Annotated in this window: 97 protein-coding genes and 1 tRNA gene (2 of these 98 only partly in view); 55 read left to right on the forward strand and 43 right to left on the reverse strand. The window is 71.0% G+C overall.

Going from position 1 to position 114,127, the window contains the following annotated elements:
• A protein-coding gene (locus tag AC4D2E_RS00270; protein ID WP_490951327.1) for a glycoside hydrolase family 13 protein crosses the window boundary here: on the reverse strand, nt 1–90 show its 5' end (the start). 1,653 nt of this gene lie to the left of the window's left edge; only the first 90 of its 1,743 coding nucleotides appear in the window; the start codon lies at nt 88–90; its stop codon lies beyond the left edge, outside the window.
• A gap of 255 nt (nt 91–345) precedes the next feature.
• Here AC4D2E_RS00270 and AC4D2E_RS00275 point away from each other — a divergent pair, with 255 nt between their 5' ends.
• From AC4D2E_RS00275 to AC4D2E_RS00300, 6 genes are all read left to right on the forward strand, one after another.
• On the forward strand, nt 346–1,644 hold the full coding sequence (locus AC4D2E_RS00275; protein ID WP_490910132.1) for a sugar ABC transporter substrate-binding protein: 1,299 nt from the start codon (nt 346–348) through the stop codon (nt 1,642–1,644).
• 153 nt (nt 1,645–1,797) lie between these two features.
• Nucleotides 1,798–3,393 (forward strand): ABC transporter permease subunit, encoded by a 1,596-nt coding sequence (locus tag AC4D2E_RS00280; RefSeq protein ID WP_490951328.1) that lies wholly within the window; start codon nt 1,798–1,800, stop codon nt 3,391–3,393.
• Complete coding sequence (locus tag AC4D2E_RS00285; protein WP_490951329.1) at nt 3,393–4,334, forward strand: sugar ABC transporter permease; 942 nt, start codon at nt 3,393–3,395, stop codon at nt 4,332–4,334. Before AC4D2E_RS00280 ends, AC4D2E_RS00285 begins: the two co-directional genes overlap by 1 nt.
• Nucleotides 4,335–4,337: 3 nt before the next feature.
• Nucleotides 4,338–6,233, forward strand: coding sequence for a glycoside hydrolase family 13 protein (locus AC4D2E_RS00290; RefSeq protein ID WP_490951330.1), 1,896 nt, complete (start codon nt 4,338–4,340; stop codon nt 6,231–6,233).
• A gap of 82 nt (nt 6,234–6,315) precedes the next feature.
• On the forward strand, nt 6,316–6,882 hold the full coding sequence (locus AC4D2E_RS00295) for a hypothetical protein (protein WP_490951331.1): 567 nt from the start codon (nt 6,316–6,318) through the stop codon (nt 6,880–6,882).
• A 47-nt stretch (nt 6,883–6,929) separates the two neighbouring features.
• Complete coding sequence (locus AC4D2E_RS00300) at nt 6,930–7,631, forward strand: PspA/IM30 family protein (RefSeq protein ID WP_490951332.1); 702 nt, start codon at nt 6,930–6,932, stop codon at nt 7,629–7,631.
• Here the strand turns inward: AC4D2E_RS00300 and AC4D2E_RS00305 are convergent.
• Complete coding sequence (locus tag AC4D2E_RS00305; protein ID WP_490951333.1) at nt 7,588–8,166, reverse strand: DUF5655 domain-containing protein; 579 nt, start codon at nt 8,164–8,166, stop codon at nt 7,588–7,590. The two genes, AC4D2E_RS00300 and AC4D2E_RS00305, sit on opposite strands and share 44 nt — an antisense overlap.
• 98 nt (nt 8,167–8,264) lie before the next feature.
• Here AC4D2E_RS00305 and AC4D2E_RS00310 point away from each other — a divergent pair, with 98 nt between their 5' ends.
• Nucleotides 8,265–8,948 (forward strand): SDR family NAD(P)-dependent oxidoreductase, encoded by a 684-nt coding sequence (locus AC4D2E_RS00310; RefSeq protein WP_490951334.1) that lies wholly within the window; start codon nt 8,265–8,267, stop codon nt 8,946–8,948.
• A 28-nt stretch (nt 8,949–8,976) separates the two neighbouring features.
• On the opposite strand, the gene AC4D2E_RS00315 is transcribed toward AC4D2E_RS00310, so the two are convergent.
• Nucleotides 8,977–10,161: an MFS transporter gene (locus tag AC4D2E_RS00315; RefSeq protein WP_490951335.1), complete on the reverse strand. Its 1,185-nt coding sequence runs from the start codon at nt 10,159–10,161 to the stop codon at nt 8,977–8,979.
• A 26-nt stretch (nt 10,162–10,187) separates the two neighbouring features.
• Between AC4D2E_RS00315 and AC4D2E_RS00320 the strand changes: the two genes are divergently transcribed.
• A complete protein-coding gene (locus tag AC4D2E_RS00320; protein WP_490951336.1) occupies nt 10,188–10,781 on the forward strand; it encodes a TetR/AcrR family transcriptional regulator in 594 nt (197 codons plus the stop codon).
• 34 nt (nt 10,782–10,815) lie between these two features.
• Here the strand turns inward: AC4D2E_RS00320 and AC4D2E_RS00325 are convergent, their stop codons facing one another.
• On the reverse strand, nt 10,816–11,850 hold the full coding sequence (locus AC4D2E_RS00325; protein WP_490951337.1) for a DUF695 domain-containing protein: 1,035 nt from the start codon (nt 11,848–11,850) through the stop codon (nt 10,816–10,818).
• 27 nt (nt 11,851–11,877) lie between these two features.
• Nucleotides 11,878–12,756 (reverse strand): tRNA (guanosine(46)-N7)-methyltransferase TrmB, encoded by an 879-nt coding sequence (gene trmB / locus AC4D2E_RS00330; RefSeq protein ID WP_490951338.1) that lies wholly within the window; start codon nt 12,754–12,756, stop codon nt 11,878–11,880.
• Between the two features lie 293 nt (nt 12,757–13,049).
• Here trmB and AC4D2E_RS00335 point away from each other — a divergent pair, with 293 nt between their 5' ends.
• Nucleotides 13,050–14,723, forward strand: a complete 1,674-nt coding sequence (locus tag AC4D2E_RS00335; protein ID WP_490910121.1) for a DEAD/DEAH box helicase — start codon at nt 13,050–13,052, stop codon at nt 14,721–14,723.
• 95 nt (nt 14,724–14,818) lie between these two features.
• Nucleotides 14,819–15,220, forward strand: coding sequence for a YccF domain-containing protein (locus AC4D2E_RS00340; protein ID WP_490910120.1), 402 nt, complete (start codon nt 14,819–14,821; stop codon nt 15,218–15,220).
• Nucleotides 15,221–15,277: 57 nt separating this feature from the next.
• Here the strand turns inward: AC4D2E_RS00340 and AC4D2E_RS00345 are convergent, their stop codons facing one another.
• Entirely contained in the window at nt 15,278–16,762 is a 1,485-nt protein-coding gene (locus AC4D2E_RS00345) for a flotillin family protein (RefSeq protein WP_490951339.1), read from the reverse strand.
• Nucleotides 16,763–16,902: 140 nt separating this feature from the next.
• Nucleotides 16,903–18,903, reverse strand: coding sequence for a penicillin-binding transpeptidase domain-containing protein (locus AC4D2E_RS00350; protein WP_490951340.1), 2,001 nt, complete (start codon nt 18,901–18,903; stop codon nt 16,903–16,905).
• Between AC4D2E_RS00350 and AC4D2E_RS00355 the strand changes: the two genes are divergently transcribed.
• Nucleotides 18,902–20,047, forward strand: a complete 1,146-nt coding sequence (locus AC4D2E_RS00355; protein WP_490951341.1) for a serine hydrolase domain-containing protein — start codon at nt 18,902–18,904, stop codon at nt 20,045–20,047. The genes AC4D2E_RS00350 and AC4D2E_RS00355 overlap by 2 nt on opposite strands.
• 73 nt (nt 20,048–20,120) lie before the next feature.
• A complete protein-coding gene (clpB, locus tag AC4D2E_RS00360) occupies nt 20,121–22,739 on the forward strand; it encodes an ATP-dependent chaperone ClpB (protein ID WP_490951342.1) in 2,619 nt (872 codons plus the stop codon).
• 10 nt (nt 22,740–22,749) lie between these two features.
• Here clpB and AC4D2E_RS00365 read toward each other — a convergent pair whose 3' ends face one another.
• Entirely contained in the window at nt 22,750–23,934 is a 1,185-nt protein-coding gene (locus AC4D2E_RS00365; RefSeq protein ID WP_490951343.1) for a septum formation family protein, read from the reverse strand.
• A 308-nt stretch (nt 23,935–24,242) separates the two neighbouring features.
• On the opposite strand from AC4D2E_RS00365, the gene AC4D2E_RS00370 reads away from it, so the two are divergent.
• Entirely contained in the window at nt 24,243–24,482 is a 240-nt protein-coding gene (locus tag AC4D2E_RS00370; RefSeq protein WP_104167997.1) for a DUF3073 domain-containing protein, read from the forward strand.
• 108 nt (nt 24,483–24,590) lie between these two features.
• Here the strand turns inward: AC4D2E_RS00370 and AC4D2E_RS00375 are convergent, their stop codons facing one another.
• Together AC4D2E_RS00375 and AC4D2E_RS00380 are read right to left on the reverse strand one after the other, a co-directional pair.
• A complete protein-coding gene (locus AC4D2E_RS00375) occupies nt 24,591–25,751 on the reverse strand; it encodes an ROK family transcriptional regulator (RefSeq protein ID WP_490951344.1) in 1,161 nt (386 codons plus the stop codon).
• A gap of 86 nt (nt 25,752–25,837) precedes the next feature.
• Entirely contained in the window at nt 25,838–26,896 is a 1,059-nt protein-coding gene (locus tag AC4D2E_RS00380; RefSeq protein ID WP_219815717.1) for a LacI family DNA-binding transcriptional regulator, read from the reverse strand.
• A 164-nt stretch (nt 26,897–27,060) separates the two neighbouring features.
• Between AC4D2E_RS00380 and AC4D2E_RS00385 the strand changes: the two genes are divergently transcribed.
• From AC4D2E_RS00385 to AC4D2E_RS00400, 4 genes are read left to right on the forward strand one after another with little or no spacing between them, the layout of a single operon-like run.
• Nucleotides 27,061–28,362 carry an extracellular solute-binding protein gene (locus tag AC4D2E_RS00385; protein ID WP_490951345.1) on the forward strand — a complete coding sequence of 434 codons (1,302 nt, stop codon included), beginning with the start codon at nt 27,061–27,063 and terminating at the stop codon, nt 28,360–28,362.
• Between the two features lie 8 nt (nt 28,363–28,370).
• The gene (locus AC4D2E_RS00390; protein ID WP_104168000.1) at nt 28,371–29,318 is read left to right on the forward strand and encodes a carbohydrate ABC transporter permease; all 948 of its coding nucleotides are present in this window, start codon (nt 28,371–28,373) and stop codon (nt 29,316–29,318) included.
• On the forward strand, nt 29,318–30,136 hold the full coding sequence (locus tag AC4D2E_RS00395) for a carbohydrate ABC transporter permease (protein WP_490910112.1): 819 nt from the start codon (nt 29,318–29,320) through the stop codon (nt 30,134–30,136). Before AC4D2E_RS00390 ends, AC4D2E_RS00395 begins: the two co-directional genes overlap by 1 nt.
• A 2-nt stretch (nt 30,137–30,138) precedes the next feature.
• Nucleotides 30,139–32,475, forward strand: a complete 2,337-nt coding sequence (locus tag AC4D2E_RS00400; RefSeq protein WP_490951346.1) for a beta-xylosidase/alpha-l-arabinosidase — start codon at nt 30,139–30,141, stop codon at nt 32,473–32,475.
• A 72-nt stretch (nt 32,476–32,547) separates the two neighbouring features.
• Here the strand turns inward: AC4D2E_RS00400 and AC4D2E_RS00405 are convergent, their stop codons facing one another.
• The gene (locus tag AC4D2E_RS00405) at nt 32,548–32,847 is read right to left on the reverse strand and encodes a hypothetical protein (RefSeq protein WP_490951347.1); all 300 of its coding nucleotides are present in this window, start codon (nt 32,845–32,847) and stop codon (nt 32,548–32,550) included.
• Nucleotides 32,848–33,144: 297 nt separating this feature from the next.
• On the opposite strand from AC4D2E_RS00405, the gene AC4D2E_RS00410 reads away from it, so the two are divergent.
• The 4 genes from AC4D2E_RS00410 (at nt 33,145) to AC4D2E_RS00425 (ending at nt 37,370) form a co-directional block, all read left to right on the forward strand.
• On the forward strand, nt 33,145–33,447 hold the full coding sequence (locus tag AC4D2E_RS00410; protein WP_219815718.1) for a hypothetical protein: 303 nt from the start codon (nt 33,145–33,147) through the stop codon (nt 33,445–33,447).
• A gap of 146 nt (nt 33,448–33,593) precedes the next feature.
• Nucleotides 33,594–34,697: a fatty acid desaturase family protein gene (locus AC4D2E_RS00415; RefSeq protein WP_490951348.1), complete on the forward strand. Its 1,104-nt coding sequence runs from the start codon at nt 33,594–33,596 to the stop codon at nt 34,695–34,697.
• 28 nt (nt 34,698–34,725) lie between these two features.
• Nucleotides 34,726–36,447: an alpha/beta fold hydrolase gene (locus AC4D2E_RS00420; RefSeq protein WP_490951349.1), complete on the forward strand. Its 1,722-nt coding sequence runs from the start codon at nt 34,726–34,728 to the stop codon at nt 36,445–36,447.
• Nucleotides 36,448–36,554: 107 nt separating this feature from the next.
• On the forward strand, nt 36,555–37,370 hold the full coding sequence (locus tag AC4D2E_RS00425) for an ANTAR domain-containing protein (RefSeq protein ID WP_490951350.1): 816 nt from the start codon (nt 36,555–36,557) through the stop codon (nt 37,368–37,370).
• 172 nt (nt 37,371–37,542) lie between these two features.
• On the opposite strand, the gene AC4D2E_RS00430 is transcribed toward AC4D2E_RS00425, so the two are convergent.
• The 3 genes from AC4D2E_RS00430 to AC4D2E_RS00440 all read right to left on the reverse strand — a co-directional run bounded on the left by AC4D2E_RS00430 (nt 37,543) and on the right by AC4D2E_RS00440 (nt 41,358).
• On the reverse strand, nt 37,543–39,039 hold the full coding sequence (locus AC4D2E_RS00430) for an FGGY family carbohydrate kinase (protein WP_490951351.1): 1,497 nt from the start codon (nt 39,037–39,039) through the stop codon (nt 37,543–37,545).
• 3 nt (nt 39,040–39,042) lie between these two features.
• The gene (gene xylA / locus AC4D2E_RS00435; RefSeq protein WP_043441759.1) at nt 39,043–40,233 is read right to left on the reverse strand and encodes a xylose isomerase; all 1,191 of its coding nucleotides are present in this window, start codon (nt 40,231–40,233) and stop codon (nt 39,043–39,045) included.
• Nucleotides 40,234–40,332: 99 nt separating this feature from the next.
• Complete coding sequence (locus tag AC4D2E_RS00440; protein ID WP_490951352.1) at nt 40,333–41,358, reverse strand: LacI family DNA-binding transcriptional regulator; 1,026 nt, start codon at nt 41,356–41,358, stop codon at nt 40,333–40,335.
• A gap of 181 nt (nt 41,359–41,539) precedes the next feature.
• Here AC4D2E_RS00440 and AC4D2E_RS00445 point away from each other — a divergent pair, with 181 nt between their 5' ends.
• Both AC4D2E_RS00445 and AC4D2E_RS00450 read left to right on the forward strand, forming a co-directional pair.
• Entirely contained in the window at nt 41,540–42,679 is a 1,140-nt protein-coding gene (locus AC4D2E_RS00445) for an endo-1,4-beta-xylanase (protein ID WP_104168009.1), read from the forward strand.
• Between the two features lie 26 nt (nt 42,680–42,705).
• Nucleotides 42,706–45,741, forward strand: a complete 3,036-nt coding sequence (locus AC4D2E_RS00450; RefSeq protein ID WP_490951353.1) for an endo-1,4-beta-xylanase — start codon at nt 42,706–42,708, stop codon at nt 45,739–45,741.
• Between the two features lie 80 nt (nt 45,742–45,821).
• Here AC4D2E_RS00450 and purM read toward each other — a convergent pair whose 3' ends face one another.
• From purM to AC4D2E_RS00495, 9 genes are all read right to left on the reverse strand, one after another.
• On the reverse strand, nt 45,822–46,937 hold the full coding sequence (gene purM / locus AC4D2E_RS00455) for a phosphoribosylformylglycinamidine cyclo-ligase (protein WP_490910103.1): 1,116 nt from the start codon (nt 46,935–46,937) through the stop codon (nt 45,822–45,824).
• Nucleotides 46,934–48,493 carry an amidophosphoribosyltransferase gene (gene purF / locus AC4D2E_RS00460; protein ID WP_490951354.1) on the reverse strand — a complete coding sequence of 520 codons (1,560 nt, stop codon included), beginning with the start codon at nt 48,491–48,493 and terminating at the stop codon, nt 46,934–46,936. The genes purM and purF overlap by 4 nt, the downstream gene beginning before the upstream one ends.
• Before the next feature lie 48 nt (nt 48,494–48,541).
• Nucleotides 48,542–49,663, reverse strand: coding sequence for an EAL domain-containing protein (locus AC4D2E_RS00465; protein ID WP_490951355.1), 1,122 nt, complete (start codon nt 49,661–49,663; stop codon nt 48,542–48,544).
• An 11-nt stretch (nt 49,664–49,674) separates the two neighbouring features.
• Complete coding sequence (locus AC4D2E_RS00470) at nt 49,675–49,848, reverse strand: DUF1059 domain-containing protein (protein WP_490910100.1); 174 nt, start codon at nt 49,846–49,848, stop codon at nt 49,675–49,677.
• A 99-nt stretch (nt 49,849–49,947) separates the two neighbouring features.
• A complete protein-coding gene (locus AC4D2E_RS00475; protein WP_490951356.1) occupies nt 49,948–50,379 on the reverse strand; it encodes a hypothetical protein in 432 nt (143 codons plus the stop codon).
• Between the two features lie 19 nt (nt 50,380–50,398).
• Nucleotides 50,399–51,958, reverse strand: coding sequence for a DUF2079 domain-containing protein (locus tag AC4D2E_RS00480; RefSeq protein WP_490951357.1), 1,560 nt, complete (start codon nt 51,956–51,958; stop codon nt 50,399–50,401).
• Nucleotides 51,955–52,320, reverse strand: coding sequence for a sterol carrier family protein (locus AC4D2E_RS00485; protein ID WP_104168016.1), 366 nt, complete (start codon nt 52,318–52,320; stop codon nt 51,955–51,957). The genes AC4D2E_RS00480 and AC4D2E_RS00485 overlap by 4 nt, the downstream gene beginning before the upstream one ends.
• A 12-nt stretch (nt 52,321–52,332) precedes the next feature.
• Nucleotides 52,333–53,337, reverse strand: a complete 1,005-nt coding sequence (locus AC4D2E_RS00490) for an asparaginase (RefSeq protein WP_490951358.1) — start codon at nt 53,335–53,337, stop codon at nt 52,333–52,335.
• Nucleotides 53,338–53,452: 115 nt separating this feature from the next.
• Nucleotides 53,453–55,126 (reverse strand): molybdopterin-dependent oxidoreductase, encoded by a 1,674-nt coding sequence (locus tag AC4D2E_RS00495; RefSeq protein ID WP_490951359.1) that lies wholly within the window; start codon nt 55,124–55,126, stop codon nt 53,453–53,455.
• Between the two features lie 105 nt (nt 55,127–55,231).
• On the opposite strand from AC4D2E_RS00495, the gene purD reads away from it, so the two are divergent.
• The 3 genes from purD (at nt 55,232) to AC4D2E_RS00510 (ending at nt 58,706) form a co-directional block, all read left to right on the forward strand.
• Nucleotides 55,232–56,524: a phosphoribosylamine--glycine ligase gene (purD, locus tag AC4D2E_RS00500; RefSeq protein WP_490951360.1), complete on the forward strand. Its 1,293-nt coding sequence runs from the start codon at nt 55,232–55,234 to the stop codon at nt 56,522–56,524.
• Nucleotides 56,521–57,420: a phosphoribosylaminoimidazolesuccinocarboxamide synthase gene (locus tag AC4D2E_RS00505; RefSeq protein ID WP_490951361.1), complete on the forward strand. Its 900-nt coding sequence runs from the start codon at nt 56,521–56,523 to the stop codon at nt 57,418–57,420. Before purD ends, AC4D2E_RS00505 begins: the two co-directional genes overlap by 4 nt.
• 296 nt (nt 57,421–57,716) lie before the next feature.
• Nucleotides 57,717–58,706, forward strand: coding sequence for an NHL repeat-containing protein (locus tag AC4D2E_RS00510; protein ID WP_490951362.1), 990 nt, complete (start codon nt 57,717–57,719; stop codon nt 58,704–58,706).
• 56 nt (nt 58,707–58,762) lie between these two features.
• Here AC4D2E_RS00510 and AC4D2E_RS00515 read toward each other — a convergent pair.
• The 5 genes from AC4D2E_RS00515 to AC4D2E_RS00535 all read right to left on the reverse strand — a co-directional run bounded on the left by AC4D2E_RS00515 (nt 58,763) and on the right by AC4D2E_RS00535 (nt 65,944).
• Nucleotides 58,763–58,839 (reverse strand) — tRNA-Pro (locus AC4D2E_RS00515).
• A 98-nt stretch (nt 58,840–58,937) separates the two neighbouring features.
• Nucleotides 58,938–60,800 carry an ABC transporter ATP-binding protein gene (locus tag AC4D2E_RS00520; RefSeq protein ID WP_490951363.1) on the reverse strand — a complete coding sequence of 621 codons (1,863 nt, stop codon included), beginning with the start codon at nt 60,798–60,800 and terminating at the stop codon, nt 58,938–58,940.
• Nucleotides 60,797–62,620: an ABC transporter ATP-binding protein gene (locus AC4D2E_RS00525; RefSeq protein ID WP_490910094.1), complete on the reverse strand. Its 1,824-nt coding sequence runs from the start codon at nt 62,618–62,620 to the stop codon at nt 60,797–60,799. The genes AC4D2E_RS00520 and AC4D2E_RS00525 overlap by 4 nt, the downstream gene beginning before the upstream one ends.
• 113 nt (nt 62,621–62,733) lie before the next feature.
• A complete protein-coding gene (locus AC4D2E_RS00530) occupies nt 62,734–63,681 on the reverse strand; it encodes a metallophosphoesterase (protein WP_490951364.1) in 948 nt (315 codons plus the stop codon).
• A gap of 1 nt (nt 63,682) precedes the next feature.
• Nucleotides 63,683–65,944, reverse strand: coding sequence for a transglycosylase domain-containing protein (locus AC4D2E_RS00535; protein WP_490910092.1), 2,262 nt, complete (start codon nt 65,942–65,944; stop codon nt 63,683–63,685).
• A 35-nt stretch (nt 65,945–65,979) separates the two neighbouring features.
• On the opposite strand from AC4D2E_RS00535, the gene sp36 reads away from it, so the two are divergent.
• Genes sp36 through AC4D2E_RS00550 form a run of 3 tightly spaced genes read left to right on the forward strand, consistent with a single transcriptional unit; the run spans nt 65,980 to nt 67,538 of the window.
• A complete protein-coding gene (gene sp36, locus AC4D2E_RS00540; protein ID WP_137370103.1) occupies nt 65,980–66,135 on the forward strand; it encodes a Sp36 family protein in 156 nt (51 codons plus the stop codon).
• A gap of 2 nt (nt 66,136–66,137) precedes the next feature.
• Nucleotides 66,138–66,620: a RidA family protein gene (locus AC4D2E_RS00545; protein WP_258069893.1), complete on the forward strand. Its 483-nt coding sequence runs from the start codon at nt 66,138–66,140 to the stop codon at nt 66,618–66,620.
• Between the two features lie 3 nt (nt 66,621–66,623).
• Nucleotides 66,624–67,538: an NUDIX hydrolase gene (locus AC4D2E_RS00550; RefSeq protein ID WP_490910091.1), complete on the forward strand. Its 915-nt coding sequence runs from the start codon at nt 66,624–66,626 to the stop codon at nt 67,536–67,538.
• Between the two features lie 268 nt (nt 67,539–67,806).
• Here AC4D2E_RS00550 and AC4D2E_RS00555 read toward each other — a convergent pair whose 3' ends face one another.
• A complete protein-coding gene (locus tag AC4D2E_RS00555; RefSeq protein ID WP_043441798.1) occupies nt 67,807–68,484 on the reverse strand; it encodes a Crp/Fnr family transcriptional regulator in 678 nt (225 codons plus the stop codon).
• A gap of 232 nt (nt 68,485–68,716) precedes the next feature.
• Between AC4D2E_RS00555 and AC4D2E_RS00560 the strand changes: the two genes are divergently transcribed.
• Nucleotides 68,717–69,916, forward strand: a complete 1,200-nt coding sequence (locus AC4D2E_RS00560; RefSeq protein WP_490951365.1) for a MarP family serine protease — start codon at nt 68,717–68,719, stop codon at nt 69,914–69,916.
• Between the two features lie 19 nt (nt 69,917–69,935).
• Here the strand turns inward: AC4D2E_RS00560 and AC4D2E_RS00565 are convergent, their stop codons facing one another.
• The gene (locus AC4D2E_RS00565; protein WP_104168029.1) at nt 69,936–70,940 is read right to left on the reverse strand and encodes a DUF2332 domain-containing protein; all 1,005 of its coding nucleotides are present in this window, start codon (nt 70,938–70,940) and stop codon (nt 69,936–69,938) included.
• A gap of 202 nt (nt 70,941–71,142) precedes the next feature.
• Here AC4D2E_RS00565 and AC4D2E_RS00570 point away from each other — a divergent pair, with 202 nt between their 5' ends.
• The 3 genes from AC4D2E_RS00570 to AC4D2E_RS00580 all read left to right on the forward strand — a co-directional run bounded on the left by AC4D2E_RS00570 (nt 71,143) and on the right by AC4D2E_RS00580 (nt 74,876).
• Nucleotides 71,143–72,837: an ABC transporter substrate-binding protein gene (locus tag AC4D2E_RS00570; RefSeq protein ID WP_490951366.1), complete on the forward strand. Its 1,695-nt coding sequence runs from the start codon at nt 71,143–71,145 to the stop codon at nt 72,835–72,837.
• Nucleotides 72,838–72,933: 96 nt separating this feature from the next.
• Nucleotides 72,934–73,938, forward strand: coding sequence for an ABC transporter permease (locus AC4D2E_RS00575; protein ID WP_104168030.1), 1,005 nt, complete (start codon nt 72,934–72,936; stop codon nt 73,936–73,938).
• Complete coding sequence (locus AC4D2E_RS00580; RefSeq protein WP_104168031.1) at nt 73,935–74,876, forward strand: ABC transporter permease; 942 nt, start codon at nt 73,935–73,937, stop codon at nt 74,874–74,876. The genes AC4D2E_RS00575 and AC4D2E_RS00580 overlap by 4 nt, the downstream gene beginning before the upstream one ends.
• 77 nt (nt 74,877–74,953) lie before the next feature.
• On the opposite strand, the gene AC4D2E_RS00585 is transcribed toward AC4D2E_RS00580, so the two are convergent.
• The gene (locus AC4D2E_RS00585; RefSeq protein WP_490951367.1) at nt 74,954–75,928 is read right to left on the reverse strand and encodes a DUF5996 family protein; all 975 of its coding nucleotides are present in this window, start codon (nt 75,926–75,928) and stop codon (nt 74,954–74,956) included.
• 301 nt (nt 75,929–76,229) lie between these two features.
• Between AC4D2E_RS00585 and AC4D2E_RS00590 the strand changes: the two genes are divergently transcribed.
• Nucleotides 76,230–77,702, forward strand: coding sequence for a reverse transcriptase family protein (locus AC4D2E_RS00590; RefSeq protein ID WP_490951368.1), 1,473 nt, complete (start codon nt 76,230–76,232; stop codon nt 77,700–77,702).
• Nucleotides 77,703–77,708: 6 nt separating this feature from the next.
• Here AC4D2E_RS00590 and AC4D2E_RS00595 read toward each other — a convergent pair whose 3' ends face one another.
• The 4 genes from AC4D2E_RS00595 to AC4D2E_RS00610 all read right to left on the reverse strand — a co-directional run bounded on the left by AC4D2E_RS00595 (nt 77,709) and on the right by AC4D2E_RS00610 (nt 82,096).
• Nucleotides 77,709–79,553, reverse strand: a complete 1,845-nt coding sequence (locus tag AC4D2E_RS00595; RefSeq protein ID WP_490951369.1) for a dipeptide ABC transporter ATP-binding protein — start codon at nt 79,551–79,553, stop codon at nt 77,709–77,711.
• 56 nt (nt 79,554–79,609) lie between these two features.
• Nucleotides 79,610–80,092: a type II 3-dehydroquinate dehydratase gene (gene aroQ / locus AC4D2E_RS00600; RefSeq protein WP_490951370.1), complete on the reverse strand. Its 483-nt coding sequence runs from the start codon at nt 80,090–80,092 to the stop codon at nt 79,610–79,612.
• A 3-nt stretch (nt 80,093–80,095) separates the two neighbouring features.
• Complete coding sequence (locus AC4D2E_RS00605) at nt 80,096–81,442, reverse strand: MFS transporter (protein WP_490951371.1); 1,347 nt, start codon at nt 81,440–81,442, stop codon at nt 80,096–80,098.
• Nucleotides 81,443–81,514: 72 nt separating this feature from the next.
• Nucleotides 81,515–82,096: a TetR/AcrR family transcriptional regulator gene (locus AC4D2E_RS00610; RefSeq protein WP_490951372.1), complete on the reverse strand. Its 582-nt coding sequence runs from the start codon at nt 82,094–82,096 to the stop codon at nt 81,515–81,517.
• A 104-nt stretch (nt 82,097–82,200) separates the two neighbouring features.
• Between AC4D2E_RS00610 and AC4D2E_RS00615 the strand changes: the two genes are divergently transcribed.
• Nucleotides 82,201–82,623 (forward strand): organic hydroperoxide resistance protein, encoded by a 423-nt coding sequence (locus tag AC4D2E_RS00615; protein ID WP_104168036.1) that lies wholly within the window; start codon nt 82,201–82,203, stop codon nt 82,621–82,623.
• A gap of 60 nt (nt 82,624–82,683) precedes the next feature.
• Here the strand turns inward: AC4D2E_RS00615 and acs are convergent, their stop codons facing one another.
• On the reverse strand, nt 82,684–84,642 hold the full coding sequence (acs, locus tag AC4D2E_RS00620; protein WP_490910077.1) for an acetate--CoA ligase: 1,959 nt from the start codon (nt 84,640–84,642) through the stop codon (nt 82,684–82,686).
• Between the two features lie 287 nt (nt 84,643–84,929).
• Between acs and AC4D2E_RS00625 the strand changes: the two genes are divergently transcribed.
• The 3 genes from AC4D2E_RS00625 to AC4D2E_RS00635 all read left to right on the forward strand — a co-directional run bounded on the left by AC4D2E_RS00625 (nt 84,930) and on the right by AC4D2E_RS00635 (nt 87,986).
• Nucleotides 84,930–86,345 carry a hypothetical protein gene (locus tag AC4D2E_RS00625; protein ID WP_490951373.1) on the forward strand — a complete coding sequence of 472 codons (1,416 nt, stop codon included), beginning with the start codon at nt 84,930–84,932 and terminating at the stop codon, nt 86,343–86,345.
• A gap of 57 nt (nt 86,346–86,402) precedes the next feature.
• Nucleotides 86,403–87,206, forward strand: coding sequence for an endonuclease III (gene nth, locus AC4D2E_RS00630; protein ID WP_104168039.1), 804 nt, complete (start codon nt 86,403–86,405; stop codon nt 87,204–87,206).
• A 96-nt stretch (nt 87,207–87,302) separates the two neighbouring features.
• Entirely contained in the window at nt 87,303–87,986 is a 684-nt protein-coding gene (locus tag AC4D2E_RS00635) for an NUDIX hydrolase (RefSeq protein WP_490951374.1), read from the forward strand.
• 89 nt (nt 87,987–88,075) lie between these two features.
• On the opposite strand, the gene AC4D2E_RS00640 is transcribed toward AC4D2E_RS00635, so the two are convergent.
• Nucleotides 88,076–89,770, reverse strand: coding sequence for a bifunctional 3'-5' exonuclease/DNA polymerase (locus AC4D2E_RS00640; protein WP_490951375.1), 1,695 nt, complete (start codon nt 89,768–89,770; stop codon nt 88,076–88,078).
• Between the two features lie 105 nt (nt 89,771–89,875).
• Here AC4D2E_RS00640 and ssd point away from each other — a divergent pair, with 105 nt between their 5' ends.
• From ssd to AC4D2E_RS00675, 7 genes are all read left to right on the forward strand, one after another.
• Nucleotides 89,876–90,949 (forward strand): septum site-determining protein Ssd, encoded by a 1,074-nt coding sequence (gene ssd, locus AC4D2E_RS00645; protein WP_490951376.1) that lies wholly within the window; start codon nt 89,876–89,878, stop codon nt 90,947–90,949.
• Complete coding sequence (locus AC4D2E_RS00650) at nt 90,946–92,370, forward strand: TadA family conjugal transfer-associated ATPase (protein WP_490951377.1); 1,425 nt, start codon at nt 90,946–90,948, stop codon at nt 92,368–92,370. Before ssd ends, AC4D2E_RS00650 begins: the two co-directional genes overlap by 4 nt.
• Nucleotides 92,367–93,155 (forward strand): type II secretion system F family protein, encoded by a 789-nt coding sequence (locus tag AC4D2E_RS00655; RefSeq protein ID WP_490951378.1) that lies wholly within the window; start codon nt 92,367–92,369, stop codon nt 93,153–93,155. Before AC4D2E_RS00650 ends, AC4D2E_RS00655 begins: the two co-directional genes overlap by 4 nt.
• Nucleotides 93,156–93,169: 14 nt before the next feature.
• On the forward strand, nt 93,170–93,928 hold the full coding sequence (locus tag AC4D2E_RS00660) for a hypothetical protein (protein WP_490951379.1): 759 nt from the start codon (nt 93,170–93,172) through the stop codon (nt 93,926–93,928).
• 412 nt (nt 93,929–94,340) lie between these two features.
• A complete protein-coding gene (locus AC4D2E_RS00665; RefSeq protein WP_490951380.1) occupies nt 94,341–94,727 on the forward strand; it encodes a DUF4244 domain-containing protein in 387 nt (128 codons plus the stop codon).
• Between the two features lie 161 nt (nt 94,728–94,888).
• The gene (locus AC4D2E_RS00670) at nt 94,889–95,212 is read left to right on the forward strand and encodes a TadE family type IV pilus minor pilin (protein WP_490951381.1); all 324 of its coding nucleotides are present in this window, start codon (nt 94,889–94,891) and stop codon (nt 95,210–95,212) included.
• Nucleotides 95,205–95,603, forward strand: coding sequence for an Rv3654c family TadE-like protein (locus AC4D2E_RS00675; RefSeq protein ID WP_490910056.1), 399 nt, complete (start codon nt 95,205–95,207; stop codon nt 95,601–95,603). The genes AC4D2E_RS00670 and AC4D2E_RS00675 overlap by 8 nt, the downstream gene beginning before the upstream one ends.
• 63 nt (nt 95,604–95,666) lie before the next feature.
• On the opposite strand, the gene AC4D2E_RS00680 is transcribed toward AC4D2E_RS00675, so the two are convergent.
• Together AC4D2E_RS00680 and AC4D2E_RS00685 are read right to left on the reverse strand one after the other, a co-directional pair.
• Nucleotides 95,667–98,075 (reverse strand): DEAD/DEAH box helicase, encoded by a 2,409-nt coding sequence (locus AC4D2E_RS00680; protein WP_490951382.1) that lies wholly within the window; start codon nt 98,073–98,075, stop codon nt 95,667–95,669.
• A 47-nt stretch (nt 98,076–98,122) separates the two neighbouring features.
• Nucleotides 98,123–98,773 carry a GNAT family N-acetyltransferase gene (locus AC4D2E_RS00685; protein WP_104168046.1) on the reverse strand — a complete coding sequence of 217 codons (651 nt, stop codon included), beginning with the start codon at nt 98,771–98,773 and terminating at the stop codon, nt 98,123–98,125.
• 84 nt (nt 98,774–98,857) lie between these two features.
• Between AC4D2E_RS00685 and trhO the strand changes: the two genes are divergently transcribed.
• The 6 genes from trhO to proC all read left to right on the forward strand — a co-directional run bounded on the left by trhO (nt 98,858) and on the right by proC (nt 107,360).
• The gene (gene trhO / locus AC4D2E_RS00690) at nt 98,858–99,784 is read left to right on the forward strand and encodes an oxygen-dependent tRNA uridine(34) hydroxylase TrhO (protein ID WP_490951383.1); all 927 of its coding nucleotides are present in this window, start codon (nt 98,858–98,860) and stop codon (nt 99,782–99,784) included.
• Nucleotides 99,784–101,517: a DUF7059 domain-containing protein gene (locus AC4D2E_RS00695; protein WP_490951384.1), complete on the forward strand. Its 1,734-nt coding sequence runs from the start codon at nt 99,784–99,786 to the stop codon at nt 101,515–101,517. The genes trhO and AC4D2E_RS00695 overlap by 1 nt, the downstream gene beginning before the upstream one ends.
• A 120-nt stretch (nt 101,518–101,637) precedes the next feature.
• On the forward strand, nt 101,638–104,385 hold the full coding sequence (gene topA, locus AC4D2E_RS00700) for a type I DNA topoisomerase (protein WP_490951385.1): 2,748 nt from the start codon (nt 101,638–101,640) through the stop codon (nt 104,383–104,385).
• Nucleotides 104,386–104,445: 60 nt separating this feature from the next.
• Nucleotides 104,446–105,459, forward strand: a complete 1,014-nt coding sequence (locus AC4D2E_RS00705) for a Ppx/GppA phosphatase family protein (protein WP_104168049.1) — start codon at nt 104,446–104,448, stop codon at nt 105,457–105,459.
• Between the two features lies 1 nt (nt 105,460).
• Complete coding sequence (locus AC4D2E_RS00710; RefSeq protein WP_104168050.1) at nt 105,461–106,258, forward strand: sugar phosphate isomerase/epimerase family protein; 798 nt, start codon at nt 105,461–105,463, stop codon at nt 106,256–106,258.
• 247 nt (nt 106,259–106,505) lie between these two features.
• A complete protein-coding gene (gene proC, locus AC4D2E_RS00715; RefSeq protein ID WP_490910052.1) occupies nt 106,506–107,360 on the forward strand; it encodes a pyrroline-5-carboxylate reductase in 855 nt (284 codons plus the stop codon).
• On the opposite strand, the gene AC4D2E_RS00720 is transcribed toward proC, so the two are convergent.
• From AC4D2E_RS00720 to AC4D2E_RS00730, 3 genes are read right to left on the reverse strand one after another with little or no spacing between them, the layout of a single operon-like run.
• A complete protein-coding gene (locus AC4D2E_RS00720; RefSeq protein WP_490910051.1) occupies nt 107,329–108,627 on the reverse strand; it encodes a glycosyltransferase 87 family protein in 1,299 nt (432 codons plus the stop codon). The two genes, proC and AC4D2E_RS00720, sit on opposite strands and share 32 nt — an antisense overlap.
• 4 nt (nt 108,628–108,631) lie before the next feature.
• Nucleotides 108,632–109,300: a potassium channel family protein gene (locus AC4D2E_RS00725; protein WP_043441864.1), complete on the reverse strand. Its 669-nt coding sequence runs from the start codon at nt 109,298–109,300 to the stop codon at nt 108,632–108,634.
• Complete coding sequence (locus AC4D2E_RS00730) at nt 109,293–110,705, reverse strand: TrkH family potassium uptake protein (RefSeq protein WP_104168053.1); 1,413 nt, start codon at nt 110,703–110,705, stop codon at nt 109,293–109,295. The genes AC4D2E_RS00725 and AC4D2E_RS00730 overlap by 8 nt, the downstream gene beginning before the upstream one ends.
• A 136-nt stretch (nt 110,706–110,841) precedes the next feature.
• Between AC4D2E_RS00730 and AC4D2E_RS00735 the strand changes: the two genes are divergently transcribed.
• The 4 genes from AC4D2E_RS00735 to AC4D2E_RS00750 all read left to right on the forward strand — a co-directional run bounded on the left by AC4D2E_RS00735 (nt 110,842) and on the right by AC4D2E_RS00750 (nt 113,344).
• On the forward strand, nt 110,842–112,044 hold the full coding sequence (locus AC4D2E_RS00735; protein WP_258069898.1) for an acetoin utilization protein AcuC: 1,203 nt from the start codon (nt 110,842–110,844) through the stop codon (nt 112,042–112,044).
• A gap of 59 nt (nt 112,045–112,103) precedes the next feature.
• Nucleotides 112,104–112,649 (forward strand): ArsR/SmtB family transcription factor, encoded by a 546-nt coding sequence (locus AC4D2E_RS00740; protein ID WP_104168054.1) that lies wholly within the window; start codon nt 112,104–112,106, stop codon nt 112,647–112,649.
• A gap of 189 nt (nt 112,650–112,838) precedes the next feature.
• Nucleotides 112,839–113,051, forward strand: coding sequence for a helix-turn-helix domain-containing protein (locus tag AC4D2E_RS00745; protein WP_104168055.1), 213 nt, complete (start codon nt 112,839–112,841; stop codon nt 113,049–113,051).
• Between the two features lie 194 nt (nt 113,052–113,245).
• Nucleotides 113,246–113,344, forward strand: a complete 99-nt coding sequence (locus AC4D2E_RS00750; protein WP_003792170.1) for a 30S ribosomal protein bS22 — start codon at nt 113,246–113,248, stop codon at nt 113,342–113,344.
• 108 nt (nt 113,345–113,452) lie between these two features.
• Here the strand turns inward: AC4D2E_RS00750 and AC4D2E_RS00755 are convergent, their stop codons facing one another.
• A protein-coding gene (locus AC4D2E_RS00755) for an HAD family hydrolase (RefSeq protein WP_490910050.1) crosses the window boundary here: on the reverse strand, nt 113,453–114,127 show its 3' portion. Its footprint extends 138 nt past the window's final position; the window shows 675 of its 813 coding nt (coding positions 139–813); its start codon lies beyond the right edge, outside the window — the gene reads right to left on this strand; its stop codon occupies nt 113,453–113,455.

A 114,127-nucleotide genomic window follows, 5' to 3' on the forward strand; every position in this document is an offset into this window, starting at 1 on the left:
GTCGCCCTCGGACGGGGCATGGAGGGGTGCGTGGAAGGCATCGGGGGAGGACAGGTCCTCACCGTGCAGGAGCGGGGCGATCTCAGACATGCGAATCATCCTAGACCGCGGGGGGCCGGAATATGGAAGCGCTTTCAACGAGAACACTCTTGCATCTGCGACTTTCCTTCGGTTTCGGCGCGTCGAAGGACCTTCTTTGAAGAAATCCGATGCAAGCGTTTACAGTTGTGACTCGGGTCACCGTCGCCTCCGAGTAGGAGCGGCTGCGACACCTCCATCTCCCGGCCCGCGAAGCCCCGTGCTTCATCGGGAGATCGACAGAAGCCGTTCATGAAAGGAACACCAATGAAGGTGCGATCCCCCCAGCCGACCCGTCGGCACGCTCTGATCACCGGCGTCATGTCGGTGGCCGTCCTGGCCCTCACGGCCTGCGGCGGAGGGGCCGCCGAGTCCTCCTCGGCCGGCTCCAGCTCCGCCGCCCCGAATCTCGCCGAGGGCGGCGCCACCACCCTCACCATGTGGGTCGACGCCGAGCGCGCCCCCGCCCTCGAGGAGATCACCAAGTCCTTCAAGGAGGACACCGGCATCGAGGTCAAGCTCGCGGTCAAGGACTTCGCCGCCGTCCGCGACGACTTCATCACCCAGGTGCCCACCGGCAAGGGACCCGACCTGATCGTGGGCCCCCACGACTGGCTGGGCACGTTCGTGCAGAACGGCGTCGTCGCCCCCGTGGAGCTCGGCGACAAGGCGTCCGAGTTCCAGGAGTCCGCCGTGCAGGCCATGACCTACGACGGCAACGTCTACGGCGTGCCCTACGCGCTGGAGAACATCGCGCTGCTGCGCAACACGGACCTCGTCCCCGAGGCCGCCGCCACGTTCGACGAGGTCATCGCCAACGGCGAGGCCGCCGTCGCCGACGGGAAGGCGACCTACCCGTTCCTGGTGGGCATGGACCCCAAGCAGGGCGACCCCTACCACCTGTACCCGCTGCAGACCTCGATGGGCGTGCCGGTGTTCGGGCAGAACGAGGACGGCAGCTACAACCCCGACGAGCTGCTGCTCGGCGAGCCGAACGGCGTCGAATTCGCCAAGAAGCTCGTGGAGTGGGGCGACACCGGATCCAAGATCATCAACTCGAACATCACGGGTGACATCGCCAAGGAGAAGTTCAACGCCGGGGAGTCGCCCTACTTCCTCACCGGCCCCTGGAACGTCCCCGACGCGCAGGCCGCAGGCCTGAACCTCGCCGTCGACACGCTCCCCACGGTCGGCGACCAGGACGCCCAGCCCTTCATCGGCGTCAACGGCTTCTTCATCTCGTCGAAGAGCGCCAATGCGCTCGCGGCGAACGAGTTCGCCGTCAACTACCTGAGCACCGAAGCCGCCCAGGACGCGATGTACGACGTCGGAGGCCGCCCGCCCGCCCTCAAGGCCAGCTTCGACAAGGCGGCGTCCGATCCCATCGTCGCCGCGTTCGGTGAGATCGGCGCCAACGGCGTCCCGATGCCCGCACTGCCCGAGATGCAGGCCGTCTGGGCCGACTGGGGAGGAACCGAGCTCGCGCTGATCAAGGGCAGCGCGGATCCCGCTGCGGCCTGGACCACCATGGTGAGCAACATCGAGGCGAAGATCGCCGAACAGTAGGACCCGCAGTAGCGCAGTAGCGCAGTAACGCAGTAACGCAGTACCCCGGCGCCCGTCGCCCCGGCGACGGGCGCCACCTTTCTCATCGCCACCCCTTCGAGGTGGCGGCACCACAGCAGCGGCCTTCCGCGCCGATCACCGAAAGCCTCCGCCATGCTCACAACGGCCCCTCCCGGCCCGGCCGCCACGCGTCCGACGAAGCCAGCCGTCCGCTCCGATTCGACCCTCGGCCTGCTCGCGAAGATCGTGCTGCTCGGCCTCGTGGACGCCTTCGCCGTCTACGTCCTCATCACGCTCTTCCTGCAGGAGAAGTGGGTGATCCTCCTCGTCGGGGCAGCCGTGACGGTCCTCATCAACTGGATCTACCTGCGCAGGGGCGGCCTGCCGGCGAAATACCTCGCCCCCGGGATCTTCTTCCTGGTGGTCTTCCAGGTGTTCGTCATGATCTACAGCGGCTACGTGGCCTTCACTAACTACGGTGACGGCCACAACAGCACCAAGGCCGACGCGGTGAACGCCATCCAGCTCTCCGCGCAGCAGCGGGTCCCGGATTCCCCCGCCTACCGCGTCTCGGTCCTCGAGGCCGACGGCGTATTCCACCTCCTCGCCACCGACCCCGACGGCGGGGTGTCGGTGGGCACCACCGGCGTGCCGCTCGAGGAGGCCGACGACGCCGTCACCGACGGCACCGGCAAGGGCGTGGAACTCGAGGGCTACCGCACGCTGCAGTTCGGGGAGGTCCTCGCGAACCAGGCGGACATCCTCGCGATCACCGTCCCGTTCTCCGACGACCCGGAGGACGGCAGCCTCAAGACCAGCGACGGCTCGAACGCCTACGTCTACCGCCCGGCGCTGAGCTACGACGAGACCACGAGCACCTTCACCGACCTCGAGACGGGGACCACCTACTCCGACACCGGCGAGGGCTCCTTCCGGTCCGCGGACGGCGAGCAGCTGAGCACCGGCTGGAAGATCAACGTGGGCTTCGACAACTTCGTGAAGGCGTTCACCGACCCGAACATCCGCGGCCCGCTGCTGCAGGTGGTCCTGTGGACCTTCACCTTCGCGATCGTGTCCGTCCTGTCCACGTTCGCGCTCGGCCTGTTCCTCGCGAACGCCTTCAACCTGCCGGACCTCCGCGGCAAGCGGATCTACCGCATCCTGATGATCCTGCCCTACGCCTTCCCGGCCTTCCTCGCCGGCCTCGTGTGGTCGGGCCTGCTGAACCCCGAGTTCGGCTTCGTCAACAACACCTTCTTCGGTGGCGCGGACATCCCGTGGCTGACGGACCCGCTGCTCGCGAAGATCAGCGTCCTGGTCGTGAACCTCTGGCTCGGCTTCCCGTACATGTTCCTGGTGTGCACGGGGGCCCTGCAGTCCCTGCCCGAGGAGGTCACCGAAGCCGCCCGCATGGACGGCGCGACCGCATGGCGCACCTTCACCGCCATCAAGCTGCCCCTCCTGCTGGTGTCGGTCGCGCCGCTGCTGATCGCGAGCTTCGCCTTCAACTTCAACAACTTCAACGTCATCTACATGCTGACCGACGGCGGCCCCCGCTTCTCGGGCACGACGGCGAACATCGGCCACACCGACATCCTGATCACCATGGTCTACGAGATCGCGTTCGGCACCGGGGTGGGCCGCGACTACGGCCTGGCCAGCGCACTGTCCATCATCATCTTTCTCATCGTCGCCGTGATCTCCGCCCTCAGCTTCCGGCAGACCAAGGCCCTGGAGGACATCAACTGATGACCACGTTCACCGATCCCCAGGCAGCCGCCCCCACCGAGACGCGGGCGGGCGGGTCCGGCCGTGTGCCGGAGCAGCGCAGGCGCACGTTCGGCCAGTGGTTCAGGCACAAGGGCTGGCGCCACGTCGTCGGCGTCGTGACCACGCTCTTCGCCGTGTTCCCGCTGCTCTACGTGCTCTCCGCCGCGCTGAACTCCAACGGCACCATGGCCGGCTCCAACGTCCTGTTCAGCAGGTTCGACACCGGCAACTTCGAGGCGCTGTTCAGCAACCCGAGCAGGCCCTTCGGGCGGTGGTTCATGAACACCATGATCATCGGCGTGGTGACCTCGGCGGCCACCGTGTTCCTCGGCGCCCTCGCCGCCTACGCGTTCAGCCGCATGCGCTTCAAGGGCCGCCGCGTGAGCCTGCTCTCGCTGCTGATCCTGCAGATGTTCCCGCAGCTGCTCGCCGTCGTCGCGATCTTCCTGCTCCTCAACGCCATCACCGACGTCGTCCCGTGGCTGGGCCTCGGCAGCCAGCTCGGCCTGATCATGGTCTACCTGGGTGGCGCCCTGGGCGTGAACACGTACCTCATGTACGGGTTCTTCAACACCGTCCCGAAGTCCCTGGACGAGGCCGCGCGCATCGACGGCGCCAGCCACGTGCAGGTGTTCTTCACGATCATCCTGCCGCTCGTCACGCCCATCCTCGCGGTGGTGGGGCTCCTCGCGTTCATCGGACTGAGCAGCGAATTCGTGATCGCCAGCGTGGTGCTGACCGATCCCGAGTCGCAGACCCTCGCCGTCGGCCTGTACTCCTACGTGGCGCAGCAGCGGTCGGAGAACTGGGGCGTCTTCGCGGCGGGCGCGGTGCTCGCGGCCGTGCCGGTCATGGCCCTGTTCCTCTTCCTGCAGAAGTACATCACCACCGGCCTCGTCTCCGGCTCCGTCAAGGGCTGAGCCGTGCAGGACCCGTTCCTCGCACCCCACCACGACGGCTCGCCCCTGTACGTGCCCGAGCAGTCGCCGGGTGTGGGCGACACCCTGGCGGTGCGCGTGCGGGTCCCCGCCCGGTGGGGCACACCCTCGCGGGTGTTCGTCCGGTCCCTCCGCGACGGCGAAGGGCACTACGACGAGGCGCGGCTCCTTCCCGCCGACGGGGACGACGGCGGCTGGGCGTGCTGGGAGGCGCGCGTCACCGCCGTCAATCCCACGCTCCGCTACCGGTTCGTGTTCGAACTGCCGGGCGCCCACGGGCCCCTGCTCCGGTGGCTCAACGCCACCGGGGTGTCCGGCCGGGACACTCCCGACCGCGACGACTTCCGGATCGACTGCCGCCCCGCGCCTGCGCCGTGGGCCCGCGCCGCCGTCATCTACCAGGTCTTCCCCGACCGGTTCGCGAGGTCCTCCGCCGCGGCGCCCCTGGACGCCCTCCCGGACTGGGCCGTCGGCTGCCCCTGGGACGAGCCGGTGCAGCCGCGCGGCGCGCTGACACCCCGGCAGGTGTACGGGGGAGACCTCGACGGCATCACCGAGCGCCTCGACCACCTCCAGGCGCTGGGCGCGACGGTCCTGTACCTGACGCCCTTCTTCCCCGCGCGGTCCAACCACCGGTACGACGCCTCGACGTTCGACGAGGTGGACCCGCTCCTCGGCGGGAACGCCGCCCTCGTCCGGCTCGTCGAGGCCGCCCACGCCCGCGGCCTCGCCGTCCTCGGGGACCTCACCGTCAATCACACCGGCGACGCCCACGACTGGTTCCGGAAGGCCTCGGCCGATCCGACCTGCGAGGAGGCCGGCTTCTACTACTTCAGCGAGGACGGCACGGAGTACGCCAGCTGGTTCGGCGTCCCCAGCCTGCCCAAACTCGACTGGTCCTCGCCGGAACTGCGTCGGCGGTTCGTCGAGGGCCCGGAGTCGGTGGTGGCCCGGTGGCTGCTCCCGCCCTTCAACCTCGACGGCTGGCGCATCGACGTCGCCAACATGACCGGGCGGCACGGGCCCGTCGACCTCAACCGGGAGGTGGCCGCGCTCATCCGCGGCACCATGGACGCCGTCCGGCCCGGACTGATGCTCCTCGCCGAATCCACGGGTGACGCCACCGACGACCTCTCCGGGCGGACCTGGGACGGCGGCATGACCTACTCGAACTTCACGCGGCCGCTCTGGCAGTGGCTGGCCCGCGGGGGACGGGCGACGGCGGGCATCAACTTCTTCGGCACGCCCGCGCGCGGCGTCCCCCGGATCGACGGCGGCGACCTCGTCGCCACGCACACCGCGCTGTCCTCCGGATTCTCCTGGCGGGTCCGCTCGCAGAACATGACGGCGCTGAACACCCACGACACCGCACGCGCCGCCACGGTGATGATCGACGGCGGCCCCGCCGTCGGGCTGGCCCTCGCCTTCCTGCTGCCGGGTCTGCCCACGCTCTTCGCCGGCGACGAGTTCGGTCTGCGGGGCACCAACGGCGAGGACGCCCGGACACCCATGCCGTGGGACGGTCCCGATCGACGGCCCGCTGACGCGCGCGCCCTGATCGCGGACCTGGCGGCGCTCCGGCGCGCCTCTCCGGCGCTGCGGGACGGCGCGGTGCGCTGGCTGGCCGCGACGCCCGACGCCGTCGTGTTCGTGCGTGAACACGAGGTGGAATGCCTCGTGGTCGCGGCGGCACGGGCGGAGCACGACGGCGTCCGGGTGCCGCTCGACCTGCTGCCCGGCCCGTGGGCCCCGGCCCGGCCCGTCGGTCCGGGCCCGCACGGGGTATCGGTTGAGGAGACGGCGGACGCGCTCGTGGTCTCCGGCCGCGGACCGGGAGTCCAGGTGTGGCGCCTCCCGGGCGTCCCTACCCCCGGACGCTAGGGACGGCAGGCCCTTCGACGGGTGGAATTTGTCAGGGGAGGCGGGCAGACTGGATGGATGAACCACATCTCGGGACACCATCATGCTTGAGGAGCTCGTCGAAGCCTTCGCCATCGGCCTCGGGGTGCTCCTCGCCCTCGGCGCCGGTACCGGCGTCGCCGGCTGGGTGGTGGTGCGGAAGGTCAGGAGCTCCCGCATCATCGAGCGGACCAGGGATCGCGGCATGCTGGCCGCCCGCGCCTACTCCCCGGACGCGCTGACCCGGGAACCCGCACGGCTGATCGGCAACCTCGCGCGGTCCTCGCGTGCCACGCACCTCGCCCTGTCGGAGGCGAAGGCCCAGGGCCGTCCGGTCGGCGACCTGCCGCGGGCCGCCACGGAGATCGACCAGGCGGCCGCTTCCCTGGAGAACCTGCTGCGGGCCGCGGACCGGGAACCGAACCGGGCGCTGAAGCAGGAATGGACCAGGGACCTCTCCGCCCAGGCGCAGGCCCTCGACGAACTCTCCGCCGACCTGCGCCGGAGCCTCCTGCAGACCTCACGCTCCATCGACACGCTCCAGCTCGAGCGTGCCACCACGCGCCTGCGCACCGAGATCTCGGCCATGGGGGCCTGGCGGGACACGTACGGGAACCGGCAGACGTGGTGAGAGGTTTGATCAGGTAGCCACACCACAACCAGCCGGGGGTCCGAGCAATGTCGATCAAACGCCGCATCACGCGCATCGTGCAGGCCAACCGGAACGCGGCGGCCGAAGCGAAGCAGGACCCCCGGGTCCAGGCGCAGAACGCCCAGGTGTCCCAGCACTCGCTGCTGGATCAGGCGCGCCGCGGGGCGGCCGACGTCGCCGCACACCACCACCGCGTGGGTCTCGCCGCCAATGACGCCGCCGCCTACCTCAACCGGGTCGAAGCGGCCGCCGCGGCCGCCGTCCAGCGCGGGGACGACGACGCCGCCCGGGCCGCGATCCGGGAGTCGATGACGGCACGCCGACGCCTCGACACGCTCACCCGGCAGCTCCGCGAGGCGGAGGAGCAGTCCCGCCGTCTGCAGCAGGACGTCCGTCGGCTCGAACAGCGCGTGCAGCAGAACGCCATGGAGTACGACGCCATGCTGGCCCGGCGTGCCGCAGCGCAGGCCGCCATCGGCGTGCACGACGCCCTCGCCTCCTCCTCGCGGGAGGGGGCGGCGATCGACGCCGCGCGCCGCAACGCCGAGCTCGAGGTGCGCCGCTTCGAGGCCCAGGCGCGAGCGCGCGAGGAGCTCTCCTGGACCGACCCGTCCTCCCCGCGCCTGCAGCAGGCCTTCGAGGAACTCGAGGCGGAGGCGGCGACGCAGCAGGAGCTCGAGAAGCTCAAGCGGAGGAACGACCGAGGCTATCCTCCAGTGCAGCGCTGAGCGCCCGCAGGAGGGCGTCGTCGATGTCGTCCTCGTTCCGGAGCCGGATGCGCCAGGCGAACGGGTCGTCGCCGCGGACCGGTTCGAGTCCGGGCAGGTCCGGCACCGCCAGCCGGAAGGACAGATCGACGGCGGTACGGGTGGTCGGGGCGAGCTGCGCGAACTTCCGCCGCGACGACTGCAGCGAGACGTAGGTCTTCCGCATCTGGATGATCGTCCCGGGTGTCGCCGCGGCCCACAGCAGGATCCGGTCGGCGACGGGCTTGAGGGCCGGCCGGTCCGCGTACTGGGCGTCGTAGAGCTCGTCGGCGGACCGGAGGAACATCTCGGGGAGCCCGAAGACCTCCCAGTCGACGCTCATCAGGCTGTACCCGGTGACCCCCTGCTCCCTGAGCCAGCGGGCCAGGTCCTCGTGCGTCGTGATGCCCGCGGCGCGGGCGTCGCCCGCCCAGTCCGACGGCGTCCGCCCGGTGGTACGGAGGAGGCGTGCCGCGTTCGCGTCCACCATCGACTGCCAGCTCTGCATCTCGGCCATGCCCACACTGTAGCGGCAGCGGTGGCGCACCATCCTCGGGTCCGCACGCCCGGTCCGCGTGCCGGAAAGGCGCCGACGGGCGTTGCTACACTCGGCGCATGACCGAGCTGAGCGGTGCCCATGTCCTCGTCGTCGGCGCCACCGGCGTCCTCGGGGCCGAGCTGTCCCGCCAGCTCGCGGCACAGGGGGCCCGGCTCACGCTCTCCGGGCGGTCCGAGGACAAACTGGGGAGACTCGCGGAGGAACTCGGGGAGGCCGTCGTCGGTCGCGTCGCCGCTGATCTGGGCAGGCCCACGGGCCCGGCGGACATCGCCGCCGCGGTGTACGGCCGGGAGCTGGACGGACTCGTGTTCGCGTCCGGCGTGGTGGCCTTCGGGCCCGCCACCGAGGTCGACGACGACACCCTCGACGAGCTCGTGCTCGTGAACCTGCTCGGCTACATGCGGCTCGTCCGTGCGGTCGCCCCCTCGCTCGGGAAGGACTCGTTCATCGCGCAGATCAGTGCCGTCGTCGCCGAGAGCCCGACGGCGGGTATGGCCGCGTACTCGGCCACGAAGGCGGGGCTGAGCGCATACGGGAAGGCACTGACGCTGGAGCTGCGCCGGCAGGGCGTCCGGGTCCTCGACGCGCGTCCGCCGCACACGGAGACCGGGTTGGCCACGCGGCCCATCGCAGGGGAGGCCCCCAGGCTGCCGCAGGGCAAGGATCCGGTGGCCGTCGCCGGACGCATCGTCAGCGCCATCCGCGACGGTGAACGGGACCTGGCCTCGTCCGCGTTCTGAGGCCGTCAGCCCGGGGAGCGGCCCCGTCCTACCGCACCCGTGCGACGCGGGCCGGCATCGGGACGGCGGCGACGGCACTGGCCGCGCACGCGAGAGCCGCCGCCGGGAAGGCGACAGCGGCGCTGCCCGCCTGGAGCAGGAGCCCCGTGAGCGATGCCCCGACCGCCTGCCCGAGCACGAGGGCGATGAACAGGAGTGACGTCCCGGCCGCGCTGTCGGCCGCCGTGGCGGCGGCCCACAGGATGAGCACGGACGTCGCTGCCGTGTAGGCGAGGCCGAAGCAGAAGACGGCGGTATAGGCCAGGAGGAGGGAACCGGGCGCTGTCCCCACGAGCGTGGTCGCCGCCGCCGTGACGATGGTCGACAGCGACCACGTCACGGGGATGGAATGCCCCGCGAGCCAGCGGGACACCGCGGCGGCTCCGGCGCCACCCAGCCCCAGGGCTATCCAGGCGCCGGCGGTCAGGCCGACGCCCATACCGCCCGCCTGCTCGAGCGTCGCCCTGCCGTAGACCCACACGGCGGCGGACCCGCTCCCGAAGACGAGGGCGCCGCCGAGCGGCCTGGCCAGTCCGTGCAAACCCGACCGCGCGACGAGCGAGGGCGCGGCCCGCTGCCCGGCAGGGAGGCCGGGCGTGCCGGTCCCCCTGTCCAGCCGCAGGACAGCGACCATGGACGCCACGGCGAGGACCGCCACCAGCACCCAGGCCAGGCGCCATGCCTCGCCGAGCACGAGGGACAGGGCCCCCGCGAGGACCACGCCGAACCCCGTCCCCGAATTGACCGCCGACTGGAGCCGCCCCTGGGCCGGGGAGTCGGCGTTGCGGCCGACCAGCTCCACCATGGCGGGGGAGGCGAACCCCGCTCCCATCCCGGCGAGCAGGACTCCTCCCGCGAACACCGGGGTGCTGGGGGCGGCGGCGATACCCAGGCTGCCGAGGGTCGCGGAGAGCCCGGCGAGCACGGCCACCGCGCGGGGACGGAGGGAGGCGTGGCGGAAGCCGATGCCGGCGGACACGCAGTAGAGGATCGAGGCGCCGGACGCCAGCAGTCCGCTCACCGCGGGCGTCAGGGGGAACGCCGCGGAGAACGCCGGCAGGAACAGTCCGTAGCCGAGGCGGGCCAGGCCGTAGGTGACGGCGATGAGCGCGACGCCGGACGTCGCGAACAGCAGGGCGTGGGGCCGGGCAGCTGACTGTAACGATCGTTTCATTGAAACGAACGTTATACCCTTGTCCCATGGCACTCCAACCAACGGCACGGGACCGGCTGCTCGACGCGGCGGAGGACCTCACAGCGACGCAGGGGGTGAGCGTCACCCCCGTCGACGCGATCCTCCAGCGCGCCCGGGTCTCGCCGGCCACGCTCTACGCGCATTTCGGCAACAAGGAAGGCCTGATCACGCAGGCCCTGCGCCGTCGGCTGACCCGGTGGGACACCACCTGGCAGGAATGCGTCGACGAGGCGCCCACCCCCGAGGAGAAGCTGCTCGCCGTCTTCACCGCACTCTCCCGGCACCGGCATGCCCTCACGCCCTCGCGGTGGTGCGTGTTCCTCGGCGTCGCCGCGGAGACCCCGCACCCCGGGCGGGACCTCGAGGACGCGCTCGCCGCCGACACCCGGCTGCTCCTGGGCCGGCTGGAGGACCTGGCGGTCCCCCTCGTGGGCGCGCAGCAGGCGCCGTTGCTGGCGGGTCGGCTCGTCCTGATCTACACCGGCGTCCTCGGGATGATCCTGCGCGGAACGGACGTGGACACCGCCACCGCCGAGGGCAGGCACATCGCCGGCACCACCCTGCGCGCCGTCACCGGACCGACGTCCCGGGGGCGCTGAGCGCCGGCACGGGTCGGTGCCGCTCGGCGCGCGGTCAGGCGAAGTCCCGGACCTTCTTCCAGCCGGGATCGAGGGTGTGCCGCGCGGTGACGTCGCGCCGTTCGCGGGCCGCGGCGTCGAGGACGTCCCTGCCGTTCTGGTCCTCCGAGTCGGAGTAGAAGTGGAGGGTCCGGACGCCCCTGGACGTCTCGGCGGCCACCAGCATCCCCCGGAACCCGAGCGCCGTCACGAGCGAGTCCTCGAGGCCGTTCAGGGCATCGAACGCCGCGGGGCGGGGGAGGCCCTGCTCGTCGGCGTCGAACGGGACCCGCAGTGCCGTGTGGAGGTCGAAGCGGGGATGGTCGATCCACCGCAGCGGGCGCAGGACCCGCACGAGGATCGGATGGCCCGCTCCGAGGGTCCCCTGCAGGAGGAGCCAGTCGGGTGCGGGGAGGGTGCGGGCGAGGTCCGCGACCCGGACCGGCAGGTCCGCTGCAGGGATGCTGTCCACCACGTCACGGGCGATGCAGTCCACGCGGCGGATCCAGCGTTCGACGTCGTCCTCACCGAGCAGCCATTCGAGCAGCAGGACGCACAATCCGTATTCGTCGTCCCATTGTCCGGTGAAGCCGGGGTTGTACACGGAGACGATGAAGCCGTCACCCGCGCGGGTCACCGCGGCATGCACGCGGGTCCGGCGGAGGTCGAAGGTCCGGCCGCGGTAGGTGATGGTGGATTCCAGCATGTCCGGTTTGGCGCTGCGGGCGGGGACGAAGTCCCACCGGGGGCCGGGCGGCGGGGACGCCCGGTACCAGCGTTCGGCCACCGGACGCAGCGACGCGTCGCCACCGCTGGAGACGCACAGCGTGTGCTCGGCGTCGGTGCCGGTACGGGTCTCCCATTCGAGGCCATGCGCGATCGCCTGCACACGCCGGGTCATGACGTCCACGTAGGCATCGAAGTCCCCGGCCCGCGTGGCATCGGTCAGGAGCTCTTCGCCGTCGTCCGCCCACCAGCGCCAGAAGGCTTCGATCGGGTCCGTCCCGGCCCTGCGGGCGGAACCCCTGCGGCGGCTGAAGATCCCTCTCACTCCTGCGTCCCCGGTGCTCGCGGGCGCTCAGCGGCGGCGGTAGGTGAGGTCGAACACCGTGCGCCCGGACTCGATCGCCTTGTTCTCGAAACTGGTGAGGGTGCGGCCCCCGAAACGGGGGGCCCAGCCGCCGAGCGAGTCCGTCCCCTCGTTGACGCCCGTGTTCCCGGTGCTCACCGGATCACGGCCCTGACGCACGGGCGCACCGCCGACCACCGATTCCACCCCGCTCTGCCAGACCCGGGTGAGCGGACTGTCCGCGCCGCTGCGTTCGCCGTCGTGGAGGTTCTCGAACTGCGGATGCGCGTCGAGCACGGCGCGCATCTGCACGGCGTAGCTCGACCAGTCGGTGGCGAGGCGGAACAGCCCTCCGGGCGCGATGATGCGGGCGGCGAGCTCGACGTAGTCCTCCTTCACGAGCCGGCGCTTGTGGTGGCGGGCCTTGTGCCAGGGGTCGGGGAAGAAGGTCCAGAGCTCGGCGACGGACGATGCGGGGATCATCCCCTCGAAGGCCTCCGCCGCATTGACCTGAGCGGTCCGCACGTTCGTCAGGTCCTTCTGGCTGATGCGCAGCATGGTCTGGGCGAGCCCGGGGCGGTACACCTCGAGAGCCAGGTAGTCGCGGTCCGGGTCGAGTTCTGCGGCGTGCGCGATGGCTTCGCCCAGTCCGGACCCGACCTCGACGACGAGCGGCGCCGACCGGCCGAAGGCGGCCTCGACGTCGAGCACGAAGCCGGGCGCCACCGAGGTGTCGGCGTTGTGGACGCGCGGGACGTCCAGGAGGAAGGCCTCGGCGAGTTCGTCCCAGGCCTCGCGCCGCCTGCCCTGGAGGCGCGAGCCCCGCCGGACGAAGGACACGGGCTGGGTGCGGTGCGGCTGATCGGGGGTCTGTACTTGAGGATCCATCACTCCCAAGGCTACCGGCCGCGGGTCGTCGCGGCGCTCGGGCAGGGCCCGCGATGCGGGGTTCCGGCGCTCCGGCTGGTAAACTGGGAGAACTTGCCTGCGCACGGCCGACCATGTCATCCAGACGGGCGTCATCCAGAACAGCGCGCAGCCTGCGTCGATAGAACGCATTCTTTTGTCCCGCATCCAGCTCGCACGATCGTGAGCGCGGTGGACACTGTCTGACTCTTCTTCGGCGAACCCCTGCGCCGACCGGCGCCGGGGAACATGAGAAGAAAGTTCGTGTACTCCACATGACTACTTTTGCCGCCCTCGGTGTGCCCAAGGCGCTGGTCGAGAACCTCGCCGCGCAGGGCATCGCCGAACCCTTCCCCATCCAGGTCAAGTCGCTGCCCGACTCCCTCGCGGGGCGCGACGTCCTCGGCCGTGGCCGCACCGGCTCGGGCAAGACCCTCGCCTTCGCGCTCCCCATGGTCGCGCGCCTCGCCGAGCAGGAAGCGGCCTACCGCCGCAAGCCCGGGCGCCCGCTGGCCCTGGTCCTCGCTCCTACACGTGAGCTCGCCACGCAGATCAACGCCACGGTCGAACCCCTGGCCAAGGAACTGGGCCTGAACACCACCGTCATCTACGGTGGAGTCTCCCAGCAGCGCCAGGAGAAGGCCCTGCGCGCCGGCGTCGACATCGTCATCGCCTGCCCCGGGCGCCTCGAGGACCTGATGCGGCAGAAGCTGATCACCCTCGAGTCCGTGGAGATCACCATCCTCGACGAGGCCGACCACATGGCGGACCTCGGCTTCCTGCCCGTCGTGAAGAAGCTGCTCGACACGACCCCGGCCGACGGCCAGCGCCTGCTGTTCTCGGCGACGCTGGACAACGGTGTGGACAAGGTGGTCAACCGCTACATGACCAACCCGGTCACCCACTCGGTCGACGACCCCCAGGCCGCGGTCACCACCATGGAGCACCACGTGCTGCTGATCGGCGACCAGACGCAGAAGAAGCAGCTGATCGTCCAGCTCGCTTCCGGCTCCGGCCGCCGCCTGCTCTTCATGCGCACCAAGCACCACGCGCGGAAGCTCGCCAAGACCCTCACCGACGCCGGCATCCCAGCCGTCGACCTGCACGGCAACCTGTCGCAGAACGCCCGCGACCGCAACCTCGCGGAGTTCTCCTCGGGTGACGTCCGCGTGCTCGTCGCCACCGACGTCGCCGCGCGCGGCGTGCACGTCGACGACGTCGAACTGGTGGTCCACGTGGACCCGCCCACGGAGCACAAGGCCTACCTGCACCGTTCGGGCCGCACGGCCCGCGCCGGCTCGTCGGGCACCGTGGTCACGATCACGTTGCCCGAGCAGAAGTCCGAGGTGCAGAAGCTCATGAAGGCCGCGGGCGTCGACGTCGCGTTCGAGAACGTGAAGGCGACCTCGCCCCTGGTCCAGTCCCTGACCGGGGACCTCGCGGAGAAGATCGACCCCCGCACCCGTGCGGCGCTCCTCGTCTCCCGTGAGGCCGCCCGCGGCCAGGGCACGTCCACCGGCGCGAACGCCGAGCGCAAGCGCGCCCGTCGCGGCGCTCCGGCACCGACCGCGGGTGGTCGTGGGGGCCGCGGCGGTCGGGGACGCGTCTCCGCCGATCCGCAGGCCGCCCAGGGCAACCGCGCCGATCGCCGCAAGGACCAGCCGCAGGCACCCCGCTTCGGTACCGACACCGGTGCCGCGGCGAAGACCGGCGGTACCCGCCGTCGTACCGAGGAGCCCCGCACCGCCTCGGAGACGACGTCGCGCAGCCGCCGTCCGGCGTCGGGCCAGCGCGTCGGCGACGCCGTCCCCCGGACGGCCGCCGGGGCTCCCGCGGCCGGTGGCCAGCGCAGCCATGCGCCGTCGGCCGCACGCTCCGAGGGTGCCCGCCGCTCCGGTGGCTCCCGCAGGGCGAGCGTCCCGGCGTCGAACGACCGCCGCCCGCGCTAGCACCACACGCCGATGAGGCCCCCTACCCGTCCGGGTAGGGGGCTTCACGCGTCCCGGGTGGTGCGGGCGTGCGCCGGGTGGGGAAGAATGGCCGGATGAACGCACTCCTGAACGTCATCTGGCTCCTGTTCGGCGGCATCTGGCTCGCCCTCGGCTATTTCGCGGCGGGCGTCATCTGCTGCCTGCTGATCGTGACCATCCCGTTCGGTATCGCGTCGTTCCGGATCGGGGTGTACGCGCTGTGGCCGTTCGGCCAGACCGTCGTGAACCGGGGCGGGCAGATGGGTGCGTGGTCCACGATCGGCAACGTGATCTGGCTGCTCGTCGCGGGCATCTGGATCGCCATCGGCCACGTGGTCACGGCCATCCCGATGTTCGTGAGCATCATCGGCATCCCGCTGGGCATCGCGAACCTCAAGCTGATCCCGGTGTCGCTGGCGCCGCTCGGCAAGGTCATCGTCCCGTCCCAGGGAACCTACCTGCCGACCTACCGCTGACCTCCCGGCCGACGTGCCGCTGACGGACCGCCGCCGGACGCCCGGTGGCGGCCGGGCCTAGTCCGACGCGGAGCTGTGGACCGCCGACCCGTTCTGCCCGGGCTTGTCCGCGTTCTTCAGCAGGTCGCCGAGCAGGGCGATGATGTCGAGTCCTGTGGTGTCCTTGACCATCTGCGTGGTCTGGTGGACGCCGCTGGAGACGTTCCTGCTGAGCTGGCTCGCGCCGTCGGTGGAGACCACGGTCATGGTGTCGATGGCGGACATCGGGGCGGCGATCTCGCGGGCCATCGCCGGCAGGACCTCGAGGACCTTCGACAGGATGGCGGCTTGGTTGAACTTCTCGTACGCTTCCGCCTGCGCGGCGATCCCCGCGGCCTCGGCCTTGCCGCGGGCTTCCGCGGATCCCGCCTCCGCGCTACCGCGGGACGCGATGACGGCGGCGTCGGCGCGGCCCCTGGCCTCGCTGATGGACGCCTCGGCGGTACCACGCGCGGTGTTCGCCGCGGCGTCCGCCTCTGCGGCCACGCGGTCACCCTCGGCGACGAGCTTGCGGCGCGCGAGGTCCACGCGGGCCTCGATCTCGGTCGCCTCGGAGGCGCGACGGCGCTCCTCGAGCTTCGCGTCGGCCTGCTGGATGAGGCGGTACTTCTCGGCGTCCGCGGGCTTGCGCACCTCGGTGTCGAGCTCGCGCTCGCGCAGCTCCGAACGTCGCTGCGCCACCTGCTGCTCGCGGATGATGACCTGCTCCTGCTGTTCCGCCTGGGCGAGCGGTCCCGAGGCGTCGGCCCGCGCCTGGCGGGCGTCGGCCTCCTCCTTGAGTTCCGCGCGGCGGATGATCAGCTGCTGCTGCGCGAGGGCCACCTGTTCGTCGGACAGGGCGCGTGCCTGCTCCGACTCCTGCATGGACCGCGCCTCGGCGATCTTCGCGTTGCGTTCGGCGAGGGCCGCCTCGGGGCGGCCGAGGTTCTTCAGGTACCCGGAGTCGTCGTCCACGGACTGGATCTGGAAGGTGTCGATCTCCAGCCCCTGGTTGTGCATGGAGTGCTCCGCCTCCTCCTTCACGCTCTTGGCGAAGGTGGACCGGTCCCGGATGATCGACTCGACGGTCAGGGTGCCCACGATGGAGCGCAGCGAACCGGACAGCGTCTCCTGCGTGTAGTGGTCGATGGCGTCCTGCTGGTTGAGGAAGCGCTGGGCCGCCTTGCGGACGGCGTCGGCGTCGCCGCCCACCTTGACCTGCGCGACGCCGGTGAGGTGGAGCTTGATGCCGTTCTTCGAGATGCCTTCGATGCGCAGGGACACCTGCCGGGAGGCGAGGGACAGCGGGTAGGCCCGCTGGGAGAACGGGTTGATGAAGATGCGGCCGAAGACGACGCGCTGGCTGTCCGGATCGGGCTGCCCCTTGCTGTCCTTGGAGGAGATGATGAGTGCCTGGTCCGGGCTGGCGATGTGCAGCGCCATGCGGGCGAGCACGACGGCGGCGACGACGAGGACGAGGAGTACCACCGCGCCGATGATGAGCGGGATGAACGTGAGATCCACTTGCGACCCTTTCAATGGTCTTCGGAGAGGCCCCGGCGGCGCGGGTGCGCGCCGGAGCGTGATCAAGCTACTGCGTGCACTGTGCCGACCCGACCCCATGTCGTCGAAGTGGATGACCCGCATGCTGCGGGTCCGTGGTCCTAGGAGGCGGCTCCGGTGAGGAACGCCTGCATGAGGGGCCCGCCGGAGGTGGAGCCCAGCTCGCCCTCCTCGACGAAGACGGCCACAGCGAGGTCTCCCTGGAGGGCGACGACCCAGGCGTGGGTACGCGGGGGAGTCTCGCTGCCGAACTCTGCGGTGCCGGTCTTGGCCAGGACAGGGGCCCCGGGGACGTCCTGCAGCAGCTGCGCGCCCCCCTGGGTGACGACGGCGCCCATGAGCGTCTTCAGCATCCCCGACTCCGCGGCCGTGAACGCGCTGGGCGTCGCCGCCGCGGAGGGAGCGGCGGTGGAGGGAGCGGCGGTGGAGGAAGCCTCGTCGGAGGGGGCATCCGCGGTGGCCGACGCCGAGCCCGACGGCGAGGCGGTCCCCTCGCCGGTGGACTCGCCGGGTGCGAGGAGTGTCGGCGTGACGCGGGCCCCGGCGCCCACGGACGCCGCCATCGTGGCGAGCGAGAGGGGCGAGACGAGGACCTCGCCCTGGCCGATCATGGCGGCGGCGTGGGCGGTACCCTCGGCCTCGGTGGGTACGGACCCGAAGAAGGCCGGCGTCCCGATGCTCGCTTCGACGCCGATGCCGAGGTCGGTGGCGGCGCCTTCCAGGTCGGCCTGGCTGATCGTGTCCCGTGCGGAGATGAAGCCGGTGTTGCAGGACTGCGCGAAGGTCTCGAGGAGCGGGATCGTGCCGACGGACTGTGCGGGGAAGGTGCTGGCGTTGCTGAACGTCCGGCCGTCGACCGTCACCTCCTCGCTGCACTCGGTCGGTGTCTCGGGCGTGAAACCCTTGCGCAGCAGCGCGAGGCTCGTGGCGATCTTGAACGTGGAGCCCGGCGGGTACTGGCCGAGCAGCGCCGTCTGCAGGCCCTCGCTCCCCGGCCCGTTGGCCGCCGCGAGGATCTCACCCGTGCTGGGGCGGATGGCTACGATCGACGACGCCGACGGCTCGTCCGCGAGCACCTCCTCGCCGAGGCTCTGCAACCGGGGGTCGAGGGTCGTGGCGAGGTCCTCGCCATCCACCGGTGCCGTGGTGAAGAGGTTCCGGGGAGCCGTCGGGGGATCGCCCGCGGGGACCGCGTTCACCGACAGCCCCGGGGTACCGGCGAGCCGGGCGTTGTGCTGGAGCTGCAGCCCGCCCAGGCCGGTGATGTCCCCGGCCCTGACGGTGCCGTCGGTCTGCTCGACGAGCTCCTCGGTGGCCTCCCCGACGCTGCCCAGCAGCTCGCGGGCGAAGGTGCGCGTGGGCGCGAGCTCGAGCGTGTCGGCCTGCCGGAGCGCTCCCGGGATGGCGTCGATCTGCGCGTCGGTCACGGTGCGGGTGGCGTCGTCGCGCAGGACGAGGGCCACCACGAAGGCTTCCTCGCCGGCCGTGGCCACCTGCTCCTCGTAGCCGGCGGCGTCGAGCTCCAGCAGCGTCGCGAGGGCGCGGGCGGAGGCGGCCTGCTGCGCCTCCGGGACCAGCGTCTTGTCGATGCCCACGCGGACGACGGGCCGTTGCGTGACGATGACGGCGCCGTCCGCGCCCGTGATGTCGCCGCGGTCCCCGGGCGTGCGCACGAGGGTGAGCTTCTCCTCCGGCAGCAGGTCGGGGGCGAGGACGCCGGGGTCCCATGCCGTCTGCCAGGAGTCCTCGACGCGCGTGAGGTCCGCCGTCGTGCTGTAGGTCCAGTCCTGGTCGGTCGCGTCGAGGTCCCACACGTAGTCCAGCGTCGCGGTCGCCGTGTCCTCGCCGGTCTCCTCGACGCCGGCCACCGTGACCTGCGGGGGTCCCGGGGCGAAGCCCTCCGTGATCGCGGCCAGCTGGGCGGTCACGTCGGCGGGCTCCGCAGCGGTGAAGGCGGACTGCCCGACGTCGAGCCGTGCGAGTCCCTCGGCCAGCGTGGCGGCGGCGTCCTCGGCCGTCGGCCGGTCGTCCGTGCAGGCCGCGAGGGTGAGGGCGAGGGCGACGGTGGTCAGGACGGACGTGGCACGCTGAAGTTTCCCCATGCGGCCCATTATGTCCGAGAACGCCGGGACGCCCCGTTCCCTCGGCTCGCCGGGGCGTCGCGCCCGCCCCGGACGCGGCGTACCATTCGAGGTCCACGACCCGCCGGGGGCAATGATGCACATCGAGGCACGAACACTCGACGAGGCGGTCGCGCGGAACGCGTTCACGGGCGTGGCCACGGTCGACGTCGGAGAGCGCCGCACCCTCGAGCGCTGCGAGGGCTTCCTGCACCGGGGGCTCCGCGTGCCGATGACGGCGGACACGCGCATCGCGATCGCCAGTGGCAGCAAGGCCTTCACCGCCCTCGCGGTCATGCGCCTGGTCGAGGACGGCACGCTCGGGCTCGGGCAGCGGGTGCGCGGGCTCCTCGGTGACGACCTGCCCCTGATCGCCGACGCCGTCACGATCGAGCACCTGCTGACGCACACCTCGGGCATCGGCGACTACCTGGACGAGAGCGCAGACTGGGAGGCCACCGACTTCGTACTCACCGTCCCGGTGCACATGCTCACCACGGCCGAGGCGTTCCTGCCGCTGCTCGGCGGCCACCCGCAGCAAGCGGCACCGGGGGAGCGGTTCGCCTACTGCAACGGCGGGTACATGGTGCTGGCGGTCCTGCTGGAACGGGTGACCCGGATGACGTACCACGACGCCGTCCGGCGGCTCGTCGTCGATCCCGCGGGGCTGGAGCGCACCGGGTTCCTGCCGCTCAACGACCTGCCGGGGGACGCCGCTCCCGGCTACGTCCTCGACGAGGGCGACCTCGTGAACACGCTGCACCTGCCGGTGCTCGGCAACGGCGACGGCGGAGCATTCACGACGGCGGCGGATCTGCACCGGTTCTGGTGCGCGTTCCTCGACGGGCGGATCGTCACCCGGGACACCATCGCGGAGATGATCCGCCCGCGCCACGACGTGCCGGAGGAAGGGCTGCGCTATGGCATGGGCTTCTGGCTGCACGCGGTCCACCCGGCCCTCGTCCTGGAGGGGTACGACGCCGGGGCGTCCTTCCGCTCCACTCACATCCCCGGGACCCGGACCACGCTGAGCGTGCTGGGCAACAGCACCGAGGGCGCGTGGCCGGTCATCCGGACGTTCGCCGCTGCCGTCGACGCAGAGCCCCGACGGCCGGGGAATTCCTGACTCCCCGACAAAGTTGAGTCGAGTACACTCAAGGCGTCACCAGGATCTCCACCAGGCCAGAAAGGAACCGCGCGTGGATACCAACTTCACCACCAAGAGCCGTGAGGTGCTGTCAGCCGCTGCGATGAACGCGTCCACGGCGGGCAACGCCCAGATCGAGGCGCCGCACTTTCTGAAGGCGCTGCTCGACCAGCGGGACGGCATCGCCGTCGCCCTGCTCCGGGCGGCAGGCGCGGATCCCGACACCGTGAGCGTCCAGGCGAGCGCAGCGATCAAGGCCCTGCCGTCGTCGTCCGGTTCGTCCGTGGCGCAGCCGCAGTTCTCGCGCGGCGCCCTGCAGGTCGTCAGCGCGGCGCAGCAGGAGGCGGAGACGCTCGGGGACCAGTTCGTGTCCACCGAGCACCTCCTCCTGGCCCTGGCGGCCGACGGGGGAGCGGCGGGCGGGATCCTGCGCTCCGTCGGACTCACCCGCGAGGCCCTCGCTGCCGAGCTGCCCGGTGTGCGGGGCGAGAAGCGCGTCACCACGCCGGATCCCGAGAACACCTTCCAGGCGCTCGAGAAGTTCGGCGTCGACCTGACCGAGGTGGCCCGCAGCGGGAAGCTCGACCCGGTCATCGGCCGCGACGCCGAGATCCGCCGCGTGGTGCAGGTGCTCAGCCGCCGCACCAAGAACAACCCCGTGCTCATCGGCGAGCCCGGCGTCGGCAAGACCGCCGTCGTCGAGGGGCTGGCTCAGCGCATGGTCGCCGGGGACGTCCCCGAATCCCTCCGCGGCAAGAGGCTCATCAGCCTGGACCTCGGGTCGATGATCGCGGGCGCCAAGTACCGCGGCGAGTTCGAGGAGCGCCTGAAGGCGGTCCTCGAGGAGATCAAGGGGTCGAACGGCCAGGTGGTGACGTTCATCGACGAGCTCCACACCGTGGTGGGGGCCGGCGCGTCCGAGGGCTCGATGGACGCCGGCAACATGCTCAAGCCCATGCTGGCGCGCGGCGAACTCCGGCTGATCGGCGCGACGACGCTGGACGAGTACCGCGAGAACGTCGAGAAGGATCCGGCGCTGGAGCGGCGGTTCCAGCAGGTCTACGTGGGCGAGCCGTCCGTGGCGGACACCATCGGCATCCTGCGCGGGCTGAAGCAGCGCTACGAGGCCCACCACAAGGTCTCCATCGCGGACTCCGCGCTCGTCGCCGCGGCCACCCTCTCCCACCGGTACATTCCCGGGCGGCAGCTCCCGGACAAGGCGATCGACCTCGTGGACGAGGCCGCCTCGCACCTGCGCATGGAGATCGATTCGGCGCCCGTGGAGATCGACGAGCTGCGCCGCTCGCTCGAACGCATGCACATGGAGGAGATGGCCCTCTCCCGCGAGAAGGACGAGGCCTCCCTCGAGCGGCTGCAGGCTTTGCGGGCCGAGATGGCCGACCGTCAGGAGGAGCTCGACGCCCTGAACGCACGGTGGGAGGCGGAGAAGGCGGGCCTGAACCGCGTGGGTGACCTGAAGGCCTCCCTCGAGGAGCTGCGCTCGCAGGCGGACCGTGCCCAGCGCGAAGGCGACCTCGAGACGGCGTCGCGCATCCTGTACGGCGAGATCCCGCGCGTGGAACGCGAGCTGCGCGAGGCCCAGGCCGCCGAGGAGCAGACCGCGACCACCCCCGAGCTGATGGTCGCCGAGGAGGTCACGGCGAACGACATCGCCGAGGTCATCTCCGCCTGGACGGGCATCCCGGCCGGGCGCATGCTGCAGGGCGAGAGCGAGAAGCTCCTCGCCATGGAGCAGGTCATCGGCGCCCGGTTGATCGGTCAGCAGCGGGCGGTGTCCGCGGTCTCCGACGCCGTCCGGCGCGCGCGGGCCGGTGTCTCGGACCCCAACCGCCCCACCGGGTCCTTCCTGTTCCTCGGGCCCACGGGTGTGGGCAAGACGGAGCTCGCCAAGGCCCTCGCGGACTTCCTGTTCGACGACGAGCGCGCGATGATCCGGATCGACATGTCCGAGTACTCGGAGAAGCACTCCGTGGCGCGCCTCGTCGGTGCCCCTCCGGGCTACGTGGGCTACGAGGAGGGCGGACAGCTCACCGAGGCCGTGCGGCGCCGCCCGTACAGCGTGGTGCTGCTGGACGAGGTCGAGAAGGCACACCCGGAGGTCTTCGACCTGCTGCTGCAGGTGCTCGACGACGGGCGGCTGACCGACGGCCAGGGCCGGACCGTCGATTTCCGGAACGTGATCCTCGTCCTGACGTCCAACCTCGGCTCGCAGTTCCTCGTGGACCCGTCCCTCGACGACGCCGCGAAGCGCGCCGCCGTGATGTCCGCGGTGAACGTTAACTTCCGGCCCGAGTTCCTGAACCGGCTCGACGACGTCGTCGTCTTCGATCCGCTGAGCCTCGATGAGCTCTCGAGGATCGTGGACCTCCAGGTCAGGGCGCTCGGTGACCGGCTGCACGAGCGCCGGCTCGAACTCGATGTCACGGCGGCGGCCGGCGAATGGCTGGCCCTCACCGGGTTCGACCCGGCGTACGGGGCCCGCCCCCTCCGCCGGCTCGTGCAGCGCGAGATCGGTGACCGGCTGGCGAAGGGCATCCTCGCCGGGGAGATCGTCGACGGCGACACCGTCCTCGTCGACCGGCCCGAACCGGACGTGGACGCCCTCGGGGGGTCCGACGCCGAGGGCCTGCTGGTGCACGCCGTCCGCTGACCGGCATCCCTCAGCGCGCCAGCAGGCTCCGGCTGACGGGACCGCCGTCCTCGACGACCGCGAAGCAGTCCACGCGGCGGTCCCCGTCCGCCCAGGTCCCCTCCGTGGGCGTGGCGTGCAGGAGCGTCACCTGGAGCTCCTCGGTGGCGACGTCCGGGTCGATGCCGGCCGATGCCGCGGCGCACGCCGCGTCCGCGCGCAGGCCCAGCCGGTCGCGTCCCGCGAACTCGGCGTCGTCGGCGTAGTCCTCGCTCGCCACGAGCTGCGCGTTGTGCGGCTCGGAGCAGTCGACCCGGACGGCCTCCTCCGTGATGCCCGTGAACTCCGCGAGGCATTCCCCGGCCGCGAGCGACGACGGGTCCACGCGGCCCTCGTCCTCCGATCCGCTCAGCAGCGAGACGAGCAGCCAGACGAGGAGCCCGAGCAGCACGGCAGCGGCGCCGACGAGGAGCAGGAGCGGGACGACACCGCTGCCCGAGCGGGTCCGATCCCGCGTCGGGTGCTCCTCGGCCGCCGGTTCGTCCCCCGCCGCCGTCGGGCCCCGGCTGGTGCGGGATGCGGCGTCCCGGTCCTCGCGGGTTTCTCCGGGGACCCCCGGGGCCGAGGATCCGGTGCGTGCCGGGCCGGTGCCGGGAGCACTGCCGGGAGCACTGCCGGGAGCACTGCCGGGATGGTCCGTGCCGGGCGCGCCGCCCTGCGGAGGGAGGGCGTAGGCCCCCCCGAGGGGGTCCTCCTCCGGCACCCCCGCTTCCTCCGGCCTGCTCTCCGTGGTGCCGTCCGCCGAGCCCGCCGGATCACCGGCGGTCCCTCCCGCGGGCGCGGTGCCGGCCGGAGCGGCCTCGACGGACGGGGCATCGGCCGGCATGGGTCCGCCCACCAGGGTCCCCGCCCTCTCGGCCTCGGCGGCGACGGCGCGGGCTTCGGCGGCAGCAGCGTCGAGCGACGCCGCTTCCGCGACCTCCGGGCTGATCTGCGCGGGTCCGAGGGCGGGTTCCTCGAGATCCAGGGTGTCCGCGGACACGGTCAGCTCCGGCTCGAGCGCCTCGCCGGCGATGTCCGGATCGTCGAGGACCACCGTGTCGGGGTCCAGCACGGCGGTGTCGGGATCGGGCGCCGCCGTGCTCTCGGGGTCCTCCCTGCGGTCCGCTCCTGGCTCGTGACCGGGGTCCACCGGTGCCTGCTCCTCGTTGCTCATGGTGGGCTGTCGTCTCCTTGCACTCCTGGTGCCGGATGGCCACTACCATGGCCGGCGCTCCGACGTCGAGTCGACTCTATCCAAGATCACCTGCGGAGAGGCGGTCCAGCGGAGATCCTGCAGCGCGCACCGCGCTCCGGTGGTCGGCGGTCCTCCCACGGGACCTCGGCGGCCGCGCACTCGGGTCCCCTCGAAAACATGTAACCTATACTTACGACAAAACGACCAAATACTCCGGGGCCTCGCTGCAGCCTTGGGCCTCGTGCCCCAGTGACCACCTCGGATCGACGCACAAAGGGGGTCACGCCATGGGGCGCGGCCGTCAAAAGGCAAAAGCTACCAAGCAGGCCAGGGACATGAAGTACTTCAGCCCGGCCACTGATTATTCGGCACTGCAGCGAGAGCTCACAGGCCCGGGTAGTCGTGCATCCACCCGACGTACCGAACCTCTCGAGCCGGTCGAACCGGACTACTCGGAGTATGCGGACAAGTACGCCGACGAGCTCGACGACGACGGCGAGGAGAGCGGTTCGCGCCGCACCGGCTGACCCCGGTCGGTCGATCCCGCATGAACTGAACAGCGCATCCTGAACCACGCGGCGCATCGCCCTTCCGGGGGCGGTGCGCCGTTCTGCGTGCCCGGATGTCGGCAGGCATCAGGACGGCGAGGCGAGGAGGGGCTGGAACGCCAGCTCCGCGGCACCGACGAGCAGGAGCTCCGGGCCCAGCGCGGCGCGCCGCACCGTCACCCGCCCGGCCAGCGAGCCCGCATTGACGGCCTCCACGAGCTGCTCGCCCCGGAAAGCGACGAGCGACCCGAGGAATCCGCCGAGGACGATCAGCTCCGGGTCGAAGATGTTGACGAAGTCCGTGAGCGCGACGGCGAGCAGCTCCAGCTGCCGGTCGGCCTCCACCCGCACCGCCTCGGGCGGGTCACCCGACAGCACGCGTTCGAGGGCCTCGATGCCGCCGCCGTCCAGTCCGGCCGCCTCCAGCAGCCGCTCGAGGCGGACCTCGGCGTCGAGGCAGCCCGCGCGCCCGCAGTGGCACGCCCGCCCGGCCGGGCCGACGAGCGTGTGGCCCAGCTCGCCTCCGTACCCCCGGCTGCCGACCAGCTGCGCGCCCCCGCTCACGATGCCCCCGCCGATACCGCTCGCGCTGCCGTTGAGGTAGACGGCGTCGTCGACGCCGAGCGCCGCGCCGAAGATGCTCTCGGCGAGCGATCCGAGGGAGGCGTCGTTCGCGGCCACGGCCGGCAGCCCGAGGGCGCCGCCGAAGGGGCCGGTGAGGTCGGCGTCGTGCCAGCCGAGGTGCGGCGCGACGAGCACGCGCCCTGTCCCTGCATTGACGAGCCCGGGCAGCGCGATCCCGGCTCCGAGCAGGCGGTCGAGCCCGGCCAGGGTGGGCTCGAGGCCCGCCACGATCTCCTGCGTGAGCCCGACCGCGTCATCGAGCGAGGGGATGCCGCGGGTCTCGCGGCGCACCCTCGCGTGGACGTGGCCGCCCAGCCCCACGACACCGACGGTCAGGGCATCGATGTCGGGATTGACGGCGATCACCGCGACGTCCGGGTTCGCCTGCACGATGGGGCTCGGACGGCCCACCCGGCCGCCGACGGGCGGTTCCGTCTCGCGGACGAGGTTCTTCTCGGTGAGCGCCGACACCAGGGCGCCCACGGTGGAGCGGTTGAAGCCGCTGCGCCGGGTGAGCTCGGAGCGGGACAGCGGTCCGCTGCGGTGGACCATCGTGAGGATCTGGGAGAGGTTCTGCGCGCGCAGACCCTCGGTCCCGTTCGTCCCATTGGGTAGTGACCGCACAGCCTCGGGTTCTCCTTCGTCCTGCAGGAGCCTCCTGCGCGTTGCCTGGCCCTATCGTATCCAGACCCCTTCCGGCGGGCGGCCGGTCAGGCGCGCTGCTGTGCCGGTCGGGCTGCCCGTGCACGGGACGGGGGTGGCCCCGCGGTGCTCTGGCGCACCACGAGGCTCGTGGCGAGGTCGAGCCGGAGGTTGTTCGGCCGCTCGCCGTCCCGCAGCCGCAGGACCATGCGCGTGGCCTCCTCGGCCATCTGGATGAGCGGCTGATGCACCGTGGTCAGGGCGGGGCTGGACCACTGGGCCAGCTGCAGGTCGTCGTAACCCACGATCGACAGCTCCTCGGGGACGCGGAGTCCGATCTGCCGGGCGGCGTCGAGCACCCCCAGCGCCTGCAGGTCGCTGCCGGCGAAGATCGCCGTGGGCGGCTGGGGGCCGCGCAGCAGCGAGAAGGCGTGGTCGCGTCCGCCGTCGACATGGAAGTTCCCGTACCGGATGAGGTCGGGGTCGATCGGCAGGGAGGCCATGCCCATGGCGGACCGGTAGCCGTCGATGCGGGCGAGGGAGCACATCATGTCCTCGGGTCCGCTGATCGCGCCGATCCGCGTGTGCCCGAGGTCGATCAGGTGGCGTGTGGCCATCATGCCGCCCGCCCAGTTGGCGGAGCCCACGGACGGGACGTCCGGGGAAGGGTCCCCGGCAGGGTCGATGATGACGAACGGGATGGAGCGGGCGTCCAGCTTGCCGCGGAAGTCCTGTGGCAGGTCGGAGAACACGAGGACCACGCCGGCGGGCCGCCGCGACATCACACCCTCGATCCATTCGGACCCGGGGGCGTGCCGCGTGCCCGTCTCGGTCAGCACCACGCTCATGCCGTGCTCGCGGGCGACGTTCTCCACCCCGCGGATGAGCTCGAGTGCCCAGGCGCTCTCGAGCTCGTGGAACACGAGTTCGACCAGGCCCGCCTTCGCCGCGGAGACCTTGCGCCGCCGGTAGCCGTGCTGCTCCAGGAGCTCCTCAACTTTCGCCCGGGTTGTCGGAGACACGTCGGCGCGTCCGTTGAGAACCTTGGAGATCGTGGACAGGGAGACACCGGCCACCGTCGCGAGCTGGGCGAGGGTGACACGCGGTTCTTTGGCCGGGATCGACATGACCCACAGCATACCCTCGCCGTTTTCCGCGGGCAGGCTGCCGCTCGTCGCAGAATGTGACCCGCCGCACAGCACGTGTTGCGTTTCCGGAGGGGCGCTACATACACTCAACGCATTACATAACTTTCGGCCATATCGTCGAAACTTTCGAAAGGCGTTCAACGATGAACAACCGAACCTGGATGTCCCGCAGTCTCGCGGGCACCGCGGTCCTGATGCTGGGCTTCACCCTCGCGGGGTGCGGTGGGGGAGGCGGAGACGCGTCGAGCCGGCCCGAGAACGAGCTGCACCTGGCCGTGTACGGCGACGCCAGCAACAAGGTCGAAGAGGCCATGGTGGCGAAGTTCAACGAGACCTCCGACGTGAAGATCGTGCTCGACACGATCCCCGGCGCGGACTACCAGACCAAGCTGCAGACCATCATCGACACCGAGTCGGCCCCCGACATCTTCTTCAACTGGGGCGGTGGAAGCATCGCGAACTTCGTGAAGGCCGACCTGCTCATGCCTCTCGACGACTTCATCGAGGAGGACCCTCAGCTGAAGGAGGCCTTCCTGCCCTCCGTCTTCGAGACCGCCGTCATCGACGACAAGAGCTACGGCATCCCGATGCGCGGTACGCAGCCCGTGATGCTCTTCAACAACTCCGAGGTGCTCGAGCAGGCCGGCATCGACGCACCCCCGGCCACCTGGGACGAACTGCTGGAGGCCGTCGAGAAGCTGAAGGCCGCAGGCGTGACCCCGATCGCGCTCGGCGGCGCGGACCAGTGGCCCACGCAGATGTGGTTCCAGTACGTCTTCGACCGCGTGGCGGGCGAGGATCTGTTCCAGGCCGCGCTCGACGGCGACACCAGCGTCTGGGACTCCGAGGAGAGCCGCGAGGCGCTGGGCAAGCTGCGCGAACTGATCGACGCCGGTGCCTTCGGGACCAACTTCGACTCCGTGAAGTTCACCGACGGCGGGTCTCCCACGCTGCTCTCCAGCGGCCGGGCGGGCTTCGAGCTCATGGGCTCCTGGGCCTACGCGACCCACCTGGACGCGAACCCCGAGTTCGCGGAGAACGTGCTCAGCTACAGCGAGTTCCCCGCCATCGAGGGCGGCGAGGGCGACCCCGCCAACCTCGCCGGCAACACGAACAACTTCTACTCGGTCCACAAGGACACCCGGTACCCCGACGAGGTGGCCGAGTTCCTGAAGCTCATGTACTCGGACGAATTCGTGCAGGAGCAGATCGCCATCGGCAACCTGCCCACCACCACCAACACCGAGGAGTTCCTCGATGAGGCCTCCAACCCCGAGTACGCGAAGTACCAGTTCGACCTCGTGCAGGACGCCCCGCACTTCCAGCTCTCCTGGGACCAGGCGTACCCGCCCGAGGCCACGGTGACCATCCACACGGCCATCGCGCAGTTCTTCAGCGGCCAGATCGATGAAGACGGCTTCATCCAGGCCATGCAGGGCCTGTAGGACACACTATGACAACGCTTGCAACGCGCAGGCAGGCGACGCCGGGCGGCTCCACACCGAGCCGCCCGGCCCGCCGGGGCGCCTCCTCCGTGGGGCGCCCCGGCTTCGCCTGGGCCCTGCCCGCCACCATCTTCTTCGCCCTCTTCGCCCTCGTGCCGCTGGCCGCGGTCGCCGTGCTGTCCTTCACCTCGTGGAGCGGCCTCGGGGATCCCGAATTCGTGGGACTCGAGAACTGGAAGACGCTGATCGCCGATCCGGTGATGCTGAAGAGCCTCTGGCTCAGCCTCCTGTTCATCGTCCTCGGTGTCATCACGCAGACACCGCTGAGCATCCTGCTCGGCGTGTGGGCCGCCGGCAACCAGCGCAACCGCGCCGTCCTCAGCGCCATCTACTTCATCCCGCTGCTGCTCTCCTCGGCGGCCATCTCCGTCCTGTGGCGGGCCCTCCTCGATCCGAACTTCGGCATCCCGGGCCAGCTGCCCTGGCTCTTCGGGGACGGCAACCTGCTCGGCACGCAGGCCGGCGCGATCGGCGTCCTGATCTTCGTCGGGATGTGGCAGTTCACGCCCTTCCACACCCTCATCTACCAGGGTGCGGCCAAGAACATCCCGGCCGTGCTCTACCAGGCCGCGTCGATCGACGGCGCGGGCATGGTGCGGCAGTTCTTCTCCATCACGCTGCCGCAGCTGCGGAACACGGCGATCACCTCGATCATCCTCATGGTGGTCGGCGGTCTGACGACCTTCGAGACGGTGCTCATCCTGACCAACGGCGGACCCGGCACGGACACCACGATCACCGCCTTCTACATGTACCAGACGGCGTTCCAGAGCTTCGACTTCGGTGTCGGCAGCGCGATCGCCCTGGTGCTCGTCGTCGTCGCGACCCTGATCTCCCTCGTGGTGGTCAAGGTGTCCGGCTACGACAAGATGAACAGCTCGCTGGAAGGCCTCTGATGAAAACGCGCCCCAACTACGTCGCCGGTATCGGCTCCTTCGTCTGGCTGCTGATCGTCGCGATCCCGCTGTACGTGATGCTCTCGGGCACCTTCCAGACACGGGAGGAGTTCGGCGACAACGGACCGCTGTCCTTCCCCACGAGCTTCACGCTGCAGAACTACGCGGACGCGATCACGAGCGGGTTCGGCCGGTACTTCCTCAACACCGTCGTGGTGACGGTCGGTGTCGTCGCGATCGTCCTCCTGCTCGTCCCGCCGCTCAGCTACGCGATCGTGCGGAGCCAGAGCAGGGCGGCGTCGTTCGTGTTCCGGTTCTTCCTGCTGGGCCTCGCCATCCCCGCGCAGGCCGTGATCGTCCCGGTGTTCTACCTGATCAACTCCGTCGGGCTCTACGACAACCTGATCGGCATCATCCTGCCCACCGCGGCGTTCGCCCTGCCGATCTGCACGCTCATCCTGAGCGGCACCATGCGCGACATCACGGGAGAGCTGTACGAGGCGATGGCGATGGACGGGGCGAGCCCCGCGCGCGCCTTCTTCCGGCTCGTCCTCCCGCTGTCCAAGGGCGGGATCTCCACGATCGCGGTCTTCTCCGCCCTCCAGGCGTGGAACGGCTTCCTGTTCCCCCTGATCCTGACCCAGTCCGAGAGCACCCGCGTGGTGACCCTCGGCCTCTTCAACTTCCAGACCCAGTACGGCATCAACATCCCGGGGCTGCTCGCCGCGGTGACCCTCTCGATGGTGCCCGTCCTGCTCGTCTACCTCTTCGCGCGCCGCGCGCTTGTCCAGGGCCTCATGGGCGCTGGCGGAAAGTGATCATGACCGAGACAACACTGAACGACGCCCCCTGGCGGGACACCGCCGCCGCCCCCGCAGACCGCGTCGAGACCCTGATCGGGGCGATGACCCTCCGCGAGAAGGTCGCCCAGCTGGTCGGCGTGTGGGTCGGCGCCAACACCGAGGGCGGGGAGGTGGCCCCGCACCAGCACGAGATGAACGAGGCCGTGGACCTCGACGACCTCCTGCCGCACGGCCTCGGACAGCTGACGCGCCCTTTCGGCACCGCACCGGTGGAACCCGGCCTCGGCGCGCTGTCCCTGCAGCGCTCGCAGGAGCGGATCGCGGCCGCGAACCGCTTCGGCATCCCCGCCCTCGTGCACGAGGAGTGCCTCGCCGGCTTCGCCGCCTGGAAGGCGACGGCGTACCCGGTACCCCTCGCCTGGGGTGCCACGTTCAACCCGGACCTGGTCCGGAGCATGTCCTCCGCGATCGGCGCCGACCTCCGCTCGGTGGGCGTGCACCAGGGCCTCGCCCCCGTGCTCGACGTCGTCCGCGACGCCCGCTGGGGCCGGGTCGAGGAGACCATCGGCGAGGACCCCTACCTCATCGGCACCATCGCGACCGCCTACGTCCAGGGGCTCGAGCGGGCCGGGATCGTGGCCACGCTCAAGCACTTCGTCGGCTATTCGGCGTCGAAGGCGGGCCGGAACCTCGCCCCCGTGTCCATCGGCGACCGCGAGCGGGCGGACGTGCTCCTGCCGCCGTTCGAGATGGCCATCCGAGAATCCGGCGTGCGCTCGGTCATGCACGCGTACACGGACATCGACGGCGTACCGACGGCGGCCGACGCGTCCCTCCTCACCGCCCTGCTCCGCGAGACCTGGGGCTTCGACGGCACCGTGGTGGCCGACTACTTCGGCATCGCGTTCCTCAAGGAGCTCCACCGCGTCGCCGCGACCCTCGGTGAAGCAGCCGGCGCGGCACTCACGGCAGGGGTCGACGTCGAGCTGCCCACCATCCACACCTTCGGTGAGCACCTGATCGCGGAGATCGACGGCGGCCGGCTCGACGAGGGTCTGGTGGACCGCGCCCTCCGGCGGGTGCTGCGGCAGAAGCTGGACCTGGGCCTCCTCGACGCGGACTGGTCGCCCGTCCCGCCGGCACTCCAGGGCGGCGGTGCGCCGGTGGTCGACCTCGACTCCCCGGGTAACCGGGCCATCGCCCGCGAGCTCGCCGAGCAGTCGATCGTCCTGGTCCGCAACGAGGACATCCTCCCGCTCGCCGCCACGCCGCGCATCGGGCTCATCGGGCCGAACGCGGACACGCATCGCGCCTTCCTCGGCTGCTACTCGTTCCCGGCACATGTCGGCGAGCAGCACCCCGACGTCGAGATCGGCCTCGCCATCCCGACGGTCGCCGAAGCGCTCCAGGGCGAGTTCCCGGACAGCGACATCACCATCGCTGCCGGCTGCACCATCGACGGGACCGCGACCACGGGCTTCGACGAGGCGCTCGCCGTCGCGCAGGGCTCCGACGTCGTCGTCGCCGTCCTCGGCGACCGGGCCGGCCTGTTCGGGCGCGGCACCAGCGGCGAGGGGTGCGACGCCGAATCGCTGGAGCTCCCGGGCGTCCAGCAGCAGCTCCTCGACGGGCTGCTCGCGACGGGGAAGCCCGTCGTCGTCGTCCTGCTGACCGGGCGGCCGTACGCACTCGGCGCAGCGGCGGACGGCGCGGCCGCGATCGTCCAGGGATTCTTCCCCGGCGAGGAGGGCGCAGCCGCCGTCGCCGGTGTGCTGAGCGGGCGGATCAACCCGGCCGGGCGCCTGCCCGTCAGCATCCCGGGGTCGCCGGGCGCCCAGCCGTCCACCTATCTGGCCGCGCCGCTCGCGCAGGCGAGCGGGGTGTCGAACATCGATCCGACGGCGGCCTTCGCTTTCGGTCACGGCCTGGGCTACACCCGGTTCGCCTGGTCGGATGCGGCGGCGACCGCCGAGACCGCGGCGACCGACGGCGAGGTGGACGTCCACGTCACGGTCACGAACACCGGGGAGCGCGACGGCGTCGAGGTGGTGCAGCTGTACCTGCACGATCCGGTGGCGTCCGTCGTACGACCGGTGCAGCGCCTGATCGGCTACGCGCGGGTCGCTCTCGGTGCGGGGGCCTCGGCCAGGATCACCTTCACGGTCCCGGCCGATGTCACGTCCTTCACCGGCAGGGACGGCGGGCGGATCGTCGAACCGGGAGCACTCGAGTTGCGCCTGGGGGCATCGAGCAGCGATCTCCGCGCGGCCCTGCCCCTCACCCTGACCGGGGGCGTGCGGTCCGTGGACCACACACGCCGGCTGCACTGCGGCGTGCAGGTCACGGCACTCTGACGGGAACGTCGCCCGGCGACGACCCGCGCCTGCTCCGGCGGGTGCGGGTCACACCCGGGCCGGCCGGATGACCTACTCGTCAGCCGGGGCCCCACCGCAGGGGGCCGAGGGCGGGCGCTGGTCCGCCGACGGACCCTGCACGTATTCGGCCCTGGGTCGTCGCGGGAGATCGTCGATCAGTTCGTTCAGGGCCAGTGCCACGGTGTTGCCCTCGCCCTGGGGGATCGGGAGCATGCCGTGCAGGTAGGCGTCCAGCTCGAATTCCGTGAGGTATCCACCGATGCTGAAGTAATGGAGCCACAGGTCGCCGGCGGTCAGTTCCGCGTGATGGGCTGCAAGCCAGGCGCTCTGCTGCTGGGTCTGCGAGGTCATGAAATGCCTGCTCGGGCTTCGACCGGTGAACGATTCATGTCCGTGCTCTTGAAAACACCACCGGGGAACCGGAACAGCCCCAGGCGGACACTTAGTGCAAGCAAGCCTACCTTCTGCGAGGAGGCGCTGGTGGGCGGATCCGAATTAGTAAGCCATCTTGCTATTCTAGTCCCGACACCGTAGCGTCAAGGGTGTGGGGCGGTCGTAGAGCACACTGCGGACCTCCCGCCCGCACAGGACGAGCCCGATCAGGGCGTCCATCGCCGGAATCCGGCCCCCTTTCTTCAGGAGAACCCCTTGGCTAACAACAACGCGCACAACAACGCCCACTCGAACAACACCGGCACCGGTGATCATGCGGTGGAGACCCGCCGCTCGACCGAGACGAAGGCCTCCACCAAGACCACCGAGTTCTTCGCCTACGTCGCCATGGTCCTTGCCACGGTCATCACCTCCGTGATGGTCGGTAATGGCGAAGGTGGCGGCGACGACATCTTCGACGGGCGCGACGCCATGCAGCTGATCACGTACCTGACCATCGGCTACATGGTGTCCCGCGGACTGGCGAAGTCCGGAAGCCGCGAGTACTACAACGCATAGCCCGCATCGTCATCCCCGTGCCTGGAATCCCAGGCACGGGGATGAGCTGTATCCCGCGCACCTGCCCGCTCGATCCTGACGGCCACCGGTCAGCGCCGCACCGACCCTGACCCGCGCAGTACCCGCCACGACCGCCAAGGACCTTCATGAGCGATCTCGCCGTCCCGCCCCCCATGCCTGCAGCCTCGCGTACGGTCCGTCTGTCCCGGCCCAATGACGTGGTGGCGTCGTACTCGGTGCTGTTGAAGCAGGTCCGCAAGGAGGGGCTGCTGACCCGGCGGCGGCGGTTCTATCTCACGGTGTTCGCGGTCCTGGCGCTGGCCCTGGGCGCGGCGTGGACCGGGTTCGCCCTGCTGGGCGACACCTGGTTCCAGCTCCTCATCGCGGCCGTCCTCGGTGTCCTGCTCACCCAGGTCGCGTTCCTCGCCCACGAGGCCTCCCACCGGCAGATCTTCACCACCCGCGGCGCGAACGACTGGTCCGGGCGGATCCTCGCCGCCGGTGTCGTGGGCATCAGCTACGCCTGGTGGATGGACAAGCACACCCGCCACCACAACGACCCCAACACCCGCGGCAAGGACCCCGACATCGAGGTCGACACCATCTCCTTCCTCGCAGAGGACGCCGCCAGGGCCCGCGGCCTCCAGGCCTGGATCACCCGCCGGCAGGGCTACCTGTTCTTCCCCCTGCTGCTGCTCGAAGGCCTCAACCTCCACGCCCGCTCCATCGCCACCCTGTTCGCCCGCCGCACCATCCCCGGCCGGTGGATCGAACTGGCCCTCCTCGCCACCCGGTTCGGCGCCTACCTCGGCGTCCTGTTCTGGTTCCTGCCCGCCGGGATGGCGTTCGCGTTCCTGGGCGTGCAACTGGCCGTGTTCGGCCTCTACATGGGCGCCAGCTTCGCCCCCAACCACAAGGGCATGCCCGTGGTCCCGAAGGACAGCACCCTGGACTTCTTCCAGAAACAGGTCATGACCTCCCGCAACATCCGCGGCGGGGCCTTCATCAACAACGCCTACGGCGGCCTGAACTTCCAGATCGAACACCACCTCTTCCCCGACATGCCGCGCCCGCACCTGCGCCGCGCCGCGGTCATCGTGAAGGAGCACTGCGAACGCCTCCGCGTGCCCTACACCGAAGTCGGCGTCACCGCCTCCTACGCCGCCGTCATCGCCTACCTCAACCGCGTCGGCCTCGCTGCCCGCGACCCCTTCGACTGCCCCATGCTCACCCGCTACCGCCGCCCCTGAGCGCCCGATCCCGAACCACTGGACTACTGTGAACCCGATACACGCCCCTGTCACCACCGATGACAGCACCGAGGACAGCACCCATGACGGCACCGCCGCGACCGCCGATCTGCCGGTGCGCGACGAACTGTCCTGTCGCGTGCATCGTGCCCGGCGGGCACCGGAACCGGGGGGCCCGCGCCGGCTCTTCGTGCTCGTGCACGGGCTCGGTATGTCCCACCGCTACTTCGACAGGCTGCAGGGCGCACTCATCGAGCACGGCGACACCCTCGTCGTGGACCTACCCGGCTTCGGCGGGACGCCGACTCCCGATCATCAGCTCGGCATCGACGCCTACGCGGCGGTTCTCGCACGCGCCCTGGACGAGGAGGGCGCGCAGGGGTGCGTGGTGATCGGCCACTCGATGGGCGCCCAGTTCGTCACCGAGCTCGCCATCAGCCGACCCGATCTCGTCTCCCAGCTGGTGCTGATCGGTCCGGTCACGGACACCGCACGCCGGTCCGTGGTGGAGCATGCCCTGATGCTCGCCGCGGATTCGCTCGTGGAACCCCCCGTCAACAACCTGATGGTCGGCGGAGCGTACGCACGCTGCGGGATCCGCTGGTACCTGAAGGAACTGCCGGTCATGCTCGGGTACCGACTGGACGACAGGCTGCCCCTGGTCGCCTGCCCCGTCCTGGTGGTCCGGGGGACCCGCGACATCATCTCGCGCCGCGACTGGTGCGAGAAGCTCACGCGCACGGCACGCCACGGGCGCCTGGTCGAGCTTCCCGGCCGGCCGCACACGGCGCACCGGGGAGGCGCCGTGGACATCGCGGAGGCGATTCTCGACTCCCTCCCCGATCGTGGGGCGGGGCTCCGGGCATCGGCGCCGGCCGGTGTTCCACGCCTGGCAGGAGAGACACCGACACATCTCACCCGCTCGTCGAGGACCTACCCGCCCGGGCCGTACGCGACCGAGGAGGTTCTCGAGATGCGGAGCGTCACGGTGCAGGACAGGCAGTGCCGTTCCTATCCCGACGGCCACGACTCCGCCGCGGCCCGCACCGGGCCCGACGGCGGGACACCTGCGCCGGTCTTCGTGCTGATCCACGGCATCGGCATGTCCCACCGGTACTTCCGCCGCCTCGGCGCCCTCCTCGCCGCCCACGGCGAGGTGCACCTCATCGATCTGCCGGGCTACGGATGGACGGGGCGGCCGTCGCACGCGACGACCAACGAGGGGACGGCGGAGCTGATCGGGGCGCTCCTCGACGAAGCCGGGGCATCGTCCTGCGTCGTCGTCGGACATTCCATGGGCGCGCAGAGTGCGACGGAGCTGGCCGTCGAACGCCCGGACCTGGTCTCGCACCTCGTGCTGATCGGTGCCGCCGTGGACGTCGAGCGCCGCACCGCCCGCCAGCAGGCCCTGAGGTTGGGCGTCAACTCCGTCTTCGAGAAGCCGCTGCTGAGCATGGTGCAGTTCCTGGATGTCCTGCGGTGCGGTCCGCGGTGGTACGTCTCCCAGCTCGGACTGGCGATGAGCTATCCGCTCGAGGACCGGCTGCCCCGGGTGGAACAGCCCGTGCTCGTCCTGCGCGGCTCACGTGACGTCGTCGCCGGCGCTGCGTGGTCGGACCGGCTCGCGCGCACCGCGCAGCGCGGCGAATCCGCCGCCATCGACGGCGCGCCCCATGCCGCGCACCACAGTGCCGCCGGCGCCGTGGCCACCGCCGTCGTCGACTTCCTGCAGCGGCGCAGGACCGCATGATCGATGCTCGCCGTCCGGCCCCGCCCCGGCGCGTCGTGGGCGGACGGTGCCGGTGGGCCCGGGTCGATCAGTGGGCGTAGCCCGCTCCATCTGACACGATGATCCCTATGACTAAGCACAGTGAAGGCCGCGTCCAGGAGGGCACGACAGCCGGAGAGGTCGCCGCGACGAGCAAGAACCAGAGCAAGGGCAGGGGCAGGCCGTCGTCACATCACGGCGACAACGACCGGGAGCGCGATCTCGCCACGGAACTGGCCGAGCTCGCCCGGTCGCTGCAGCAGGAACCCGACTCGGACGCGATCCTCGCCGGCTTCGTCCACGCGGCCCTCGACCTGATCCCCGGGGTCGACGAAGGCTCCGTCAGCGTCGTCACCGGCCGGAAGAACGTCGGTTCCCGCGCCCCCTCCGGTGATCTCCCGGTACGCATCGACGCGCTGCAGATGGAGACCGGGGAGGGGCCGTGCCTGGAAGCGGCGTACGAGCACCGGACGGTGCGGGTCCCCGACATGGCGCACGAGGAGCGGTGGCCGCTGTTCGCGCAGCGGGCCGCCGAGGCCGGCGCCAAGGGGATGCTCTCGATCCAGCTGTGGGTCGAAGGCGACGACCTGGGGGCGCTGAACCTCTACTCGTACGAGGCCGACGCGTTCACGGACGAGTCGGAGAACGTGGGCCTGCTGGTCGCCTCCCATGCCGCCGTGGCGTTCGCCGAGGCCGAGAAGAGCCAGCAACTCCATGCAGCCGTCAATTCGAGGGACGCCATCGGCCAGGCCAAGGGCATCCTCATGGAACGCCACAAAGTGACGGGGGACCAGGCGTTCTTCGTGCTGTCCATGGCCAGCCAGCGCAGCAACATCAAGCTGAGGGACGTCGCCGATCACCTCATCACCAGCGGTGAACTGCCGGGGAAGAAGACCGCGCACTAGGGGAGCCGCGCGTCGACCGGAAGGGACACGTTGCGGCCGGCAGGGGCACCGTCGTGGCGGTCATCCTGTTCGTCGCCTACTCCTGCAGCCGCGTCGCCCGCGGGCCCCGTATCGCCCGGACGACGGGAGGCGCCACCCGATCGGATGGTGCCTCCCGTCGTTTCCGGGGACCTCAGAACCGGAGGGACCCGACCGCCGTCCGGTACTGCTCGCGGATGACCGGCCGATGATCGACGGCGCGGTCCTCCACGGTCCCGAGCGTCCAGGACGGCCGCGTGCCCGTCAGGGCCCACGCAGCCTGGACCGCGGCTCCCCGCGCCACGTACTCGCCGGGTGCCGGGATGCGCACGGGCAGGTCGAACACCTGCGCCGCCACCTCCTGCACGGCCGTGTTCTGGGCGGCACCACCGATCAGCAGCAGGTGGCGCGGCTGCACGCCGGTGGCACGCACCGCGTCCAGGGCATCGGCCAGTCCGCACAGCATGCCCTCGATCGCCGCCCGGGCCAGGTTCTGCCTCGTGGCGGACCCGATGCTGAGGTTGTGGAAGCTGGCCTTCGCCGTCGGGAGGTTCGGCGTGCGCTCTCCCTCGAAGTAGGGCACGAGGACGACGCCGTCCGAGCCCGGCCCGGCGGTCCTGGCCAGCTCCGCGAACCCGTCATGGTCCACTCCGAGGATCCCCGCGACCGAGGACAGGACGCGCGCCGCGTTGAGGGTGGCCACCAGCGGCAGGAACAGCCCGCTGGCATCGGCGAACCCGGCAACGGTCCCGCTCGTGTCCGCGACGGCGTCGGCGGCGACGGCGAAGACCGTGCCGCTGGTGCCGAGGGACACCACGACGTCGCCCTCCTCCGCGCCGAGCCCGAGGGCGGCACCCGCGTTGTCGCCCGCGCCCGCGCCGACCACGATGCGTCGGTCACCCGATGCGGTGAAGGAGGGGTGGACGGCGCCTGCAGCCTGATCCGCGCGGAGCACGCGGGGGAGGACCACCGCGTCCGGACGGGTCTCCCCGTCACCCTCCGCCCCACGGCCGGTGCGGGCCTCACGGCCCGGACGACCGAGCATGTGCTCGAACAGCGCGAGGTCGTACGCGTCCGCCGCGGGGCTCCAGTAGCCGGTCCCGCTCGCATCCGAGCGGTCGGTCACGAGTTCCTCCAGCACGGGCCCGAGCGGCGACTCGCCCTCCGGGCCGAATCCGCGGAGCCGCCAGGTCAGCCAGTCGTGGGGGAGCGCCACGGCCGCGATGGCCGGGACGACGTCGGGTTCGGCGTCCCGCACCCACCGCACCTTGGCGCCGGTGAAGGAGGCCACGGGCGCCAGACCGGTCCGGGCGACGATCTCCCCGAGCCCGAGTTCGCCGATCAGGTCCCGGGCGGCGTCCGCGGACCGGGTGTCGTTCCACAGCAGTGCATCGCGGAGCACCCTGCCGTCACGGCCCAGCAGCACCATCCCGTGCTGCTGGCCCGCGACGGCGAGCGCGTCGACGTCGTCCCCGAGGCCGTCCGCGGACTCCAGCGCGGCACGCAGTGCCCGCCACCAGGCCTCCGGGTCCACCTCCGTGCCCTCCGGATGGAGGGCACGGCCGGTGCGGACCTCGGCGCCGGTCGCGGTGTCCACGACGACGACCTTGCAGCTCTGCGTCGAGGAGTCGACGCCGGCAACGAGGGCCATGGGTCAGCGGGCTCCGAGCAGGTGCTCGATGAAGAGCTGCTGCAGCTTCACGAACCCGAAGCCCTTGCCGTTGAAGTAGGCGTCGGCGTCGAAGTCCTCGTAGGAGGCGCGGTCCGCGCGGAGGGCCTCGTAGCCCTCGCCCTCGTTGAGCGTGGGCTCGTTGATCTCGGACACCCGGGAAGCCGTGAGGGCCGCCTGGACCTCGGGGTCGGCACGGAACGCGGCCGCGCGCTCCTTCAGGAGCAGGTAGGTCTGCATGTTCGCGGCCGCCGAGTCCCACACGCCGTCCATGTCCTCGGTGCGGCTGGGCTTGTAGTCGAAGTGGCGCGGTCCGTCGTAGGACGGGCCGCCCGTGGGGCCGCCGTTCTCCAGCAGGTCCACGAGCGAGAACGCGTTCTGCAGGTCGCCGTGACCGAACACGAGGTCCTGGTCGAACTTGATGCTGCGCTGGCCGTTGAGGTCGATGTGGAAGAGCTTGCCCTGGTAGAGGGCCTGCGCGATGCCGTGGGTGAAGTTCAGGCCCGCCATCTGCTCGTGACCGGTCTCGGGGTTGATGCCGACCAGTTCGGGGCGCTCGAGGGTCTCGATGAAGGCCATCGCGTGGCCGAGCGTGGGTAGGAGGATGTCACCGCGCGGTTCGTTGGGCTTGGGCTCGATCGCGAAGCGGATGTCGTAGCCCTTGTCGGTGACGTAGTCGCCGAGCAGGTTCACGGCTTCGCGGTAGCGCTCGAGGGCTCCGCGGATGTCCTTGGCGGCGTCGTACTCGCTGCCTTCACGGCCGCCCCACATGACGAACGTCTTGGCGCCGAGCTCGGCGGCGAGATCGATGTTGTCCAGGACCTTGCGGAGGGCGAAGCGGCGGACGCCGCGGTCGTTGCTGGTGAAGCCGCCGTCCTTGAAGACCGGGTGGCTGAACAGGTTGGTGGTGACCATGGGGACCACCATGCCGGTGGACTTCAGCACGCCGGTGAGCCGGTCGATCTCGCGCTGGCGGTCCGCTGCCGAGCAGCCGAAGGGGAAGAGGTCGTTGTCGTGGAAGGTGATGCCGTAGGCGCCGAGGTCGCTCAGGCGGTTGACGGCCTCGACCACGTCGAGGGGCGCGCGGGTCGCGGAACCGAACTGGTCCTGGGCCTCCCAGCCCACCGTCCAGAGGCCGAAGGAGAATTTGTCGTCACGGGTGGGCTCGATCGTCATTGAGTGCTCCAGAAGTGTGTGTGATTAATATGTTGCCGTTACAAACATATTAGGTTTGGGCCCAGAGTCAAGCACGACGCCGCACTTGCCCCGGGTGCCCTACGGGTGCAGGGCGCGGACGCTCGACCGCTGGACGAGCCGCGTGGAGAGCTCGATGCGCGGGCTCTCCACCGCCTCGCCGCGGATGAGGCGGACGAGCGTGCGGGCTGCGAGGCTCCCCATCTCGGAGAGGGGCTGGCGCACGGTCGTCAGGGGCGGCGAGGCCCAGCCGGCCTCGGGGAGGTCGTCGAAGCCGATCACGCTGAGGTCGTCCGGGATGCGCAGTCCCTGCTGGCGCGCCGCCTCGTACACCCCGAGGGCCATCTGGTCGCTGGCCGCGAAGATGGCGGTCGGCCGGTCGGACTGCGTGAGGAGCTCCGTGCCGGCGGCGAAACCCGAGGCGTAGTCGAAGTCCCCGCCGATGACGAGCTCCGGGTCGAAGGCGATGCCGGCGGCATCGAGCCCGGCCCGGTAGCCGTCGAGGCGTGCCCTGCTGCACCACAGGCCCGGGCGGCCCGCGACGAACCCGACCCGGCGATGGTTGTGCTGGAGGAGGTGCTCGGTCGCGGTGACGGCACCCGTCCAGTTGGTCGCTCCGATGGTCGGTACCTCCAGGTCGGGCACACCGGCCGGATCCACGACGACGAGGGGCAGGTTGAGGCGCTGCAGTTCCGCATGCAGGAAGGAATCCAGGTCCGTCGTCACGAGGATGGCGCCGTCGCTGGCGCGGGCACCGAGGGTGTCGAGCCACTTGCGTGTCGAGTCGCTGCCGCCGCGGCGGTGGATCGCCGAGACCACCACGGACAGGCCCTCGGCGTTCAGCGACTCCTCGACGCCGCGGATGATCTCGACCGCCCACGGGCTGTCGAGATCGTTGAACACCAGGTCCACCAGCCCGGACGACGCCGGCCGGCCCGCTCCGCGCCGCCGGTAGCCGTACTCCCGCAGCAGGACCTCGACGCGCTCGCGGGTCGCGGGGGCGACATCGGACCGGCCGTTCAGGACGCGGGACACCGTGGGGATCGACACGCCCGCCGCGGCGGCGATGGCGGAGATCGTGACTGCGGGCTGGGCATTCTCCTGCATGTCGTCCTCCTTGGGAAGCCCCGACGCTGCAGCAGGGCATCCCCGGGTTCGGAACTCGACGCACCCTTGACCTCCGGGGTGCGGTGTTCCTAACCTACAGCAACGGTATTTCCGGAAACTTCCGGAAATCTGCTGATCATCGGATCGGCCACCGTGCCTCAGGTACCTCAAAGGAGAGCTCATGCAGGTTCGTTCATCCATCGCCGCGGCAGTCCTCGCGTCCGCCATGATTGTTCCCGCGGCGGCGCCGGCACTCGCGGCGCAGCACCAGCCGCCCCGGCCGCAGGGGATCGAGAAGAAGGACACCCTCCGCTGGGTGGCCCCGCAGGACCTGAAGATCGGCACCGCCGTCGCAGGCGGCGGCCACCACGAGACGCAGCCCTACCCGGATCCGTTCACCTTCGACCAGGAGTACCGCGAACGCCTCGCGGCGGAATTCGACTCGGTCTCACCCGAGAACCAGCTGAAGTGGGAGTTCGTCCACCCGGAGCAGGGCACCTACCGGTTCGCCGAGATGGACGCGATCGTGCGGTTCGCCCAGGAGAACAAGCAGGTGGTCCGCGGCCACACCCTGTTCTGGCACAGCCAGAACCCGGCCTGGCTCGAGGAGGGCGACTTCACGAAGGACGAGCTGCGCGCCATCCTCAAGGACCACATCCAGACCGTGGTGGGCCGGTACGCGGGCAAGATCCAGCAGTGGGACGTCGCCAACGAGATCTTCAACGGGGATGGGACGCTGCGCACCACGGACAACATCTGGATCCGGGAGCTCGGCCCCGAGATCATCGCCGACGCGTTCCGCTGGGCGCACGAGGCGGATCCCAAGGCCAAGCTGTTCTTCAACGACTACGGCGTCGAAGGCATCAACGCGAAGAGCAACGCCTACCTCGAACTGATCCCGCGCCTGCAGGCCCAGGGCGTCCCCGTGGACGGCTTCGCCATCCAGGGCCACCTGAGCACGCGGTACGGCTTCCCGGGCGACCTGCAGGCCAACCTGCAGCGCTTCGACGACCTGGGCCTCGAGACGGCGATCACGGAGATCGACGTGCGCATGGACGTCGCGGCGGGGACCTCGCCCACGGACGCCCAGCTCGCGACGCAGGCGAGCTATTACCAGCGCGCCCTCGACGCGTGCGTGAGCGTCGACGAGTGCAACTCCTTCACCATCTGGGGCTTCACCGACAAGTACTCCTGGGTGCCTGTGTTCTTCAGCGGCGAAGGGGAGGCGACGGTCATGTGGAACGACTTCACCCGCAAGCCCGCCTACTACGCGCTGCAGGACACCCTCGAGCAGGCGTCCCCCGGTCGCGGCAACCGCTGATGATCGACGACAGGACAGGAAGAACCATGAGACGACGTTGTCTGATCGCGGGCGCCACGGCCTTCGGCCTGGTGGCCGGAGCCGGCGCCCTGGCGCTGCCCGCGGCGAACGCCGAGGAGCCGGCAGTGCTCCTCACCGAGGACTTCGAGGACGGCGCCTTCGGGCCGCTGGTCCAGAACGGCGGTGCCGCCCTCTCGGTGGTCGACGCCGACGGCGACAAGGCGCTGCTGGTCACGGGCAGGGCCAACGACTACGACGGCATCAAGACGCCTGCGAACCTCCTGCAGGCCGGGGGCACCTACTCCTTCTCGGCGCAGGTGAAGCTGTCCGCCGCCCCCGGGACGACGACGTCGGCACGCTTCGTCGTCGAACCCGCATACAGCTGGGTGGGCAACACCACGGTGTCGGCCGATGCGTGGACCACGGTGAGCGGCACGTTCAACGCCCCTGCGGGTGCCGACCCCGCCACACTGCGCGCCTACCTCGGGACAGGAGACCTCGGTGCGCCCTACGACTACCTCGTGGACGACGTCGTGATCACCGGCACCGCCGGGCCCGGCGACGGCGGAGCCTGGGAGCCCACGCCGGATCCGGCCTTCATCCCCGGCGGGGCCGCCAACCCCACCACCACGCCTCTCGCCTCGGCCCGCGGCACCGGGAACGTCGTCGCCCTCACCTTCGACGACGGCCCCAACCCCGGAGAGACCGCCGCGGTCCTCGACCTCCTGAGGGACAAGGGCATCACCGCGACCTTCTGCGTCATCGGCCAGAACGTGCAGGCGGACGGCGGGGCGGACCTGCTCCGGCGGATCGTCGCCGAAGGGCACACGCTGTGCAACCACGGCACGTCCTACGCGGACATGGGCTCGTGGACGCAGGCGCAGGTCGAAACGGACCTGAAGGAGAACCTCCGCATCATCCGCGCCGCCGCGGGTGACCCCGCCCTCCCGGTGCCGTACTTCCGGGCGCCGAACGGCAGCTGGGGTGCCACCGGCGAGGTGGCCGCGGCGCTCGGCATGCAGCCGCTCGGCCTCGGGAACGTCATCTCCGACTGGGACGGCAACGACCTCAGCGAGACCACGCTCACCGAGAACCTCCGCCGGGCCTTCACGCCCGGTGCCGTGGTGCTCGCGCACGACGGCGGCGGCGACCGGTCCACCACGGTCAAGGCCGTGGCGACCGTCGTGAGCGAGAAGCTGGCCGAGGGCTGGACCTTCGCCCTGCCGACCGGCGGCGCCGGGCAGGCGACCGGGGTCACGAGCGGGTTCGAGACCGGGACGGACGGCTGGACGGCACGGGGCGACGGCGTGCAGGTCAGCGCCGGCAGCGATGCCCGGACCGGGACCGGCAGCCTGCTCGTCACCGACCGCACCCAGCCCTGGCACGGCGCGGCCCTCGACGTCACCGCGGGACTTCCCGTGGGATCAGCGGTGGAGGTGTCGGTCTGGGCGAAACTCGCTCCGGGCCAGACACCCGCCTCCCTCAAGGTGTCCGTGCAGCGCGACAACGGCGGTGCAAGTGCGTACGAGGGTGTGGCGGGCGCCGCGGCGACCGTCACGGCCGACGGCTGGACGCAGCTGAAGGGTACCTACACCCTCGGGGCGGCAGCCGACAAGGCGCAGATCTACGTCGAGGGGCCCGTCGGCGTCGACTTCCTCCTCGACGACTTCAGCCTCGCCGCGTTCGGCGAGAAGCCCATCCAGACCGATGTGCCCGGGCTCAAGGACGTCCTCGGGGCGGACGGGATCGAGCACGTCGGTGTCGCCGTCGACGCCCGGGAGACCGTGGGGACGGCGGCGGACCTCGTCCGCAAGCATTTCAACGCCATCACCCCCGAGAACGCGGGCAAGCCCGAGAGCGTGCAGCCGGTCGAGGGTCAGTTCTCCTTCGCCCAGCTGGACCAGCTGCTGGACTTCGCCGATGCCAACAACGTGCAGGTCTACGGACACGTGCTCGCCTGGCATTCGCAGACCCCGGCGTGGTTCTTCAAGGACGGCAGCCGCGACCTGACGGACAGCCCTGCCGACCAGGCACTGCTGAAGGCCCGCATGGAAGCCCACATCAAGGGCATCGCGGACCACATCGACGCGCGCTACCCCGACGGAGACAGCCCCATCTGGGCCTGGGACGTCGTCAACGAGGTCATCGCCGACGGAGACACGGCCAATCCGCACGACATGCGGGACAGCCGGTGGTTCCAGGTGCTCGGCGAGGGCTTCGTGGACGAGGCCTTCCGCCTGGCGGACCGCTACTTCCCCGACGCGGCCCTGTTCATCAACGACTACAACACCGAGATGCCGGAGAAGCGCGCCGACTACCTCGACCTGATCCGGGCACTGGAGGCGCGCAGCGTGCCGATCGACGGCGTGGGGCACCAGGCCCACGTGGACGTCGCCCGGCCGGTGGAGTGGCTCGAGGACTCCATCGTGGCCGTGGAGCGACTGAACCCGGAGCTGCTGCAGGCCATCACGGAACTCGACGTGAACGCCTCCACGGAGAACCAGGGCGCCGATGTCAGCGGCGCCCCGCAGGATCCGTACAGTCCGGCGTTCGAGGACGACGCGGACGCGGCGGCCGAGGTCGGGTACTACTACCGCGACCTGTTCGCGATGCTGCGGGAGCACAACGAGTCCGTCGACTCGGTGACCTTCTGGGGCATCAGCAACGCCCGCACCTGGCTGCGCACGTGGCCGATGGCCCGGCCGTGGGAACAGCCGCTGCCGTTCGACGACGACCTGCAGGTCACCCCGGCGTACTGGGGCATCGTCGATCCGTCCCGCCTGCCCGCGCGGCCGGCCGACGTGCTGCCGCCCCGGATCGCCGGCCAGTCGGACGTCCGGGCGGTCTCCAACGGTGCCAGCGGCGCGAAGGTGAAGTACACCCTGCCGTCCGCCATCGACACCCTCGACGGGGCGGTCCCGCTGGACTGTGATCCGGCGTCGGGCTCCCGCTTCGTCATCGGTGTCACGACGGTCACCTGCACCGCCACGGACGAGGCGGGCAACACCCGCACCAGCTCGTTCGACGTCGTCGTGACCCGCAAGCAGCCCGGCAAGCCCTGATACGGTCCCGCGGCCGCCTCGGCTGGCACGACGAAGCCCCTGTCCTCTCCGGAGGGCAGGGGCTTCGTCGTCGGTGTCCGTCAGGAGGCGTAGGCGCCGAGGAGCCGCACGGAGCCGCCGTCCACGCCCTTGGCGCCCTGGACGTAGTCGGGTCCGTCTGTGCTCCCGCTGCCGGTCACCTGCACGCTGCCCATCACCCAGGACGGGACGCCGGCCGCGTTCAGCTGGGCCAGGGCGGCGTCGGCGCCCGCGGCCCCCACGATCGCCACCATGCCGACGCCGAGGTTGAGGGTGCGCTCGAGGTCCGGCAGCGGGACGGACCCGAGCTGCGAGACGATCGTGAAGATCGGGGGAAGCCCCCAGGTGGAGCGGTCCACGGTGGCCTCGAGCCCGCGCGGCAGAACGCGGGCGAGGTTCGCCGCGAGCCCGCCGCCGGTGACGTGGCTGAACCCGTGCACCTGCGCGGCGTCGTTCCGGGCGAGGGCGAGGCAGTCCGCGGCGTAGACCCGCGTGGGCTCGAGCAGTTCCTCGCCGAGCGTCCGCCCGAGTTCGGAGACCTGCCGGTCCAGCGACCACCCGGCCTGGTTGATGACGCGGCGGACGAGGGAGTAGCCGTTGGAGTGCAGGCCGGAGGAGGCCATGCCGATCACGACGTCGCCCGCCCGGACGCGCTCGGGGCCGAGGACGCGGTCCGCCTCGACCACGCCGGTCGCGGCTCCCGCGACGTCGTACTCGTGCTCGCCGAGCAGCCCCGGGTGCTCCGCGGTCTCCCCGCCCACCAGGGCGGTGCCGGCCACCGAGCAGCCGGCCGCGATGCCGCGGACGATGTCCGCGATCCGCTCGGGGACCACTTTCCCGCACGCGATGTAGTCCGTCATGAACAGCGGCTCCGCGCCGACCACCACGATGTCGTCCACGACCATCCCCACGAGGTCGAACCCGATGGTGTCGTGGATGTCCATGGCCTGCGCGATCGCGACCTTGGTGCCCACGCCGTCGGTCGACGTCGCGAGCAGCGGGCGCGTGTAGGTGAGGAGGCGGGAGACGTCGAAGAGCCCGGCGAAACCGCCCACCCCGCCGATCACCTGCTCGCCGTGCGTGGCCCGGACGGCGTCCTTCATGAGCTCGACGGCGCGGTCACCCGCTTCGACGTCCACTCCTGCGCTGGCGTAGGTGATCGGGTGGGGCGCGCTCATACCCGCTCCTTCTTGTCGTCGTCGGTCAGTACGGCTTCGAATTCGGCGTCCGGCCCGGGATCGCAGCCCACCGCACCGGACCGGTCGGCCGGGTCGAGGCGCTCGAGCAGGTTCTTGCCCAGGCGGTCGTCGCCGGGCAGTTCGATGGGGTACGTCCCGGTGAAGCAGGCCGTGCAGAGGCGCTCGCGGGGCTGCTGGGTGGCATCGATCATGCCGTCCTCGGAGATGTAGGCGAGGCTGTCGGCGCCGACGGACTTGCTGATCTCGTCGATCGCCGCGCCGTTCGCGATGAGCTCCGCGCGGGACGCGAAGTCGATGCCGTAGAAGCAGGGCCAGCGCACCGGCGGCGAGGAGATCTTGACGTGGACCTCGGCGGCACCGGCCTCGCGCAGCATCCGGACGACGGCGCGCTGCGTGTTGCCGCGGACGATGGAATCGTCCACCACGATGATGCGCTTGCCGCGGATGACGGATTCGAGGGCGTTGAGCTTGAGCCGGATGCCGAGCTGGCGCAGCGTCTGGCTGGGCTGGATGAAGGTACGGCCCACATAGGCGTTCTTCACGAAGCCGTGGGCGAAGGGGATGCCGGACTCCTCGGCGAAGCCGACGGCGGCGGGCGTCCCGGACTCCGGGACGGGGATCACGATGTCCGCTTCGGCCGTGTTCTCGCGGGCCAGCTGGCGGCCCATCTCCACGCGGGCCTCGTACACGGAGCGCCCGGCGATCGCGGCGTCGGGTCGGGCCAGGTACACGTACTCGAAGACGCAGCCGGCGGGGGTGGGGGAGCCGAAGCGGCTGCTGCGCACGCCGTCCTCGTCGATCGCGATGAACTCGCCGGGCTCGATCTCCCGGATGAAGCTGGCGCCGACGGTGGCGAGGGCCGCCTGCTCGGAGGCGACCACCCAGCCGCGCTCGAGCCGGCCGAGGACGAGGGGGCGCACGCCGTAGGTGTCCCGGGCGGCGTAGAGCGTCCCCTCGTCCATGAACACGAAGCAGAACGCGCCGCGGATGCTCGGCAGCAGCGCCAGGGCCGTCTGCTCGAGGGAGCGGTCGTCGTCCCCGGCCAGGAGCGCGGTGACGAGGGCGGTGTCCGTGGTGTTGCCCTGCGCCATCTCGCCGGCGCGCGGCTTGCCGTGGCGGGCGAGGACCATCTGGTGGAGCTCGGCCGAGTTGGTGAGGTTGCCGTTGTGGGCGAGGGCCACGGTGCCCGCCGCGGTGGCGCCGAGGGTGGGCTGCGCGTTGGCCCAGTGCGAGGACCCGGTGGTGGAGTAGCGGCAGTGGCCGACGGCGATGTGCCCGGTCAGGGTGTTGAGCGTGGACTCGTCGAAGACCTGGGACACGAGGCCCATGTCCTTGTACACGTTGATCCGGTGGCCGTCGCTCGTGGCGATGCCCGCCGACTCCTGGCCGCGGTGCTGCAGCGCGTACAGGCCGTAGTAGGCGAGCTTGGCGACCTCCTCGCCGGGCGCCCAGACTCCGAAGACGCCGCAGGCGTCCTGGGGTCCTTTTTCGCCGGGAAGAAGATCATGGGAGAGGTGTCCGTCGCCGCGCAGCATGCCGCCATTCTCTCACGGTACGGTCTGCCGCCCTTCTTCCGGCCCCGGTTATTTCGTGCCGGCCAGCTTCCCGATCAGCCGTTCCATCCGGGCGATCCCGACGAATCGCCCCGCGTTGTCGGTCACCAGCAGCGGAGCGAAGCGGGAGCCGGCCTCCCGGGTCACGGAGCGGGCGAGGGCCTCGTTGATCGGGGTGTCCACGTTGACGACCAGGCCGGTGGTGACGACTCCCAGGCGGGCCGCCTCCTCGGTGAGCACCGCCCGCGGTCTCCGCCCGTCGAGGAGCACGACGTCGGTGAGGTCCGGGTCGTTCGTGAACAGGGCCGCCGCCGCGCCGGGGGAGGGTGCGGTCGGCGCCGGTTCGACGACGCCGCGGACCGTCGACGCGGTGGCATCGCGCGCCCGGGTGGACAGACGGAGCGCGAGGTCGAGGTCGAGGCCCTGCCAGGGCGGCGCGGGCCGGCCCAGCAGGTACCCCTGCACGAGCGGGACCCCGAGGGCGGTCAGGGTGTCGAGTTCCTCGATCCGCTCGATGCCCTCCGCGAGGATCCAGGCGTCGACCCTGCCGGCGAAGAGCCCGATCATCTCCATCAGGGCACGCTTGGCCTCGTCCGTGTCGATGCCGCGCACCAGTTCGCGGTCCATCTTGATGATGGCCGGCCGCAGCGCGAGCAGGTGCTGCAGGCCCGCGTAGCCGGACCCGGCGTCGTCGACGGCGATCATGGCACCGGCCGCACGCAGGGCGTTCAGGTGCGGTTCCAGGTGGAGGTAGGAATCGATGGGTGTCTGCTCCGTCAGCTCCACGACGACGCCGCCGAGGGGCCCCTGGTCGGCCCAGACCTGCCGCACCTCGGGTGAGGTGAGCAGGGCGGGCGAGACGTTCACGGTGAGGAAGCAGTTCGGCGGGAGCGTTCCCCGGTGCACGAAGGCGCTGCGGAGCGCCGCCGCTTCGAGGTCCGCCGCCCGCCCCGCGCGCCGCGCCCGGGCGAACCACGCCTCGGGATCCTTCTCGCCGTACCCCGGGAAGCGGACGAGGGCCTCGTAGCCCACCACCGTGCCGCGGGCGGTGTCGATGATGGGCTGGTAGGCGGAGGTGATCCCCTCGCCGAGGCACGCGGCGGCCAGCTCGGCGGACTCCCGCGCGGCCACCGTCCGGTCGAGGGGCTCCACCGGGAGCGGGCTCAGGCGGTGGCCATGCTGCCGCGGACCGCACCGACGAGCTCGGGCGTGATCTCCGTCAGGCCGTGGGCCGAGGCGGCGTGGGCCCCCACCGCGGCGAGGATCTCATCCTCCGTGCTGCAGATCCAGCGGGCGTCGCAGCCCGGTACGACATCTCCACATGCGAATAGCTTCATGGCACAGTCCTCTTCTCCCGCTCGATGGTTTCCCCATCACGCCTTACTGTCGTCACCCCGGCCCGGGGTGTAAGCAGCGGCATCCGCCGGTGGAGGGTCTCAGGCGTCGTCGTCCGTGCGCTCCGCCCGCGCCCGCTCGGCGCGCCTGATGCTGCGGCGGTCGATGACGAGCACCAGCAGCGCGGCGAGGAGCAGCCCGGGCAGGGCGAAGGCCACGGTGAAGAACCCGAGGACGGACTCGCGCGTGAGGGTCGGATCCTCCGGGCCGGTGTAGGCGAGCACCAGGGCGGCGACGAAACCGAGGATCGCGCCGACCGCCATGAAGGGCACGAACTTCGGCGCCCGGCGGACGGTCACCTCGCGGACGGCCGGTGTGAGCGGCGGCGCGTCCGCGGGCGGGACGTCGCGGACCGGTGTGTCCGGGAGATCGGCCGGTCGGTCCGCCGGGACGGGCCGAGCGTCCGCGGGTGCCTGATCGTCGCCCCGCTGGTCCGGCTGGTCGGGGGAGGTGTGCGGCTGCTCGGAGGTCATGCTTTAAGGCTACCGGGCGTCAGCGTTCCAGCCGCACGAGCTGGTAGCCCGCCTCGTCGAACACCGGGGTGTAGTCCGTTCCCGGGAACCGCTGCTCGGCGTGGGCCTCGGCGTCGGCCGGGCGGGTGGCACCCCAGCTCCAGTCGTCGGCGTCGACGATCAGGTAGTCGGGCGCGGGGTTCGTGTTGCCGAGCCAGTACACGCGCGTCTCCGGCACGAGGTACGCCATGAGCACCACGCCGCTCTCCACCGTGGAACCCTCGGGGATGAGGCCCATCATGCGGTGGGCGGCGTCCCAGCGCGCGGACTGACGGTACGTGTCCGCCTCCGCGAGGACGGCGAGCTTCTGGCCCGGCAGCAGGACCAGGCAGGCGGCGACGGCGGCGGGCACCCCCAGCAGCGCGGCGGACCGCACCCAGCGGCGGCGGTTGCTCCGGAGGGAGTGCACGCCGTCCACCAGGCCGAGGAAGAGCACGGGCATGAGGACCGCGCTGTAGTGCCACTCCGGCCCCCAGTACCCCTCCTGGCCGGAGGCGAACCGCCACAGCAGGGTGGGCAGGAGGACCAAACTCAGCGACGAGCGGAGGAACAGGACGCCGCCGGCGAGCAGGAGCAGCAGGAGCGTCTCGTGTTTCGCGGTGCCGGTGAGGAGGCCGACGACGGCGCCGGCCGGGTCCGCGATCATCGCACCGGCGTCGATCCGGTCCGAGTAGTCGTACTGGCCGGCGGCGTTGAGCGCCGGCAGGATCACGCGCACGGAGAGGACCAGCCACAGTGCCCCCCAGACGGCGAGCCACAGGCCGGTGACCGCCCGCAGCCGCCACGCGACGACCAGCCCGAGGGCCATCACGGTGAGCCCGAGGTCCTCCTTCACGAAGACGAGGAGGCCGCCCCAGAGGACGGCGGGCAGCACGCGCCGCGCCAGCACGGCTTCGAGGCTGAGGGCCAGGAGCGGCACGGCGAACGCGATCTCGTGGAACTGCGCGGCGACGGCGGACTGCAGCCCCCAGGACAGCGCATAGGCGATCCCGACGGCGATGCCGGCGGCGGACCCGAGGAGCCGCATGCCCGTGCGCGCGACGACCGCCACGGACAGCCCGAGGAGCAGGTTCTGCACGATCAGGAGGGTCAGGCCCGACGGCGCGACCGCGTACGCGGGTCCCAGCAGCACGAGCAGCGGGTGGAAGTGGTCACCCAGGAGGTTGAAGTCCTCGCCCTTGATGGGGACGATCGGGGCACCGGCGCCCGCATAGGCCTTGGCGAGCTGCGTGAAGATCCCGAGATCCCAGGACGGCGACTCCAGCCGGTTCCACTGGGTGACGGAGAAGACGGTGTAGAGGAGGGCGGCAGCGACACCCGTCAGCCAGGCGCCGGGCGGCTGCCGGCGGATCGCCGCGGCCGAGCGCTCGCGGAGGGTGGCGGGGCGATCCCGCCGCTCCGGTTCCCGGTCCGGATCGATGGCGTGTCTGCTGCGGGACGCCGTCGTCCGGCGCGGCGCCGATCCGGCACCGGGCACCGGGCCCGCCTGCGCTGGGCCCACCTGCGGCGTCAGGTCGGCGCTCGGGGCGTCACCGGTCACGGGCGGCGCCCGACGACGGGCAGCCAGGCGCTCAGGTCGGCGCGCCCGCCGGAGGCCGCCACCTTGCCCGCCGCCACGGCGTCCGGCCACGCGACGGCCCCGGTGACGAGCGCCAACCAGGTGGTGGCATCGGTCTCCACCACGTTCGGAGGCGTACCCCGGGTATGGCGGGGCCCCTCGACGCACTGGGTGACGCCGAACGGAGGGACCCGCACCTCGACGCTGTTGCCGGGGGCGAGCTCCGCGAGTTCCTCGAGGGTGAACCGTACCGCCATGGCGAGTTCGGAGCGGCCGGCCGAGCCGTCGGCCACCTGTGCCAGGGCGCGGTGGCCGTCCTCACCGGTGATGCGTCGTCGTGCCATGCGCTGCCGCGCCTAGTCGAGCAGGGCCAGGACGGGGGCGGCGAGGCGCAGGCTGCCCACGGAGCGGCCCCCGCCGAGGACCGGGGAGACGACCTTCTCGAGGGTGGCCCCGACCTTCTCGGCGTCGATCGCCCCGGATGCCGCGAGGAGCGTGAGGCCCACGAGGGTCGCCGCGCGGGCGTTGCCGTCGAGGACCTTCAGGGCCAGGGTCGCGCCGGTCGGGGCGGCGAGGACGAGGACGCCCTCGGCGCCGCTCTTGGCGAGCACGCCGAGATCCTCCATGACCACGGAGTTCTCCATGCCGGCGCCGTGCACGGCCCAGGGGTAGTCCAGCATCGCGGTGGCGATCGTCGCCGCCCGCGCGTCCGCGTGCTTGTCCGAGGGTGCCTTCGCGATCTTCCCGATCCCGCGGGCGAGGCCCGTGAGCGAGACGGCGGCGACGGGCGCGCCGCACCCGTCCACGCCCCACGCGGCGACGGACTCCTCCGTGTACTCCTCGATGACGGAGGCCACGGAGCGCTGCAGCGGGTGGGTGGGATCCAGGTACGTGGCGGTGTCCCAGCCGTTCTCCGTGCAGGCCCACAGGAACGCCGCGTGCTTGCCGGAGCAGTTGAAGGCGATGCGCTGCTTGCCGAGGCCGCCGCGGACGAGCTCGTTGCGGGCCTCCTCGTCCTGCGGCCAGTCCGCAGGGCACTGCAGGTGGTCCTCGGTGACGCCGGCGGCGTCGAGCATGGTCCTCACCACGTCCATGTGCTCCCTGCTGGCCACGTGGCTGGCCGCGGCGAGGGCCACCTGCGGTCCGCGCAGCGGGACCCCCGCCTTCATGCTGGCCAGCGCCTGGAACGGCTTGAGCGTGGACCGCGGGAAGATCGGGCTCGTGATGTCCCCGAGCCCGGTGACCACGGAGCCGTCGGCGGCGAGAACGACGGCGGCCCCCACGTGGCGGGACTCGATGAAACCGTTGCGTTCGAGGACGGCGAAGTCCACGGCGTCAGCCGTAGTGAAAGTGGAGGGCATGGTCCCAGTATTCCCTATCCGCTGCGGCGACCCGCGGGGATCCTCCGTCGACATGGCTGCGCCCACCGGAGAGGACGGTCATCCGGTGGGCGCAGGTCCGGGAGCTGCCGGGCGGCTACGTCACGGTGAACTGCACCGACTGCCAGCCGGACGCGCCGTCGGGAACGGTGTCCGCGCGCTCGTCGGTCTGGAGGCCGTCGACGGCGTCCGTGGCCCGCGCCCTGACCGTGTGCAGCCCGGACTCGAGGGAGACCTCGTGCGACCACTGGCGCCAGGTGTCCACGGAGGCCTCGGCGGCGAGCGTGACGGCCTCCCAGTCGCCGCCGTCGATCGAGACCTCGACCGCGGTGATGCCGCGCTGCTGGGACCAGGCGACGCCGCCGAGCATGACGGCGCCGCCGTCCACCTGCGCGAAGGACCTCGGGACCTCCACGCGTGCCATCGTCTTGATGGGCCCCCGCTCGGACCAGCCGCGGTCCGTCCAGTACGCCGTCCGGTCGGCGAAGCGCGTGACCTCCAGGTCCACGACCCACTTGGTCGCCGAGACGTACCCGTACAGTCCGGGGACCACCATGCGGACCGGGAAGCCGTGCTCCACGGGCAGCGGCTCACCGTTCATGGCGACGGCGAGGATGGCGTCGCGGTCGTCCTGCAGCACGGGCAGGGGAGTGGAGGCGCTGAAGCCGTCCGAACTCGTGGACAGGACCATGTCCGCACCGTCGAGCGGCCGGGCCCGGGCGAGGACGTCGCGCAGCGGGTAGCCGAGCCACTTCGCGGTCCCGGCGAGGTAGCCGCCCACGGGGTTGGAGACGCAGGTGAGGGTGATGTGGCGTTCGACGAGATCGGCGTTTAGGAGGTCCTGGAACGTGAGCTCGAACTCCTCCTCCACCAGGCCGTGCACGCGGAGCACCCAGTCGTCGGTGGTGAGCTGCGGGACGCTGAGCGCCGTGTCGATCCGGTAGAAGTCGCCGGTCGGGGTGACGAAGGGTGTCACGCCCGCCACGGGCGACTGCACGCCCGCGGGCAGCGCCGGCGCGGGACTGGCCGGAGCCGGGAACTGCAGGCTGTCCCGGAGCGCGGCGACGTCGTTGCGCGCCCCCGCGAGCAGCCGGCCCCCGCCGGCGGCCACGGCAGCGACGACGGCGGTCACGCCTGCGGCGGCGAAGAACCCGCGGCGCGAGGTCGTGCCCGCGCCCGGTGCACCGGCGATCGGTGGTGCGACCGCGACGGCCCCGGTGCGTGCGCCGTCGTCCCGGTCGGTCCCATGGCCCTCCGCGACGGCCGTCCGGCCGGCGGCGTCCCCCGACGCGGGACCGTCGGGCGAGGGAACGACGGCCGCGTGCCGCAGGCGGGCGATCAGCAGCCGCAGCGCCAGCAGGCCCGCGGCGGTGCCGACGGCCGTCGGGAGGGCATCGGGCAGGGCGGCGCCGGCCCGGGTGAGGACGCAGGCCAGGATGACGGCCCCCATCAACAGCACCCCGACGACGCCGAGCGCCCACCGCCGGAACGCCACGATGCCGAGGGCGGCCGCCAGCAGCGCGATCGTGATGCCCATGCCGACGAGCAGGGCGAGCTTGTCGTCGGTCCCGAACGTCGCGATGGCGAAGTCCTTCATCCACGGCGGGGTGAAGTCGATGAAGGTGGATCCCATGGCGATGACGGGGGTGGCACTCGCCCGGAAGAAGGCCCCGGCGAGTTCGGCGACGCCGAGCACCACGCCGGCGGCGATGATGCCGGCGAGCGCGGCCAGCAGGGGGAGGCCGCGGCGGGACGTCGAGAGGTTGCTCATGGGAAGTATTCGGAGAGGTCCGGAGACCGTATGGGTGGCGCGGGTCGCCGTAACAGGCGCCGTCCCTGTGTCCGGCAGGTAGCCCCTCCAGTACGCTGTCCTACTGTGAAGGTTCTTGTACTGGGCCCCGGAGGCCGCGAACACGCCATCGTCCGGGCCTTGCTGGCCGATCCCTTCGTCCGGGAGGTGCAGGCCGCCCCCGGCAACGCCGGGATCGCCGGGGACGTCCCCACCCACGACATCGACGCGAACGATCCCGCCGTCGTCGTCGGCCTGGCCCGTCGGCTGGGCTCCGACCTCGTGGTGATCGGACCCGAGGCGCCGCTCGCCGCCGGCGTCGCGGACGCCCTGCTCGACGCCGGGATCCCCGTCTTCGGGCCGACGCGGGCCGCCGCGCAGCTCGAGGCCTCCAAGGCCTTCGCCAAGCAGGTCATGGCCGCCGCCGGCGTGCCGACCGCGATGGCCCGCGTCGCCGCGACGGACGAGGAGGCCGACGCGGCGCTCTGCTCGTTCGGCGCGCCCTACGTGGTGAAGGACGACGGGCTCGCCGCCGGCAAGGGGGTGGTCGTCACCGACGACCTCGACGAGGCCCGCGCCCATGCGTCCGCGTGCTTCGCGGCGGGAGGCACCGTGGTCATCGAGGAGTACCTCGACGGACCCGAGGTCTCGCTGTTCGTCCTCTCCGACGGCCGCACCGTGGTCCCGCTGGCACCCGCGCAGGACTTCAAGCGCATCCACGACGGCGACCAGGGCCCCAACACGGGCGGCATGGGCGCCTACTCGCCGCTCGAGTGGGTGCCCGCCGGCCTCGTGGACGAGGTCATCACGCGCGTGGCGCAGCCCGTGATCGACGAGATGGCGCACCGCGGCACGCCCTTCGCGGGCGTCCTCTACGTCGGCCTGGCACTCACGTCGCGCGGCCTGCGCGTCATCGAGTTCAACGCACGGTTCGGCGACCCGGAGACGCAGGCCGTCCTCGCGCGCCTGACCACACCGCTGGGCGGGGTGCTGCTCGCCGCCGCCAAGGGCGCCCTCGACCAGATCGACCCGCTCAACTGGTCGCCCGAGACGGCTGTCGCCGTCGTGCTCGCCTCCGAGAACTACCCCGACGCCCCGGTCACGGGCCGGCGCGTGCGCGGGCTGAAGAGGGCCGCGCAGGTGGAGCGCGCGCACGTCCTGCACGCCGGCACCGCCCTGCGGGACGGCAAGGTGGTGAGCTCCGGCGGCCGGGTGCTGGCCGTCGTCGGGGTCGGGGACTCCCTGGCGGACGCGCGGGCCACCGCGTACGAGAGCCTCGGCCGGATCGACCTCGCGGGCGGGCAGTTCCGCACGGACATCGCCCTCAAGGCCTCCCGCGCGGAGATCGCGGTCACGGGCCCCGCGACGGCCACGGCATGAGCACCTTCGCACCGGAGCATCCCGAACTCCCGGGCTGGCGGCACGTCTACTCCGGCAAGGTCCGCGACCTGTACGAGCCGGAGGACGGCCGTGACGACGTCGTGCTCGTGGTGGCGAGCGACCGCATCAGCGCCTACGACCACGTCCTCGCCACCGGGATCCCCGACAAGGGGCGCGTGCTCACGCAGCTCAGCCTCTGGTGGTTCGAGCGGCTCACCGGCATCCCCAACCACGTGATCGCGTCCGACGCCGCCGCTGGCGTGCCCGCCGCCGTCGAGGGCCGGGCGATGATCTGCCGCCGGCTCGTCATGTACCCGATCGAGTGCATCGCCCGCGGCTACCTGACCGGCAGCGGGCTGCTGGAGTACCGGCAGTCCCGGACCGTCTGCTCCCTGCCGCTGCCCGAGGGCCTCGTGGACGGCTCCCGGCTCCAGCCGGCGCTCTTCACGCCGTCGGCGAAGGCGGAGGTGGGCGAGCACGACGAGAACATCACCTACGACGCCGTCGTCATGACGGTGGGCGACGACACCGCGGCGCAGCTGCGGTCCCTCACCCTCGACATCTACACCGCGGCGGAGGCGATCGCCCGGGAGCGCGGCATCATCCTCGCCGACACGAAGGTGGAGTTCGGCCTCGATCCGTACACCGGCCTGATCACCCTCGGTGACGAGGTGCTGACGCCGGACTCCTCCCGCTTCTGGGACGCCGCCCTCTATGCCCCCGGGCAAGCGCAGCCCTCCTTCGACAAGCAGTTCGTCCGGGACTGGCTGACCTCCGACGCCTCCGGCTGGGACCGGCAGTCGGAGCCGCCGGCGCTGCCCGCCGACGTCGTCGAGCGCACGCGCGCCCGCTACATCGAGGCCTACGAGCGCCTGACGGGCCGCACCTTCGCCTGAGGCGCGTCACGCCGGACGCGGCGTCGTTCCCGGCTTCAGGAGTAGGCCGCTGCTTCTGCGGTGTGGCGCGCCGGGACACGCTCCTCCGGTGCGGAACCCGTGCACGACGGCGTCCGAAGCGACGACCGGCCGACGCCACGCCGGACCACGGGGACGATGACCGTGAGCGGATCGTTGTCGACTCGGTCCGATCTGCAGTTCGGCCGGTCGGCCCGGCTTTCTCCGAAAGCTTCATCCGACCCCGCGCCGTGCGGATCCTCAGGGCGACGATCGGCGCCGATCCATCGAGGAGCACCGTGAACAGCACCCAGCACAGCACCCACCGCCCGACCGTTACCCGACGCGCTGCCCGGGCGGCCGTCGCCCTCGCCGCGACCGCCGTCCTGCTGCCGGCGGCGGGCGCCGTGGCCGCACCGCCGACGCCGTCTCCCCCGGCGTCGGTGTCCTCCCATCGGCAGCGGGACACCAGCATCCCGCTGCCCGGCGCATCCTCCGCCGAGGGCATCGCCAGGGGCAAGGGGTCCACGTTCTACGCGGGAGACCTCGGCCGCGGTGACATCTTCCGCGGCGACCTCCGGAAGGGGACCGCGGAACTCTTCATCGACGCACCCGAGGGCAGGGCCGCCGTCGGCCTCAAGGCCGATGTGCGGAACGACCTGCTGTTCGTCTCGGGGGGAGCGACGGGCCGGGCGTACGTCTACGACACCGACACCGGGGCGGAGGTGGCCGACCTCCTGCTCGCCACGGGCAGTGCATTCATCAACGACGTCACGCTCACGCGGGACGGCGCCTACTTCACCAACTCCCAGGCCGCGGAGCTGTACTTCGTGCCCGTGGGCGACCACGGCGAGCTCGGGGAACCGGAGACGATCGCCCTGTCCGGCCCGGCCGCGGCAGTGACACCGGGTTTCAACCTCAACGGCATCACGTCGGTGGACCGCGGCAGGACGCTGATCGTGGCGCACTCGGCGAACCAGGCCCTCTACACGGTGGACCCGGAGACGGGCGTCAGTGCGGACATCGTGACGGGCGCGCTCCCGAACGTGGACGGCATCCTGGCCAAGGGGGACACCGTGTTCGCCGTCCAGAACAGGATCAACCAGGTCAGCCGGATCGACCTGTCGAAGGACCTGACCCGCGGCGAGGTCGAGGACGTCATCACGAGCCCGCTGTTCGAGGTGCCGACGACGGTGGCCCTGTTCGGCAGCACGCTGGCACTCGCCAACGCGAAGTTCGGCGTCGTCGATCCTGATGGCTACGAGGTGGTGACGGTCTCCGCGCGCTGACCGCGGCCGGACGCGGGAGAGGCCCGCCGGCTGCTGCCGGCGGGCCTCTCGTCCACTGGTCGGGGTGACAGGATTTGAACCTGCGGCCTCGTCGTCCCGAACGACGCGCGCTACCAAGCTGCGCCACACCCCGATGTCACTCCCGGAAGGCGGACCTCCCGAACAGCAACTGTCCAAGGATAGCGGAGGATCAGCGGCGAGGAAAACCGGCGCGCGCTCCGCCCGGACGCGTCAGACCAGCGAGTCCTTCCAGGCCGCGTGCAGCGTCGCGAAGCGTCCCGTGCCCCCGATGAGTTCGGCGGGCGTGCCGTCCTCCACGACCCGGCCGTCGTGGACCACGAGCACGCGGTCGGCGATGGCCACGGTGGAGAGCCGGTGCGCGATGATCAGGGCGGTCCGGTTGCCGAGCAGCTTCTGCAGGCCCTCCTGCACCAGGCGCTCGCTCGGGATGTCGAGCGAGGACGTCGCCTCGTCGAGGATGAGGACCGCCGGATCGGCGAGGAACGCGCGCGCGAAGCTGATGAGCTGCCGCTGCCCCGCCGAGACACGGCCGCCGCGCTTGTTGACGTCCGTGTCGAAGCCCTCGGGCAGCTCCAGGATGAACTCCTCGGCGCCCACGGCCCGGGCTGCCGCGACGATCTCCTCGCGGCCGGCCTCGGGCTTGCCGAGGGCGATGTTGTCCGCCACGGAGCCGCTGAAGAGGAAGGCCTCCTGCGTGACCATGACGACGGCCCGCCGGAGGTCGGTGGGCGCGAGATCGCGGAGGTCGACGTCGTCGAGCGTGAGGCTGCCCTCGGAGACGTCGTAGAACCGCGCGATGAGCTTGGCCAGCGTGGACTTGCCGGCCCCCGTCTGGCCCACGAGGGCCACGGTCTGCCCGGCGTGGATGGTCAGGTCCAGGCGCGGCAGCACCACGGGTCCGTTCCCGTAGCGGAACTCGACGTCCCGGAACTCGACGGCGCCGCGGGGGTCCGGGAGGGAGACCGGATGCTTCGGGGGACGCACCGTGGGCACCTCCTCGAGCAGGCCGGAGACCTTCTCCAGTGCCGCCGCGGCGGACTGGAAGGAGTTGTAGAACATGGCCATCTGGTCCACGGGCTGGAAGAACCGCTTGCTGTAGAGCAGCAGGGCCAGCAGGGCACCGACCTCGAGCGTGCCGCCGAGGACCCGGAAGCCCCCGAGGACGAGGACGACGGCGACGGTCACGTTGCCGATCAGCACGAGCCCGGGCTGGAAGACGCCGTTGAGGTTGATGGAGCGGACCGTGACCAGGCGGTAGTCCTCCGCCAGCTCGTCGTAGCGGTCGGCGTTGACCGTCTCGCGGCGGAACGCCTTGACCGCGCGGATCCCGGTCATCGTCTCGATGAAGTGGACGATCAGCTTCGCCGACACCACGCGGGACTCCCGGTAGGCGATCTGCGAGTGCTTCTGGTACCAGCGGGCGAGGAAGAACATGGGGACCGCCGCGGCCAGGATCAGCAGGCCCGTCCGCCAGTCGAGGGCGAAGATCGTGACGGCGGTGAACAGCATGAAGATCGCCCCGGACGCCAGGGAGCTGACGCCGGTGTCGAGCAGCTCCCGGAGTGCCTCGAGATCCGAGGTCTGCCGGGAGATGATGCGCCCGGAGGTGTACTTCTCGTGGAACTCGAGGCTGAGCCGCTGCGTGTGCCGGAAGACCCGCACGCGCAGGTCCAGCAGCATGGCCTGGCTGAGCTGCGCCGTCGCCCGCACGTAGCCCGCCGTCAGGACCGAGGCGAGGACGGCGGCCAGGAGGTAGGTGCCGCCGGCGAGCCACAGCATGCGGGGATCACCCGCCATGAGGGCGGGCAGGGCGCGGTCGATGCCGAACGCGATGATCGCCGGTCCGGCCACCCGCGCGGCCTGGGAGACGACGACCAGCAGGACGGTCCAGAGGAACTGCCGGCGGTTGGGTCGGATCAGCGAGCCGAGGAGGCGGAAGGACCGTGCCCGCACGGACCTGCTCTGCGCGCGGTCGAGGAGGACGTCGTCCTCGTTGAGGACACCGGCGGAGGTGGTCCCCTGCCCGTCCCCGTCCTTCGGCGCCCCGCCGGGCGCTGCCGTGGTGCGGCTCATGCCAGCGCCTCCTCGTCGTCGGGCACGGGTTGGACGGTGCGTCCGAGCTGCGCGATCTCCTCGTCGTCGAGGCTGGCGATGACGTAGCGGTAGTGGTCGTTGCGGGCGAGCAGTTCGGAATGCGTGCCGACGTCGGCGATCCGCCCGTCCTGCATCAGGGCCACCCGGTCCGCGAGCGCGACCGTGGACGGACGGTGGGCGACGATGAGCGTCGTGGTGGCGCGGAGCATGGCGCGGAGTCCCACCTCGACGCGCTCCTCGGTGGCGACGTCGAGCGCGGACAGCGGATCGTCGAGGACCAGGACGGTCGGCTGTGCGGCGATCGCCCGGGCGAGGGCGATCCGCTGGCGCTGCCCGCCGGACAGGCTGAGGCCCTCCTCGCCGATGAGCGTGTCGAGACCCTCGGGCAGCTCGTACGCGAACCGGGCCTGCGCCACCTCGAGCGCCTCGCCGAGGATCCGCTCGGCCTCCGCGCCCGTGGCGTCGGAGCCCATGAGGACGTTGTCGCGGACGGAGTTCGAGAACAGCGTGGTGTCCTCGAACGCGACCGCCACGAGGGTCCGCAGCTCGCCGAGGGTGAACTCCCTGAGGTCCACGCCGTCGATCGTGATGCGGCCCGCCGTGACGTCGTGCAGGCGGGGGACGAGCTGCAGGAGCGTGCTCTTGCCGCACCCCGTCACCCCGACCAGGGCCATGGTCTCGCCGGCGCGCAGGGTGAGGTCGACGCCGTCGATCACGTCACCGGTGTCCTCCTGCGCGTCGGGGTAGCGGAAGTGGACGGCGTCGAACACGACGTCGCCCCGGGGCGCCTCGAGGTGGACGGGCGCGGCCGGGTCGGTGATGGTGTTCTCCGACTCCATGACCTCGTAGTGCCTGTCGATGGCCGTCTTCGCCGTGAAGGTCATGGCGAGCAGCGGGCCGATGAACTCCACGGGTCCGGCCACCGCGGCGGCGGTCGCGAAGAAGGCCACGAGGGCGCCGATGCTGACGTCGCCGTTCGCCGCCAGCATCACCCCGACGACGAGGGACGCACCGAGGGCGAGTTCGGGCAGCAGCGTGACGACCATTGAGAAGTTCGCGAGGGACTTCGCCTTGTAGATCTCGGTCCGGCGGAGCTCCTCGGCCTGCTCCTCGAAGTCCTCGAGCGCCTCCTGGCTGCGGCCGAACGCCTTCAGGACCCGGATGCCGTGGACGGACTCCTCGACCGTGGTCGCGAGGTCGCCGGCCTGGTCCTGGCTCTTGCGGGACACACGGCTGTAGGAGGTCCGGAAGCGGTAGCCGTAGACCATCAGCGGCACGGCGGCCGCGAGGAAGATCAGGGCCAGGACCCAGCTCATGAAGAACATGATGACGACGCCGATCACCACGGTCAGCGACGTGACCACCAGCATGATGAGCCCGAAGGCCATCCACCGCCGCATCAGGTTGAGATCGCTCATCGCGCGGGAGAGGAGCTGCCCGCTGCCCCACCGGTCGTGGAATTCGACGGTCAGGTGCTGCAGGTGCCGGTAGAAGGACGTGCGCATGTTCGTCTCCACCGTCGTCGCCGGGGTGATGACGAACTGGCGTCGCAGGGCCACGAACGTGGCCTCGAGGACGCCGAGGAGCAGGACGACGCCCGACGCGATCCAGACCGTGCGGGCGGACCCGCCCTCCGCCAGGGCGTCGTTGATGAGGACGCGGAGCACCTGGGGGATCGCAAGGGCCATGACGCTCGCGCCGAGCGCGCAGAGCAGGCCCAGGACCAGCCGGGGAACGATGGGCTTGACGTGCGGATACAGGCGGCCGAGCGATTCCCGCAGTGTGTTCTGGTTCTTCATGCCAACTCTTCGGTGATCGATGGTTGTTGGTGTCCCTCAGCAACGATCCTAGGCCACGGGGGCTGTAATGCCGGTCACAGCCTCCGGGGCCCGAAGCAGCAGGCGGGTGCCGGCTAGGTCCCGCTTCCGGGGGTGAGCGTCAGGAGCACGGCTTCGGGCCGGCAGGCGAACCGGATCGGCGCGAAGCGTGAGGTCCCGATGCCGGCCGAGACGTTGAGCGGGACGGAGCGCCCGTCCGATTCCCACTGTGTCAGTCCCCGCGCGCGCCAGGTCGGCAGGTCGCAGTTGCTGACGAGAGCACCGTAGCCCGGGACGCAGACCTGGCCGCCGTGCGTGTGCCCGGCCAGGATGAGGTCCGCGCCGCCGGCCGTGAAGTAGTCGAGGACGCGCTGGTAGGGAGCGTGGGCGACGGCCACCCGGATGTGCGGCGCCTCGGCCGAGGTGCTGCTCCCGGGGGGATAGGGCGCGTACCGGTCGCGATCGAGGTGGGGATCGTCGACGCCCGTGAAGTCGATGCGCATGCCCCTGAAGCCGATCGACTGGGACCGGTTCGTGAGATCCACCCAGCCCGCCGCCCCGAACGCGCTGAACATGTCCGCCCAGGGCAGATCCTTCGGCGCGGACTCCTTGGGTGCGATCGACGGACCCGCGAAGTAGCGCAGTGGATTCTTGAGGGCCGGTGCGTAGTAGTCGTTGGAGCCCGGGACGAAGACCCCGGGAACCTGCAGCAGCGGCTCGAGCGCGTCGAGGAGGGGCTTCACGGCCTTCCGGTGGCTGAGATTGTCACCGGTGTTGACCACGAGGTCCGGCTTCAGGCTCGCCAGGCCGTGCAGCCAGTCGGCCTTGGACTTCTGCCCCGGCACCATGTGGATGTCCGAGAGGTGCAGGACCCGCAGGGGAGTCGCGCCCGGCGGGAGGATGGGAAGGGTCTCCTCCCTCACCTCGTACAGCGTGCGCTCGACGGTCGAAGCGTAGGCGAGGGTTGCGGCCGCGGCGGTCAGGGTGAGGCCCGCCGCCCAGCCGAGCGGTGCCCCGCTCCGGGATGTCTGAGTCGATGTCACGCTAGTCGTTTCCTCCAGTGCCGTTGTTGCCGGTCGTTCCTCCAGTGGTACCACCGGTGGAGCCGCGCGTGCCAGTTCCCCGGTTGTTCACGTCCGGCGTGGTGCCGCGCTGGGTGCCGTCGATCATGCGCCTCGGCGGATCGACGAAGGGTGTCCCTTCGTACAGGCCGGGGATCTGCTGCATGAAGCGGGCCCAGGAGGGACCTGCGATGAGCGAACCGTCGATCTCCGGGTAGACCTGGCCGCCGATCTGCAGTCCGCTCAGCGAGCTGTCGGGACCCTCGCCCTGCCAGTTGCCGATCCAGCTCGCCGTCACCATGCCCGAGTTGTAGCCCATGAACCAGGTCTGTGACCGTGCGTCATTGGTGCCCGTCTTGCCGGCCATCGGGATGTCGCCGTACTCGAGCAGCTGGCCGGAGCCGTCCGTCATGACTTCCTGCGTCGCATAGTTCACGCCACGGGCGACGTCCTGGGAGATCTTCCGGTCGCAGGAGACCGCCGGGACGGGGTAGCTGGTGCCGTCCACCGCGGTCACCTCGGTCAGTGCGCGGGGGTCGCAGACGACGCCTTCGTTGGCGAAGCCGGAGAAGGCCTTGGCCATCGACATGGGTGCTGCCTCGCCACCGCCACCGATCAGGGCGGAGGGCTGGAAGCCGAAGCGCTCCTCCTCGCCCTCGGAGCTCTTGGCCTGGTGGACACCGAGGTCGTAGGCGATGTCGCGGATGCGGCACAGGTCGAGCTGCTTGGCGCTGGACATGGTGATGGTGTTCAGGGACTGCGCGAGGCCGTCGAGGACCGTGGTGGTGCGGTAGTTCGTGTCACCGTAGTTCTGCGGCGTGTAGCCGTCCTCCTCCTGGATCTCGAACTGGCCACCCCGGGCGCAGCTCGCCTCCCACCTGTCGCCCTGGGGGTAGGTCCGCTTGCTGCCGTCGAGGTACTGGTTCAGTGCCTTGCCGTCCTCGACCCACGCGGCCACCGTGAACGGCTTGTACGTCGAGCCCGGCTGGAAGCCGCCGCCGCCGCCGAGGCTCTTGGTGGGGTCCCCGCCGTCGAACTGGTCGACGTTGAAGTTCAGGACCGTGTTGCCGGAGCCGGCTTCCGGGTTGTACCGGGTGTTCTGGGCCATCGACAGGATGTTGCCGGTCTTCGGATCGAGGCTCACCATCGTGTGCCCCACCTTGCCGTCGGTGGTGTCCGGGTTGGCGGTCTCGGTCACGGCGGTCTGCGCGGCGGCCTGCACACGGGCGTCGAGCGTGGTCTTGATCGTCAGCCCGGACCGGAAGAGGACCTTCTGGCGGTCCTCCTGGGTCTCGCCATAGGCGGGGTCGTTCAGGATGAGGTGGGAGACGTAGTCGCAGAAGTACGGCGCCTGGTCCGCACCGACGCATCCGCTCAGGGTCGGGGTGATGTCCAGCCCGAGGTCCGTCGCGACGGCGGCGTCGTGCTCTTCCTGGGTGATCTTGCCGCGGGTGAGCATGGCGTCGATGACGAGGTTGCGCCGCTCGAGCGCTCGCTCGGGATTCTCCGTGGGGCTGTAGTAGGTCGGACCGTTCACCACGCCCGCGAGCAGGGCGCTCTGCTGGATGTTGAGGTCCTTCGCGTCCACGTTGAAGAAGTACTTGGACGCGGCCTGGACTCCGTAGCTCGTCCCGCTGAACTGCACGATGTTGAGGTAGCCCTCGAGGATCTCGTCCTTGGAGAGTTCCTTCTCCACGGCGATCGCGAGCTTCATCTCGCGGAGCTTGTCGCCCACCGACTTCCCGCCGCCGTTGAGGGTGACCGTCCCGCCGTTCTGCCGGGCCGAGTCGTTCAGAACATTGGTGACGAACTGCTGCGTGAGGGTGGACGCGCCACGGCTCGTCCCGCTCGAGACGTTGCTGGCAATGGCGCCGAAGATGCCTTCGAGGTCCACGCCGCCGTGGTCGTAGTAGCGGTAGTCCTCGATCGCGATGAGGGCGTCCTTCATCACCGGGGATACCTGGTCGAGGGTGACCGGCTGCCGGTTCTCCTCGTACAGGGTGGCGATGAGGGAGTCGTCGGCCGCCAGGATCTTCGTCGGCTGGGCGAGCGCCTCGAGCTCCAGCTCCGCCGGCAGTTCCTCGAAGAACTGGATCGAGGCGGACGCCCCGGTGCCGGCAGCCGCGGCCACCGGTACGAGGAGACCTGCGGCGAGCACACCGGCGAGCCCGCTGATTCCGAGGAATGCAGTGATCCTGCCGAGAGTGGTAGCCGTGTCGAAGAGGGGTGATTTGCGCGCAGCCATTATTCCAGTTTACAAGCACGCGCTAGGCTTTCTTCATGACGAAATGGGAGTACTCCACGATTCCGCTCATCATCCACGCGACGAAGCAGATCCTCGATCAGTGGGGTGACGATGGATGGGAGCTCGTCCAGGTGGTTCCCGGGCCCGACGGCAACGGCCTCGTGGCCTACCTCAAGAGGGAGAAGAGCTAGCTGTGTCCGCAGCGAATCCGGTGATCTCGGGGGTCGAAGCACGTCTCGCCGACCTCGGGGTCGCCCTGCCCGCCGTCGTCCCGCCGGTCGCCTCCTACGTCCCTGCGGTCGTGAGCGGCAGCCACGTCTACACCTCGGGGCAGCTCCCTTTCATTGACGGCAAACTCCCAGCTTCGGGCAAGGTCGGAGCGGGTGTGGACGCCGCGACCGCGACCAGCCTCGCCGCGGTCTGCGCCGTGAACGCGCTTGCTGCGATCAAGAGCGTGATCGGCGACCTCGACCGCATCACGCGGATCGTGAAGGTCGTGGGTTTCGTCGCCTCGGACCCCTCGTTCACCGGCCAGCCGGGCGTGATCAACGGGGCGTCGGACCTCCTCGGCACGGCGCTCGGCGACGCGGGCGTGCACGCCCGTTCCGCCGTCGGCGTGGCGGTCCTCCCCCTCGACTCTCCCGTCGAGGTCGAGATCATCGCGGAGTTCGTCTAGGCCGTGGACCGTCTCAGCACCAGGCTCTTCCCTGTACATCCGGACCAGCGTTCGGCAGCACAGAGCTGGATCGAACACGGGGAACGCACACCCCTCAAGGCGCGCCCGGCGTCGTCGGTGGTCCTGTTGCGCGACAGCGCGATCGGCACCGAGACGTACCTGACCTACCGGCGCGGGCAGTCCCCGCTGGGTGTCATCGGCTTTCCGGGCGGCAGTGTCGAGGAGTCCGACGACGAGGAGATCCCCTGGTACGGCCCTACGCCGTCGATGTGGGCGAAGATGCTCGGCGTCGAGGACCACCGGGTGGCGCGGCGCCACGTGCTGTGTGCCATCCGGGAACTCTTCGAGGAGACCGGTGTGCTGCTGGCCGGGCCCGACGCGTCGTCGCTGGTCGAGGGCACGCAGGCCAGGGAGTGGATGAAGGCGCGGGAGGCCATCAACGAGGGGGAGTGCCGGTTCGCGGACATCCTCGGCCGCCGCGGGCTCGGCGTCCGGACGGACCTCATCAAGCCGCTCTCGCACTGGGTCACCCCGGATTTCGCCCACCGCCGGTTCGACACCCACTACTTCGCGGCTGCACAGCCCGTGAACCAGGAACCGAGCATCCTCGAGAGCAAGGGCGTCTGGGGCGAGTGGCGCTGGGCCGCCCAGGAGGTGGCCGACCGCGACACCACCCGGCTCGGTGACGAGGTGAGCCAGCCGAACACCGTGGGCTGCACGCTCAGCGAGCTCGCGGTGCCGGCGGTGGAGATCATCCTCGAGAAGATCGGCTCCTCGCGCGGCTGCATCGCGTACCTTTCCCACAAGCGCCCCGTGAAGCTCTACCATCCGGAACTCTCCGAGCGCGACGGCGATCTCATGCTGCAGGTCGAATGCCCCAAGCTCACCGAGGGCGGGTCGGTCCAGCGCGGGCGCTGACGGCGTCGTTCAGGGTTTCTCCCCGCCTCCTCCCCGGCCCCGGCCCCGGCCCCTTCCCCCTCAACCCGTCGTGCACCTGTGATGGGTGACGGCGTCGGGCGCGTGCTCAGGCGACGCGGCTGGATGCCTCGAGGGACGCATCGCGGGGATCGCCCGTGCCACCGTGGTGAGTGCGCAGGTGTGGTGGGTGGGAGTGCCCGATACCCACCACACCTGCGCACCCAGACGAGGAAGAAGGCCGACCCGGCGCCCGCATCGACGCCGGGGGTCAGCGGCTGCGCTGGCGCAGTCGCTGGATGTCGAGGATGACGACGGCGCGCGCCTCCAGGCGGAGCCAGCCGCGCTGGACGAACTCGGCCAGGGCCTTGTTGACCGTCTCGCGGGAAGCGCCCACGAGCTGCGCCAGTTCCTCCTGCGTGAGTTCGTGGGCCACGAGGATGCCGTCCGTGGCGGGCCGCCCGAACCGGTCCGCGAGGTCCAGCAGGGCCTTTGCCACGCGACCCGGGACATCCGAGAACACGAGGTCGGCCAGCGATTCGTTGGTGCGGCGCAGGCGGCGGGCCAGGGCCTGGAGCAGCTGGGCCGAGACCTCGGGGCGGGTCTCGAGCAGCGCGCGCAGGTTCTCGTTCTTCAGGCCGGCCAGGCGTGTCTCGGACACGGCGGTCGCGGTCGCGGTGCGGGGGCTCGGATCGAAGAGCGCCATCTCGCCGAACAGCTCGCCGGGGCCGAGGATCGCGAGGAGGTTCTCGCGGCCGTCCTGTGCCGTGCGCCCGAGCTTGATCTTGCCGGAGACGATGAAGTACAGCTGATCGCCCTGATCGCCCTCGCGGAAGACCGACGACCCGCGGGGCAGATCGACCTCGATCAGCTCGTCCGTGAGTGCGGCGAAGACGTCGTCTCCCAGTGATGCGAAGAGGGGTGCCCGGCGCAGTACCTCGATGTCCATTAGTTCTCCTGATGCGTCTGTCGTGCGTCGTTCCGCGGCGGTCCCCGCTGTCTTCTCCTGTCCATCTTGCCGTACCCGAGCGGTTGTGACGACTGATACACGTCTCCCGAGCCCGGATTGCAGGCCGGGAGCGCGGCCACTCCCCGCCTTCTCCCACACTTCGCCGCTAGAATCGCTCGCAGTGCCGGGACCTGTGCAGCCGTCCCGCGCCCAGAGCCAGGGGAGAATGTACGTGCCGGAAGTCAGCCTCGGGGAGTTCACCCTCCTCGACATCATCCTGGTGGTGGTCCTTCTCGGCTATCTGGTCGCCGGGCTCCGCAACGGGTTCCTCGTCACCCTCGGCGGTATCGCCGGCTTCGTCGCCGGAGCCGTTGCCGCCTTCTTCGCCGTACCCCTGGTCAGCGGCTGGGTGCCGGACAATCCGTGGCGCCTGATCGCGGTCATCGGCACGGTCATCGTCCTCATCATCGTCGGGCAGGGCGTCGGCTCCGCCCTCGGGGCGTCCATCCGGCGCTGGTCCGACTTCCCGCCCCTGCGCCTCATCGACCGCATCCTCGGTGGGGTGGTGAACGTCGTCGTCGCCGCCCTGGTCCTGTCGATGCTCGCCTTCAGCGTCGGGACCCTGGGGGTCCCGTTCCTGTCCCAGCACATCGCGTCCTCGCAGGTCATCCGGACCATCGACACGACCACGCCGGGGCCCGTGCGCACCTGGATGGCCCAACTGCGCTCCATCGCGGTCGACGACGGCATCCCCACCATCCTCGAAAGCGTGGGACCCGCCACCCCCGCCGAGGTGCCCGACGCCGCGGTGGACACACCCGAGCTCGCCGCCGCGGGGGCCTCGGTGGTCCGCATCACCGGCACGGCCTTCCAGTGCGGGCAGAACCAGACCGGCTCGGGCTTCGTCATCGCACCCGGGCGCGTCATCACGAACGCGCACGTCGTAGCCGGCGTCGAACGGCCCGTCGTGGAAGTGCCGGGAGGTGGCGCCCTGCCGGGCCGGGTGGTGCAGCTCGACACCGTGCGCGACGTCGCCGTGATCGCCGTCGACAGCCTGCAGGCCCCTCCGCTGTCCCTCGGCGAGGAGCTCGCGAACGGTGCGACGGCGGCATTCGCCGGCTACCCCGCGGGCGGCCCCTACCGGATCCAGCCTGCGAGCGTGCAGGGACTCTCACCCGTGCTCGTCAACAACATCTACGGCGCGGACCCCCGGCCCCTGCAGATCTACAGCCTCGCGGCCAACGTGCAGCAGGGGAACTCGGGCGGTCCGCTGCTGGACCCCCAGGGTCGGGTGGCGGGCGTCGTCTTCGCGAAGTCCACGGCGGACGCGCCCGTGGGCTACGCGCTCTCCCTCGCGGAACTGCGCCCCATCGCCGAGAGCGCCGGGGATCTGGACGACACCGTCTCCGCAGGACAGTGCACACGCGGATAGGCGCCTGACCCGGACGCCCTCAGAGCCAGGCGATGGACTGCCCGTGCGGACCCGTACGGGCCACCGACCGGCCGTTGTGCTGCAGCACGAACAGGCCGTCCCGCTCGCCGGGCGCCGGCTGCATGGCGCCGGGCACGCCGGTCAGGGTGCGGTGGCCCTCGTGGGACAGCCAGTGCACCGGGCGGTCCCGGTCCGCCGCCAGCCTGAGCATGGTGCCCGCGAAGCGGTCCCGGCCGGCCTGGTCGAGATAGGCGAGCACCGCACTGTGGAACACGACGACGACGGCGTCCTGCGGCGCGCGCTCGACGAGCGGCTCGATGTGGTCGTTCAGGTCACCGCGGACGAGCAGCGGCGGATCGGCGCGGACCACGCCGAGGGCGGCGCGGAGCCGCTCGGCGCGGAAGCCGTGCTCCGGCCAGACGAGCGACTCGAGCCATCGGACGTCGTCCTCGTCCCGGGCGTCGAGGGGATTCAGGTCGATCCCGGCCCGCCAGACGACCTCCGGCAGCCGCGAGGGCAGCGGCACGTCCCCGGACACGGCGCATTCGAGGGGAGGGACCGGCGAGCCGCTGCCCGGTTCGAGCACCGGCCCCGGGGTGTAGGAGTACGCGTACCGGTCGGGGTAGAGGCAGGCGCCGGCCGATGCTCCGACCTCGATGAGGGCGAGCGGCCGGCCCTCCTCCGCGCTGATGGCGGCGAGGAGCGGAAGCAGGACCGCACACCGCCCCGCTTCATTGGTCTGGGTGGTCCGGCTCTCCATGACCGCACGGATGGACGACCACTCCGCGAGGACGAAGGAGCGGAAGGCGGAGTAGTCGCCGAGGGGCACCCCGACGAAGCGCGTCGCACCGAGGAACAGGACCGGCTGGCGGCGGTGGGGCGGCAGGGTGTCGAGGCGGGCGAGGATGTCGCCGTCGTCGCTGATCCCCGTGCACCACTCGTCATAGAGCGGCGAGTAGCCCCGCGCCTCCACCTCGGCGAAGCGGCGGTAGCGCTCAGCGGTGGTCGCTTCGATCTCCGTCATCGGTCCTCCTGATCCCCGGGGCGGTTCGCCAGGGGGACCGGCTCGCCGCACGATACCAAATCGTAACCACCGGGACCCTCGAAATGCTGTTTGTGCCCCGCCGGGAAGTTAGGCTCGTCACACCTATCAGCGCGTTCGTCGTCGCGATCCCCAGGGATGCCGGCACATGCGCCAGGAATTACTCGTCACCAGGGAGCAATACATGTCTAACCGAGGCACATCCGTGCGCGGCGCAGGTTTCGCGAGGAAACGCGCTGCGCTCACCGCCGGTATCTCCATCACCGCACTTCTGCTCACGGGCTGCGTCCAGAGCCAGCGTGAGGAGAACACCGGCGCCGAGGGCGACTCCGCCGTCGATTCCACCTTCGTCTTCGCCGCGTCCTCCGACCCGAAGTCGCTCGATCCCGCGTTCGCGAGCGACGGCGAGTCCTTCCGCGTCAGCCGGCAGATCTTCGAGGGCCTCGTCGGCGTCGAACCCGGCACCGCCGACCCCGCGCCGTTGCTCGCGGAGTCCTGGGAGACCGCCGAGGACGGCCTGTCCACGGTCTTCCAGCTGAAGGAGGGCGTCACCTTCCACGACGGCACGCCGTTCAACGCCGAGGCCGTCTGCTTCAACTTCGACCGCTGGTACAACTGGACCGGCATCCAGCAGGCGGAGTCGACGTCGTACTACTACGGGTCGCTGTTCCGCGGCTTCGCCGACAGCCCCGAGAACGCCGTCTACGAGTCCTGCGAGGCCAATGGGGACAATGAAGTCACCATCAACCTGGCCAAGCCGTTCGCCGGATTCGTCCCCGCGCTGTCGCTGCCGGCCTTCGCGATGCAGAGTCCGACGGCGCTCGAGGAGTACTCGGCCGACGAGATCGGCGGCACGGCCGAAGCCCCGTCGCTGAGCGAATACGCCCTCGGCCACCCCGTCGGTACGGGCCCCTTCAAGTTCGATTCGTGGGACGTCGGCCAGCAGCTCGAGCTCTCGATCTACGACGAATACTGGGGCGACAAGGGCCAGATCACCAAGACGATCTTCCGCATCATCGACGATCCGCAGGCTCGCCGCCAGGCCCTCGAGGCCGGGGACATCGACGGCTACGACCTCGTCGCACCCGCCGACACGCAGTCCCTCGAGGACGCCGGCTACAACATCACCGCGCGCGACCCCTTCACCATCCTCTACCTGGGCATGAACCAGGCCATCCCCGAGCTCAAGGACCCGAAGGTCCGCGAGGCCATCGCCCACGCGATCGACAAGGAAGCCCTCGTGGCGCAGACCCTGCCCGAAGGCACCAAGGTCGCCACGCAGTTCATCCCCGACGTCGTCGACGGGTACAACGAGGACGTCACCACCTACGACTTCGACCCCGAGCGCGCCAAGGAACTGCTCGCCGAGGCGGGCTACCCCGACGGCTTCGAGGTGACGTTCAACTACCCGACGAACGTCTCCCGTCCGTACATGCCGACACCGGAGCAGGTCTTCACCAACCTGCAGGCCCAGCTCGCGGACGTCGGCATCACGGTGGAGCCCGCTCCCGCCGCCTGGTCCCCCGATTACCTGAACCAGGTCCAGGCGACACCCGACCACGGCCTCCACCTGCTCGGCTGGACCGGCGACTACAACGACACCGACAACTTCATCGGCGTCTTCTTCGGCCAGGAGAAGCAGGAGTTCGGCTTCGACAACCCCGAGCTGTTCGCGGCCCTCGACGAGGCCCGTGGGATGAGCGATCGTGACGAGCAGACCGAGAAGTACAAGGAGATCAACGAGCAGATCGCCGAGTTCAATCCGGCCATCCCGCTCGCCCACCCCGCTCCGTCGCTGGCCTTCGCGCCGCGCGTCACCTCCTACCCGGCGAGCCCCGTCAACGACGAGGTCTTCACGGACATCGAGCTGAGCGAGTAGCAGTACCACGCAGCGCGGGCCGGCCACTGATCCCGGTGGTCGGCCCGCGCTGTCCTACCCCCGCCCGGCATCCCGGTTCACCCGGAAGGATCCCCAGTGTTACGCGTCATCGGTAAGCGGCTAGCCCTGCTCATCCCCACCCTGTTCGGTCTGTCCGTCCTGCTGTTCCTATGGGTGCGCAATCTCCCGGGCGGCCCTGCCACGGCCCTCCTCGGGGAGAAGGCCACCCCGGAGGCCATCGCCCGGATCAACGAGCTCTACGGATTCGACCGCCCTCTGATCACCCAGTACCTGACCTACATGGGCAAGCTGCTCCAGGGGGACTTCGGGGTCTCGATCAACACCGGGCGCCCCGTGCTCGAGGAGTTCGCCACCCGGTTCCCGGCCACCGTCGAACTGACGATCGTCGCCCTGATCTTCGCCATCGGCGTCGGCGTGCCCCTCGGGTACCTCGCGGCGCGGCACAACGGCCGGTTCATCGACCACAGCTCGGTGGTCCTCAGCCTGATCGGCATCACGGTGCCGGTCTTCTTCCTCGCGTTCATCCTCAAGTACCTGTTCGCGATCCAGTGGTCGCTCCTGCCGCCGGACGGCCGGCAGGACCCGCGGATGGATGCCACGCACTACACGCAGTTCTACGTGCTGGACGGCCTGCTGACGGGCGAGTACGACGCCGCCTGGGACGCCTTCCTGCACCTGATCCTGCCCGCGCTCGCCCTCGGCACCATCCCGCTGGCGATCATCGTCCGCATCACGCGCGCCTCGGTCCTGGAGGTGCAGAACGCCGATTACGTGCGCACCGCCCGCGCCAAGGGACTCAGGGAGAGCACCATCCGCGGCAGCTTCATCCTGCGGAACGCGATGCTCCCCGTCGTCACGACCATCGGCCTCCAGCTGGGCCTGCTCATCTCCGGTGCGGTGCTGACCGAGACGGTCTTCGCCTTCAACGGCATCGGCCGGTTCCTGCGGGACGCCATCTTCGGGCTCGACTACCCCGTCCTCCAGGGCTTCATCATCTTCATCGCCGTCCTCTACGCGCTCATCAACCTGATCGTCGACCTCTCCTACTCCGTCATCGACCCGAGGGTGCGTGTGCAATGAGTACCATCCTGCCCCCCGCCGCCGGCGGCTCCGTGGCCCCGAACGATCCCGCCGTCGACACCGGGCGCGGCACGGGTCTGTGGAAGGACGCCTACCTCCGGCTGCGCCGGAACCCGCAGGCGATCGTCGGCGCCGTCATCATCGGGCTCTTCCTCCTCGTGGCCATCCTCGCGCCGATCCTCGCGCCCTACGGCGGCGACGAACTCCCGGGACGCACGTCGATCACCCCCACCACCATTCCGGGTCCGGGCGAGATCGACGGATTCCCGCTGGGACTTGACCGCTTCGGCGGGGACGTCCTCAGCAAGCTCATCTGGGGCGCCCGCGCATCGCTGCTGATCGGCGTCGTCTCGACGGCGCTCGGCCTCGCGGGCGGGATGCTGCTCGGTGTCCTGGCCGGGGGCCTCGGCGGCTGGGTGGACAGCGCGATCATGCGGTTCGTGGACATCCTGCTGTCCGTCCCCAGCCTCCTCCTCGCCGTCAGCATCGCCGCGATGCTGGGCCAGAGCACCTACGCGATCATGATCGCCATCGGCGTCTCGCAGATCCCCATCTTCGCGCGGCTCCTGCGCTCGACGATGCTGTCGCAGCGGGGCGCCGACTACATCCTCGCGGCGCAGACCCTCGGCCTCAGCCGCCGGACGATCACCATGAGCCACCTGCTGCCGAACAGTATGGGTCCCGTGATCGTGCAGGCCACCCTCAGCCTCGCCACCGCCGTGATCGACGCCGCCGCGCTGGCCTACCTCGGCCTCGGTGGCGGGCTGCCGCAGACCGCCGAATGGGGGCGCATGCTCACCTACGCGCAGGTCGAACTCGCCGTCGCTCCGCAGCTCGCCTTCCTCCCGGGTGCATGCATCGTCATCACGGCGCTGGGCTTCACCCTGCTGGGGGAGTCGCTGCGCGAGGCCCTCGACCCGAAGACCCGCAAGAAGTAGGCCGTCCGCCGCAGGACACGGGACGCGGCAGCGGCCACCAGCCCCCGGGCCGGTGGCCGCTCCCGCGTCCCGGCCGGTCAGCGGGCGTGCACGTCCAGCCGCTGAGGGTCCGTCAGGAGTCCGCCGTCCCAGCCGCCCGTCGTCGCGGCGGCGTCGTACGTGGCGCGCAGGAAGGCGAGCAGCACCGCATCCGGGTCGGTGGCCGTGCGGACGGCCTCGTAGGGCAGCAGGAACTGGCTGAACTCCGCACTGTAGAACGCACCCTCGACGTCGACGGGCGCGTCGCGGTACCCCTCGGGTTCGGGGTAGGCGTACGAGTAGAAGGCACCTTCCTCGCCGCCGCCGGGCCAGAACCCGCAGCTCGAGAGTTCGTGGGAGTAACCCTCCTCCATGACCCAGTCCGCGCAATTCGGGGCGCCCCCGGGGTGGATGGGCGCGGGCCTTCCGGAGAACCGTGTGCAGGCGAGGTCCATGCCTCCCCAGAAGAAGTGCACGGGGCTCACCTTGCCGAGGAACTCGGCCCTGAAGCGCGTGAGGACCCGCTCGGCCTGGATGAGCTGGTGCCAGAACGCCGTCACGGCGGCGGGATCGTAGGACGCGTGCCCGTGGTCCTCGGCGAAGGGCACCGCCGGATCCACCTCCGTCGGGACCGGCCGGATCGGTGCGTCGATCCCCACGCCGGCCAGCGCCGCGATGGTCCGCTCATGGAATCGGGCCACGGACTGCGGCTCGAGGGGGACGCTGCGATCCTCACCCGAACTGGTGCGCACCAGCAGCCGGTGGTGCACGACGTCGAACTCCAGGTCGAACATGCCGTTGCCGTAGGGGATCGACGACGTCGCCCAGCCTCGCGGCGTCACATAGAACGGCACCTGCCACCAGTGGTTGACCAGGGGAGCGTGGGCCATCCGGACCTTGCCGACGACCTGGAGCCACATGTGCAGTGTCGCCCGGGTGTCCTGCCAGTCCTCGACCCGGAGCGCGGGCCAGCCGCCCGCCGCCATCGTCCCGCCCGCTGTCGTCGTCCCGCTCATCGTGCCGTGCCCGCGCATGGTGGCTCCCGTCGTCGTGTGCCGCCAATCTATGTGCCCGGCCGGGTGCCCGTACAGGGAGGGACGACGCCTGGTCCGGGCCGCTTGCTAGGGTGGCAGCGACGGACCCCGGTCGAGGCGGGACGTGCATGCCGTGCGCGTTCCTCTCCGGGGCTACCCCGGGGTACGCAGACCGACCAGCACAGGGCGCCTCAGGCGCCCGACTGCGCTCCGCGCAGCTCAGCGCCCGAACAGAGGGACAGGTCGGCCGGGGTCCGTCGCCCAGCCGCGGGGCGGCACGTGCGGGTTCGGAGGGGGAGCCATGAACGACACCGGTCCGACGACGGGAGGCGGCGGCCTGAAGGGTCCCGCCACGGCGCGCCGCGGCGGACGCCCTGCGCCCTCTTCACGGCCCACGCGGGCCTCGGCCACCCTGGCCCGTGAGCCCGCGCCGGGCGCCCCGGGCCTCTCGCTCCTCCTGGCCCACGCCTTCCTCGATGCTCCGGACTGGCGGCGGGAGGAGCTGATCGTGGCGGGGGCTGCCCTCCTCGGTGCACGGCGGCGCTGGCTGGGTCCTCTCGCCCGCGGCGTGCTGGCCGGCTACCCGAGGCGGCCCGACGGCGCGCCCCGGGAGTTGGCCCGGTGGATCGCCGCCCAGTCCGCCTTCACCGACGCGATCGCCAGGGCGTCCGCCCGCGGTACGCCCGACAGCCCGGCCCGGTACCTCTCCGCGGTTCCGGAGGTTCAGGCCCCGACCGGGTCCGCTCCGGAAGGCCCCGTCGGGACACCCGGGACGAGGGACCTCGCCTGGCTCGCGCGGGAGCTGCGGCTCACCCCGGGAGAGCTCGACTGGTTCGCGGACACCCGGCACTGGAATCGACGCGCAGCGACCCACGCGCTGCACCACTACCGGTACGAGTGGCGTGTGCGCCCGGGACGCGTACCGCGGCTCCTGGAGATCCCCGGGATCCGCCTGCGGACGGTGCAGCGCCGCGTGCTCGACCACATCCTCGCACCGATCCCCCTGCACGACGCCGCGCACGGATTCGTGCCCGGACGCAGCGCGCGGACGGGCGCGGCGGCCCACACGGGCGCCGAGGTCGTCATCGCCCTCGACCTGGTCTCCTTCTTCGCGCGCGTCACACCGGGCCGGGTCTTCGGGGTCTTCCGCCAGGCGGGCTTCCCGGAAGCGACCGCCCACGCCCTCACGGGACTCTGCACGCACGAGGTGCCGGACGCGGTGCTGCGGTCGATGCCCGACGGCGGCAGCACCGGGGAACGCTTCGCCCTCGGTCGGGCGCTGGGGGAGGCGCATCTGCCGCAGGGGGCGCCGTCGTCGCCCGCCCTCGCCAACCTCGCCGTCCGGCGCCTCGACTCCCGGCTGGCCGGCTGGGCCGCCGCGGCCGGAGGCACCTACACGCGGTACGCGGACGACCTCGCCTTCAGCGGCCCAGCCGGCCTCGCCCGGCGCACCGACTCCTTTCTCCGCGGTGTCGAGCGCATCGTCCTCGCCGAGGGCCATGCGGTGAACCGGCTCAAGACCCGGGTGAGCGGCGCCTCGGTGCGGCAGACCGTGACCGGCATCGTCGTGAACGCGCACACCAATGTGGCCCGGACGGACTACGACGCCCTCAAGGCGATCCTCCACAACTGCCGCGTGCACGGACCCGAGTCCCAGCGGCGCGGACAGGCCGACTTCCGGGCACACCTCGCCGGGCGCATCGCCTGGGTGGAGTCCCTGAACCCGCAGCGCGGCCGCAGGCTCAGGGACGCCTTCGAACGGATCAGCTGGTGAGGGTCGCTAGGAGGCCAGCTCGCCGATGTTGAGCTCGTTGCCCGGGATGGATGCCAGCAGCTTCCGCGTGTACGGGTGGCGGGGGTTCTGGAAGACCTCCTCCGAGCTGGCCGCCTCGACCAGTTCGCCGTCCTTCATGACGCAGACGTAGTCGGAGATGAGCCGCACCACCGCGAGGTCGTGCGAGATGAACAGGTAGCTGAGGCCCAGCTCCGACTGCAGGTCGCCGAGGAGCTTCAGGATCTGCGCCTGCACCAGCACGTCGAGCGCGGAGACCGGCTCGTCGCACACGATCAGCTCCGGCTTCAGCGCGAGGGCACGCGCGATGGCGACACGCTGCCGCTGCCCGCCCGAGAGCTCCGCCGGGTAGCGGCGCAGGGCGTTCTGCGGCAGGGAGACCTGGTCCATCAGCTCCCGCACCCGCGCCGCGCGCTCCTTCTTCGACCCGCGCTTGTACGCGTTGAGGGGCTCCTCGACGATGCGCTCGATCGTGAACATCGGGTTCAGCGAGGAGTACGGGTCCTGGAAGATCGGCTGCACCCGCTGCCGGAAGTCGCTGAGCCGCGCCTTGTCGAGCGTCGCGACGTCCATGCCGTCGAACGTCATGGTGCCCGACGTCGGTTCGACCAGCTTCAGCAGCATGCGCGCCGTCGTGGTCTTGCCCGAGCCGGACTCCCCGACGATCGCGACGGTCTGCCCGCGCGGGATGTCGAGGGTGACGTTCTTCGCCGCGTAGAAGTCCTCCTTGCTGCCGCGCCGCTTGTACACCTTCGTGAGGTCCCGGATCTCGACGAGGTTCCCGCGAGCGGCGGGCGTCCCGCCGCTCGCGGGCGGTGCGGGCCGGTCCGACGACGACGTCGCCTCGTGGGCACCGCCGGCCGCATGAGGGGCGGCGTTGCTCGCCGGTGCCGCCGCACCGTCGTGCCCGGAGCCCTGCTCCGCGAAGACGGCCTCCGCGAGCTTCAGCCGGCTCGCGGCGTCCGCGGTGAACGCTCCCGGGCTCAGGCGGACCGCGGAGACGCTGGGAGCCGCGCGCACGAGCGACTGCGTATAGGGGTGCTGCGGGTCGTTGAGCAGCTGATCGGCCGGGCCGGTCTCGACGACCCGGCCGCGGTGCATGACCACGAGCTGCGAGGCGCGCTCGGCGGCGAGACCGAGGTCGTGGGTGATGAGGAGCACCGATGTGCCCAGCTGCTCGGTCATGACCTCGATCTGGTCCAGGATGGTGCGCTGCACGGTGACGTCCAGCGCCGACGTCGGCTCGTCGGCGATCAGCAGGCGCGGCCGGCATGCCATCCCGATCGCGATGAGCGCCCGCTGGCGCATGCCGCCCGAGAACTCGTGCGGGTACTGCTTGGCACGCTCACCGGCGTCGGGCAGCCCGGCCGCGGTGAGGACCTCGATCACGCGCTGCGTGACGTTCTTCTTGGTCGCCATCCCATGGACGAGGAGGGTCTCGGCGACCTGGGTGCCGATCTTCGTCACCGGGTTGAGGTTGGACATCGGGTCCTGCGGGACGAGGCCGATCGCCCGGCCGCGGATCGACCGCATCTTCGCCTCGGGCAGGCTCGTGAGGTCCTGGCCCTCGAAGAGGATGCTCCCGGAGGTCACCCTGCCGTTGCCCGGCAGCAGGCCGATGCACGCCATCGCCGTCGTCGACTTGCCCGAGCCGGACTCGCCCACGATCGCCAGGGCGCTGCCGCGGCTCAGGGTGAAGCTCGCCTCCTCGACCGCCTGCACCTCGCCGTGGGTGGTGCGGAAGCTCACCGCCAGGTTCCTCACCTCGAGCAGGGGTGCGTCGAGGTCCTGGGGCTGGGCGGCCGCGCTGCCGGCGGGAGTGATGTCCGTCATAGGACCATCGTGCCCTATGGGTCGGGTGATCGGTGTCCTGGCGGGACGGACCCGCGCTAACTTTCTGGTGCTTGTGCGGCGTCGGGGATCGCGGCGGTGAGCCGGACGGCGAGGTGGTCGACGGCGAGCCGGTAGCCGTCGATGCCCGCGCCGACGATCACGGCGTCGGCCACGCCGGAGATGTACGAGTGGTGCCGGAAGGGCTCGCGGCGGTGCACGTTGCTGATATGGACCTCGACCACGGGCAGGCCGACGCCGGCGAGCGCGTCGCGGATGGCGATCGAGGTGTGCGTGTAGGCCCCGGCATTGATGACGATCCCGTCTGCCGTCGAGCGCGCTGCGTGGATGGCGTCGATGATCCCGCCCTCGTGGTTGGACTGCAGTGCGTCGACGGTGCAGCCGCGGTCCCGCGCGGTGTCCGAGGCCAGACGGACGACGTCGTCGAGGGTCGCTGTGCCGTAGACGTCCGGTTCCCGCGTGCCGAGCAGGTTCAGGTTGGGTCCGTTGATCACGAGGATGCTGGGCGTGCGCGGGGTCATGCCCTAACTATGCCGCACCGGCGCGGCTGCCGAGGCGGCCGTCCCCGTCACCGGATCCTGGAGCCGCGACCGCAGGCGCACCGCGCCCGACGCCCCGGCCACGGTGACGAGGCTCATCACGGCGAGGACGACGCCCGGGTGCCACCACGCGCCGTCGGTGGCGATGCCGAACTGCTGCGTGATCGACGGCGCGAAGCCGGCGACGATCGCGGCGATGCTGTAGGCGAAGGACAGCGCGGTGAACGCCGTCGCGGGTTTGAAGATGTCCGCCATGAGCCCGCCGAGCGCCGCCCAGCTGGCGGTCGGGAGGATGCCGCCGAGGATGATCGCCGCGATGTACACCGGTTCGGTGGCGATGCTGATGACCCAGTACAGGGGGAAGGCGATCAGTGCTGTTCCCAGTGCGCCCCCGGCGACGACCTTCGCCGAGCCGATGCGCATCGCCAGGTAGCCGAACGCGGGGATGGTCACGAGCTGCAGGACGGAGCCGACGAGTGCCGCGTTCAGGACCGTCTCCTGGGACAGGCCGAGGGTCCCGGTGCCGTATGCCTGCGTGTAGGTGACCATCAGGAAGTAGGAGCCGATGCCCAGCACGGCGGAGGCGATGGCGACCACGATGGCGGCGGGCTGGGACTTCAGGACCTCGAGGAAGGGGACGCGGGGGAGCGCGTGCTCCCGGCTCGTCTCCCGGAAGACGGGCGTCTCGTCGATCGCGAGCCGCAGGTAGATCGCGACGGCGAGGAACGGGAACGCGAGCAGGAACGGGATGCGCCACCCCCAGGTGGTCATGACCTCCGGCGCGATGACGGCGAGGGCCAGGAAGATGGCGGAGATGAGCATGGTGCCCACGGGCGAGCCGAGCTGGGGGATGGAGGCGTAGAGCGCCCGTTTGCGCGGTTCGGCGTGCTCGGTGGCGATGAGGATGGAGCCGCCCCACTCGCCGCCGAGCGAGAGCCCCTGCAGGAGACGGAGCACGGTCAGGATGATCGGGGCCCAGACGCCGATGGTGGTGTAGTCCGGCAGGAGTCCCACCGTGCCGGTCGCCAGGCCCATCAGCGTGATGGTCCAGATCAGCGTGCGCTTACGGCCGATCCGGTCCCCGAGGTGCCCGAAGAGGATGGCGCCGAGCGGGCGGGCGACGAATCCCATCGCGAAGACCAGGAACGCCGAGAGGGTTCCGGCCAGGGGGTCCTGCTCGGTGAAGAAGACCGTGTTGAAGACGAGCGCGGCCGCCGTGCCGAACACGTAGAAGTCGTAGGACTCGAGGGCCGTCCCCACGAAGGAGGCGCCGGCGACGCGGCGGGCCATGCGGGGATTCGTGGCGGGAGGCTGCTGCAGGGTTGTGGACACGCTGAAATCATCCTCTCGCCCGAGGGCGTCGGCCACCTTTCAGGACGAACGTCACACCCGTCCCGGTGCGGCTCAGGCGGGCAGGGGTGTGCGGCGGCGCGCGCTGATGATCGCCCGTCCGGCCGTGGTGAGGGACCCGGTCACGGCCGCGGGGTCTCCCATGAAGCCGTGCACCATGGCGCCGTCGCGCAGCATGATGAGCTGGTCCGCGACGACCTCGGGCCCCTCCACCGCGAGTTCGGTCAGCAGCCCGGTCACCACGGCGTGCAGCCAGGTCCGGTACTGCTCGACGGCGCCCCGCACCATCGAGCCGTCCGCGGGATACTCGGCGGCCGCGTTGATGAACGTGCACCCGCGGAAGCCCGGCCGGCACGCCGCGGCGCCGTTCGCGGCGGCCAGCCGGAGCAGGACCTCGCAGGCGTCGGCACCCTCGGCCCGCTCGCGGTCGACCGCCGCCTGCAGCCGGCCCAGCTGGTCCTCGAGGTAGGCGACGACAAGGTGGTCCTTGGTCGGGAAGTGGCGGTAGAAGGTCACCTTCGTGGTGCCGGCGTCGGCGATGACCCGGTCGGCGCTGACCGAGCGGATGCTCGTGGCGTCGAACAGGCGGGTTGCCGACGCGAGGATGCGCTCGCGGACGGGAGGGGCGGTCATCATGCTCCGTTCTGCGGTCGTCGTGCCGATTTGGTGGAAGTAGAGTTACTAGTTAGTCTACATAGTCGGCAAGGGCATCCGGCCCCCACGACGAAAGGATCGACACCATGAGCGCTCTCTACACGGCAGTGGCGACGGCGACCGGTGACGGCCGCGACGGCAAGGCACGGACCGACGACGGGCAGCTCGTCGTCGACCTCGCGGTCCCCACCGAGATGGGCGGTACGGGCGGCGCGACCAACCCCGAGCAGCTCTTCGCCGTCGGCTACGCGGCCTGCTTCCACAGCGCCCTCAAGCTCGTCGCGGCCCGCAGCAAGGCCACGATCAGCGAGACGGCGGTCACGGCGGAGGTCAGCATCGGCCCGGTCGACGGCGGCGGGTTCCAGCTCGCCGTCGCCCTCCACGCCGAGATCGGCGGGGTGGACCAGGGGACCGCGGACCGGCTCGTGGAGCAGGCCCACCAGGTGTGCCCCTACTCGAACGCCACGCGCGGCAACATCGAGGTCACGGTCGACGCCACGATCGGCTGATCCGTCCCCGGGACGAGGAAGGCCCCCGCAGGTGCGGGGCCTTCCTCGTCTCCCTGGCTGCTACTTCCGCAGCGACACGGCGATCTGCTGCATGATCGTGGGATCGGACAGCGTGGTGGCGTCGCCGACCTCGCGGCCTTCCGCGACGTCCTTGAGCAGGCGCCGCATGATCTTCCCGCTGCGGGTCTTCGGCAGTTCGGGGACCACCAGGATGTTCCGCGGCTTCGCGATCGGGCCGATCTCCTTCGCGACGTGGTTGCGCAGGGTGGTGACGATGTCGTCGTCGTCCTTCGCCGAACCGCGCAGGATCACGAAGGCGACGATCGCCTCGCCCGTCGTCTCGTCGCTCGCCCCCACGACGGCGGCCTCCGCCACCGAGGGGTGGCTGACCAGGGCCGACTCGATCTCGGTGGTCGAGAGGCGGTGGCCCGAGATGTTCATGACGTCGTCGACGCGGCCGAGGAGCCAGATGTCGCCGTCGGCGTCCTTCTTCGCACCGTCGCCGGCGAAGTACATGTCGTCGAAGCGCGACCAGTAGGTGTCCTTGAACCGCTGGGGGTCACCCCAGATGCCGCGCAGCATCGCGGGCCAGGGTTCGCGGATGACGAGGTAGCCGCCGGCCCCGTCCGGGACGGACTCGCCCATCTCGTCGACGACGTCGATCGCGATCCCGGGCACGGCGACCTGCGCCGAGCCCGGCTTGGTGGCGGTCACCCCGGGCATGGGGGCGATCATGTGCGCCCCGGTCTCGGTCTGCCACCAGGTGTCCACGATCGGCGCCTTGCCCCCGCCGATCACGTCCCGGTACCACATCCAGGCCTCCGGGTTGATCGGCTCACCGACGGAGCCGAGCACCCGGATCGAGGAGAGATCGTACTTCTTCGGGATGTCCCGCCCCCACTTCATGAAGGTCCGGATGGCCGTCGGTGCGGTGTAGAGGATGCTCACCTTGTACTTCTCGATGAGTTCCCACCAGCGGCCCTGGTGCGGGGTGTCCGGCGTCCCCTCGTACATGAGCTGCGTGGCGCCGTTCACGAGGGGCGCGTACGTGACGTAGCTGTGCCCGGTGACCCACCCGATGTCCGCGGTGCACCAGAAGACGTCGGTCTCCGGACGCAGGTCGAAGGTGTTGCGGTGGGTGAACGCGGTCTGGGTGAGGTAGCCGCCGGTCGTGTGCAGGATTCCCTTCGGCTTCCCCGTGGTCCCCGAGGTGTACAGGATGAACAGGGGGTGCTCGGCGTCGTGCGCGACGGCCGTGTGCTCGTCCGGGGCGTTGTCCACGACGTCGTGCCACCAGAGGTCGCGTCCTTCGGTCCAGGCGACGGCCTCGTTGTTGCGGCGGACCACGACGACGTGGGAGACGGTGTGGCCTTCCGCCTCGAGGGCGCCGTCCACGGCCGGCTTGAGAGCGCTCGGCTTGCCGCGGCGGTACGTGCCGTCGGCGGTGACCACGAGCTTGGCCTCGGCGTCGTCGATGCGGCTGCGGAGGGCCTCGGCGGAGAAGCCACCGAAGACCACGGAGTGGACGGCGCCGATCCGGGCGCAGGCGAGCATGGTGACGACGGCCTCGGGGATCATGGGCAGGTACACGGCCACGCGGTCGCCCTTCTGCACGCCGAGGGACTCGAAGGCGTTGGCGGCCTTCTTGACCTCCCGGGTCAGTTCCGCGTAGGTGATGGTGCGCGTGTCCCCGGGTTCGCCCTCGAAGTGGATGGCCACGCGGTCGCCGAGGCCGGCCTCCACGTGCCGGTCCAGGGCGTTGTAGGCGGCGTTCACGGTGCCGCCGACGAACCACTTGGCGAACGGTGCGTCCGACCAGTCGAGGGTCTGGGTGAAATCGCGGTCCCAGGTGAGCAGCTCGCGGGCCTGCCTGGCCCAGAACTCGGTGCCCTGCTCTCGGGCCTCGTCGTAGAGCGACGGCTGTGCGACCGCCCGCGCCGCGAACTCCGCGCTCGGCGGGAAGCGGCGTTCCTCGTGCAGCAGGTTCTCGAAGGCGTCGCCTTGTCGTTCGGCGGTCATGATCTACCCCTTTGTGACGTGGTCGGTAACGGACAGAAGAAGCGGGGTACGCCCGTCCGGCGCACCACCACGTGCTCTACGGGAACCCTATCGAGTTCTCCCCGACCGCGTGTGCCGGACGTCACAGGGCCTAGCCGAACTGCGGCGATTGTGCGATGAGCGGCGCGGTGCCGGTGCCCGTGGTTGCTGGAGAAGGTCTGGGCCGGTGGCTAGGGTGGAGGAAGGCAATCGACGTCGGAGGCCGTTGGTGCTCCGCCGGACACCAGCGCCATGAACGGGAGTACACCATGACCGAAGCATCCGAGGAACATCGCAGCACAAGCCACGGGCCGGCGGGCGGTGCGGAGCGGTCCCCGTCGTCCGTGCAGACAACGGGGTCGGCCGGGCCGTCCACGGAGAGCCGGCCCGTCGGCCGGAGCCGGGCCCTCGTCGGACCGTTCACGCTGCGGGAAGTGCTGTTCGGCGGCGGTGTGCTGCTCGTCTTCATCGGCACCCTGCTGCCGTTCCTCGACGGGATCGTGCGGTACGAGAACTTCTGGAACACCGCGCCGCTCTTCTTCGTCGGCATCGGCATCCTGCTGCCCGTGGTCTCCCTGGCTCTCCTTGCCGGACGCCGTCTGGGAAGCTCGGGGCTGCGCGTCGGCTCGCTGTCGGTCGACCAGTTCGCGTCGGTCTCGGCGGTGCTGGCCACCACGTACTTCTTCCTGCAGACGGTGGCCCAGTTCCACCCCGGGCCCCTGGTGGCCCTGATCGGTGCGCTCGGCATGCTGACCGCGACGGTCCTCGCACCGTTCCTGCCCGTCCTCAAGGACGATTTCGCCGACCGCCCCGAGGTACCGGCCCACCCGGTGGCGCGCTCCATCACGGCGGCGCAGCCCCGCCCCGCCAAGCCCGCTTCCGAGAAGCCTGCCCCCTCCTCCAAGGACACTGGCGCGCTGGACGCCCCCGCGAAGGACACCGCCGGGCTGGACGCCCCCGCGAAGGACACTGCCGGATGGGCTTCCCGGTTCGGCCGGAAGGACAAGTCGGGCGTGAACCCCGCCGCCGCCGCCGTCCTGCAGAACGGTGCCGGCCTGTACGGGGCAGGGGGAGCGGGCGCCGTGGGTGCCGGCGCGGCCGCCGCGGGCCAGTCCGGGATGGAGCCCGGCACCGCCAGGACACCCGCGACGTCCGGTGCCACGACCCGCGCCTCGGCCGACACCACCTCCGACACCACGTCCGGCACCACCTCCGACACGGACTCCCGCGTGTCGGAGGAGCCGGCTCGCCCGTCGGGCGCGTCCGAGGGCGGCGCCCACGCCGTCCAGGGTCGCGACGCGGCGCGAGGCAGCGCGGATGGGCATTCCCCCACCGCGGTCCAGCCGTCGTCCGTCGGCGAGACCCGGGTCCACGAGGTCGTCCGGGACGAGCCGGCCCGGACCGACACCGCACCGTCCTCCGAGGAGCGGGACCGCCAGGAGCCGATCACGGCGACCCGGTCGGCGGACGAGGAGTCCGTCGTCGAGGCGTTCTGGTTCGCCGTCGGGTCCCCCCGTCCGGTCTTCGACGAACAGACGGGCCGTGAGGTCTTCACACTGCAGCCCGGCGACTGGGAGGTCGGGATCGAGGATCGCGGCTCCGAGTTCTTCGTGCAGGACAAGCGGACGGGCACCGTGGGTATCCTCCGGGATCTGCGCAACATCGAACGCGCCCCCCAGGACTGACCCCCCGCCCTGCCGCTGCATGGCCGGCGGACAGCAGTACCGGAAGGAGACACGCGAGTGGCAGGCAGGAAAGCGCAGGTCGACGAGGAGTCGCCGGTCGCCCTCAAGCGGCGGGCGCGGAAGATCAACCGGGTCCTGGGCGAGACCTACCCGTACGCGGTGGCCGAACTCGACTTCAGGAACGCGTTCGAGCTGCTGGTCGCGACGGTCCTCTCCGCGCAGACCACCGACGTGCGCGTCAACCTCACGACGCCGGCGCTGTTCGCGCGCTACCCCGACCCGCGGGCGTTGGCCGAGGCCGAGGAGAGCGAACTGCAGGAGCTCATCCGGCCCACGGGGTTCTACCGTGCGAAGGCCAACAGCCTGCTCGCCCTGTCCCGGCGTCTGGTCGACGAGTTCGACGGCCAGGTGCCCGGCTCCCTGGATGATCTGGTGACGCTTCCCGGGGTCGGGCGGAAGACGGCCAACGTCGTCCTGGGAAATGCCTTCGGGGTCCCCGGCATCACGGTGGACACCCACTTCGGGCGGCTCGCCCGCCGCTTCCGGTGGACGGCGGCGGAGGATCCGGTGAAGGTCGAGCAGGACGTGGCAGCCCTGTTCGAGCGCAAGGACTGGACGATGCTCTCGCACCACGTCGTCTTCCACGGCCGCCGGATCTGCCATGCCAAGAAGCCTGCCTGCGGTGTCTGTCCCGTGGCCGCGCTGTGCCCGTCCTACGGTGACGGGGAGACGGACCCGATGAAGGCGGCGAAGCTGCTGAAGTACGAGCTCGCGCCCGGTCGGGAGGATCTGCTCGCGTCGATGCGCGCCGGGCAGACGCGGACCGAGCTCCGCGAGGCCGGGCACGGGCTGGGTGCGTAGGACCGACCGGCTGCGGTCGGTGCCGGAACGCAGCGGCGTGCGTCGGTGCCCGACGGCCCGGGACGCGGTCGCCGCAGGACCCGCGGAGACCCGGGGGTGACGGCCCGCGACGAGCTCGCCCGGTGGGTGGCGTCCCTGCAGGTGACGGGGGCGCCCCTCGTGCGCGTGGACGGCTGGCAGTTCGCAACACTCGATCCCGCGAAGAGCCGACGGGCTGCCGTGCTCATCCTGTTCGGGGCGAGGGAGGGCCTGCCGCACTCCTCCCCGCCGCAACCCGGACCCGACGACGTCGATCTCCTCTTCGTGATGCGCGCCAGTTCCCTGGCCCACCATCCCGGGCAGGTGGCATTTCCCGGCGGGACCATCGACGCCGAGGACGTGGACGAAGGCGCTGCGGCGCTGCGCGAGGCGCGCGAGGAGACCGGAGTGGATTCCGACGGCATCGAGATCCTGGGCGCACTGCCTGAGGTGGGGCTCCCGGTCAGCAACTTCATGGTCACGCCCGTCCTCGCGTGGTGGACGGAACAGTCCCCGGTCCACGCGGTGGACACGGCCGAGTCCGAGCTCGTCTTCCGGTGTGCGGTGAGCACGCTCCTCGACCCCTCCCGTCGGAGGACGGCCGTGGTCCGCCGGAACGGGTTTGTCAGCAGGACCCCCGCCTTCCTCACGCCGGACGCCGTGGTCTGGGGATTCACCGCGCTGCTCCTGGACGCGATCTTCGACGGGCTCGGCTGGACGAGGCCGTGGGACCGATCGCAGGAGATCCCCGCACCGCTGTGAGCCGCCCGGGCCCGTTGCGTTCGCCGGGAGGCCGGCGCTCCGCCCCGTGAAGGGCTCTGTCGACGACGCGGTCGAACGGTGGGACGCGCCTATTTGGCGTCGGCGTAGGAGGTGACGGTGATCGTCGAGATCGAGAACTCGATCGGGATCTCCCCGAACATCAACCGTGTCGCCGCCCGCGCGGCGTCGGCGAGGATCGTCGTCGCCTCCGCGCCCCGGTCCTCCGGGACGTGCAGGACCACCTCGTCGTGCAGGAAGAACGCGATCCGGCTGCGCGGCACCGGGATGGTGCTCTCCGCGAGCCGCCGCCGGATCTCCGCGAGCCAGCACAGGGCCCACTCCGCCGCGGTCGCCTGGACCACGAAGTTCCGGGTGAAGCGTCCGCGGGCCCTCGCCGCGCTGTCCGCGCGGCGCTGTTCCTCCGCCGTCGTCGTGCGCTGCCGTGCACGCCATTCCTCCGATGCGGGAGGGCAGCCCCGGCCCAGGTAGCTCGACACACCGTCGCCGGATTCCCCTGCCCGCGCTGCGGCCTCGACGACGCCGATGGCCCGCGGGTACGCGCGCGTCAGTTGGGGCATCAGACGCCCCGACTCGCCGCTCGTCGCGCCGTACATGGCGCCGAGCATCGCGAGCTTCGCCTGCGAGCGGTCGCCACCGAAGCCCTGGTCGGCGATGCCCTGATAGAGGTCCCGGCCCCGGGCCGCCGCGGCGAGCGCGGAGTCCCGTCCGAGCGCCGCGAGGACCCGTGGCTCGAGTTGTGCGGCGTCCGCGATGACGAAGACGTGGCCCTCGTCGGGGCGGACGGCGTCGCGGACCTGCCGCGGGATCTGCAGGGCGCCCCCGCCGCGGGAGGCCCAGCGTCCGGACACGCTTCCGCCCACCACGTACTCCGGCCGGAACCGCCCGTCCCGGATCCACGCGTCGAGCCAGTTCCAGCCGTTCGCGGTCAGGAGCCGCGACAGCTTCTTGTACGCGAGCAGCGGCTTGATGGCCGGGTGGTGGTGCTGCTCGAGCTCCCACGACCGCGTGGTCCTCGCCTCGATGCCCGCCCGATGCAGGGCTCTCAGGACCTCCTGGGGGGAGTCGGGGTTGAGCGCGGGACTGCCCAGGGTCCGGCGCAGTTCGCCGGCGAGATACTCGAGTTTCGCCGGCCGGATGCCCTCGGCGGGTCGCGGCCCCAGCGCCCGTTCGAGGAGGTCCTCATGCACGTCCCTGCGCCAGGGCAGCCCCCAGTGCTCCATCTCGGAGGCGATCAGCGCGCCGGCGGATTCGGCGGCGACGAGAAGGTTCAGGCGCCCGGGGTCGGTAGAGCCGGCGATGGTGGAGAGCTGCCGGGTGAACTCCTCGATGACGTCGTCGAGGAGGGGACCCGAGGCCTCGTGCGGCTCGTCGAACAGCGAGTGCTGGTTCGGCGGGGGCGGTGGCGGGAGCAGGGTCCGGGGAGGTTCGGTGCCGTCCGCCGTGAGGGCAGCGGCCCGGATCGACGCCAGGTAGGGCGAGGGCGGACAGGACGGGGCGTTCGCGAGGATGGCGCGGGTGAGGCCGATGTCGCGGCAGCGGTCGACGTCGACCCCCGCCGACAGCAGATCGGGGTACCAGAGCCTCGTGCCCGTCCAGACCCAGACCGGGCGACGGACGCCTTCCTGCGCGACGGCGGCGGACAGCCGGTCGTGGTCCACCACCAGCCGCCCGCCGATCCGGGCGCCGGCGGCGTCCAGGGGCTGGAGCACCACGGCGCCGCGGCTGTCGCGGGTCGACGGCTCCTGCGCCACGGCGATGTACATGTCCATATCATCGGTCGCGCCGGTGTCATTCCTGCAATCCAGCGCGTTGTCCACATACGGGGTATCCGCCACGCCGCGCAGGTCCCGCCCGAGGATGCTTCAGGGATGACCCAGCAGACACGGACTCCGGAGGGACGAGGGCCTGTGGTCCTGGCCGGCGGGTCCCAGTTCGTCCAGGACCAGGTGGCACGTGCCTGCGCAGCCGCGGGGGTCGCCCCGCACTTCGCCGTCGACCTCGCGCAGGCCCTTCCCCTCGAGCCCGCCGTGCTGCTCCTCGGCGCCGACCAGGCGACCGGCGGACTGCCGGGCCACCGCGACGTCATCGTCGTGGGGGCGGCCGACGACGAGACGCGGGCGTGGGCCGCTGCGGCGAATGTGGCGTCCTCCCGGGTGGTCATCCTCCCGCAGGGTGCGGGCTGGCTCGCGGAACATCTCGGCAGACGCCTCAACCCCGCTGCCTCCGGAGCCGTGGTCGGTTTCCTCGGTGCCGCCGGCGGGGCAGGCGTGAGCACGTTCGCCTTCTGGTGCGCACGTCACGCGGCCGGTCTGGGGAGGTCCACCCTGCTCGCGGACGGGCATCCCCTGGGCGGCGGCCTCGACCTTGCACTAGGGATCGAGGAGCGCCCGGGGGTGCGCTGGGGCGACCTGCGCGACCTCCGGGGAACCCTCAACGCGGAGCAGCTCGTGGCGGCGCTGCCGGCCGACGGACACCTGGCTGTGCTGTCCCATGCCGGGCACTCCGAGGGGGCCGGTCCGCACCCCGGCCACGGGATGGAGTCCGCCGGAGCCGTTCTGGACGCCGCCCGTGGAGCGTTCGACCTGAGCGTCGTCGACCTCGGCAGCGCCGGCAGCGCCGCGATCCAGTCCCTGGTTCCCCTGTGCGACCAGCTCGTCCTCCTCGTCCCCTCCAGGCCGCGGAGCGCCGTCGCGGTCACCCGCATCCTCGAGGCCTACAGCTCACTGCCGACCACCGTCGTCCTGCGTGGTCCGGTGCTCGACGGACTGGATGCCTGGCTGGTCGCGGACCTCGCCGGACGCGCCGGTCCGCTGCCGTACCTGCCCTTCGTCCGGGGGTCCTCGGCAGCGGAAGCCGGCGGCAGGATGCTGGACTTCCCGCTGCCCCGGCGGGCCCGGAAGCTCGTCGAGTCGGTCGTCGCCGGTCTGGAGAGGACGGGATGACCGGGGAGGGCGGGATGGCACCGGGCGGGCCGGAGGACGGCGGAACCTCGGTAGCGCCCACCAGGCGCCAGCTGCGTGCAGCCGGCCGGAGCGCGTCGGCCCGTCCGGTCGTGGCGGGTTGGGCAGAGGGCGCTCCAGCCGGCGGTGATCCGGGTGCCGCATCGATGGTGGAATCGGTCCGCAGGGCCGTTCTTGCCGGGAATGTCCAGGCCACCGGTGCGGCATTCGCGGACGCCGTCGGCGCGAGCGGCAGGCTGCTCGGCTCGGAGGGCACCTTGTCGGCGCTCGACCGCGTCCGCGCGGAACTCAAGGGGTTGGGCCCGCTCGAGCACCTCCTCGCCGACGAATCGATCACGGACATCCTGGTCAACGGACCGGACGACGTGTGGATCGACGGCTCGACGGGCCTGCGCCGCATCGGGGGCGCCTTCGCATCGGATGCCGATGTGCGGGCACTGGCCGTCCGCCTCGTCGCGGCGGGTGGAAGGCGCCTCGACGACGGCTGCCCCGCCGTCGACGTCCAGCTGGGAGGCCTTCGCGTGCACGCTGTCCTCCCGCCGATCTCGACGGCCGGGACCCTGCTGTCCATCAGGATCCGCCGAGCACGGATGTTCTCGCTCGGGGAGCTGGTGGACAGCGGGACGGTCACGCCGATGATGGCCGAGGCGCTCCGGCTGATGATGCGGCACCGCCTGAATTTCCTCATCAGTGGAGCAACGGGGACGGGGAAGACCACGCTCCTGGCCACCCTGCTCGGCCTGGCCGCGCCCCACGAGCGCCTGGTCCTCGTCGAGGACGCCGCCGAGCTGAATCCTGACCACCCGCATACGGTCGGGCTGCAGGCCCGGCACGGCAATCTCGAGGGCGCGGGCGTGCTGGATCTCACGGAGCTCGTCCGGCAGGCGCTGCGCATGCGGCCGGACCGGCTCGTGGTGGGGGAGTGTCGGGGCGCCGAGGTCCGCGAGCTGCTCGCGGCGATGAACACGGGACACGACGGCGGCGGTGCGACCCTCCATGCCAACTCCGCCGAGGCCGTACCCGCGCGACTCAACGCACTCGCGGCGCTCGCCGGACTCAGCCCGGAGGGAGTGGTGCTGCAGGCGGCGAGCGCCCTCGATGCGGTGGTGCACGTGGTGCGGGACGCGCGAGGCCGGCGTGTCGAGAGCATCGGGAGCCTGGAGCGAGCCCCCTCGGGGGAACTCGCCGTGATACCCGTCCTCACGGACACCGGGATGGGATGCCGGCGCGCTGTGGGCTGGGAGGGCTTCGCGCATCGGGTGCAGTGGTCCGAGGGTTGGCGGGATCCGGGGCGCCGGACCGGGCCAGACGTGGGGCCAGGCCAGGCACAGCCCGCGGACCACGACGCCGAGCCGGGGCCCGGGCGCGAGGCGGGGCCAGGACACGGCCGCAGGGCGCCGTGAGCGGAATCGCGGTGGCTCTCCTGCTGGCCATGGCCGGCTTCACCCTCGCCCTTCCCCGGCCCGGCCGACGAAGCGGGGTGGTGTCCGGGGCGGGTGAGGAACCCGTCCCGACGGTCGGGGCTGCGCGGCAGTCCCGATGGTTCCTCGACGCCGCCGACCCGGGCCGGTCCGCCGCGCGCGGGGCCGTCGACCTGCACGAGCTCCCGTTGTTCGTGCATCAGCTCGCCGGCCTCCTCCGCGCGGGCCGCCCACCCCATGTCCTGTGGGCGGACATGGAACGTGTCCACGCTGACGGACGCACCGCCTTCGCGGCGACGGCACTGCCGGTGATGGCGACGGCCCGGCGGGCGGCCGAGCTCGGGCTGAGCGTCCCTGACGCTCTCCGCCAGGCGCGGGATGCCGGCCCCGGGCCGTCGGGGGGAGACCGGACCAGCGCCCGCGTCGACCGGCTGTGGATCGACCTCGCCGGGTGCCTGATCGTCGTGGAGCGCAGCGGTGCGCCCCTCGCCGGGATCCTCGAGCAGTACGCCGCGCAGCTCGATGCCCAGCTCGACGGCCTGGCGGCGCGGGAGACGGCGCTCGCCGGACCACGTGCCACGGTCGTGCTCCTGGCATGGCTTCCCGCCCTGGGTGTGGTCCTGGCCTTCACCCTCGGCGTGAATCCACTGGAGGTGCTCCTGGGGTCCCTGCCCGGACGGCTGGCCCTCGCCGGAGGCGTCCTGTTCATGGTCGTGGCCCGCCTCTGGTCCCGCCGCCTGGTCGGTCGAGTCGACGGCGCCCCGTGATGGCGGGGGTGGTCGTGTCCCTCCTCCTCGCCGCGGGAGCACTGGTCCTGACGGCGCCGTCGGGACGGCTGCACCGGGTCAGGAATGCGCCGGTGGATCGGGCGCTGCGCGGGGGGATCCAGGACGGCCCGCTCATCCTCGACCTGCTGGCTGCCGTGCTGTCCGCGGGAGCATCCGTCGAGAGCGCCCTGCTGGTCGTCGGGGAAGCCTGTGATCCGGCCGTCGGCTCGGTGCTGACCCGCGTGCGAGCGGCGCGCCTCCTCGGTGCCTCCTGGGAGGCCGCGTGGGACGCAGGTTCTGCGGAGGGCCGCCTGTCCACCGATGGCCCGTCCACCGGTTTCCCGACGGCCGGCCTCCCGACGATCGGCTTCCCGACGGCCGGCCTCCCGACGGCCGGCCTCCCGACGACCGGTCAATCGAGGCCCGAGCGGCTGGCGCCCGGCCGGCGACCTGCCCTGCTGGGACCTGCCCTGCTGGGACCGGCCCTGCCCGGACCTGCCCTGCGGCGGCGGACACTCCGAGGGACCGACCCGCTGCCGGTCATCGAGGACGTCCGGCGGGGTCTGCGGTTCGGCACGGCCACCGGGGCTCCGTCCGCGGCGCTCCTGCATGCGCACGCCGCCCAGCTCCGACGGCGACACAACCGCGAGGTGGACAGGAGGGCCGCCGCGCTCGGGGTCCAGCTCGTCCTGCCGCTCGGCCTGTGCTCCCTGCCGGCGTTCATCTGCCTGGGCGTGGTGCCCCTGGTCCTGGGCCTGCTGCCCGACCTGTAGCCCGTCCGGTTGTCGCTGGTGCAATCCCGCGGGCGTCCGTTCCCAGCCCCGTCCGTCCGATCGTGGGCGCCCCCTTCATGCTGGCTCCGTGCACTCCGGACGACCGCGGCCCCGCTGGCCCGGGGAAATCCCGGGTTATCCACTTAGCGACTCCTCCACCCCGCAGCAGACCCCAAGATCGCCAGAGTTGATCCAGCGACATCCGTCGCTCACAGCACGTGGGGACGACTCCACGCCGACGAAAGGGCATGCCATGTCGATTCGGCCGCAGCACACGGATGGAAGGGGCTCGGCCTTCCGGGTACCCCGGGTGGATCCTGGACACCCCCGCCCCTGTCGAAGCAGCGCGTTCACGGAGGCACCCGGTGCCCAGGACGAGTCATCGCGGAACGGGCCACTCGAGCAGGAGCCGATGCCCCTGAGGCCCGAACGGCAACGGGCCGTCCGCGCCGAGGAGCACACGGCGGCTCCGGTGTCGTTCATCGGGTTCGTGCGGTCCTTCGGTGCTCAACCGGAGACCGAGCCCGGAACGGGCCGTCCGGGTGACAGCGGACCGATCCGTCCCGCGAACAGGGCGGCGCGGCGGGCAGAGGCGCGGCGGTGGCGGGCCAATGACCGGGTCATCCGGCAGGGCCGGGACCGGACCACGGACCAGGAGGCCGGTATGGCGACCGCGGAGTACGCCATCGCCACCCTCGCCGCCGTCGGATTCGCCGCGCTCCTCGCCGCAGTCCTGTCCAGCGGCGAGATCAGGGGACTCCTGATGTCCCTCATCACCTCGGCGCTGAATTTCGGCTGATGCGGACCGGCCAGGGTGGGACCACCTGCGACGACGGGGAACCCGCGCCACCGGCACGCAAGCACCGGCGCCCCTTCGTGCCGCGCTCCGGGGTGTTCGTCGGGGTTCTCCACGCGTGGTGCGCGCGACGGGAACGTCCAGCGGGCCCGCAGCGGGGATCCGTGACCGCTGAGGTCGCCGTCGTGCTCCCCGCCCTGGTCGTCCTGCTCGCGCTCCTGATCGCCACAGCCCACGTCGGGACCGTGCAACTGCGCCTGGAGGAGGCCGCACGGGCCGGAGCGCGCGAGGTGATGCGGGGCGAGAGCAGCGCGAGCGTGCAACAGACCGTGCAACGCCTCGCCGGGGACAACGCCACGGCGCAGGTGGGGTCGGCCGGGGACTGGACGACCATCGAGGTGCGGGCACGCGTGGAGGGTCCCCTCGTCGAGCTCATGGACCTCGAACTGCACGCGTCGGCAGCGGGGAGGAAGGAACACGATGGGTGATCCGCGGGAGGATGCGCGGGAGGACGCGGCGCCGCGGAGACCCGTCGATTCCGAGCGCGGCGCCGGCACGGTCCTGATGGGGGCTCTCGCCCTCCTGGCGCTGCTGCTGATCGCGTCGGCGGTACTCCTGCTCCAGGCCGCATCAGCGGCCTCGAGGGCAGCGACGGCGGCCGACCTCGCGGCGCTCGCCGCCGCGGACGCCGCCCGGGGACTGTCCTCCGAGGACCCCTGCCCGGCGGCCGCAGCAGTGGCGGACCAGCACGGTGCCGTGGTCGAGGACTGCGAGATCGGCGCGACCGGCCCGGGGACCGCGGTCATCCGGGTGTCCGTGGGGATGCCCGGCCTGCTTCCGGATGCCGTCGGTGCGGCCCGGGCCGGACCGCCGCCGTGAGGGCGGAGGGCTGCCAGGCGGGTCCTGGTTCCGGGTCGGGTGGATGCCGCCCGACCCGATACGTCAGGACCCGGCGGTCCTGGTTCCGGTGTCCAGCTCCGATGGGACGTCCGATCCGGAGGTGTCGGAGACGCCACCCGCCGGGGCGACGCTGCCGGCAGCCTGCCGCAGGATCAGCGACAGCACCGCCACGGCACCGCCCTTGCTCAACGGGTTGTTCCGGTTGCCGCACTTGGGGGACTGGACGCACGACGGGCAGCCGGACTCGCACTCGCAGGCCTCGATGGCGTCGCGGGTCGCCCCCAGCCAGGTGCGGGCGGCCTCGAAGCCCCGCTCGGCGAACCCGGCGCCCCCGGGGTGGCCGTCGTACACGAAGATGGTCGGCAGGCCGGTGTCGGCATGCAGGGCCGTCGACACGCCCCCGATGTCCCAGCGGTCGCTCGAGGCGACGAGGGGCAGCAGCCCGATCGCTGCATGCTCGGCGGCGTGGAGCGCCCCCGGGAGTTCCTCGGCGAGGATGCCTTCGGCCTCGAGCAGTTCCGGGCTGATCTCGAACCACACGCTCTTCGTGAAGAGGTCGCGCGCCGCCAGCTCGAGCGGCTCCTCGCCGAGGATCTCGTTCGAGGAGAAGGCCTTGCGCTGGAAGGACACCACCTGGGTCGTCACCTTCACATCCCCGAAATTCGCGAGGACGCCACCCCACAGGCGGCTCACGTCCCGGTCGAGGACCTCGATCTGCGTGACGTCCCGCGCCTGCGTGTAGTAGTCCGGCTGGGCGCGGGCCACCACGGCACAGTGGTCCTGCTCGTCGAGGTCCTGCACCACGTACGTCCGTCCCTGGTGCACGTACACGGCGCCGGGGTGGGCCTGGTAGTGGCTCTGCGGCGAGTCCATCGTCCCGAGCAGGGCACCCGACTCCTCCTCGACGATGTTGATCGGGCCACCGCCGTCGGCCCTGAGGTTCACCATCCCGGCGGCACTCTGGGGGTGCGTCCAGAACCAGCCGGCGGGGCGACGCCGCAGGAAGCCCTGCTCGCACAGCGTGCCGAGCAGGTCCTCCGAGGTCGGACCGAACAGGGGCAGGTCCTTCTCCGTCAACGGGAGCTCGGCTGCGGCGGCACAGAGGTGCGGGCCGAGCACATAGGGGTTCGACGGGTCGAAGACGGTGGCTTCGACGGCGAGGTCGAACACCGCTTCCGGGTGGTGGACGAGATAGGTGTCGAGGGGGTCGTCGCTCGCCACGAAGGCCGCGATGGCGTCCTGGCCGGAGCGGCCCGCCCGGCCGATCTGCTGCATGAGGGACGCGCGGGTCCCGGGCCACCCCGCCACGAGGACCGCATCGAGGCCGGAGATGTCGATCCCGAGTTCCAGGGCCGAGGTGCTCGCCACGCCCAGCAGTTCACCGCTGCGCAGCGACGCCTCGAGGGCACGCCGTTCCTCCGGCAGGTACCCCGAACGGTAGGCGGCGATGCGGTGGGGCAGGCTCGGATGCACGTCCTCGAGCATGCGCCGCGAGGTCTGCGCGATACTCTCCGCGCCCCGCCTCGACTTGATGAACGCGATGGTGCGGACGGAGGAGGAGACGAGATTGGCCAGGAGGTCCGAGGTCTCGGCGATCACGGTCCGTCGGGTGGGCGCCCCGTTCTCGCCCTTCCTGCCGGTGAGCTGCGGCTCCCAGAACGCGACCGTCGTGGAGCCGTGCGGCGAGCTGTCCCGGTCGACGGCGCGCACCGGGGCACCGATCAGCTTCCCGAAGGACGCAGCGGGCTCGGCCGACGTCGCGGACGCCCCGACGAACACGGGATCCGCCCCGTAGCTCGCGCAGATGCGCCGCAGGCGGCGCAGGAGATTTGCGACGTGGGAACCGAACACGCCCCGGTAGCTGTGGGCCTCGTCAATGATCACGTATTTCAGTCGGCGGAAGAACCTGGCCCACCAGGTGTGGTTGGGCAGGATGCCGTAGTGGAGCATGTCGGGGTTCGCGAGGACCAGGTTGGCGTGGTCGCGGATCCAGCGGCGGGCACCCGACTCCGTGTCGCCGTCGTAGGTCTCGGCGCGGACAGTGGGGATGCCCAGTGCGTTGATGGCCGACAACTGGTCGGCGGCCAGCGCCTTCGTGGGGGCCAGGTACAGGGCGACGGACCCGGTGGGCGCCAGCGTGGCGCGGTCCAGCAGTTCGCTGCGGTGGATCTCGTCGAGCACCGGCAGTTGGTAGCAGAGGGACTTCCCCGACGCGGTCCCCGTCGCGATGATGGTGTGTGCTCCGTCGTGGGCGGAGGTGGCACCCTCGACCTGGTGACGCCACGGCTGATGCACGCCGCGCCGGGTGAACGCCTCGACGACGTCCGGGTGCGCCCAGGCGGGCCACGGTGCATGCTCCGCGTCGCGGGCGGGAATCTCACGGACATGCAGCAGCTGCTCGGGGTCGGGTCCACCCCCGAGCAGGTCGATGAGGGAATCGCGCGCAGCCACCGTGCCATTCTCCCATCGGCGCAGGGGCGGAACCGCGGAAACGCGCCTTATCCTCTGATGACGAACACGTCGGCGAGGTGCTCCCAGCCGAGGAACGCGTAGAGCGCGCGACCGTCGGCCGAGGCCATGAGCAGGCCTGTGGTGACGTCGTCCTCCAGGACCCCTGCCGTGAGCGCGCGCATGACGAAGCTGCCCAGGCCCCGCCGTCGGAAACCCTCTTCCGTGATGATGCGGTCATAGACCGCGTAGTCGCCCACGGCCGACACGGACCCGCGGGCTGCGAGCTCCCCATGGGCCCGCACCAGGACACGGCGGCATTCGCCGTCGCGGGCATGCTCCAGCGTGAAGTCGTCACCGGGCGGACGCGGATCCTCGACGTCCTGGCCGCTCATGTCGACGCTCATCAGGGCCTGCTGCCGGTCCGTGACCCGCATGCCGAGCGGGTGGGCCGCGTCGATCAGCTCCCGCATCCGGTTGGTGACGACCGTCAGGATCCGCGTCGGGTCCCGTTTCGTGTCGGTGGCCAGCTCGAGGAACTGCTCGGTCGTCGGCTCGAACAGGAAATGCTCCGTCTGGTTCTGCTGGTCGGTGAGCAGGACGGAGGTGCTGCGTCCGTCATCATGACGCTCGTAGCCCCGGCATCTGGACCATCCCGTAATCCAGGTCTGGAGAAGCTGGGCGTCTGCATGAGCATTCATGTGCTGACGATAGTAGCCCCGCGTCGCCGATGGTATAGGCGGTCCCGAGGTGACCGTTATGAGTCGCGAAGTAGGCTTTGACCCGTGTCGATGAACCGGATTGCCCTGTATTACGCCTTTGCGCCGCTGCCCGATCCCGAAGCCGTCAGGCTGTGGCAGCGGGCCCTCTGTGAGAAATGGGGGCTGCGCGGCAGGATCCTCATCTCGAAGGACGGGATCAACGGCACCGTGGGCGGCGAGATCGGTGCCGTGAAGCAGTACGTCAAGACCACGCGCGAATATCCGGCCTTCAAAGGTCTGGAGATCAAGTGGTCCGACGGCGGTGCGGAGGACTTCCCGCGGCTCAGCGTCAAGGTGCGCGACGAGATCGTCTCCTTCGGTGCTCCCGGCGAGCTGGAGGTCGACGGGAACGGCGTCGTGGGCGGCGGCGTCCACCTCGCCCCGGACGAACTGCACGCACTCGTCGACGCCAGGCGCGAGGCGGGGGAGGAGGTCGTCTTCTTCGACGGGCGGAACGCCTTCGAGGCGCAGATCGGGCGTTTCAAGGGCGCCGTCGTCCCCGACGTCCGGACGACGCACGACTTCGTCCGTGAACTCGATTCGGGCAAGTACGACGACCTGAAGGACAAGCCCGTGGTCACCTACTGCACGGGCGGGATCCGCTGCGAGGTGCTGTCCAGCCTCATGGTCAACCGGGGTTTCCGGGAGGTCTACCAGCTCGATGGCGGGATCGTCCGCTACGGCGAGAAGTACCGGGACGCGGGATTGTGGGAGGGCTCACTGTACGTCTTCGACAAGCGGATGCACCTCGAGTTCAGCGACGACGCCGTGACGATCGGCAAGTGCGTGCGCTGCCAGGCGCCCACCAACAAGTTCGAGAACTGCTCCAACCCGTCCTGCCGCAACCTCACCCTGTACTGCGCCGCCTGCGCAGCCGACCCCTCGACCCTCCGCTGCCCGCAGGGCTGCGAGTCGGACGAGGCCGAGGCGACGGCCGCGGGTGCCGCGTGATGCCGGCCGATGCCCCGGCCTGGCCGGAGTTCGACGACGACGTCGCGTCGGCGCCGTCGAGCCGCGACCTCGCGGCGCTCGCGGTCCTTACCGATGACCTGACGGCCATCGACTACACGGTCGATGGCGTCGAAGCGCTCCTCGGTGCGGCGGCGTACGCGGCCCTCGGCCGGGACCAGCTGGTCCCGGCACTGCTGGCATGCCGCCGCCTCGCCGACGGTGGCTCCGAATCAGGGGACGGCGCCCGCGCCATCCCCGTGCTGCTGTGGCTGCTCGGCGAGACCGTGACGGAACAGGAACTCGGGCAGGCCTTCCCCCGCACCGGCGTGGCTGGCCTCGAGCAGCTGAGGCTCATCGAGCACGCAGCGGACAGTGCCGGAGGAAGCACCGCGGAGAGGACGGCGGAGGACACTGCGGACCACCCCGCCGGAAGCACAGCAGGGACCCCTGCCGTCACCGACCCTGCCCGCGAGCGCCACTGGCGTGCCGCCGTCGAGCTCCGCCCCTACGGCTCGGACGTCGGAGGGAGCCTCTGGGTGGCGAGCGACCTCGGCTCGGAGCAGCGCCCCGGGCCCCTGCGGCACGACCACGTCCTCGGGATCGGCGGAGCCTCGCTGACCCTCGCCCGGACCGTCATGAGGACGCCGGTCGGTCGGGCGCTGGACCTGGGGACGGGCTGCGGCATCCAGGCCTTCCACCTGCTGGCACACGCCGGCCACGTGACGGTGACCGACATCTCGGACCGTGCCCTGGCCTTCGCCCGCTTCAACCTCCTCCTGAACGCGTCCGCGCTGGACATCGATCCCCACCGGCCCGGCCCGCGGGTCAGCCTCCGGCGCGGCAGCCTCCTCGAACCGGTCCGCGGGGAGGAGTTCGACCTCGTGGTGTCCAATCCTCCCTTCGTCATCACGCCCCGCACGGGGAGCCCGGGCCGGGCGTACACCTACCGGGACGGCGGTCTCGCGGGCGACGCCATCGTCAGCACACTCGTCCGGGAGCTTCCGGGCATCCTCGCGCCGGGCGGGTCGGCGCAACTGCTCGGCAACTGGGAGATCACCGAGGGGACGCCGTGGGACCGCCGCGTCCGGGCGTTCGTACCTCCCGGCGTCGACGCGTGGATCATCCAGCGCGAGCAGCTGACGCCGGTCCAGTACACCGAGACCTGGCTGCGGGACGCCGCCGAGAACCGCGACCGTGAGGCCTACGCGGCGAGCTTCGCCGCCTATCTCGACGACTTCGCCGCCCGGGACGTCGAGGGCATCGGCTTCGGGTCCGTCTGGCTGCGGCGCCCCCGGAAGCCGAGCGACCTCGTCCGGGTGACGCTCGAGGAGATCACCCACGACATCGAACAGCCCGTGGGACCGCACCTCGCCGCAGCGATCGGCCGCAGTGACTGGCTCGCCGCCCACACCGAGCAGGCCGCGACCGGGGTCGGCATCGCCGACGAGTTCCTGCTCGTCGCCGAGGACGTCACCGAGGAACGCCACCAGCGGCCCGGCGCCGAGCACCCCGGGGTCATCCTGCTGCGGCAGGGTGCAGGCCTCCGGCGGACCACCCTGCTCAGCACCGAACTGGCCGGGTTCGTCTCCACGTGCGACGGCGACCTCACGGCCGGGCAGATCGCGGGAGCCCTCGCCATGCTGCTGGACCGGCCCGACGCCGCGTTCACCTCGGAACTGCTGCTCGATGTCGAGCAGCTCGTCCGCGAGGGCTTCCTCCTACCGGCCCCCTGAAAGCTGCCATTAGTCTTGTGCAGGTACTCATGGCGCATACTGTGAGGTGAGCCCGGCAGCGGGATCCGGACCGGATACCCAGGATCTGCCGCGGCATCCACCCGTATATATAGGAGAGAAGTGCCGACCAAGGCCACGGACAAGAAGCACGGCAAGAAACTCGTCATCGTTGAGTCCCCCAGCAAGATCAAGAGCATCTCGGGCTATCTCGGCGAGGGTTTCCAGGTGGCCGCGTCCATGGGGCATATCCGCGACCTCCCCCAGCCGTCCGACCTCCCTGCCGAGCTGAAGAAGTCCTCGGTGGGCAAGTTCGCGGTGGACCTCGACAAGGACTTCGAGCCCTACTACGTGGTCTCCCCGGAGAAGCGGAAGACCGTCGCCGAGCTGAAGGCCGCGCTCAAGGACGCCGACGAGCTCTACCTCGCCACGGATAACGACCGCGAGGGCGAGGCCATCGCGTGGCACCTGCTGCAGGTCCTGAAGCCGAAGGTCCCCGTCTACCGGCTGACCTTCGGCGAGATCACCAAGGAAGCCGTGACCCGCGCCATGGGTGAGCTGCGCGACGTCGACATCCCCATGGTCGACGCCCAGGAGACCCGGCGTATCCTCGACCGCCTGTACGGCTACGAGATCTCCCCGGTGCTGTGGCGCAAGGTGGCCCGCGGCCTGTCCGCCGGACGCGTGCAGTCCGTCGCCACCCGCCTCGTCGTGGAACGGGAGCGTGAGCGCATGGCGTTCCGCGCGGCGTCGTACTGGGACCTGACCGGCACCTTCACGCCCGAGGACGCGAGCAAGGGCAGCACCTTCCCGGCCAAGCTCGTGGCCGTCGACGGCAGCCGGATCGCCTCGGGCAAGGATTTCTCCGACCGCGGCGAGCTGAAGGCCGCCAATGTCGTCCCGCTCGACGAGGAGGCCGCGCGCTCGCTCGTCACCGGGCTCGAGGGCGCCGTCTTCGCGGTGCGCTCCGTCGAGACCAAGCCCTACACGCGCCGTCCCGCCGCACCGTTCACGACGTCGACCCTGCAGCAGGAGGCGGCCCGCAAGCTGCGCTTCAGCTCGAAGGTCACCATGCAGGTGGCGCAGCGGCTGTACGAGAACGGCTACATCACGTACATGCGTACCGACTCGTCGGCGCTCTCGGACCAGGCGATCAACGCCGCCCGCCGCCAGGCCTCCGAGCTGTACGGTCCCGAATACGTCCCCGAGTCCCCGCGCGTCTACAAGGGCAAGGCCAAGAACGCGCAGGAGGCCCACGAGGCCATCCGCCCCGCCGGTGATTCCTTCCGCACCCCCGCCCAGGTGGCCCAGTCCCTGCGCGGCGACGAGTTCCGCCTGTACGAACTGATCTGGAAGCGCACCGTCGCCTCGCAGATGGCCGACGCCAAGGGGTCGACGGCGTCACTGCGTCTCGGCGCGAAGAGCGCGGACGGCCGGGACGCGGAGTTCGCGGCCTCCGGCACCGTCATCACCTTCCGCGGCTTCATGGCCGCCTACGAGGAAGGCCGCGACGCGGGCCGCGACGAGGAGGCCACGGGCGACGACGCCCAGGGCACGCGCCTGCCGAACGTCGCCCAGGGCGACGCGCTCGGCGCGACGGCCATCGAGGCCATCGGCCACGAGACGTCGCCGCCCCCGCGCTACACGGAGGCCTCGCTCGTCAAGGTGCTCGACGAGCGCGGCATCGGCCGTCCGTCGACCTACGCCGCGACGATGTCCACCATCATGGACCGCGGCTACGTCCGCACCCGAGGGCAGGCCCTCGTACCGAGCTGGATCGCGTTCTCGGTGGTCCGCCTGCTCGAGGAGCACTTCAACGACTACGTCGACTACGACTTCACCGCCGAGCTCGAGGAGGACCTCGACCGCATCTCCCGCGGCGAGGCGGGCCGTGTGGAGTGGCTCAACCGGTTCTACTACGGCGACCGCAAGGACACCGGGCTGCACACCATCGTCAACGATCTCGGGGAGATCGACGCGCGGCGCATCAACTCGGTGGAGATCGCCGAGGGCATCACGCTCCGGGTGGGCAAGTTCGGTCCGTACCTCGAGAAGCCCCTGCCGGCCGACGCGCCCGAGGGCACGGAGCCGCAGCGCGCGAACGTCCCGGAGGACCTCGCGCCGGACGAACTGACGGCCGAGAAGGCCATCGAACTGATGGAAGCCCCGACGTCGCAGGAGCGCGTCCTGGGCACCGACCCGGAAACGGGTCGGAGCATCGTGGCACGCGACGGCCGCTACGGACCGTACGTGATCGAACTGATCACCGAGCCGACGGCGGAGGAACTCGCCGGCCAGCCGGTCGAGTACTACAAGAACGGCAAGCCCAAGCCCCCGAAGAAGCCCGCGAAGGTCAAGCCCCGCACCGGGTCCCTCTTCAAGTCCATGTCCGTGGACACCGTGACCCTCGAGGACGCCCTCCGGCTCATGAACCTGCCGCGGGTCCTCGGCACGGACCAGGAGGGCAAGGAGGTCACGGTGCAGAACGGCCGGTTCGGCCCGTACCTGAAGAAGGGCAGCGACTCCCGCTCCATCGGCTCGGAGGAGGAGATCTTCACGATCACCCTCGAGCAGGCGCTGGAGATCTACAAGCAGCCCAAGCAGCGTGGCGGCCGAGCCGTCACGCCACCGCTGGCCGAATTCGGCGACGATCCCGTGAGCGAGAAGCCGATCGTGGTGAAGGACGGCCGCTTCGGCCCCTACATCACCGACGGCGACACGAACATCACGGTGCCCGGGTCGATGGCGATCGAGGAACTGACACGCGAACAGGCGATCGACATGCTCGCCGAGAAGCGCGCCAAGGGTCCGGCCCCGAAGAAGACGACCCGCCGGGCGCCCGCGAAGCGCAAGGTCGCCGCGGGCAAGTAGCCCGGACGGCACGGCAGGAACACACACGTTGGCGGGGGATGAGCTGGAAGCGCGGGAACAATGCGGCTAGGCGTACTGGACATAGGGTCGAACACGGTTCATCTGCTCCTCGTGGATGCCCATCCCGGGGGGCGGCCCGTGCCCTTCGCGAGCCACAAGAGGCCCCTGCAGCTCGTGGCCTACCTGGAGGAGGACGGCGGCATCTCGCGGCGGGGCCAGGACGAGCTGGTCGGCTTCGTCCGCGAGGCCCGCGCGTTCGCGGCAGGGCACGACGCCGAGGACTTCCTCGCGTTCTGCACGTCCGCGATCAGGGAGGCTGCCAACGGCCGTGAGGTCCTCGATCGCGTGCGCCGGGAGACCGGCGTCGACCTCCAGGAACTCTCCGGGGACCAGGAGGCCGCGGTGACCTTCCAGGCCGTGCGCCGCTGGTACGGCTGGGGCTCGGAGTCCATCCTCAACCTGGACATCGGCGGCGGCTCCTTCGAGATGGCCATGGGCACGGACGAACTGCCCGAGGTAGCCCTCTCCGTGCCGCTGGGCGCGGGCAGGCTCACGCGTGACTGGCTGCACGGGGACCCGCCGTCGGCCAAGAGCGTGAAGGAGCTGCGCCGCTACATCCGGGCGACCCTGCGCGAGGCCGTCCCCCGCTTCGCCCACCTCGGCACGCCGCACCTGGTCGCGGGCACATCGAAGACCTTCCGCTCCCTGGCCCGGATCGCGGGGGCCGCACCCTCGGCCGCCGGGCCGTTCGTCCGCCGTGAGCTGCGCCTCGAGGACCTCGGCCTGTGGACCAAGCGACTCGCCGCCATGACCGTGGAGGACCGCACCCACCTGGACGGCGTCTCCGAACTGCGCGCCCCGCAGGTGCTCGCGGGCGCGCTCGTGGCCGAGGCCGCGCTCGACCTGTTCGGCGTCCCATCGATCAGCATCTGCCCGTGGGCGCTGCGCGAGGGACTGCTGCTGCGGCGCTTCGACACCAAGATGTTCGACGCCGACGAGCCCCTCCCGGGAGCCGGGGTGGGACACACCCAGCTCGACGCGACGTCGCGCACCCCTGTGGCCCGGGGAGCCTGACGTGGCGCGCGCCGGCAGCCTGCCCTCCATCCCCGTCGCCCTCTCCAGCGCGTCGGTCTACCCGCTCGCCGTCCACGACGCCTTCGCTCTGGCCCAGGACCTCGGGTACGACGGCGTCGAGGTGATGGTCACCAACAACTCGGTCAGCCAGGACCCGAACCAGCTCTCCACGCTGAGCGAACGCTATGAGCTCCCGATCCTCGCCATCCATGCCCCGACCCTGCTCCTGACCCAGCAGGTGTGGGGCAAGGCCTGGACGAAGATCGAGATGTCCGCGGCGATGGCCGCGGAGGTGGGTGCCGCGACCGTCGTGACCCACCCGCCGTTCCGCTGGCAGACGGGGTACGCCGAGGCGTTTCCCGAGGGCATCGCGCGTATCGCGACCGAGTACGGCGTCGACATCGCCGTCGAGAACATGTACCCGTGGAAGGTCCGTGGCCGCGAGGCGAAGGCCTATCTGCCGCACTGGAACCCGATCCCCGAGCCCTACGAGCGGATCACCTGGGACTTCTCGCATGCGGCGATCGCCGGCATGGACTCCTACGAGGAGATCCGGACGCTCGGCGACAGGCTCGCGCACGTGCACCTGACGGACGGCACGCCCAACGGCAAGGACGAACACCTCCTCCCCGGCCAGGGGCAGCAGCGGTGCGCGGAGGCGCTGGGGCACCTCGCGGAGTCGGAGTGGGACGGCGTGGTCGCCGTCGAGGTGAGCACGCGCCGCGCCCGGGCCGCCGGGGAGCGCGAGGACTGGCTCGCGGAGACGCTGCGTTTCGCCCGGGAGCACCTGGGCCACTGACGGGCCGCGCCGGTCGACCAGGAGCCGGACCAGGGGCTGAACAGGGCGCTGAACGAGGAATGGCGCCGGTGGACGGGCCGGATGGTGGGGGAATCCATCCGGTGCCACCGACGCCGGGCCGGATCAGGAAGTTCCGGCCGCATCACTCGCACCCTTATGAGGTAGTAGCAACACTAGGGCCCCTCCTTGTGCTGCAACACCACAGGGGCTGGGAGTAGCCTGTGAGGCCCCGTGGCAGGATGGGATCATGACTACCCCGGGCGCCCCGCGCATCGCCTTCCTCGGCTGCGGATCCATGAACGAGTCCATCCTGGCCGGTCTCCTCGCCGCGGGCCTCGACCCCCGGCGGGTCACCGCCACGGTCCGACGCGCCGAGCGCGCGGCGGAGCTCCGGCGGCGCCACGGCGTCACGGCCCTCGCGACGTCCGAGGACGCCGCCGCGAACACCGTCGCCGCGCAGGATGCCGACGTCGTCATCCTCGGGGTGAAGCCCGCCGGCATCGTCGCGCTGGCCCGCGGGATCAGCCCGTCCCTGCAGCCGACCGCCCTCGTCCTCAGCGTCGCCGCGGCCGTGACGATCGCGATGATCGAGGCCGCCCTCCCCGAGGGCCAGCCTGTCATCCGCTCGATGCCCAACACCCCGTCGCGGGTCGGCAGGGGGGTGCTCTCGATCTCCGCCGGGACCGCAGCCGGTCCCGGGCAGATGGCACAGGCCCGGGAGCTCCTGGCATCCGCCGGGACCGTCGTCGAGATCCCCGAGGACCAGGTGGACGCCCTCTCCGCCGTCAGCGGGTCCGGACCGGCCTACACGTTCTACCTGGCGGAAGCGATGGCCGCCGCCGGCGTCGACCTGGGTCTCGATGCCGATCTGGCCGCGCTGATCGCCCGGGAGACCGTTGCGGGCGCCGGCTTCATGCTCGCCGAGGAGGGGGCGGACGCCGCCACCCTCCGCCGTGCCGTCACCAGCCCCAACGGGACCACGCAGAGCGCCATCGAGACCTTCGAGGAGCTCCGTCTTCCCGGCATCGTCGCGGACGGCGCCCGCGCCGCCACGGCACGTGCGGCGGAGATCACCCGCGAACTGACGCTTCCTGCCGGCTGACGGGCCGGAGCGCCCACAGGATCAGCAGGGCGACGGGCAGGACCACTCCGAGGCCGGTGAAGAGCCGGAGCGGCAGCGGCCCCTCGCCGGAGACCGTGCCGGTGAGGGTGAGGGTGACGGTGATCGAGGAGAACATCATCACGGGCACCAGGAGCGCCAGGAGCGCCCGTCCCGCCGCGCGTGGCATGCCGGCCTGCTGCCGGGCGAGGACCCAGCCGGCCGGGAACACGAGGGCGATCCACACCCAGTGGTGGAACCACGAGATGGGTGAGATCGCGAGCATGACGACCGCGTTCGCGGCGATCGCCCGGACGGGGTCGCCGTCGTCGTCCGCCCGACGGATCGCCAGGTAGCCGACCGCGATCACCGCCAGCGACGCCAGGACCCACACGGGCCGCTGCACGCCCTCCGCCATGCCCGACTGCGCGACGATCGAGTTCAGGGACACGTTGTAGAGGTCGGCCGTCGCCCCCACCCGCGAGGCGTCGAAGAGTGCGTCCAGCCAGAAGATCGCGGACTCGCGCGGTGCCAGGAACCAGCCGACGGCCACCGTCGCTGTGAAGGACGCCCCGAGCCACGCCAGGGACCGCCAGTCGCGGCGTGCGAGGAACACCAGGCCGAACGCGAGCGGTGTCAGCTTGATCCCGGCGGCGATGCCGATGAGCACGCCCGAGGGAAGCCTGGTGGAGCGCAGCAGGTCGGCCAGGATCAGCACCATCAGCAGGGCGTTGACCTGCCCGAACCCGAGGCCCTCACGCCACGGCCCGCTGACGCCGATGAGCAGCAGGGCGGCGAGGACGGGGACGGGACCCCGCCAGCCGGCCCGGGTCCCCGCCCCCGACACGACCCCCGACGCGCGCAGGTAGCGCACCACGACGACCGCCACGCCCACGAGGCACACGCACGTCAGCGCGGTCACGATGCCGAGGGCGAGGGCCTCGGGGACCAGCGCGAGGGGCACGAAGAGGAGGGCGGCGAAGGGCGGGTACGTGAAGGGCAGCCCCCGCGTGTCGGTCTGGATCAGGGCGTCGTCGTACAGGGTCTTCTCGCCTGCGCGGCCGAGCAGGGCGAGGGCCCCCTCGCGGTACACCGAGAGGTCGAGGCCGTGGATCCCGGCGGCGAGCAGGACGACGGCGAGCACGAGGGCACCGACGAGCCCGGCGGCCCACCGGCCTACCGCCGAACGCGCAGCGGTGGCGGGTGTCCGACGGCGGGACCCACCGGAGCTGCGCCTCCGCCGCACGGGCGCCCCGGTGGTCTCCTCCATGCGGCTAGGGCCGGCCGGCAAAACGCTCCAGCAGGTCCACGTGACCGGACACGATCAGCATGTCGCGGCTGGACACCTTGGTGTCGGGGCGCGCGTAGGTGAAGTCCTCGCCCGGCGACTTCACGCCGACCACGGTGACGCCGTACTTCGATCGCACCGACGACTCCGCGAGCGTGAAGCCCTGGGTCTCCTTCGGCGGGTACATCTTCACGATCGCGAAGCCGTCGTCGAACTCGATGAAGTCGAGCATGCGGCCGCCGACGAGGTGCGCGGCGCGCTGGCCGGCGTCCGCCTCCGGGTAGATCACGTGGTTTGCGCCGATGCGCTTGAGGATCTTGCCGTGCGAGGGCGTGATGGCCTTGACCCACAGGTGGTCGATGCCGAGGTCCACGAGGTTCGCGGTGATCAGCACGCTCGATTCGATCGAGGTTCCCACCCCCACCACGGCGGCCGAGAACTCCTGGGCACCGAGCTGTCGGAGGGCGTCGAGGTTCGTCGCGTCGGCCTCGACCACGTGCGTGAGGATGCCCGAGAACTTCTGCACGAGCTGGGGGTCCCGTTCGATGGCCAACACCTCCCGTCCCTGCCGGACGAGCTGTTCCGCGGTCGCCGCGCCGAACCGGCCGAGGCCGATCACGAGGACAGGTGCGTTGTGGGCGGGTCTTTCAGCCAATGATCGGCCTCTCGTCGGGGTAGCGGTACAGCGTGCTGCGTTGCCTCAGCGCGAGGGCGGAGGCGAGGGTGATGGTGCCCATGCGCCCGGCGAACATCAGGGCGGACAGGACGTATTTTCCTTCGGGCGGCAGTTCGGCGCTCAGGTTGGTGCTGAGGCCGCAGGTCGCGAAGGCGGAGATGACCTCGAAGACCACCTTGTCGAGCGGCTCGTCCGTCATGCGGAGGAGCAGGCCGCTACCGATCAGGACGAGGGTGGCGCCCATGAAGATCACGGAGATCGCGACCCGCATCACGCCGGAGGGGATGGTCCGGCCCCACGCACGGACGTCCGAGTCGCCGCGGGCCTCGGCCACGATGGCGAGGAACATGACCGCGATGGTGGTCACCTTGATACCGCCGGCCGTGGACGCTGAACCTCCTCCGGCGAACATGAGGGCGTCCGTCAGGAGCATCGTCGTGGTCGTCATGTCGTTCTGGTCCACGAGGTTGAAACCGCCGGAGCGGGTCATGACCGAGGCGAAGAGGGCATGGATCACCCGGTCCGTGACGCTCAGCGTGCCGATGGTGTCGGAGTTCTCCCATTCCAGGAAGCCCCAGGCGAACGTCCCGGCCACGAGCAGGATCAGCGACACGGACATCGTGAGCTTGGCGTGCAGCGTCCACTTGTTGAAGCGGTGGCGCACCTGCACGAGGACCATGATCACCGGGAACCCGAGGCTCCCGAGGAACACGCCGACCATGAGCGGGGTCAGGATCCAGAGGTCCGTCTCGTACGGGACCAGGCCGTCGCTGTGCGGGGTGAAGCCGGCGTTGTTGAAGGCCGAGATGGAGTAGAAGATGCCGTGCCAGAGGGCCTGCCACCAGGGCTCGCCGAGCAGCATGAACCGGGGGATCAGGACGACGGCGAGCACGATCTCGATCAGCACCGACGTCGTGATGACGATCCGCAGGAGTGTGCCGATCTCGCCGAGGCGGCTCGCGTTGTTGAGGGCCTCCTGGGCCAGCAGCTTGCCGCGCACCCCGAGCCGCTTGCTCACGATCAGCGCGAGCAACGAGGCCAGTGTCAGTGTGCCGAGGCCTCCGATGAAGATGCCCAGCAGGATCACGAGCTGGCCGAAGAAGGACCAGTGGGTGGCGGTGGACACCACGGTGAGGCCCGTGACGCACACGGCGGACACCGCCGTGAAGAAGGCGTCGTGCAGGGGCGTCACGGTACCGCTGCTGGCGGCCATCGGCAGGCTCAGCAGCGCGGTGAACACCAGGATCACGGCGGTGAAGATGAAGAGGGCCAGGCGCGCGGGCGAACTGTTCGCGAAGGAGTCGGCGAAGTCGCGGATCGAGGCCAGCAGCCTGATGTACCCGCGGCGATCGTCCGTCAGCCATCGTGGCTGTTGACCTAACATTGACGTCCGCTCTGCCCTGTCCGCTGGTCCTTCCGCCGCACCGGCGCACAACCATGCCTGAATTGTCCCTTGCAGTAGTAAAGCATCTCACCGGTGTGCGTCGTCGGACTATCCCGCATCGCGTAGCCTTTCAGGAATGTCTACGCACTCAAGGTCGGCGGTGCCCCTCCAGGTCGCCTGGGACGAGTCGATGCTGGCCTACGACTTCGGCGGGCAGCACCCCATGAACCCGGAGCGGCTGCACCTGACGGCGCGGCTCGCGCGTGACTGCGGGCTGTTGGAGCTCGACGGCGTGACGGTCGCCGCTCCCCCCGTGGCCTCGGACGACGACCTGGCAGCGGTCCACAGCCCGGACTACATCGGGGCGGTCCGTCGGATCAGCAGCAACCCTGACACCTCGGACGAGGCCAGGGGCCTCGGCACGGAGGACACCCCCGCCTTCGCCGGGATGCACGAGGCCAGTGCCCGGCTTGCCGGCGGGTCCCTCGACGCGGCCGAGGCGATCATCCGGGGCTCCGCCGTCCGGGCGGTGAATTTCGGCGGCGGCATGCACCACGCGGCGCGGTCCCGGGCCAGCGGCTTCTGCATCTACAACGACGCCGCGGCCTCCATCCAGCGGCTGCTCGACCGCGGCGTCCCGCGCGTCCTCTACATCGACGTCGATGCACACCACGGCGACGGGACGCAGAGCATCTTCTGGGACGATCCGCGCGTCATGACGATCTCCCTGCACGAGACGGGCATGAGCCTCTTTCCGGGCACGGGCTTCGCCAGCGAGACCGGGGGGCCCGGCGCGGAGGGGTATGCCGTGAACGTGGCCCTGCCCACCGTCGCCGGGGACGCGGCGGTGCTGCGGGCCTTCCACGCCGTCGTGCCGCAACTCGCCGCGGCCTTCGCGCCCGGGGTCATCGTGAGCCAGCACGGCTGTGACTCCCATCGCGAGGACCCCCTCACGAACCTGCGCGTCAGTGTCGACGCCCAGCATGCCCTGATGGTGGGCGTGCGGGAACTGGCGGACCGCCTGTGCGAGGGGCGGTGGATCGCGACCGGCGGAGGCGGCTACGCCCTCGCGAGCGTGGTGCCGCGGTCCTGGTCGTTGCTCGTGGCGGTGGCTGCCGGCGCGCCGATGGGCCCGGCCACCCCCGTCCCGGCTGCCTGGCGGGAGTACGTGCTCGAGCGGCACGGCGTCGAGGCGCCGCGCCTGATGGGCGACGGAGCGGACATCTGGTGGCGGTCGTGGGAGATCGGCTACGACCCGAACGACGACCTCGACCGGACGGTGATGGCGACCCGGAAGGCCCTCTTCCCGCTGCACGGGCTGGACCCCTGGTTCGACTGACCGGGACCCGCCGATCGCGTCATGATGCCGCGCGGCGTATATGTCGTTAGGGTAGGCGAATGGGAATCGATGATGTATTCGCCGTCATCGCCGAAGGAACACGCCGGCAGATCCTCGAGAATCTGCGGGACGGCGACAAGGCGGTGGGGGAGCTCGTGATCGAGCTGCAGGTCAGCCAGCCCACGGTGTCGAAGCACCTGAAGGTGCTGCGGGAGGCGGGTCTGGTGAGCATGCGCGCGCAGGGGCAGAAGCGCTACTACTCGCTCGACACCGCACCGCTCGGCCGCGTGCGCGACTGGCTCGCCGGATTCGAGCCGGCCGCCGATCCGGTGTCCGTCGCGGCCTCCGGAGACCTCCTTCAGGACGGTCACTCCTCCGAGGTGACGACGGTGGAGGACGTCGTCGCGGCGCTCGAACCGGAGACCGCCGAGGCATCGGTCACCGCAGGCACGACGGCGCTGGCCGCAGCGGTCCTGGCAGCACCTCCTGTGTCCGGCGGGCCTGATGCACCGCGTCCCCCGATGGGCCGGACCATGGGCCGGGCGGCGGAGCGCGCCGCGGACCTCCTGTCCCAACTGCGCCGTCGGCGCGATCCGTCGTCGTAGGGCCTCTTCGTCGACCATCTTTCACTGTCGACCATCTTTCACTTGCGTCACATCTGCCACTAGAGTGGATCCTTGGGCGGATTGTCCTCTGGCTACAGGGCGACACGCCGAACGGTTGCCCCCGGATCGCTTCCGCGATGCCGGTCCCAGGGTGACGTGCAAGCCTCCATGCAAAGGAATAGTGGTGAGATGGCCGACGGGAATCACTTCTCGGACGTGCGGTTCCTGACGGTCGCGGAAGTGGCCGAGCTCATGCGCGTATCGAAGATGACCGTGTACAGGCTCGTCCATGCAGGAGAGCTGCCGGCTGTGCAGTTCGGCCGTTCCTACCGTGTCCCCGAGTCCGCGGTCGAGGGGTTCCTCCACCGGGCGCAGGTCGACGGACAGTCCGAGAGCGCCTGATCGCCCGTCGTCCGTGGGCTCCTCAAACGGATGTACCCTGTTAAGGAGCGTTTTGGGCGGGTTCCGAGCCCGCTCGACTTATTGCATCAAACGGGCAACTGCCACCAGGCACGCGCCTTTCGTCATCACCAGGGCTTCCCCCGTGGCACCTCGCCGCAGTCCGCCCTGGCAACACAACAGTTTGTGAGGACTCTATGGGTTCAGTAATCAAGAAGCGCCGCAAGCGTATGGCAAAGAAGAAGCACCGCAAGCTGCTTCGCAAGACCCGTCACCAGCGCCGCAACAAGAAGTAGGCAGGCGCCCGGCCGCGAGCCGGAGTGTGCTGACCGGCCCGGATTCCCGCTCCATGCGTGGAACCCGGGCCGTTGTCGTCCGGCGGGCTTCCCGGGCGGATCCGCGGGTCAGGAACTCCTGAACCGTGAGTACCCGCGCCACAGTCCGTAGACGGATCCGATGACGGTGGCCGCGCGGAGGCCCAGGGTCGCCGCCCGTCGCCCGCTGCGGAAATCGTAGACGGGCCAGTTGTTCGCACGGGCATGGCGGCGGAGCCGGCTGTCCGGGTTGATGGCCACCGGGTGCCCGACGGCGGTCAGCAGGGGGATGTCGTTGTAGGAGTCGCTGTAGCCCCAGCAGCGCGAGAGGTCCAGGTTCTCCCGCCGGGCCAGTCCCAGCACGGCTGCGGCCTTGGCCGGCCCGTGCAGGAAGTCGCCGACCAGCTTGCCGGTGTACAGGCCGTCGGCCACCTCCCCCACGGTGCCGAGCGCTCCGGTGAGGCCGAGGCGGCTGGCGATCACGCCGGCCACCTCCACCGGGGTGCCGGTCACCAGCCAGACCTGCCGGTGCGAGCTCAGGTGCTGCTCGGCGAGGGCACGCGCGCCGGGCCAGATCTTCGACGCGATCATCTCGTCGTAGACCTCCTCGCCCAGGGCCAGGATGTCCTCGTGGGCGATCCCGATGGCGAACGCGAGGGCGGCGTCCCGCACCGAGTTCACATCCGTCATCGTCTCGCCACGCATGATGAAGCGGAGCTGCTTCCAGGCCAGCCCTGCGGCGAAGCGCAGCGTGAAGGCCTTGCG

This window comes from Arthrobacter sp. TJ-265, from assembly GCF_058269135.1.

What these genes read in the sequence shown, in the direction of transcription:
- AC4D2E_RS00275 (WP_490910132.1), top strand. Translation starts at nt 346, where the DNA reads ATGAAGGTGCGATCCCCCCAGCCGACCCGTCGGCACGCTCTGATCACC.
- AC4D2E_RS00280 (WP_490951328.1), top strand. Translation starts at nt 1,798, where the DNA reads ATGCTCACAACGGCCCCTCCCGGCCCGGCCGCCACGCGTCCGACGAAG.
- AC4D2E_RS00285 (WP_490951329.1), top strand. Translation starts at nt 3,393, where the DNA reads ATGACCACGTTCACCGATCCCCAGGCAGCCGCCCCCACCGAGACGCGG.
- AC4D2E_RS00295 (WP_490951331.1), top strand. Translation starts at nt 6,316, where the DNA reads ATGCTTGAGGAGCTCGTCGAAGCCTTCGCCATCGGCCTCGGGGTGCTC.
- AC4D2E_RS00300 (WP_490951332.1), top strand. Translation starts at nt 6,930, where the DNA reads ATGTCGATCAAACGCCGCATCACGCGCATCGTGCAGGCCAACCGGAAC.
- AC4D2E_RS00305 (WP_490951333.1), bottom strand. Translation starts at nt 8,166, where the DNA reads ATGGCCGAGATGCAGAGCTGGCAGTCGATGGTGGACGCGAACGCGGCA.
- AC4D2E_RS00310 (WP_490951334.1), top strand. Translation starts at nt 8,265, where the DNA reads ATGACCGAGCTGAGCGGTGCCCATGTCCTCGTCGTCGGCGCCACCGGC.
- AC4D2E_RS00315 (WP_490951335.1), bottom strand. Translation starts at nt 10,161, where the DNA reads ATGAAACGATCGTTACAGTCAGCTGCCCGGCCCCACGCCCTGCTGTTC.
- AC4D2E_RS00320 (WP_490951336.1), top strand. Translation starts at nt 10,188, where the DNA reads ATGGCACTCCAACCAACGGCACGGGACCGGCTGCTCGACGCGGCGGAG.
- trmB (WP_490951338.1), bottom strand. Translation starts at nt 12,756, where the DNA reads ATGGATCCTCAAGTACAGACCCCCGATCAGCCGCACCGCACCCAGCCC.
- AC4D2E_RS00335 (WP_490910121.1), top strand. Translation starts at nt 13,050, where the DNA reads ATGACTACTTTTGCCGCCCTCGGTGTGCCCAAGGCGCTGGTCGAGAAC.
- AC4D2E_RS00340 (WP_490910120.1), top strand. Translation starts at nt 14,819, where the DNA reads ATGAACGCACTCCTGAACGTCATCTGGCTCCTGTTCGGCGGCATCTGG.
- AC4D2E_RS00355 (WP_490951341.1), top strand. Translation starts at nt 18,902, where the DNA reads ATGCGGCCCATTATGTCCGAGAACGCCGGGACGCCCCGTTCCCTCGGC.
- AC4D2E_RS00350 (WP_490951340.1), bottom strand. Translation starts at nt 18,903, where the DNA reads ATGGGGAAACTTCAGCGTGCCACGTCCGTCCTGACCACCGTCGCCCTC.
- AC4D2E_RS00365 (WP_490951343.1), bottom strand. Translation starts at nt 23,934, where the DNA reads ATGAGCAACGAGGAGCAGGCACCGGTGGACCCCGGTCACGAGCCAGGA.
- AC4D2E_RS00370 (WP_104167997.1), top strand. Translation starts at nt 24,243, where the DNA reads ATGGGGCGCGGCCGTCAAAAGGCAAAAGCTACCAAGCAGGCCAGGGAC.
- AC4D2E_RS00380 (WP_219815717.1), bottom strand. Translation starts at nt 26,896, where the DNA reads ATGTCGATCCCGGCCAAAGAACCGCGTGTCACCCTCGCCCAGCTCGCG.
- AC4D2E_RS00385 (WP_490951345.1), top strand. Translation starts at nt 27,061, where the DNA reads ATGAACAACCGAACCTGGATGTCCCGCAGTCTCGCGGGCACCGCGGTC.
- AC4D2E_RS00390 (WP_104168000.1), top strand. Translation starts at nt 28,371, where the DNA reads ATGACAACGCTTGCAACGCGCAGGCAGGCGACGCCGGGCGGCTCCACA.
- AC4D2E_RS00395 (WP_490910112.1), top strand. Translation starts at nt 29,318, where the DNA reads ATGAAAACGCGCCCCAACTACGTCGCCGGTATCGGCTCCTTCGTCTGG.
- AC4D2E_RS00400 (WP_490951346.1), top strand. Translation starts at nt 30,139, where the DNA reads ATGACCGAGACAACACTGAACGACGCCCCCTGGCGGGACACCGCCGCC.
- AC4D2E_RS00405 (WP_490951347.1), bottom strand. Translation starts at nt 32,847, where the DNA reads ATGACCTCGCAGACCCAGCAGCAGAGCGCCTGGCTTGCAGCCCATCAC.
- AC4D2E_RS00415 (WP_490951348.1), top strand. Translation starts at nt 33,594, where the DNA reads ATGAGCGATCTCGCCGTCCCGCCCCCCATGCCTGCAGCCTCGCGTACG.
- AC4D2E_RS00425 (WP_490951350.1), top strand. Translation starts at nt 36,555, where the DNA reads ATGACTAAGCACAGTGAAGGCCGCGTCCAGGAGGGCACGACAGCCGGA.
- AC4D2E_RS00430 (WP_490951351.1), bottom strand. Translation starts at nt 39,039, where the DNA reads ATGGCCCTCGTTGCCGGCGTCGACTCCTCGACGCAGAGCTGCAAGGTC.
- xylA (WP_043441759.1), bottom strand. Translation starts at nt 40,233, where the DNA reads ATGACGATCGAGCCCACCCGTGACGACAAATTCTCCTTCGGCCTCTGG.
- AC4D2E_RS00440 (WP_490951352.1), bottom strand. Translation starts at nt 41,358, where the DNA reads ATGCAGGAGAATGCCCAGCCCGCAGTCACGATCTCCGCCATCGCCGCC.
- AC4D2E_RS00445 (WP_104168009.1), top strand. Translation starts at nt 41,540, where the DNA reads ATGCAGGTTCGTTCATCCATCGCCGCGGCAGTCCTCGCGTCCGCCATG.
- AC4D2E_RS00450 (WP_490951353.1), top strand. Translation starts at nt 42,706, where the DNA reads ATGAGACGACGTTGTCTGATCGCGGGCGCCACGGCCTTCGGCCTGGTG.
- purM (WP_490910103.1), bottom strand. Translation starts at nt 46,937, where the DNA reads ATGAGCGCGCCCCACCCGATCACCTACGCCAGCGCAGGAGTGGACGTC.
- purF (WP_490951354.1), bottom strand. Translation starts at nt 48,493, where the DNA reads ATGCTGCGCGGCGACGGACACCTCTCCCATGATCTTCTTCCCGGCGAA.
- AC4D2E_RS00470 (WP_490910100.1), bottom strand. Translation starts at nt 49,848, where the DNA reads ATGAAGCTATTCGCATGTGGAGATGTCGTACCGGGCTGCGACGCCCGC.
- AC4D2E_RS00475 (WP_490951356.1), bottom strand. Translation starts at nt 50,379, where the DNA reads ATGACCTCCGAGCAGCCGCACACCTCCCCCGACCAGCCGGACCAGCGG.
- AC4D2E_RS00485 (WP_104168016.1), bottom strand. Translation starts at nt 52,320, where the DNA reads ATGGCACGACGACGCATCACCGGTGAGGACGGCCACCGCGCCCTGGCA.
- AC4D2E_RS00490 (WP_490951358.1), bottom strand. Translation starts at nt 53,337, where the DNA reads ATGCCCTCCACTTTCACTACGGCTGACGCCGTGGACTTCGCCGTCCTC.
- AC4D2E_RS00495 (WP_490951359.1), bottom strand. Translation starts at nt 55,126, where the DNA reads ATGAGCAACCTCTCGACGTCCCGCCGCGGCCTCCCCCTGCTGGCCGCG.
- AC4D2E_RS00505 (WP_490951361.1), top strand. Translation starts at nt 56,521, where the DNA reads ATGAGCACCTTCGCACCGGAGCATCCCGAACTCCCGGGCTGGCGGCAC.
- AC4D2E_RS00520 (WP_490951363.1), bottom strand. Translation starts at nt 60,800, where the DNA reads ATGAGCCGCACCACGGCAGCGCCCGGCGGGGCGCCGAAGGACGGGGAC.
- AC4D2E_RS00525 (WP_490910094.1), bottom strand. Translation starts at nt 62,620, where the DNA reads ATGAAGAACCAGAACACACTGCGGGAATCGCTCGGCCGCCTGTATCCG.
- AC4D2E_RS00535 (WP_490910092.1), bottom strand. Translation starts at nt 65,944, where the DNA reads ATGGCTGCGCGCAAATCACCCCTCTTCGACACGGCTACCACTCTCGGC.
- sp36 (WP_137370103.1), top strand. Translation starts at nt 65,980, where the DNA reads ATGACGAAATGGGAGTACTCCACGATTCCGCTCATCATCCACGCGACG.
- AC4D2E_RS00555 (WP_043441798.1), bottom strand. Translation starts at nt 68,484, where the DNA reads ATGGACATCGAGGTACTGCGCCGGGCACCCCTCTTCGCATCACTGGGA.
- AC4D2E_RS00565 (WP_104168029.1), bottom strand. Translation starts at nt 70,940, where the DNA reads ATGACGGAGATCGAAGCGACCACCGCTGAGCGCTACCGCCGCTTCGCC.
- AC4D2E_RS00570 (WP_490951366.1), top strand. Translation starts at nt 71,143, where the DNA reads ATGTCTAACCGAGGCACATCCGTGCGCGGCGCAGGTTTCGCGAGGAAA.
- AC4D2E_RS00580 (WP_104168031.1), top strand. Translation starts at nt 73,935, where the DNA reads ATGAGTACCATCCTGCCCCCCGCCGCCGGCGGCTCCGTGGCCCCGAAC.
- AC4D2E_RS00585 (WP_490951367.1), bottom strand. Translation starts at nt 75,928, where the DNA reads ATGCGCGGGCACGGCACGATGAGCGGGACGACGACAGCGGGCGGGACG.
- AC4D2E_RS00590 (WP_490951368.1), top strand. Translation starts at nt 76,230, where the DNA reads ATGAACGACACCGGTCCGACGACGGGAGGCGGCGGCCTGAAGGGTCCC.
- AC4D2E_RS00595 (WP_490951369.1), bottom strand. Translation starts at nt 79,553, where the DNA reads ATGACGGACATCACTCCCGCCGGCAGCGCGGCCGCCCAGCCCCAGGAC.
- aroQ (WP_490951370.1), bottom strand. Translation starts at nt 80,092, where the DNA reads ATGACCCCGCGCACGCCCAGCATCCTCGTGATCAACGGACCCAACCTG.
- AC4D2E_RS00610 (WP_490951372.1), bottom strand. Translation starts at nt 82,096, where the DNA reads ATGATGACCGCCCCTCCCGTCCGCGAGCGCATCCTCGCGTCGGCAACC.
- AC4D2E_RS00615 (WP_104168036.1), top strand. Translation starts at nt 82,201, where the DNA reads ATGAGCGCTCTCTACACGGCAGTGGCGACGGCGACCGGTGACGGCCGC.
- acs (WP_490910077.1), bottom strand. Translation starts at nt 84,642, where the DNA reads ATGACCGCCGAACGACAAGGCGACGCCTTCGAGAACCTGCTGCACGAG.
- AC4D2E_RS00625 (WP_490951373.1), top strand. Translation starts at nt 84,930, where the DNA reads ATGACCGAAGCATCCGAGGAACATCGCAGCACAAGCCACGGGCCGGCG.
- AC4D2E_RS00640 (WP_490951375.1), bottom strand. Translation starts at nt 89,770, where the DNA reads ATGTACATCGCCGTGGCGCAGGAGCCGTCGACCCGCGACAGCCGCGGC.
- ssd (WP_490951376.1), top strand. Translation starts at nt 89,876, where the DNA reads ATGACCCAGCAGACACGGACTCCGGAGGGACGAGGGCCTGTGGTCCTG.
- AC4D2E_RS00650 (WP_490951377.1), top strand. Translation starts at nt 90,946, where the DNA reads ATGACCGGGGAGGGCGGGATGGCACCGGGCGGGCCGGAGGACGGCGGA.
- AC4D2E_RS00665 (WP_490951380.1), top strand. Translation starts at nt 94,341, where the DNA reads ATGCCCCTGAGGCCCGAACGGCAACGGGCCGTCCGCGCCGAGGAGCAC.
- AC4D2E_RS00675 (WP_490910056.1), top strand. Translation starts at nt 95,205, where the DNA reads ATGGGTGATCCGCGGGAGGATGCGCGGGAGGACGCGGCGCCGCGGAGA.
- AC4D2E_RS00685 (WP_104168046.1), bottom strand. Translation starts at nt 98,773, where the DNA reads ATGAATGCTCATGCAGACGCCCAGCTTCTCCAGACCTGGATTACGGGA.
- AC4D2E_RS00695 (WP_490951384.1), top strand. Translation starts at nt 99,784, where the DNA reads ATGCCGGCCGATGCCCCGGCCTGGCCGGAGTTCGACGACGACGTCGCG.
- AC4D2E_RS00705 (WP_104168049.1), top strand. Translation starts at nt 104,446, where the DNA reads ATGCGGCTAGGCGTACTGGACATAGGGTCGAACACGGTTCATCTGCTC.
- proC (WP_490910052.1), top strand. Translation starts at nt 106,506, where the DNA reads ATGACTACCCCGGGCGCCCCGCGCATCGCCTTCCTCGGCTGCGGATCC.
- AC4D2E_RS00720 (WP_490910051.1), bottom strand. Translation starts at nt 108,627, where the DNA reads ATGGAGGAGACCACCGGGGCGCCCGTGCGGCGGAGGCGCAGCTCCGGT.
- AC4D2E_RS00730 (WP_104168053.1), bottom strand. Translation starts at nt 110,705, where the DNA reads ATGTTAGGTCAACAGCCACGATGGCTGACGGACGATCGCCGCGGGTAC.
- AC4D2E_RS00735 (WP_258069898.1), top strand. Translation starts at nt 110,842, where the DNA reads ATGTCTACGCACTCAAGGTCGGCGGTGCCCCTCCAGGTCGCCTGGGAC.
- AC4D2E_RS00740 (WP_104168054.1), top strand. Translation starts at nt 112,104, where the DNA reads ATGGGAATCGATGATGTATTCGCCGTCATCGCCGAAGGAACACGCCGG.
- AC4D2E_RS00745 (WP_104168055.1), top strand. Translation starts at nt 112,839, where the DNA reads ATGGCCGACGGGAATCACTTCTCGGACGTGCGGTTCCTGACGGTCGCG.
- AC4D2E_RS00750 (WP_003792170.1), top strand. Translation starts at nt 113,246, where the DNA reads ATGGGTTCAGTAATCAAGAAGCGCCGCAAGCGTATGGCAAAGAAGAAG.